Source organism: Bradyrhizobium sp. WSM1743 (genome assembly GCF_000473065.1).
GTDB lineage: Bacteria > Pseudomonadota > Alphaproteobacteria > Rhizobiales > Xanthobacteraceae > Bradyrhizobium.
This window is the reverse complement of the sequence record NZ_AXAZ01000031.1, coordinates 1-87,873: the sequence shown is the minus strand read 5'-3', so window position 1 is coordinate 87,873 and position 87,873 is coordinate 1. Positions and strand designations below refer to the sequence as shown.

General features: G+C 64.4%; 84 protein-coding genes and 3 pseudogenes. 44 read left to right on the top strand and 43 right to left on the bottom strand.

The features are described 5' to 3' along the window. Window positions 1–209, bottom strand: a pseudogene (locus YU9_RS49570) (hypothetical protein); the annotation flags it as partial. A gap of 794 nt (window positions 210–1,003) precedes the next feature. Further along, window positions 1,004–1,747: a protein-L-isoaspartate(D-aspartate) O-methyltransferase gene (locus tag YU9_RS0119470; RefSeq protein ID WP_036017532.1), complete on the bottom strand. Its 744-nt coding sequence runs from the start codon at window positions 1,745–1,747 to the stop codon at window positions 1,004–1,006. Window positions 1,748–1,951: 204 nt separating this feature from the next. Here YU9_RS0119470 and YU9_RS50005 point away from each other — a divergent pair. Next, window positions 1,952–2,071, top strand: a pseudogene (locus tag YU9_RS50005) (integrase); the annotation flags it as partial. A gap of 98 nt (window positions 2,072–2,169) precedes the next feature. On the opposite strand, the gene YU9_RS0119465 reads toward YU9_RS50005, so the two are convergent. After that, window positions 2,170–2,592, bottom strand: coding sequence for a hypothetical protein (locus YU9_RS0119465; RefSeq protein ID WP_027574331.1), 423 nt, complete (start codon window positions 2,590–2,592; stop codon window positions 2,170–2,172). Window positions 2,593–2,886: 294 nt separating this feature from the next. On the opposite strand from YU9_RS0119465, the gene YU9_RS0119460 reads away from it, so the two are divergent. Then, window positions 2,887–3,096, top strand: coding sequence for a hypothetical protein (locus YU9_RS0119460; protein WP_027574330.1), 210 nt, complete (start codon window positions 2,887–2,889; stop codon window positions 3,094–3,096). A 253-nt stretch (window positions 3,097–3,349) separates the two neighbouring features. On the opposite strand, the gene YU9_RS0119455 is transcribed toward YU9_RS0119460, so the two are convergent. Further along, window positions 3,350–4,021, bottom strand: coding sequence for a response regulator transcription factor (locus YU9_RS0119455; protein ID WP_027574329.1), 672 nt, complete (start codon window positions 4,019–4,021; stop codon window positions 3,350–3,352). Between the two features lie 344 nt (window positions 4,022–4,365). Here YU9_RS0119455 and YU9_RS0119450 point away from each other — a divergent pair, with 344 nt between their 5' ends. Further along, complete coding sequence (locus YU9_RS0119450) at window positions 4,366–5,991, top strand: MFS transporter (protein WP_198028267.1); 1,626 nt, start codon at window positions 4,366–4,368, stop codon at window positions 5,989–5,991. A gap of 64 nt (window positions 5,992–6,055) precedes the next feature. Here YU9_RS0119450 and YU9_RS0119445 read toward each other — a convergent pair whose 3' ends face one another. Next, on the bottom strand, window positions 6,056–6,529 hold the full coding sequence (locus tag YU9_RS0119445; protein ID WP_027574327.1) for a secondary thiamine-phosphate synthase enzyme YjbQ: 474 nt from the start codon (window positions 6,527–6,529) through the stop codon (window positions 6,056–6,058). A 41-nt stretch (window positions 6,530–6,570) separates the two neighbouring features. Further along, complete coding sequence (locus YU9_RS0119440; RefSeq protein WP_027574326.1) at window positions 6,571–7,086, bottom strand: hypothetical protein; 516 nt, start codon at window positions 7,084–7,086, stop codon at window positions 6,571–6,573. Between YU9_RS0119440 and YU9_RS49080 the strand changes: the two genes are divergently transcribed. The 6 genes from YU9_RS49080 to YU9_RS0119415 all read left to right on the top strand — a co-directional run bounded on the left by YU9_RS49080 (window position 7,064) and on the right by YU9_RS0119415 (window position 10,088). Continuing rightward, window positions 7,064–7,393, top strand: coding sequence for a hypothetical protein (locus YU9_RS49080; protein ID WP_198028266.1), 330 nt, complete (start codon window positions 7,064–7,066; stop codon window positions 7,391–7,393). The genes YU9_RS0119440 and YU9_RS49080 overlap by 23 nt on opposite strands. 51 nt (window positions 7,394–7,444) lie before the next feature. Next, on the top strand, window positions 7,445–7,819 hold the full coding sequence (locus tag YU9_RS0119435) for an AtpZ/AtpI family protein (RefSeq protein ID WP_027574325.1): 375 nt from the start codon (window positions 7,445–7,447) through the stop codon (window positions 7,817–7,819). Between the two features lie 112 nt (window positions 7,820–7,931). Further along, the gene (locus YU9_RS0119430; RefSeq protein ID WP_027574324.1) at window positions 7,932–8,681 is read left to right on the top strand and encodes a F0F1 ATP synthase subunit A; all 750 of its coding nucleotides are present in this window, start codon (window positions 7,932–7,934) and stop codon (window positions 8,679–8,681) included. 53 nt (window positions 8,682–8,734) lie between these two features. After that, on the top strand, window positions 8,735–8,965 hold the full coding sequence (locus YU9_RS0119425) for a F0F1 ATP synthase subunit C (RefSeq protein ID WP_007599451.1): 231 nt from the start codon (window positions 8,735–8,737) through the stop codon (window positions 8,963–8,965). A 65-nt stretch (window positions 8,966–9,030) separates the two neighbouring features. Beyond that, the gene (locus YU9_RS0119420) at window positions 9,031–9,597 is read left to right on the top strand and encodes a F0F1 ATP synthase subunit B (protein WP_027574323.1); all 567 of its coding nucleotides are present in this window, start codon (window positions 9,031–9,033) and stop codon (window positions 9,595–9,597) included. A gap of 5 nt (window positions 9,598–9,602) precedes the next feature. Continuing rightward, a complete protein-coding gene (locus YU9_RS0119415; protein ID WP_027574322.1) occupies window positions 9,603–10,088 on the top strand; it encodes an ATP F0F1 synthase subunit B in 486 nt (161 codons plus the stop codon). A gap of 199 nt (window positions 10,089–10,287) precedes the next feature. On the opposite strand, the gene YU9_RS0119410 is transcribed toward YU9_RS0119415, so the two are convergent. The 6 genes from YU9_RS0119410 to YU9_RS0119385 all read right to left on the bottom strand — a co-directional run bounded on the left by YU9_RS0119410 (window position 10,288) and on the right by YU9_RS0119385 (window position 15,633). Beyond that, a complete protein-coding gene (locus YU9_RS0119410; RefSeq protein WP_027574321.1) occupies window positions 10,288–10,938 on the bottom strand; it encodes a hypothetical protein in 651 nt (216 codons plus the stop codon). A gap of 170 nt (window positions 10,939–11,108) precedes the next feature. Continuing rightward, entirely contained in the window at window positions 11,109–11,696 is a 588-nt protein-coding gene (locus tag YU9_RS0119405) for a GNAT family N-acetyltransferase (RefSeq protein WP_027574320.1), read from the bottom strand. A gap of 39 nt (window positions 11,697–11,735) precedes the next feature. Next, a complete protein-coding gene (locus tag YU9_RS0119400; protein WP_027574319.1) occupies window positions 11,736–13,025 on the bottom strand; it encodes a pitrilysin family protein in 1,290 nt (429 codons plus the stop codon). Beyond that, window positions 13,022–14,440 carry a threonine synthase gene (gene thrC / locus YU9_RS0119395; protein ID WP_027574318.1) on the bottom strand — a complete coding sequence of 473 codons (1,419 nt, stop codon included), beginning with the start codon at window positions 14,438–14,440 and terminating at the stop codon, window positions 13,022–13,024. Before thrC ends, YU9_RS0119400 begins: the two co-directional genes overlap by 4 nt. Window positions 14,441–14,676: 236 nt before the next feature. Next, window positions 14,677–14,955 (bottom strand): hypothetical protein, encoded by a 279-nt coding sequence (locus YU9_RS0119390; protein WP_027574317.1) that lies wholly within the window; start codon window positions 14,953–14,955, stop codon window positions 14,677–14,679. 33 nt (window positions 14,956–14,988) lie between these two features. After that, window positions 14,989–15,633 (bottom strand): response regulator transcription factor, encoded by a 645-nt coding sequence (locus YU9_RS0119385; protein ID WP_027574316.1) that lies wholly within the window; start codon window positions 15,631–15,633, stop codon window positions 14,989–14,991. Window positions 15,634–15,719: 86 nt separating this feature from the next. On the opposite strand from YU9_RS0119385, the gene YU9_RS0119380 reads away from it, so the two are divergent. Beyond that, window positions 15,720–17,060, top strand: a complete 1,341-nt coding sequence (locus YU9_RS0119380; RefSeq protein WP_027574315.1) for a histidine kinase — start codon at window positions 15,720–15,722, stop codon at window positions 17,058–17,060. On the opposite strand, the gene YU9_RS0119375 is transcribed toward YU9_RS0119380, so the two are convergent. The 9 genes from YU9_RS0119375 to coxB all read right to left on the bottom strand — a co-directional run bounded on the left by YU9_RS0119375 (window position 17,057) and on the right by coxB (window position 24,183). Beyond that, window positions 17,057–17,422 carry a nuclear transport factor 2 family protein gene (locus tag YU9_RS0119375; protein ID WP_027574314.1) on the bottom strand — a complete coding sequence of 122 codons (366 nt, stop codon included), beginning with the start codon at window positions 17,420–17,422 and terminating at the stop codon, window positions 17,057–17,059. The two genes, YU9_RS0119380 and YU9_RS0119375, sit on opposite strands and share 4 nt — an antisense overlap. Window positions 17,423–17,536: 114 nt before the next feature. Next, complete coding sequence (locus YU9_RS0119370; protein ID WP_027574313.1) at window positions 17,537–18,289, bottom strand: SURF1 family protein; 753 nt, start codon at window positions 18,287–18,289, stop codon at window positions 17,537–17,539. Further along, window positions 18,286–18,687 (bottom strand): DUF983 domain-containing protein, encoded by a 402-nt coding sequence (locus tag YU9_RS0119365; RefSeq protein ID WP_027574312.1) that lies wholly within the window; start codon window positions 18,685–18,687, stop codon window positions 18,286–18,288. The genes YU9_RS0119370 and YU9_RS0119365 overlap by 4 nt, the downstream gene beginning before the upstream one ends. A 97-nt stretch (window positions 18,688–18,784) precedes the next feature. Further along, a complete protein-coding gene (locus YU9_RS0119360) occupies window positions 18,785–19,681 on the bottom strand; it encodes a cytochrome c oxidase subunit 3 (protein ID WP_027574311.1) in 897 nt (298 codons plus the stop codon). Between the two features lie 78 nt (window positions 19,682–19,759). Then, the gene (locus tag YU9_RS0119355) at window positions 19,760–20,434 is read right to left on the bottom strand and encodes a cytochrome c oxidase assembly protein (protein ID WP_027574310.1); all 675 of its coding nucleotides are present in this window, start codon (window positions 20,432–20,434) and stop codon (window positions 19,760–19,762) included. Window positions 20,435–20,439: 5 nt separating this feature from the next. Further along, window positions 20,440–20,604, bottom strand: a complete 165-nt coding sequence (locus YU9_RS0119350) for a hypothetical protein (protein WP_027574309.1) — start codon at window positions 20,602–20,604, stop codon at window positions 20,440–20,442. 7 nt (window positions 20,605–20,611) lie between these two features. After that, a complete protein-coding gene (locus YU9_RS0119345; protein WP_027574308.1) occupies window positions 20,612–21,556 on the bottom strand; it encodes a heme o synthase in 945 nt (314 codons plus the stop codon). A 61-nt stretch (window positions 21,557–21,617) separates the two neighbouring features. Then, on the bottom strand, window positions 21,618–23,243 hold the full coding sequence (gene ctaD, locus YU9_RS0119340) for a cytochrome c oxidase subunit I (protein ID WP_027574307.1): 1,626 nt from the start codon (window positions 23,241–23,243) through the stop codon (window positions 21,618–21,620). Window positions 23,244–23,328: 85 nt separating this feature from the next. Continuing rightward, the gene (gene coxB / locus YU9_RS0119335) at window positions 23,329–24,183 is read right to left on the bottom strand and encodes a cytochrome c oxidase subunit II (protein WP_027574306.1); all 855 of its coding nucleotides are present in this window, start codon (window positions 24,181–24,183) and stop codon (window positions 23,329–23,331) included. Between the two features lie 447 nt (window positions 24,184–24,630). Between coxB and YU9_RS0119330 the strand changes: the two genes are divergently transcribed. The 4 genes from YU9_RS0119330 (at window position 24,631) to YU9_RS0119315 (ending at window position 28,236) form a co-directional block, all read left to right on the top strand. After that, window positions 24,631–25,164: an invasion associated locus B family protein gene (locus tag YU9_RS0119330; protein ID WP_027574305.1), complete on the top strand. Its 534-nt coding sequence runs from the start codon at window positions 24,631–24,633 to the stop codon at window positions 25,162–25,164. 293 nt (window positions 25,165–25,457) lie between these two features. Continuing rightward, entirely contained in the window at window positions 25,458–26,885 is a 1,428-nt protein-coding gene (tldD, locus tag YU9_RS0119325; protein ID WP_027574304.1) for a metalloprotease TldD, read from the top strand. Then, a complete protein-coding gene (gene lepB / locus YU9_RS0119320; RefSeq protein WP_027574303.1) occupies window positions 26,882–27,658 on the top strand; it encodes a signal peptidase I in 777 nt (258 codons plus the stop codon). The genes tldD and lepB overlap by 4 nt, the downstream gene beginning before the upstream one ends. A gap of 11 nt (window positions 27,659–27,669) precedes the next feature. Beyond that, window positions 27,670–28,236 (top strand): nucleotidyltransferase family protein, encoded by a 567-nt coding sequence (locus tag YU9_RS0119315; RefSeq protein ID WP_027574302.1) that lies wholly within the window; start codon window positions 27,670–27,672, stop codon window positions 28,234–28,236. A 134-nt stretch (window positions 28,237–28,370) separates the two neighbouring features. On the opposite strand, the gene YU9_RS0119310 is transcribed toward YU9_RS0119315, so the two are convergent. From YU9_RS0119310 to YU9_RS0119300, 3 genes are all read right to left on the bottom strand, one after another. Next, window positions 28,371–28,937 (bottom strand): PAN domain-containing protein, encoded by a 567-nt coding sequence (locus YU9_RS0119310; RefSeq protein WP_027574301.1) that lies wholly within the window; start codon window positions 28,935–28,937, stop codon window positions 28,371–28,373. Between the two features lie 111 nt (window positions 28,938–29,048). Then, on the bottom strand, window positions 29,049–30,419 hold the full coding sequence (locus tag YU9_RS0119305) for a glutamate--cysteine ligase (protein ID WP_027574300.1): 1,371 nt from the start codon (window positions 30,417–30,419) through the stop codon (window positions 29,049–29,051). A gap of 100 nt (window positions 30,420–30,519) precedes the next feature. Continuing rightward, a complete protein-coding gene (locus YU9_RS0119300; RefSeq protein ID WP_027574299.1) occupies window positions 30,520–31,014 on the bottom strand; it encodes a MarR family winged helix-turn-helix transcriptional regulator in 495 nt (164 codons plus the stop codon). Between the two features lie 137 nt (window positions 31,015–31,151). Here YU9_RS0119300 and YU9_RS50000 point away from each other — a divergent pair. Both YU9_RS50000 and YU9_RS0119290 read left to right on the top strand, forming a co-directional pair. After that, a pseudogene (locus YU9_RS50000) lies at window positions 31,152–31,471 on the top strand (glutathione transferase GstA); the annotation flags it as partial. Window positions 31,472–31,704: 233 nt separating this feature from the next. Further along, complete coding sequence (locus tag YU9_RS0119290; RefSeq protein WP_245266440.1) at window positions 31,705–32,013, top strand: hypothetical protein; 309 nt, start codon at window positions 31,705–31,707, stop codon at window positions 32,011–32,013. A 436-nt stretch (window positions 32,014–32,449) separates the two neighbouring features. On the opposite strand, the gene YU9_RS0119285 is transcribed toward YU9_RS0119290, so the two are convergent. From YU9_RS0119285 to YU9_RS0119270, 4 genes are read right to left on the bottom strand one after another with little or no spacing between them, the layout of a single operon-like run. Continuing rightward, window positions 32,450–34,663, bottom strand: coding sequence for an FAD-dependent oxidoreductase (locus YU9_RS0119285; RefSeq protein ID WP_027574296.1), 2,214 nt, complete (start codon window positions 34,661–34,663; stop codon window positions 32,450–32,452). Between the two features lie 18 nt (window positions 34,664–34,681). Beyond that, complete coding sequence (locus tag YU9_RS0119280) at window positions 34,682–35,890, bottom strand: acetyl-CoA C-acetyltransferase (RefSeq protein WP_027574295.1); 1,209 nt, start codon at window positions 35,888–35,890, stop codon at window positions 34,682–34,684. Window positions 35,891–35,946: 56 nt separating this feature from the next. Further along, window positions 35,947–37,737, bottom strand: a complete 1,791-nt coding sequence (locus YU9_RS0119275; protein WP_027574294.1) for an acyl-CoA dehydrogenase C-terminal domain-containing protein — start codon at window positions 37,735–37,737, stop codon at window positions 35,947–35,949. Window positions 37,738–37,778: 41 nt separating this feature from the next. Continuing rightward, a complete protein-coding gene (locus YU9_RS0119270; RefSeq protein ID WP_027574293.1) occupies window positions 37,779–38,165 on the bottom strand; it encodes a hypothetical protein in 387 nt (128 codons plus the stop codon). Window positions 38,166–38,362: 197 nt separating this feature from the next. Between YU9_RS0119270 and YU9_RS0119265 the strand changes: the two genes are divergently transcribed. The 6 genes from YU9_RS0119265 (at window position 38,363) to YU9_RS0119240 (ending at window position 45,817) form a co-directional block, all read left to right on the top strand. After that, a complete protein-coding gene (locus YU9_RS0119265) occupies window positions 38,363–38,953 on the top strand; it encodes a PadR family transcriptional regulator (protein WP_027574292.1) in 591 nt (196 codons plus the stop codon). An 87-nt stretch (window positions 38,954–39,040) separates the two neighbouring features. Continuing rightward, a complete protein-coding gene (locus tag YU9_RS0119260; protein ID WP_027574291.1) occupies window positions 39,041–39,514 on the top strand; it encodes an antitoxin Xre/MbcA/ParS toxin-binding domain-containing protein in 474 nt (157 codons plus the stop codon). Beyond that, a complete protein-coding gene (locus tag YU9_RS0119255) occupies window positions 39,511–40,014 on the top strand; it encodes an RES family NAD+ phosphorylase (protein ID WP_027574290.1) in 504 nt (167 codons plus the stop codon). Before YU9_RS0119260 ends, YU9_RS0119255 begins: the two co-directional genes overlap by 4 nt. Window positions 40,015–40,390: 376 nt before the next feature. Beyond that, window positions 40,391–43,777 carry a tetratricopeptide repeat protein gene (locus tag YU9_RS0119250; protein ID WP_027574289.1) on the top strand — a complete coding sequence of 1,129 codons (3,387 nt, stop codon included), beginning with the start codon at window positions 40,391–40,393 and terminating at the stop codon, window positions 43,775–43,777. A 355-nt stretch (window positions 43,778–44,132) separates the two neighbouring features. Beyond that, window positions 44,133–45,050 (top strand): sulfite exporter TauE/SafE family protein, encoded by a 918-nt coding sequence (locus tag YU9_RS0119245; protein ID WP_027574288.1) that lies wholly within the window; start codon window positions 44,133–44,135, stop codon window positions 45,048–45,050. Further along, window positions 45,047–45,817, top strand: a complete 771-nt coding sequence (locus YU9_RS0119240) for a TIGR02186 family protein (protein WP_027574287.1) — start codon at window positions 45,047–45,049, stop codon at window positions 45,815–45,817. The genes YU9_RS0119245 and YU9_RS0119240 overlap by 4 nt, the downstream gene beginning before the upstream one ends. Window positions 45,818–45,976: 159 nt before the next feature. Here the strand turns inward: YU9_RS0119240 and YU9_RS0119235 are convergent, their stop codons facing one another. Both YU9_RS0119235 and YU9_RS0119230 read right to left on the bottom strand, forming a co-directional pair. After that, on the bottom strand, window positions 45,977–46,750 hold the full coding sequence (locus YU9_RS0119235) for an MBL fold metallo-hydrolase (RefSeq protein WP_027574286.1): 774 nt from the start codon (window positions 46,748–46,750) through the stop codon (window positions 45,977–45,979). Window positions 46,751–46,762: 12 nt separating this feature from the next. After that, window positions 46,763–47,674, bottom strand: coding sequence for a DMT family transporter (locus YU9_RS0119230; protein ID WP_027574285.1), 912 nt, complete (start codon window positions 47,672–47,674; stop codon window positions 46,763–46,765). Window positions 47,675–47,785: 111 nt separating this feature from the next. Here YU9_RS0119230 and YU9_RS0119225 point away from each other — a divergent pair, with 111 nt between their 5' ends. After that, window positions 47,786–48,649, top strand: a complete 864-nt coding sequence (locus tag YU9_RS0119225; protein ID WP_027574284.1) for a LysR family transcriptional regulator — start codon at window positions 47,786–47,788, stop codon at window positions 48,647–48,649. 21 nt (window positions 48,650–48,670) lie between these two features. Here YU9_RS0119225 and YU9_RS41850 read toward each other — a convergent pair whose 3' ends face one another. Further along, window positions 48,671–48,916: a hypothetical protein gene (locus tag YU9_RS41850; RefSeq protein WP_036017524.1), complete on the bottom strand. Its 246-nt coding sequence runs from the start codon at window positions 48,914–48,916 to the stop codon at window positions 48,671–48,673. A gap of 204 nt (window positions 48,917–49,120) precedes the next feature. Here YU9_RS41850 and YU9_RS0119215 point away from each other — a divergent pair, with 204 nt between their 5' ends. Both YU9_RS0119215 and YU9_RS0119210 read left to right on the top strand, forming a co-directional pair. After that, window positions 49,121–51,637 (top strand): glycogen/starch/alpha-glucan phosphorylase, encoded by a 2,517-nt coding sequence (locus tag YU9_RS0119215; RefSeq protein WP_027574283.1) that lies wholly within the window; start codon window positions 49,121–49,123, stop codon window positions 51,635–51,637. A 225-nt stretch (window positions 51,638–51,862) separates the two neighbouring features. Further along, the gene (locus YU9_RS0119210) at window positions 51,863–52,678 is read left to right on the top strand and encodes an acyl-CoA thioesterase II (RefSeq protein WP_027574282.1); all 816 of its coding nucleotides are present in this window, start codon (window positions 51,863–51,865) and stop codon (window positions 52,676–52,678) included. 212 nt (window positions 52,679–52,890) lie between these two features. Here YU9_RS0119210 and YU9_RS0119205 read toward each other — a convergent pair whose 3' ends face one another. From YU9_RS0119205 to YU9_RS0119195, 3 genes are all read right to left on the bottom strand, one after another. Beyond that, window positions 52,891–54,507 carry a phosphoenolpyruvate carboxykinase gene (locus YU9_RS0119205; protein WP_027574281.1) on the bottom strand — a complete coding sequence of 539 codons (1,617 nt, stop codon included), beginning with the start codon at window positions 54,505–54,507 and terminating at the stop codon, window positions 52,891–52,893. Window positions 54,508–54,795: 288 nt separating this feature from the next. Then, on the bottom strand, window positions 54,796–57,390 hold the full coding sequence (locus YU9_RS0119200) for a CHAT domain-containing tetratricopeptide repeat protein (protein WP_027574280.1): 2,595 nt from the start codon (window positions 57,388–57,390) through the stop codon (window positions 54,796–54,798). Between the two features lie 62 nt (window positions 57,391–57,452). Beyond that, window positions 57,453–58,202, bottom strand: coding sequence for a HugZ family protein (locus YU9_RS0119195; protein ID WP_027574279.1), 750 nt, complete (start codon window positions 58,200–58,202; stop codon window positions 57,453–57,455). A gap of 242 nt (window positions 58,203–58,444) precedes the next feature. On the opposite strand from YU9_RS0119195, the gene YU9_RS0119190 reads away from it, so the two are divergent. From YU9_RS0119190 to YU9_RS0119170, 5 genes are all read left to right on the top strand, one after another. After that, window positions 58,445–59,146: a response regulator transcription factor gene (locus YU9_RS0119190; protein ID WP_008542552.1), complete on the top strand. Its 702-nt coding sequence runs from the start codon at window positions 58,445–58,447 to the stop codon at window positions 59,144–59,146. Window positions 59,147–59,261: 115 nt separating this feature from the next. Next, window positions 59,262–61,058 carry a sensor histidine kinase gene (locus tag YU9_RS0119185; RefSeq protein ID WP_027574278.1) on the top strand — a complete coding sequence of 599 codons (1,797 nt, stop codon included), beginning with the start codon at window positions 59,262–59,264 and terminating at the stop codon, window positions 61,056–61,058. Next, window positions 61,055–61,579, top strand: coding sequence for an HPr kinase/phosphorylase (locus YU9_RS0119180; protein WP_027574277.1), 525 nt, complete (start codon window positions 61,055–61,057; stop codon window positions 61,577–61,579). Before YU9_RS0119185 ends, YU9_RS0119180 begins: the two co-directional genes overlap by 4 nt. Window positions 61,580–61,712: 133 nt before the next feature. Then, window positions 61,713–62,114 (top strand): PTS sugar transporter subunit IIA, encoded by a 402-nt coding sequence (locus YU9_RS0119175; RefSeq protein ID WP_011090868.1) that lies wholly within the window; start codon window positions 61,713–61,715, stop codon window positions 62,112–62,114. Next, window positions 62,111–62,428, top strand: coding sequence for an HPr family phosphocarrier protein (locus YU9_RS0119170; RefSeq protein ID WP_027574276.1), 318 nt, complete (start codon window positions 62,111–62,113; stop codon window positions 62,426–62,428). Before YU9_RS0119175 ends, YU9_RS0119170 begins: the two co-directional genes overlap by 4 nt. Before the next feature lie 75 nt (window positions 62,429–62,503). Here the strand turns inward: YU9_RS0119170 and YU9_RS0119165 are convergent, their stop codons facing one another. After that, window positions 62,504–64,129 (bottom strand): glycosyltransferase family 39 protein, encoded by a 1,626-nt coding sequence (locus tag YU9_RS0119165; RefSeq protein ID WP_027574275.1) that lies wholly within the window; start codon window positions 64,127–64,129, stop codon window positions 62,504–62,506. Window positions 64,130–64,255: 126 nt separating this feature from the next. Between YU9_RS0119165 and lepA the strand changes: the two genes are divergently transcribed. Both lepA and YU9_RS41845 read left to right on the top strand, forming a co-directional pair. Beyond that, complete coding sequence (gene lepA, locus YU9_RS0119160; protein ID WP_027574274.1) at window positions 64,256–66,067, top strand: translation elongation factor 4; 1,812 nt, start codon at window positions 64,256–64,258, stop codon at window positions 66,065–66,067. Between the two features lie 537 nt (window positions 66,068–66,604). Next, window positions 66,605–67,279: an alpha/beta hydrolase family protein gene (locus tag YU9_RS41845; protein WP_051380435.1), complete on the top strand. Its 675-nt coding sequence runs from the start codon at window positions 66,605–66,607 to the stop codon at window positions 67,277–67,279. A 147-nt stretch (window positions 67,280–67,426) separates the two neighbouring features. On the opposite strand, the gene YU9_RS0119150 is transcribed toward YU9_RS41845, so the two are convergent. The 4 genes from YU9_RS0119150 to YU9_RS0119135 form a co-directional block, all read right to left on the bottom strand. Continuing rightward, on the bottom strand, window positions 67,427–67,843 hold the full coding sequence (locus YU9_RS0119150; RefSeq protein ID WP_027574273.1) for an SRPBCC family protein: 417 nt from the start codon (window positions 67,841–67,843) through the stop codon (window positions 67,427–67,429). Window positions 67,844–68,029: 186 nt separating this feature from the next. Next, window positions 68,030–68,560 carry a hypothetical protein gene (locus YU9_RS0119145; RefSeq protein WP_027574272.1) on the bottom strand — a complete coding sequence of 177 codons (531 nt, stop codon included), beginning with the start codon at window positions 68,558–68,560 and terminating at the stop codon, window positions 68,030–68,032. 67 nt (window positions 68,561–68,627) lie between these two features. Next, complete coding sequence (locus tag YU9_RS0119140; RefSeq protein WP_027574271.1) at window positions 68,628–69,581, bottom strand: tetratricopeptide repeat-containing protein; 954 nt, start codon at window positions 69,579–69,581, stop codon at window positions 68,628–68,630. A 189-nt stretch (window positions 69,582–69,770) separates the two neighbouring features. After that, the gene (locus tag YU9_RS0119135; protein ID WP_027574270.1) at window positions 69,771–71,027 is read right to left on the bottom strand and encodes a serine hydrolase; all 1,257 of its coding nucleotides are present in this window, start codon (window positions 71,025–71,027) and stop codon (window positions 69,771–69,773) included. Between the two features lie 339 nt (window positions 71,028–71,366). On the opposite strand from YU9_RS0119135, the gene YU9_RS0119130 reads away from it, so the two are divergent. Both YU9_RS0119130 and YU9_RS0119125 read left to right on the top strand, forming a co-directional pair. After that, on the top strand, window positions 71,367–72,347 hold the full coding sequence (locus tag YU9_RS0119130) for an ABC transporter substrate-binding protein (RefSeq protein WP_084298997.1): 981 nt from the start codon (window positions 71,367–71,369) through the stop codon (window positions 72,345–72,347). 86 nt (window positions 72,348–72,433) lie between these two features. Beyond that, the gene (locus YU9_RS0119125) at window positions 72,434–72,895 is read left to right on the top strand and encodes a GNAT family N-acetyltransferase (protein ID WP_027574268.1); all 462 of its coding nucleotides are present in this window, start codon (window positions 72,434–72,436) and stop codon (window positions 72,893–72,895) included. Between the two features lie 133 nt (window positions 72,896–73,028). Here the strand turns inward: YU9_RS0119125 and YU9_RS0119120 are convergent, their stop codons facing one another. After that, entirely contained in the window at window positions 73,029–73,226 is a 198-nt protein-coding gene (locus YU9_RS0119120; protein ID WP_027574267.1) for a hypothetical protein, read from the bottom strand. Window positions 73,227–73,424: 198 nt separating this feature from the next. On the opposite strand from YU9_RS0119120, the gene YU9_RS41840 reads away from it, so the two are divergent. The 4 genes from YU9_RS41840 (at window position 73,425) to YU9_RS45865 (ending at window position 75,534) form a co-directional block, all read left to right on the top strand. Then, the gene (locus YU9_RS41840) at window positions 73,425–73,727 is read left to right on the top strand and encodes a hypothetical protein (protein ID WP_036017517.1); all 303 of its coding nucleotides are present in this window, start codon (window positions 73,425–73,427) and stop codon (window positions 73,725–73,727) included. Between the two features lie 10 nt (window positions 73,728–73,737). Further along, window positions 73,738–73,971, top strand: coding sequence for a hypothetical protein (locus YU9_RS0119110; RefSeq protein ID WP_027574265.1), 234 nt, complete (start codon window positions 73,738–73,740; stop codon window positions 73,969–73,971). Between the two features lie 172 nt (window positions 73,972–74,143). Next, window positions 74,144–75,085 (top strand): complex I NDUFA9 subunit family protein, encoded by a 942-nt coding sequence (locus YU9_RS0119105; RefSeq protein WP_027574264.1) that lies wholly within the window; start codon window positions 74,144–74,146, stop codon window positions 75,083–75,085. Window positions 75,086–75,318: 233 nt separating this feature from the next. Further along, entirely contained in the window at window positions 75,319–75,534 is a 216-nt protein-coding gene (locus tag YU9_RS45865; RefSeq protein ID WP_084298996.1) for a hypothetical protein, read from the top strand. A 687-nt stretch (window positions 75,535–76,221) separates the two neighbouring features. On the opposite strand, the gene YU9_RS0119090 is transcribed toward YU9_RS45865, so the two are convergent. Next, window positions 76,222–78,387, bottom strand: a complete 2,166-nt coding sequence (locus YU9_RS0119090) for a bifunctional diguanylate cyclase/phosphodiesterase (RefSeq protein WP_027574263.1) — start codon at window positions 78,385–78,387, stop codon at window positions 76,222–76,224. A 444-nt stretch (window positions 78,388–78,831) separates the two neighbouring features. Between YU9_RS0119090 and mepA the strand changes: the two genes are divergently transcribed. The 4 genes from mepA to modC all read left to right on the top strand — a co-directional run bounded on the left by mepA (window position 78,832) and on the right by modC (window position 82,258). Continuing rightward, entirely contained in the window at window positions 78,832–79,773 is a 942-nt protein-coding gene (gene mepA, locus YU9_RS0119085) for a penicillin-insensitive murein endopeptidase (RefSeq protein WP_027574262.1), read from the top strand. Window positions 79,774–80,084: 311 nt separating this feature from the next. Continuing rightward, window positions 80,085–80,870: a molybdate ABC transporter substrate-binding protein gene (gene modA / locus YU9_RS0119080; RefSeq protein WP_027574261.1), complete on the top strand. Its 786-nt coding sequence runs from the start codon at window positions 80,085–80,087 to the stop codon at window positions 80,868–80,870. A 27-nt stretch (window positions 80,871–80,897) separates the two neighbouring features. After that, window positions 80,898–81,593 carry a molybdate ABC transporter permease subunit gene (gene modB / locus YU9_RS0119075; protein WP_027574260.1) on the top strand — a complete coding sequence of 232 codons (696 nt, stop codon included), beginning with the start codon at window positions 80,898–80,900 and terminating at the stop codon, window positions 81,591–81,593. A 2-nt stretch (window positions 81,594–81,595) separates the two neighbouring features. Continuing rightward, window positions 81,596–82,258, top strand: a complete 663-nt coding sequence (gene modC / locus YU9_RS0119070; protein WP_027574259.1) for a molybdenum ABC transporter ATP-binding protein — start codon at window positions 81,596–81,598, stop codon at window positions 82,256–82,258. 110 nt (window positions 82,259–82,368) lie between these two features. Here modC and YU9_RS0119065 read toward each other — a convergent pair whose 3' ends face one another. After that, on the bottom strand, window positions 82,369–82,629 hold the full coding sequence (locus YU9_RS0119065; protein ID WP_027574258.1) for a PepSY domain-containing protein: 261 nt from the start codon (window positions 82,627–82,629) through the stop codon (window positions 82,369–82,371). 324 nt (window positions 82,630–82,953) lie between these two features. Then, window positions 82,954–84,747 carry a potassium/proton antiporter gene (locus YU9_RS0119060; RefSeq protein WP_027574257.1) on the bottom strand — a complete coding sequence of 598 codons (1,794 nt, stop codon included), beginning with the start codon at window positions 84,745–84,747 and terminating at the stop codon, window positions 82,954–82,956. A gap of 432 nt (window positions 84,748–85,179) precedes the next feature. Here YU9_RS0119060 and YU9_RS0119055 point away from each other — a divergent pair, with 432 nt between their 5' ends. Next, complete coding sequence (locus YU9_RS0119055) at window positions 85,180–86,496, top strand: mechanosensitive ion channel family protein (protein WP_027574256.1); 1,317 nt, start codon at window positions 85,180–85,182, stop codon at window positions 86,494–86,496. 122 nt (window positions 86,497–86,618) lie between these two features. Beyond that, complete coding sequence (gene map, locus YU9_RS0119050; RefSeq protein ID WP_027574255.1) at window positions 86,619–87,440, top strand: type I methionyl aminopeptidase; 822 nt, start codon at window positions 86,619–86,621, stop codon at window positions 87,438–87,440. Window positions 87,441–87,873 lie beyond the last annotated feature (433 nt).

The window sequence follows — 87,873 nt, the reverse complement described above, 5'->3', positions numbered from 1 at the left end:
ACAGAAGCGGCCCACGCGGCTGTCGATCTCAACCCTCTTTCACCCAGACAATAGGCCAGCATCAGCCGAAGTAACGACACCGCATCTGGAATTTGGCGCCGCCGCACGAAAGCCTTCGTCTGGCGCGCACTTATTTCAAGCTGCGCAGCCCCGCCGAGCTGCGTAACCACTCTCGTCCAGTCTTCGTTCAGAAGCGATTCGTCTGCCATCCCGCCTTGGAATCACGTGTGATTCCAACACTCAAGAATAAACTTAACGCCTATGGGGAAGGCCGGGTGCTGACCTAGCACCCACGGTCCGCTGCGCGAAATGCACACGCAGGAAGAACCGCACAGCAGCATACAGGTGAAGCCGAACACACGGCCTTCCCTGCGCAGTGGTTGGACGGCTTATGCCGTGCTCTCCCGGGAGCCGAGTTCCTTCTGGCCTCCCTCGTCCCACGGAATTCGCCGACACTGCGCCGGTTGACGCCAGTGCCGCCTCCGCAAGACTTGGCCGTAGCAACGACGGCCAGGACCACACGGTTTTGCCGTACGCAGCAGCGCCGTTCGTACAACGCGGCTTGCGAAACGCTCACGGGGGTTCGGCTCAATCCATCACCCCGCCCTGCGTCTCACATCCGCGACGGCGCCATGCGTCCACCGCAGCCCGATCCGCGGTTCGTGACGACGTACGACCGCCCCTTTTCGCTGGATCAGGATCGGGGACATATACGACAAATCAGAATTTCGGTAAAGCGGAATATTTTGCTGCAAACTGATTGACCCAGCCGTTGCTGTTTTGCCCGGCGGGCACCCCAAGGATTTGGGGTGTCCAGGGCGCATCTCAAAAGATCGACTCTTGAACAACGCGCGCGATGTCCGCTTGCCTGCCAACAGCGGCGCAAAAGCGGCTATCGTCGGACTTCCACTTGGCTGATGGGCCAATTGCGGCCGCTCCAAACGTGCATTCGCACCAGCCACCGAGACAAATTCCGGCTCAGCAAGAACGGGACGTTTGCGAGCTAGTTTTGTGAACGCGTAAAGGGGACAAAGCGCACGAGGGCGACGGCGCGCGTCGTCGTCTTGTCGGGGGCGATTTTTTCGACGACCGTGAGCTGCTGAGTGGTGTAACCGGGTCCCACCGGCATAACGAGCCGGCCACCTACTTTAAGCTGTTCAATCAGGGGCGGCGGTGGCTGCCCGAGCGCGGCAGTCACGACGATGGCGTCAAAAGGACCGCATTCGGGCCAGCCATCGTATCCGTCGCCAAGCTTGACGCTCACGTTGTCATACGCGAGGTCTCTTAATGTTTTCGCGGCGGTCTCGGCCAATTGCGGGATGATCTCGATGGTGCAGACCTTTCGCGCTAGGTGCGCAAGGACGGCGGCCTGATATCCCGAACCCGTCCCCACTTCCAGCACAACGTGATCGGGCGCGACCTCGACCAATTGGGTCATCAAGGCCACGATGTACGGCTGCGATATGGTCTGCCCGAGACCGATCGGCATCGGTCTGTCCGCGTATGCGATGGAGCAAGGTTGCCCGGGGATGAAAAGATGGCGTTTCGTTTGCTCCATGGCCTCAAGAACACTCTCCGACAGGCCTTGTTGTCCCAACGCACTGGCGGCGGATCGGGCGTATGCCCGGATGGTTTCGACCATGGCGACGCGCTCGCGGACGCATTGCGCGTCCTTTGGTGCGTCCTGAGCGATCGCTTCCTGGGCCACGACAACCATGGCAAACACGAGCAGCAGCAAGGCCTTCATCGTGCGCTCTCCGAAACACAATGGGTTCACGTCGACCGCTCGAGCGCAATGAGCCGATTCGACGCACACCTCAGCGAAACACGGCGTCCGACGAACGACGCAGTGCGTCATGAGTCCTCCAGCGGTCACGATCCATCACTGCATCTGGCAGGGCACGCATTGCCGACCAAAATGCTCTCAAGCGGGATTCCTCACCTAACGTGGCGCACAGGCAACTTGCGGGCCGTGCAACTGCTTCTGGGGCACACCATCGAGAGCACTGTTCGATATCTGGGAATTGAGGTAGACGACGCGGTCGCAAAAGCAGAACAAGTCGACGTCTGAACCTGGTGGGCAGAGCAGACATGCACTGCCCATCCATTTTGGGCGGCTTGGGCCATGAGCCGACATCGCTCCAATCAAGCGGCGATACTTGTCATTCCTTAGCGGCCGTAGGGGAAGCAGCGGTTGCGATCGAGTGTGAGACCGAAATGCGCTCCCAGTGCAGCGATGGCCGCGTCCTGCTGAGGATAAGGATCAGCATTGGATGCGGCAACGATGATGATCCGGAACCCGGTGCGGTCCTTGCCGCCCGGTGGCAGCATCGCTGTAGTCAGTGCATTGCCCTCCCTGTCGCGCAGCGTGAGGAAAAGCGGCATCTCTCGCTGTACATGGGCCTCGAGGCCGATGTCGCGCTCGATCGCGTTGGGCCGCTCCGGACGCCAGGACTGGACTGCCTTCTCCCGCTCGCGGCGGAAATATTTCTCAACTGTGTGGCCCATCAGGCGCGACTCATGCACCGCTTCACCTTCCGTCTCGATACGGAACCACGTTTTGCCCTTCGGCGCGTCGCAAACATACTGCATTTCGCCCGTCCTGCGATCGCCGCAATTCTAGGGCGGCGGGCCTGCAAAGCCAATATGAGACTCGCTCCCGTGTATAGGCGGACACCAAGTTGGGGTGTACCAAGCTGTACCAATCTTGGTTTGGGCACCTAATCATCGGTTGGTTCAGGTTTAGCCTGCGCAGGATACGGCCTTTGAGAAGGAACCAAAATTGTTCTTGTAAGAGGGCTAAGGGTTCTTGATTGGACGTTGAAGTTCCAGTGAGCCCAAGCAAAACTAGGTCTACCGGAATAATCCTCTTCAAGGAGCGTCCCGATGCCTGACGTAAGGGAAAAGCAACGCGAAGCCCGCCGGAAGATCATTCGCCAATGGGCGAAGCTTCCGAAGGATAAACGGGAGTCTGTGGAGGGGATTTCTGAATTCGCCAGGACCGCCGCTCAGCAGAACGAGAACGCATTCGTCCGCAGTCGTCGCGATCCGTATCAGAAGATCATGGGATGGCTATTGCCGCGTGCTCATCTCTGAACGACTGAGTCCTCTGCACATCCTTCGAAGGCGACACCGGGTTCTTCAGCTTGACCCCATGTGGCGAACGGCCCGCGCGATTTAGGGAGCAAACCACGCACCTTGTCGCAAACCACATTGAGCGGGATTTTGTGACTCCGATCAGGCGACGCCCGATTTCCGTTAAGGGTCAAAACCCGGCGAAGCCTGAACGAGCCGAATGATTCCGCTTCGCCCTCAAGACCGGATATCCGCGATTTAGCGAGCAAACGCCTCAGCCCGTCGGCGTGCCCTGCCTCCACTGGCCGCCGGCGATCTTGGCGGCGGCAATCACCGCCTGCGTCCGGCTCTCGACGCCGAGCTTCTGCAGGATCGCCGAGACATGGGCCTTGATGGTGGCCTCGGAGACGCCGAGCTCGTAGGCGATCTGCTTGTTGAGCAGGCCTTCCGACAGCATCATCAGGACCCGGACCTGCTGCGGCGTCAGCGTCACCAGGCGGTCGCGCAGGCGCGTCATGTCGGGGTCCGCCGCGGCCGACAGATCGGTGTCGGCGGGAACCCAGACGTCGCCTTCCATCACCTTGAGGATCGCGTCGCGCAAGGTCTCGACCCCGAACCGCTTGGGGATGAAGCCGGACGCACCGAAATCGAGCGAGCGGCGGATGGTGGCGCTGTCGTCGGAGGCCGAGACGATCACGACCGGAATCGCCGGATATTGCGCGCGCAGATAGATCAGGCCGGAAAAGCCGGAGATCCCGGGCATCGAGAGGTCGAGCAGGATCAGGTCGACCTCGGAGGTCTGTTCCAAGAGCTTGGTCAGGTCCTCGAAGGATCCGGCCTCGTCGATCCTGGCCGACGGGAGAACGCCCGCCACCGCCTGTCGCAGCGCGTCGCGGAACAGGGGATGGTCATCGGCGATGACGAGATGGGTCGAGGGAGCGTTCATCGTTCTCTTGCTGTCGTTCGCGCCGGGCCGGCGAACAGATCCCGGGATGCGTCAATTCTTCCCCGAGCGGCTGTGGCATGCAAGTGCACATTATCCCTTTGCAGCAAAGGGGTTAATCCGGAAATCCCTGGGGCGGCGCGGCAGCGCCCGATACCGCACTGTCAGCCGCGCGTCAGTGCGCAAGGCCGAAAGTCGTATTGGGACGGGTTTCACGCCGATGTTACCTTGCAGGCAAGGCCTGGGTTGATCCGGCACGTCCGGACGTCTGGGGCACGAGGGAACGTATTTTTGGGGAGCGACTCAACATGTCGACAATGGCTGTATCTCAAGCAGGCGCGGGAGGGATGACGAAGGACGAACGGTTCGTCATTCTCGCCTCCTCGCTCGGTACCGTCTTCGAGTGGTACGACTTCTATCTCTACGGCTCGCTGGCCGGCATCATCGGGGCGCAGTTCTTCTCGGCCTATCCGCCGGCAACCCGCGACATCTTCGCGCTGCTGGCCTTTGCCGCGGGCTTCCTGGTGCGCCCGTTCGGCGCGATCGTGTTCGGCCGCATCGGCGACATCGTCGGCCGCAAATACACCTTCCTCGTCACCATCCTGATCATGGGTCTGTCGACCTTCATCGTCGGCCTGCTGCCCAACGCGGCGACGATCGGCATCGCAGCCCCGATCATCCTGATCGCGCTGCGCCTCGCCCAGGGCCTTGCGCTCGGCGGCGAGTATGGCGGTGCGGCGACCTATGTCGCGGAGCACGCGCCGCACGGCAAGCGCGGCTACTACACCTCCTTCATCCAGACCACGGCGACGCTCGGCCTGTTCCTGTCACTGCTGGTGATCCTGTTCACCCGCACCGCGACCGGCGAAGCCGACTTCGCGGCCTGGGGCTGGCGCATCCCGTTCCTGGTGTCGGTGCTGCTGCTCGGCATCTCGGTCTGGATCCGGCTTCGCCTCAATGAATCGCCGATCTTCCAGAAGATGAAGGAAGAGGGGAAGGGCTCGAAGGCGCCGCTGACGGAGGCCTTCGGCAACTGGCAGAACGGCAAGCTCGTGCTGCTCGCCCTGCTCGGCGGCGTGATGGGCCAGGGCGTGGTCTGGTACACCGGCCAGTTCTACGCGCTGTTCTTCCTGCAATCGATCCTGAAGGTCGACGGCTATACCGCCAACCTGCTGATCGCCTGGTCGCTGCTGCTGGGCACCGGCTTCTTCATCGTGTTCGGCATGCTGTCCGACAAAATCGGCCGCAAGCCGATCATCCTCGGCGGCTGCCTGATCGCGGCACTGACCTTCTTCCCGATCTTCAAGATGATCACCACCAACGCCAACCCGGCGCTGGAGCAGGCCATCGAGCAGACCAAGGTCGAGGTGGTGGCCGATCCCAAAGGCTGCGGCGACCTGTTCAACCCGGTCGGCACCCGTGTCTTCAGCGCGCCTTGCGACACCGCACGCGCCTTCCTGTCGCAATCGTCCGTCAAGTACTCGACGAGCTACGGCGCCGCCGGGTCAGGCGTGAAGGTCGTGGTCAACGGCAAGGACGTGCCCTACACCAACGCCAAGGACAGCAACCCGGCGGTTCTCGCTGCGGTGCAGGCGGCCGGCTATCCGAAGGCGGGCGACGCCGGGATCGTGAAGATGGCGCATCCGTTCGACATCTTCCGCCCGCAGGTGGCGGCGATCATCGGCCTGCTGTTCGTCCTCGTGGTCTACGTCACCATGGTGTACGGCCCGATCGCCGCGATGCTGGTCGAACTGTTCCCGACCCGCATCCGCTACACCTCGATGTCGCTGCCCTACCACATCGGCAACGGCTGGTTCGGCGGCCTCCTGCCCGCCACCGCCTTCGCCATCGTGGCCTCGACCGGCGACATCTATGCCGGCCTCTGGTACCCGATCATCTTCGCGGCGATCACCGTCGTGATCGGCTTCCTGTTCCTGCCGGAGACCAAGGACGTCGACATCAAGGCGACCTGATCGAAAGCAGCGATCGACAACACGAACCGGCCGCGGTCTCCGCGGCCGGTTTTGTTTTGAGCGCTTATTGGTCGCTGCCGATGAACTGCAGCACGACCTCGCGGCGGTGCGGGCGGCTGCGATGCTCGATGAGATAGATCGCCTGCCAGGTGCCGAGCGCCAGCTTGCCGTTCAGGACCGGGACCTGGAGCGAAGTCTGCGTCAGCATGGTCTTGATGTGCGCCGGCATGTCGTCAGGTCCCTCGGTCTCATGGGTCCATCCAGCGTTCTCCGGTGCGAGCCGTGACAGCGCCGTGGTGAGATCGACCAGCACGGAGGGATCGGCATTCTCCTGGATCGTCAACGAGGCCGAGGTGTGGCGGATGAACAGTGTCAGCGCGCCCTCGCGCGCGTGCGCCTCGGCGATAAATTTCGCGGCGTCGCTGGTGAGATCGGTGAAGCCGCGGCCCGATGTCTGCACGGTCAGCAGTGACGATGAGATGGTGGTGACTTGCACGGACGATGCTGCCGAGCGTGTGACGGATTTGGCTGATGTCATCAAAAATCCCTCAACTCCGGAGGCCGGCAGCTCGTCACGCGTCAAATCTTCCCCGACACGTCCTTCTGCACGCGGTTGGCCATCTCGATCAGCCGCCGCCAGGCCTTCTCCAGGAACGACATCACGCGATCGACGTCCTGGTCGCTCGGCAGCGGGATCTCGATCTTGCGCTCGCCCTCGGCCACCTTGGGTTCGGCTTTCTTCAGCGGGTCGGATTTCGGCAGCGCCTCGTCGATCTTGCCCGACACCGTCGGCCCCGCCGCGAGCTGTCCCTTCAGCCTCTCGACCTCGGCCTGGAGCCGACCGATCTCGGCGTCGAGTGCGGTGCGCTCGTCAGGCACCGCGTAGCAGGCCCAGCCAGCGCCGTTCTTGGTGCAGGTCGATACCGTGCCGGTGCGCGTGTCGAGCCGCAGCACGCCCTCGGGGATGGGCGTCATGCTGTAGCGACCATTTTCGCCGTCGGGCGCCGATTGCGCAGCCACGAGGCCGCCGCTGACGACCATCACCGCGGCAGCCGCCGCTAGCCATGATGCTGTGGATGACGTCGCTGGTCTCATCGCTGTCTCCGCCACGGCGCTGCTGCGGCCTCTGTGCAATTCTACACCCCAACGGGCAATCCGCCGCCAAAAACCCGCTCCTGAAATCAACGAACGCGATGGCTTCTTTGATCCCGGCTATGCGGCGAAAGGACAGCTGCATCCGCCGATCGTGAGCAGACCTGCTGCGGTGCGGCGTCACGCTGTGCGCAGCGCTGCCGCGCGCGCCAATATCGCAAGACAAATCAAATACATAACCGAAAGCGACGCAATCGTGACTTGGCTTGACTTGATTATGGGCCATCAGTATGGTCCGCGCGGCTTTTGAGGGTGGCGGGCGTAATTTCCATTCAGCCGCGGCGTTTCGGGTCTTCGTTGCATGACACAGGGCACGGAGCACGGCGAGAATGGAGATCGCGATAGATCGCCCGAGGAAGCTGCGCTTTCCGAACGGCTCGGAAGTCTTGATCAGCGGTTGTCCGAAATTCGCGACCGCCGGACCAGGACCGAGCAACCCGCAGGTGACGAGGGAGACAGAGCGGCCAGAGCCTCGGCGATGGCGCTTGGTTTCCGGTTATCCTCGGAGTTGATCGCCGGCGTCATTGTCGGAGCGGGGATTGGCTGGGGGTTCGACCGCTTGCTGTCGACGTCGCCTTTCGGGTTCATCGTGTTCACGCTGCTGGGCTTCGTCGCCGGCGTGGTGAATGTGGTGAGGTCGGCGGGCGCGGGTCAAAACAGGCGCGGTGGTTCGTAAGCTGGTCCCACCAGGAGAGGAATGATCGTGCCGGCCTCGCCGGTACGGGCCGGCCCGGCCGGCAGACCGAGACCCGCCGGCATTGCCCGGCAGACCAAGAGATGCCGCGCTGATGAAAATCGACCCGATCCACCAGTTCAACATCGAGCCTCTCTTCACCCTGGGCCATATCGGCAATCACACGATCGCCTTCACCAACTCGTCGCTCTACATGCTGGTGGCGGTGGCGATCATCTCGATCCTGATGCTTGCCAGCGGCACGCAGCTGATTCCCGGGCGCCTGCAGTCGGTCGCTGAAATCTCCTACGAGTTCGTCGCCTCGACCATCCGTTCGACGGCCGGCGCGGAAGGCATGAAGTTCTTCCCGCTGATCTTCTCGCTGTTCATGTTCATCTGCGTCTCGAACCTGGTCGGCATCATCCCCTACACCTTCACGGTGTCGAGCCATCTGATCGTCACCGCGGCGCTCGCGCTGCTGGTCTTCTTCACCGTCCTGATCTACGGCGTCGCCAAGAACGGCCTGAAATTCTTCAAGATCTTCGTTCCCCACGGCGTCCCCGGCTACATCCTGCCGCTGGTCATGTTCATCGAGGTCCTGTCGTTCTTCCTGCGGCCGGTCTCCCACAGCGTCCGTCTCTTCGCCAACATGCTGGCCGGCCACATCGCGCTGAAGGTGTTCGCAGGCTTCGTCGCCATGCTCGGTTTCTCGCTCGGCGCCATCGGCTGGGTCGGCGGCGTGCTGCCGCTGGCACTCACGGTCGCGCTGACCTCGCTCGAGATCCTGGTCGCGTTCCTGCAGGCCTATGTGTTCGCGATCCTGACCTGCATCTACCTCAACGACGCCATTCATCCGGGACACTGAGCGGTCCGGGGAATTTCCACCCACAACGCAATCTTTCTTCCAAGGAGTCTAAAATGGATCCGGCAGCAGCAAAACTTATTGGCGCGGGCATCGCGTGCATCGGCATGGGCGGTGCGGGCGTCGGCGTGGGCGTGATCTTCGGCAACTACCTCGCCGCAGCCGTGCGCAACCCGTCGGCCGCTCAGGGTCAGTTCGGCAACCTGATCTTCGGCTTCGCCGTGACCGAAGCGCTCGGCATCTTCTCGCTGCTGATCGCGCTGCTGCTGCTGTTCGTTCCGCTCTGAGGACGACGTTTTTCGCGCCGTTCCAGAATCTGGGGCGGCGCGCGTGACAGCAACAGGAGAACTCCATGGCTGAGAGTCATGGCGGCGCGAAAGGTCCGGCGGCGGGCGCTCACACCGAGGCTGACGGTGGTCACCACGGTGGCGGTTTTCCGCCATTCGAGAGCAGCAGCTTTGCTTCACAGCTGGTGTCGCTCGCGATCTTCTTCGTCCTGCTTTACGTGATCGTGTCCAAGCTCGCTCTGCCGCGCATCGGCGGTGCGATCGAGGCGCGTCAGAACAAGATCGAGGGCGACCTCGCCGAAGCGCAGAAGCTGAAGGACCAGTCCGAGGCGGCGCTGAAGGCCTATGAAGGCGAGCTCGCTTCGGCGCGTTCGCGGGCGCAGGCGATCGGCAACGAATCCCGCGACAAGGCGAATGCGCAGGCGGACGCCGAGCGCAAGGCGCTGGAAGAACAATTGGCGGCCAAGCTCGCCGAGGCGGAGAAGACCATCGCCTCGACCCGCGTAGCCGCCATGAGCAACGTCCGCGGCATCGCGGCCGATGCGGCAGGCCAGATCGTGCAGCAGCTCACCGGCGTCGTTCCGGACGCCGCGTCGGTCAATGCCGCGGTCGATGCGTCCTTGAAGGGTTAGTCGAGATGTTCTTCGAACCTGAATTTTGGGTCGCCGTCGCCTTCGTGATCCTGATGGTCGTGTTCGGCTATCTCGGGATCTTCAAGACGGCGATCACCGCGCTCGATCATCGCGCCGATCGCATCAAGGCCGAGCTCGACGACGCCGCGCGCCTCAAGCAGGAGGCGGCCAAGGTGCTCGCCGACTACAAGATCCGCAGTGCCGCAGCCGAGCGCGAGGCCGCCGACATCATTGCCAACGCCAAGGCCGAAGCCGAGCGCATCGCAGCCGACGCCAAGGCGAAGATGGAAGACTTCGTCGCCCGCCGGACCAAGACTGCGGAGAGCAAGATCGCGCTCGCCGAAGCCCAGGCGCTGGCCGATGTCCGCGCCGCGGCCGCTGAAGCCGCCGTCCAGGCCGCCTCGACGATCCTGTCGCAGTCGGTCAGGGGCCAGGTCGCCGACGACCTGCTCGCCAAGGGCATCAACGAGGTTCGGCAGAAGCTGAACTGAGATTTCGGCCTTACCAATCAAAAAGCCGGCGCAATCAGCGCCGGCTTTTTTGTTGCCTGAAAGACTCGTGTCCCGGACGCGGCGCGGCATGTAATGACGCGACGCTGAGCCGGGACCCAGTTGTGCCGAGGCGTGGGCCCCGGCTCTGCAGCGCATCGCCCAAGAAGCGCTGCGCTGCGTCCGGGGCACGAGCCTCACCCTACTTCTTCTTCCGCCCCTTCGGCCCGGGCGAAAGCGCCTGCGGGTCGAAGCCGACATAGAAGATGTAGGAATCGGCGACCGCGGCTGACGGCACCGGATAGGCCAGATCCTCGGCGATAAAGGTGAAGGGCACGCTGCCGCCCTCCGACATCTGGACCGTGGTGCGGTAGGCCTTCGACGCAATCACCTTCTCACCCACGCCGCCCTGCACCACCGCAATACGCAAGGGGACCTCGACGGTCGCAGGCGCGCCGGCGGGACCTGCGATGACGCGGCCCTGGATGCCGATCCGGGCGGTGATATCACCGCCGCTCCGGGCGCATTCGCGCGCCATCTTGGTGATCGTTGCCTGGAAGCGGATGTCGTTACCGACGGCCTGCTTGCCGTTCGCACCGACCGCATAGGTGGAGGCGCCGGAGCGCACGGTGACCTGTGGGCAATCCATGTCGTCTTCAGCCGGCTGACCGGGCGCGGGCGCCGGATTGGGCGGGGCCGGCTCGTCCGGCTTGCCGCCGAACAGGCTCTTGAAGCGGTCGCTCAAGGACTGCGCCGCCGCCGGCGAGACGGACGTGAGCGCAACTGACAACGCCAACGCGACCGCCGTCCCCCGCCGCAACGTCGTCCGCGATGACCGAAGCTCCTTCACCATCGACACCCATACTCCATCACAACATCCGTGCCGATCTACCGGCCCGCGCCGTTATATCGCCAAAATCGGCGAACCCAAGGCGAACAAGCAAGGCAGGCCGATAAGGCAAGCGAATAGGACAGCAAACAGGGCGGCACCATCGAGACTTTGGCCGCACGAGGGATGGCAGCTCAGCCGCGGAAATCCTCGTGCAGCAGGCCGAACAGCAGGTGATCCTGCCACACCCCATTGATGCAGAGATAACGGCGCGCCAGGCCCTCGCGGGAGAAGCCGCACTTCTCCAGCACCCGGATCGACGGCGTATTGGTCGGTATGCAGGCGGCTTCGACGCGGTGCAAATTGAGCTCGCCGAACAGCGTCGGCAGCAGCACCCGCAACGCCGCGGTCATGTACCCGCGATGGGCGTAGGGCTGCCCGACCCAATAGCCGATGGTGCCGGCCTGCACGATGCCACGCCGGACGTTGGCGAGCGTGATGCCGCCGATCAGGGCGCCGTCGAGCTCACGGAAGATCAGAAAGGGATAGGAGCGGTCCGCGGCAATGTCCTCGGAATAGCGGCGCAGGCGGCGGCGGAAGCCGGACCGGGTGAGATCGTCAGACGGCCAGATCGGCTCCCAAGGCGTGAGATAGTCGCGGCTGGTTTCACGCAAATGAGCCCATTGCAGGAAGTCCGACATTTGCGGCGCGCGCAGCAACAGCCCGTTGCCGCGCGGCGCGAGGGCGGCGGGTCCACTGGATGGCAGGCGAAACAGGGCCATGGTGATGCTTTCCGGGGCGGTCCCGCCCTAGCGCGGCTCCTAATGCAGCCGCGCCTTGGCGCGCGCCCGGGTCAATCCTTCCGCAAAAGATACCGCCGTGTCCAGACCCCTGCCACTGCCCAATGCGACAACGGCGGGCCGGCTCCGCGACAGCAGTGCACGCGCCGCGTCCCGCGTCGATTCGATGCTGACGGCATCGATCCGGGCCACCAGTTCCTGTGCCGTCTGCGGCCGCCCATAGGCGAGCACATGCCGGGCGAGCTGCTCGGCACGGGAGGAGCAGCTCTCCATGGCCATCAGGAGACCCGCCTTCATCTGCGCCTTGGCCCGGGCGATCTCGGCCTCAGTCAGCGTCTCCACCGAATCATTCATGATGTCGACCACGACCTCCATCATCTCCGGCGCGTCGGCCGGATCGGTACCGGTGTAGAGGCCGAAGAACCCGGTGTCGGTGTAGGGCGCGTGGAAGGTGTAGATGGAGTAGCAGAGGCCGCGCTTCTCGCGCACCTCCTGGAACAAGCGCGACGACATTCCGCCGCCGAGGATGTTGGTGAAGACCTGGAGCGAGAACAGCGACGCGTCGGTCTGCGGCACGCCTTCCAGCGCCAGCGTCAGATGCGCCTGCTCGAGCTCGCGATGCACCACCTTGGCGCCGCCTTGGCCGAACTGCGCGGACTGCGGTTTCGGGCCCGGCGTCGCCTCGAAGCTCGCAAAGCGTCTCTCGGCCTCGGCGACAACCTGCTTGTGATCAACCGCGCCGGCCGCCGCCACCACCATGTCGGGCCCGCGATAATGCGTCGAGAGATAGCCGCGCAGCATGTCGCGGTTGAAGGCGCGCAGCGTCTTGGCCGTGCCGAGCAGCGAACGGCCCATCGGCTGGTCGGGATAGCAGAGCTCGTTCAGATGCTCGAACACGACGTCGTCGGGCGTGTCCTGCGCGGCACCGATCTCCTGCACGATGACGTTCTTCTCGCGCTCCAGCTCGTCGGGCTCGAAGGCGGGATTGGCGAGGATGTCGGCGAGCACATCGAGCGCGAGCGGCACGTCGGCCTTCAGCACCCGCGCGTAATAGGACGTCGTCTCGGTCGAGGTGCCGGCATTGAGGTCGCCGCCGACCGCCTCGATCTCCTCGACGATCTCGCGCGAAGAGCGCTTCGTCGTGCCCTTGAACGCCATGTGCTCGAGCAGATGCGAGATGCCGTGCTCGTTGGGCTTTTCGTCGCGTCCGCCGACGCCGGCCCAGACGCCGAGCGCCGCAGTTTCGAGGTGAGGCATCTCGTCGGTGACGACGGTCAGGCCGGAGGCAAGCTTGGAGATCTCGACGCTCATCCGGCAACTCCCTGCTTTGCGGCGCGGCTGGCCGACAGCACGAACCGCTCAACCTCGGCCTGATCGTTCTTCATCACCTTCATGTGTTCGGATTTGGTCATGAGACCGTCGAGCCAGGCCGGCAGTTGCGGCCGCTGGCCGCAGGCCGCCTCGACAGCGTCGGGGAATTTGGCCGGATGGGCGGTGGAGAGCACGATGCTCGGTACCCTCGTGTCGGTCGTGTCGCGGTCCGCGACGGCGAGCGCCACGGCCGTATGAGGATCGACCAGTTCGCCGGCTTCACGCCAGGCGGCGCGGATCGCAGCCGACGTCTCGGTCTCGTCGGCGCGCCCGGCATCGAACTCCTCGCGGATCGCGGCGAGCGTCGCATCGGGCAACACGAAACGGCCGGACTGCTTCAATGACTCCATCAGCCGGCGCACGCCTGCCGCATCGCGCCGGCTGGCCTCGAACAGCAGTCGCTCGAAATTCGAGGAGATCTGGATGTCCATCGACGGCGAGGCCGTCGCGTGCACCTCGCGCACCTCGTAAATTCCAGTCTTCAGCGTGCGCGCCAGGATGTCGTTGACGTTGGCGGCGATGCGCAGGGTGCGCACCGGCAGCCCCATGCGCTTGGCGACGAAGCCTGCAAAGATGTCGCCGAAATTGCCGGTCGGCACGACGAAATCAACCGCGCGCGCCGGCGCGCCGACGGCAACGGCGGAGGTGAAATAGTAGACCACCTGGGCGACGATGCGCGCCCAGTTGATGGAATTGACGCCGGACAGCGAGGTCGCATCGCGGAAGCGATGGTTGTTGAACATTCCCTTCACGAGCGCCTGGCAATCGTCGAAGGTGCCCTCGATGGCGAGCGCGTGGACGTTGGCCGCTCCCGTCGTGGTCATCATCCGCCGCTGCACCTCGGAGATGCGGCCGTGCGGAAACAGCACGATGAGGTCGACATTCTCGAGCCCTGCAAAGGCTTCGACCGCGGCGCCGCCGGTATCGCCCGACGTCGCGACCACGATGGTGGTGCGCTGGCCGCGCTTGGCGAGCACATGGTCCATCAGCCGCGAGATCAGCTGCATCGCCACGTCCTTGAAGGCGAGCGTCGGACCGTGGAACAGCTCCAGCACGAACTGATGCGGCGACATCTGGCGCAGCGGCACCACCGCGGGATGGCGGAAGGTGGCATAGGCCTCGTTCGCCATGCGACCAAGCTCGGCGTCCGAGATCTCGCCGCCGGCGAAGGGACGAATCACATCGACGGCGACCTCCCAATAGGGACGGCCGAAGAATCCGGCGATCGTCTCGGCCGGGAGCTGTGGCCACGTCGCCGGCACATACAGGCCGCCGTCGCGGGCAAGCCCGGTCAGCATCACGTCACAGAAGCCGAGTTCGGGGGCCTCGCCCCGGGTCGAGATATAACGAGTCAAACTGCCCTCCAAAGGCGAGGCGAGCCGGAGCTCGATCCTTAAGCCTTTGTTTTTACGAAATTACTTGTTAACAGCCAGAGGCTTTGAGCCACCATAAAGTGTTTTGCGGCATCGGGAAACCGCTCTTCCGGCCCCCTCGCCCAATGAAAAAGGGCTGCGGCATTTGCCGCAGCCCTTCTCTTGGAAGGTCTGTCGTTGTGTGCAGACCGGTTTGCCTCGTCGGGGTCGCCGACCCGTCAAAACTGTTCCGGCAAGCTTTCGTCGCCTGTCACGAAATCGTCAAGGGACAAAACCGCGAGTGCCGAAAAATGTTCCTTTTCTTCCCGACCCACGTCGGCCCCCGCCCCCTGCAACACGGCCAAGTCTTGCCGCCAAATGCCGCTTTTTCCCGCTGTGTTGGCCGCCGCAGGAACGAATGCAGCCTCGGCCCATTGTGTCCGCGGATGGGTGTCAGCCCGTTGTCCATGCATTGCCCGGCCAACGGCGGCGTCGATCCGTCGACCGAACCGCTGCATCCTGGAGCAGCCGGTTCGGTCGTTGGCGGAGGGTCAATTCATCCCGATTTCCACTGCGATCCGGATCAGGTCGGAGTGGTTCTTGGCGCCCAGCTTCTGCTTGAGCAGGGATGTGGTGTTGGCGACCGTCTTGTAGGAGATGCCGAGCGCCTCTGCGACCTCGACGATCTTGTTGCCGCGACCGAGCAGGCGGAGAATTTCAAGCTCCCGCGGCGTCATCTGCGAGGCCGGATTGGCCTTGATCGCCGCGCCGGAAAACGTCACGGCTTCCGCAAGCTGCGGCGAGATGAAATTGTCGCCTGCGACCACTTTGCGCACCGCTTTCAGCAGGATCCGGGGATCATCGCCCTTGGAGACATAGCCCTGCGCCCCAAGCTCGACTGCCCGCACCACGAAGGCCGGATCGTCGTTCATGCTGAACATGATGATCTTGGCGTCGGGATCGTCCTTGCGGATGCGTCGCATCAGCTCGAAGCCGGAGACATCGGGCAGGCTGATGTCGATCACGGTGACGTCGGGCCGCTTGCTGACATAAGCGCGATGTCCGGATTTGGCATCGGTCGCTTCGTCAATGCGAATTGAATGGTCGGACGCGAACAGGGTGCGGCAACCCGACAGCACCACGGGATGGTCGTCGACGATCAGGACCCTGGTCGCCAGCTTGGCGGTATCTTGCATCGCGCACCCTCTTGTTTTTCGACTCATAGACCGGCGGGAATAAATGGAAAGAGCAAAACCCGCGGCTGCGCGTTAGAATTGACCTAATGTGGCAGCGACTTTCGTTCAGGACGCAACTGTTTGTTCCGCTCGGCGCCAGCTTTCTCGCGGCGCTGATCCTGGGTGGCGTGCTGCTCCAGATATTCGCAGGGGGCCAGCTCGCCGAGGAGAACGAGCCCGGCCAGCGTTCCACCCGTGCAATCGCAACCGCGCTCAACAATACCCTTCGCGCTTCCGACAATCCATTGCGGACGCTCGACGCCTTTGTCCATTCGTTGGACAACTCCTCTGATATCCAATTCCGCTCCTTGGAAGCGGGTCCTGCCCGCCCAATGAAGGACGACCCGCGCAAGCGGCATGGCGTGCCGCAATGGTTCATCGACCTGATCAGCATCCCCGACATCAACGCGGCATCCCCGGTGATGATCGACGGCAAGCGTGTCGGCGATGTCGTCTTCGTGCCCGACCTCTCTGCTGAACTGTTCGAGAAATGGATCGGCTTCCTCGCGCTCGCTGGCTTGATCGCCATGCTGATGGTGCTCACCGGCACGATCGCCTATGTTCTGGCGGGATCTGTCCTGCGCCCCCTGCAAGATCTCGGCGAAGGTCTTACGCGAATACGACGGGGCGACTACACCAGGCCGATTCCGGTCGGAGGTCCGCCGGAAATTCGGCAAGGTTGCGAGGAGGCGAATGCGCTGGCTGCAACGCTGGCGCAATTGAGCCAGGACAATCGCGATCTGATGCACCGCCTTGTGTCGCTCCAGGATGACGAGCGGCGCGATCTCGCTCGCGAACTGCACGATGAGCTCGGACCGCTGCTGTTCAGCATACGCGCCGGCACGATCGCGCTGGTCGAGGCCTCCCAGCCCGTGGGAAATCTCGGCAATTCGGCACAGGACCTGCTGCAATCGGTCGAGGCGCTCCAGCAGACCAGCCGCCGGATCCTCGACCGACTGCGGCCGCTCTATATCGAGGAACTGGGCCTTTCGACCAGCGTGCAGACCCTGCTCCGGAACTTTCGCAAGCAGGCACCGCACGTCATCCTGACGGACGCGATCGATGCCGATCTGAATTTGATCGACGGACCGTTGGCTCAGACCGTGTATCGGGTGATCCAGGAGGCGCTGACCAACGTGCTACGTCATGCCAGGGCCAGCAAGGCCCATGTGCTGGCGACCGTCGCCGGCGAGACGCTCGTCATCGAGATCTCCGACGATGGCGGCGGTTTTCCTGCGGGCAACATCTTCGGCCGGGGCCTGACCGGCATGCATGAGCGCGTGCGTGCGCTCAGCGGATCGCTGTCCCTGTTGCGCGTGGATGAGCGAACTTACGTGCACTGCCACCTTCCGGCACAGACGACGCGGGACGCGCCAGCATCAGGCTAACACGCGCAGCCATCATGCGCGTTCTGTTGCGCCGGTTCGCACAGCGTGCTGCGGATCTTGCCATCCGGGCTGAAGCGGAACGAGGCCTGAATGCGCAGCGCGCCGGCGATGGAATATTCGAGATCGATGCCGTGAGGCACGGGATGGATCTCCTCCAAACCGAAACCCGCCGACGAGAAGGCGCTGAGCCGCGGCTGCCAATAGGCCTCGATCTCGCTCCGGCCGCGGTAGCGCCGCGTGCCGTTGCACGTGCATTCGAGCTGCGCATCGTCCGTATAGAGATCGAGCAGTGTCGCGAGGTCGCCCTTCCGGCAGGCGTCCACCCAATCCACGATAATTCCCATCTGGTCGAAATCGCTCACGCCGCAATCCTGTCTGCCGCGGACAACACCGGCGGCTTAGGACCACACTCGTGAATATGCGCTGAACAATAAACCCCGGGCGATACCGGGTTCCCTCGAACTATCTGCATGAGCTCAGCTCTGCCGCCGGCCTCTTGCCCACACGGCGAAGGCGATCAGCACAGCGCCTGCAAGCGTGAACCAGGTGACAGCATATTGCAGGTGGTCGTCCTTCAGATTCACCTCGAGTGGGCCCGGACGCGGAATGCCGTTCGCGGGCGCGGGTTGCTCGAGGTCGATATAGAACGGCGCAACCGCGCCCCAACCGAGCGCGCTTGCGATTCCCAGATGATCGCGCACGAACCAGAGCCGCTTGTCGCGATTCTCCGCCGGCGTCAGCCAGCTTGGCGCCTCGGGAAAGCGCAGGTAGCCGGTGAGCTCAACCGGTTGGCCCGTGACGAGCTTCTTCACCGCGCGATCCTCGACACCGCGGTCCTGCATCGTGTTCTCGACGAAGCCCGCATCGATCACGACCGTCTCGCCGCCTGGAAGCCGCGCCGGCAGGAACGCCCAGGTGCCCGGGCCGGAAGCGTCCTTGCGCACCGCGGAGCCGGAGGAATAGACCATCGCATCGGGCAGGGCTGCATAGGTCGCGGTGAAGCTGACGCGGCGGAATTCATCGCGGGCAGGATTCAGCGCGGCCCATTGCGCGGACGGCGGCAGCGACGTCGGTGGCGCCGCAAGCCGTTCGGTGAGTGCCGCAATGAGCTCGTGCTTGGCTGTCCGGCGCTGCAACTGCCAGACACCGAGCGCGACGAACACAGCGGCCAGGAGCAGCGTGAACAGCGCGAAGCCGGCCACGCGGGCCTTGCGCGCAGGCTCGTTCATTTCGCGCGATCGACCAACCGGCCCGGCGCCGCCTTGTGGTGGAACTGCAGCGCGATCAGCAACGATTTCATCGCACGCAGCGGCAACAGCGTGGTGGCAAGGATCAGCGGCAGCCAGAGCGCCGCATGCAGCCAGAACGGCGGCTGGTACTTGACCTCGACCACGAGCGCGCAGCCGACGACGATGGCGCCGGCGAGCATGATGATGAAGATCGCCGGACCATCGCCGGTATCGATGAAAGCGTAGTCGAGGCCGCAACGGTCGCAAGCGGGCGCGAGCGTCAGGAAGCCCGCATAAAGCTTGCCCTGGCCGCAGCGCGGGCATTTGCAGGCAAGCCCGCGCATCGCGCTTTGCAGGACGGTGGTTTCGGACTGGGGTGTGCCGGCGCTGTCGTTCATGATGGCGGACTCTATCACAGTTTCCGCCGAAACTTCCGGCGGCCGGAACGCGAAAGGGCGGCCCTCCGGCCGCCCTTTCTGATCGGTTCGATACGGCTCAGTGCGCAGCGTGGGCCATGGTCTCGGCGCCGCGTCCCCAGACGTAGATGCAGAGGAACAGGAACAGCCAGACCACGTCGACGAAGTGCCAGTACCAGGCGGCGAATTCGAAGCCGAGATGCTGCTTCGGCGTGAAGTGGCCGGCATAGGCGCGGAACAGGCAGACCAGCAGGAAGATGGTGCCGACCAGCACGTGGAAGCCGTGGAAGCCGGTCGCCATGAAGAAGGTCGCGCCATAGACGTTGCCGGCGAAGGAGAACGCAGCGTGGCTGTACTCGTAGGCCTGCACGCAGGTGAAGAGCGCACCCAAGAGAACGGTGAGGATCAGGCCGTATTTCAGGCCCTGGCGGTCGTTCTCGAGCAGCGCATGGTGCGCCCAGGTCACGGTGGTGCCTGACGTCAGCAGGATCAGCGTGTTCAGCAGCGGCAGATGCCAGGGATCGAACGTCTCGATGCCCTTCGGCGGCCAGGTGCCGGGGACCGAGCAGGCACCGGGCTGGGTGCCGAGGCCGCAGCCGAACACCGCATCGCGGGTGGCGTGGACGGCATCGGCCGGAAACAGCGCCGCGTTGAAATAAGCCCAGAACCAGGCGACGAAGAACATCACCTCGGAGGCGATGAACAGGATCATGCCGTAGCGGTGATGCAGCTGCACGACGCGGGTATGGTCGCCCTTGTACTGGGCTTCCTTGATCACGTCGGCCCACCAGCTCGCCATGGTGTAGAGCACGCCCACGGTGCCGACGCCGAACACGATCGGTGCCGCGGAGAACATGTGGTGCATCCAGGCGATGGCGCCGACCGCCATGATGAAAGCCGAAAGCGAGCCGACGGCCGGCCAGGGAGAGGGATCGACCAGGTGATAGTCGTGATGCTTGGTGTGCGCCGTGGCCATTTCCGTCTCTCTCCTCAATCCCGTGCCTATCAGGCACTTATCCCCTTGTTTCCAACCGCCTGAGCGTCAGCCCCGCGGTCAAAGATTTCCCTTGCGTTTGTCGTCCTCGCTGGCGGCGAGCGGCTTCACCACCGGATCCTTCACCGGATAGAACGTGTAGGACAGCGTGATCGTGTTCAGCCCGTCGTTCTCGCGATCGTCGGCGACCGAGGGATCGACGTAGAACACGACCGGCATCTCGCGCCTCTCGCCGGGCGCCATGGTCTGCTCGGTGAAGCAGAAGCAGTTGATCTTCTGGAAGTAGGAGCCGACCGTCAGCGGCGCGACGTTGTAGGCGGCCTGGCCCGCAGTGGTGCGCGCGGCCTGATTGGTCACCGTGTAGAAGACAGTCACGACCTGGCCGATATTGACCTCGATCTCGCTCTGCTCCGGCTCGAACTTCCAGGGCAGGCCGGGCGCGACGTTGGAGTCGAAACGCACCGAGATCTTCCGCGCGATCGGGCCATTGGCCGGCGCCGAGGTCGCAACCTGCGTCGTGCCGTTGAAGCCGGTGGCGCGGCAGAACCAGTTGTAGAACGGCACCGCCGCATAGGAGGCGCCGACCATGAGTGCGACCACGCCGCCGCAGATCGAGGCGACCAGCGCGTCGCGGCCAAGACCGCTGAAACCAAGACCGCTGAAACCAAGGCCACCGAGACGGCCCTTGGCGGCCGTCCGGCTCTGCTCCCGCGATATGGTCGGCTCGTGATCCATGTTTTCTACATCGGCCGCACTAGAACTGCCGGCCCCTTGACCATGGTGACGGCGAAGAACAGCACCACGAGCACGCCGAGCGCGAGCGCGATTGCGATCGAACGATGACGACGGCTCTTCTGCTGCGCCTCGGTGAGGACGATTCCATCTGGCTCGGGTTTGTCAGCCATTCCTGCCTCATGCGCCCCCAACCATCGGAGCAAGCGCCCGATACACGACCTCGGCCAGCAGGGTCGCGAACAGCGCGAACAGATACAGGATCGAGAAGGCAAACAGCTTGCGGGTCGCGCGCAGCGACTGGCTGCGTTCGCGGCGCATATAGACGTTGATCGCGAGCACCAACATGCCGGCGCCGAGGATCAGCGAGACGATGCCGTAGACCGCATCGAAATAGCCGAGCGCCCAGGGCGCAGCGGCGACCGCGATCAGCACGATGGTGTAGAGCAGGATCTGCAGCCGCGTGGCGTCGGGACCGGCGACGTTCGGCAGCATCGGAATGCCGGCGCGCGCGTAGTCGTCGGAGCGGAACAGCGCCAGCGCCCAGAAATGCGGCGGCGTCCAGAAGAAGATGATGGCGAACAGCAGCAGCGGCTCGACATCGACCGTGCCCGTCACCGCGGCCCAGGCCACCACCGGCGGCAGCGCGCCGGCCGCACCGCCGATCACGATGTTCTGCGCGGTCCAGCGCTTCAGCCACATCGTGTAGATCACGACGTAGAAGAAGATGGTGAAGGCGAGCAGCGCGCCCGCGATCCAGTTGACGAGGATGCCGAGCGTCATCACCGAGAAGAAGGCGAGCGTCATGCCGAACGCCATGGCTTCAGGGCGGGTGATGCGGCCGCGCGGGATCGGCCGGTTCGCCGTGCGCGACATCTTGGCGTCGATGTCGCCTTCGAGCGCCATGTTGAGTGCCCCGGAGGCGCCGGCACCGACCGCGATGCAGAGCAGCGAGGTGACGGCCAGCACGGGGTGGAAATGCCCGGGCGCCATCGCCATCCCGACCAGCGCGGTGAAGATCACCAGCGACATCACCCGCGGCTTGAGCAGCGCGATGTAGTCGCCGACCTCCGCCTCGGAGATGCGTGGATTGGCGTCGATGGCGTTATGGTCGAGGACGGACACTTAGATCTACTCGCTTCGTTATAGCGCCGCGGCGCCCGTCACGGGCGCCGCGGCGGATTGCTTACTGCACGCGGGGCAGCACTTCGAACTGGTGGAAGGGCGGCGGCGAGGACAGCGTCCACTCCAGCGTGGTCGCGCCGGCGCCCCAGGGGTTGTCGCCCGCCGGCACCTTGCGGGCGAAGGCGTCGATCACGCAGTAGAGGAAGATCAGCACGCCGAAGCCGGAGATGTAGGAGCCGAGCGACGAGACCAGATTCCAGCCCGCGAAGGCATCGGGATAGTCGACGTAGCGGCGCGGCATGCCGGACAGGCCGAGGAAGTGCTGCGGAAAGAACACCAGGTTGACACCGATGAAGGTGACCCAGAAGTGCAGCTTGGCGAGCCACTCATTGTACATGTAGCCCGACATCTTCGGGAACCAGTAGTACCAGCCGGCGAAGATCGCGAACACCGCACCGAGCGACAGCACGTAGTGGAAGTGCGCGACGACGTAGTAGGTTTCCTGGAGCACGCGATCGACACCCGCGTTCGCCAGCACGACGCCGGTGACGCCGCCGACCGTGAACAGGAAGATGAAGCCCACCGCCCAGATCATCGGGGCGCGGAATTCGATCGAGCCGCCCCACATGGTGGCGATCCACGAGAAGATCTTCACGCCGGTCGGGACGGCGATGACCATCGTGGCGGCGACGAAGTAGGCCTGCGTCGCCGATGACATGCCGACCGTGTACATGTGGTGGGCCCACACCACGAAGCCGATGCCGCCGATCGCGACCATGGCGTAGGCCATGCCGAGATAGCCGAACACGGGCTTGCGCGAGAAGGTCGAGACGATCTGGCTGATCATGCCGAAGCCGGGCAGGATCAGGATGTACACCTCGGGGTGCCCGAAGAACCAGAACAGATGCTGGAACAGCACGGGGTCGCCGCCGCCGTCGGGCGCGAAGAACGTCGTGCCGAAATTGCGGTCGGTAAGCAGCATGGTGATCGCACCGGCGAGCACCGGCAGCGACAGCAGCAGCAGGAACACCGTCACCAGGATCGACCACACGAACAGCGGCATCTTGTGCAGGGTCATGCCCGGCGCGCGCATGTTGAAGATGGTGGTGATGAAGTTGATGGCGCCGAGGATCGACGAGGCGCCCGCCAGATGCAGCGACAGGATCGCGAAGTCGACGGCCGGGCCCGGATGGCCGGAGCTCGACAGCGGCACATACATGGTCCAGCCGGCACCGACGCCGTTGGCGCCCGGCTCGCCCTCGACGAAGGTCGACATCAAGAGCAGCGCGAAGGACGCCGGCAGCAGCCAGAACGAGATGTTGTTCATGCGCGGGAACGCCATGTCCGGCGCACCGATCATCAACGGCACGAACCAGTTGCCGAAGCCGCCGATCATCGCGGGCATGACCATGAAGAAGATCATGATCAGGCCGTGCGAGGTCACGAACACATTGTAGGTGTGCGTCTCGTGGAAGACCTGCACGCCCGGATACATCAGCTCGGCCCGGATCGCGATTGACATCGCGGCACCGATGATGCCGGCGATGACCGCGAAGATCAGGTACATCGTGCCGATGTCCTTGTGGTTGGTCGAGTAGACGTAGCGCCGCCATCCGGTCGGATGGGCGTGCTCGTCATGTCCGTGGGCTTGCGCGTGATCGCCGTGTGCCGCTGCGCTCGTTGCCATTTTCAAATCCTGCCTTGCGTCCCATTCGGACCTTTGGAGGTCCCGCCCTTTATCGCTTTCAGTCCCTCAAGCCGTCACCCGACGCCTATTGCGTCGGGCCGGCCGCGGAGGCGTAGGTGCTGGTGCCGCCGCTCGCATATTTCTTCTTCGCCGTCTCGACCCAGGAGGCGAACTCCTGGTCGCTCACGACACGCACGGCGATCGGCATGAAAGCGTGATCCTTGCCGCACAGCTCCGAGCACTGACCGTAGTACATGCCGGTCTTGGTGGCCTTGAACCAGGTCTCGTTCAGGCGGCCCGGAATGGCATCGATCTTGATGCCGAAAGCCGGCACCGCGAAGGCATGGATGACGTCGGCGCCGGTGGTCTGGACGCGAATCACCTTGTTGACCGGCACCACCATCTCGTTGTCGACGCCGAGCAGGCGGGGCTGCTTGTCCTGCGCCATCAGCGAGTCGAACTCGAACTTGCCGTTATCGGGATAGGCATAGGACCAGTACCACTGCTTACCGGTCGCCTTGATGGTCAGATCCGCCTTCGGCACGTCGAGCTCCAGGAACAGAAGCCGGAACGAGGGCACCGAGATGCCGACCAGGATCAGCACCGGAACGAGCGTCCAGGCCACCTCGATCAGCGTGTTGTGGGTGGTCCGCGACGGCACCGGATTAGCCTTCGCGTTGAACTTGACGACCACGATCACGAGCAGCGCCAGGACGAACAGCGTGATCAGGGTGATCAGCACGAACAGGAAATTGTGGAACCAGACGATGTTGTCCATCACCGGGGAACCGGACTGCTGGAGCGTCCACTCCCACGGCGCCGGCTGCCCGAGCTCGGCGAATGCCGCACCGCCCGTCGCCAGCGTGACGCCAGCCGCCACCAAGGCGATGGTGGCCAATCCCAGCAATTGCCGGCCCACCCGACCCATCGACATCCTCATGCCGTTCGCGCTCCCCTTACGAAATCACCCCAAGTGCGTTCCCCTGCTTCCGGGAAACGCTTATTCGATCCGCCAGTCCGACAAACCGCCACGCAAGAATACCTCTAAGAGGAATTGGGGCCAGATCGCTAGAACGCGAAATCAAGCCTCTCAAACCATAATTCTTGATCTATCGCAATGCAGTCTTGAGCCTGGTCTGCCAGCCATCGCCGGCAAGATATTTCCCAGTAACATCAGACAAAAATACCGCTTCCCGGGATGCGGCGGCTTGACAGCGGAATTGCCCGCGTTAGGCACTGACAGGCAGCCGCGCAGGGGCCTGATTCGAGCGGGCGATGGCGGCGTGGGCGGCGTGGAATTTGCTTGGGAATCGCCTTCAAGACGCCGTCATTCCCGTATCAGTCCGCCAGGGTGCGAGTGACCCAGGCGAGCAGAGGGACCGACCCGATGGGGCTTTCGAGATCGATGGCAAGGCCGGCGAACGGCCTCCCGGCGCTGGCCGCCCTCGTGGCTGCGATCGTCCTCCTGGCGCTTCCGGGTCTTGCTCATGCGCAGGGCGCGGTACGCTCCGTCCATGGCGACTGGCAGATCCGCTGCGACACCCCGCCGGGCGCCCAGACCGAGCAATGCGCCCTGATCCAGAGCGTGGTGGCGGAAGACCGCTCCAATGCCGGCCTGACCGTGATCGTGCTCAAGACCGCCGACCAGAAGAGCCGCCTGATGCGCGTGGTTGCCCCGCTCGGGGTGCTGTTGCCCTCCGGCCTCGGGCTCAAGCTCGACAACCAGGACGTCGGCCGCGCCGGCTTCGTCCGCTGCCTGCCCAACGGCTGCGTCGCCGAGGTCGTCCTGGAAGACAAGCTGCTCGGCCAGCTCCGCAGCGCCAAGACCGCGACCTTCATCATCTTCGAGACGCCGGAGGAAGGCATCGGCTTCCCGCTCAGCCTGAACGGGCTGGGTGAGGGATATGACAAGCTGCCGTAGGCAATACCCGGTCGCACGTTCTCAATCCCGTCATCCTGGAGTTCGGCAGCGCGATCGCGCTGCCGTGCGATCCTCGAAGGATGAACGGCCGAGGTGCAGCCGGGCCGTCGCCCTTCGAGCGCCGCTGAAGAAGCGGCCGCCTCAGGGTGACGGTGATGGATTGATCCTTGCGACTGCGTTTCAACGAAATGTCCCTGCCGCACCTATCGTTTCCGTAATGTGACGCTCCAGCCCTCGCGGAACCGGTCCGAAACCATTATCTTGCCCCACATCTTCCGATAATGGACGGACGCATGACCAACCCTGCTGCAACCTCCCTGCTCGACCGTGCCAATCTCGACCGCGACCAGGTTCGCCATGAGATCGCGCGCGGGCTTTCGGGCGCTGACGACGGCGAACTGTTCCTGGAATACAGCCAGACCGAAGCGCTGATGTTCGACAATGGGCGGCTGAAGCAGGCGACCTACGACACCTCGCAGGGTTTTGGCCTACGCGCCGTCAAGGACGACGCGGTCGGCTATGCGCATTCCTCCGACGTGTCGCTGCCGGCGCTGATTCGCGCCGCCGACGCAGTCGCCGCCGTGCGCGGCGGCTACTCCGGCAGCTTCTCGGCGCCGCCCCCGCATACCAATGTCCGCCTCTATGGCGACGACAATCCGCTCGATGCGCCGGGCTTCGAGACCAAAGTAAAACTGCTCGCCGAGATCGACGCTTACCTGCGCGACAAGGATCCGCGGGTGCGGCAGGTCAGCGTCAGCCTGGGTGCGACCTGGCAGGTCGTCGAAATCCTGCGGCCCGACGGCGAGAGCTATCGCGACATCCGTCCGCTGGTGCGCGTCAACATTTCGGTCGTCGCCGGCCAGGGCGACCGCCAGGAGAGCGGCAGCAAGGGCTATGGCGGCCGCGCCGGTTATGCCGAGTTCATCGAGACCAGGTCCTGGCGCGAGGCCGCCGACGGCGCGCTGCGCGAGGCGCTGGTCAATCTGGAATCGATTCCGGCGCCGGCCGGCGAGATGGACGTCGTGCTGGGCGCCGGCTGGCCCGGCGTGATGCTGCATGAAGCAGTCGGCCATGGTCTCGAAGGCGATTTCAACCGCAAGAAGACGTCGGCGTTTGCCGGCCTGATGGGCCAGCAGGTCGCGGCTAAGGGCGTCACCGTGGTCGACGACGGCACCATTGCCTCGCGCCGCGGCTCGCTGTCGATCGACGACGAGGGCACGCCGACCAATCGCACCGTGCTGATCGAGGACGGCATCCTCGTCGGCTACATGCAGGATCGTCAGAACGCGCGGCTGATGAACATGAAGCCGACCGGCAACGGCCGTCGCCAGGGTTATGCCCATGTGCCGATGCCGCGCATGACCAACACCTACATGCTCGCGGGCGACCGCGATCCGGCGGAGATCCTCGCCTCGGTGAAGAACGGCGTCTTCGCCGCGAATTTCGGCGGCGGCCAGGTCGACATCACCTCGGGCAAATACGTGTTCCAGTGCACCGAGGCCTACAAGATCGAGAACGGCAAGATTGGGGCGCCGCTCAAGGGCGCCATGCTGATCGGCAACGGGCCGACCGACCTGCATCGCATCCGCATGGTCGGCAACGATCTTGCGCTCGACACCGGCATCGGCACCTGCGGCAAGAACGGTCAGGGCGTGCCTGTCGGCGTCGGCCAGCCATCGCTGCTGATGGAGCGTATCACGGTGGGTGGAACGGGCGCATGAGCGTTGAGAAAGCAACTGTCACCCCGAAGCGCAAAAGCAGCGGCTGGGGTGGGCAACTCGTGCAGCTCGCCGGCATCGTCGCCGCGGTCTTCATTGCCAAGGGCGCGCTCGCCGAGCCGTTCTACGTGCCGTCGGGCTCGATGGAGCCGACGCTGTTGATCGGCGATGCGCTGCTCGCCTCGAAATTCCCCTATGGCTACGGCACCTCGTCGCTGCCGATCCAGATCAGCCTGCCCGAGAGCGGCCGCGTCTTCGCGGAGACGCCGAAGCTCGGCGACGTCGTCGTGTTCCGCTGGCCCGGCGATCGCTCGCAGGCCTGGGTCAAGCGCGTCGTGGGCCTGCCCGGCGACCGCATCCAGATGCGCCAGGGCCAGCTCTTTATCAACGACCGCCCCGCCGAGCTGAAGCCCGATGGCGTCGGCGCTGCCGAGGACGACCACGGCGGCAGCGAGCCCGCTTATCGCTATGTCGAGACGCTGCCGAACGGCGTCTCGCATCTGATCTTCAAGATGCGCGACAGCGGTCCGCTCGACAACACGCCGGAAGTCACGGTGCCGGCCGGCCATCTCTTCGTGCTCGGCGACAACCGCGACAACTCCGCCGACAGCCGGGTGCCGCTGCGCTCCGGCGGCGTCGGCCTGTTGCCGATCGACAATCTGATCGGCCGTGCGGATGCGGTGCTCGGCTCCTGGGATCTCGGCATGCGCGGCCAGCCGGTATGGACCTGGCTGTCCGGGTTCAGGCTGGCGCGGTTCTTCACCGCCGTGCATTGACGGGCCGCAAGGTGAGCAAGGACGAATTCCTCGCGCTCGCCTTACGCAATCCGGTCAACGCCGCGATCCTCGACGAGCTGCACCGACTTGCGCTGCCGGATGCGTGGCTGGTCGCAGGTTGCCTGGTGCAGACGGTGTGGAACGTGCTCACCGGCCGCGCGGTCGATCACGGCATCGCCGACTATGACGTGTTCTATTTCGATCCCGATACCTCATGGGAGGCGGAGGACGGAGTGATCCGCAGGCTGCATGCGCGGCTCGCGCATCTCGGCGCCAAGGTCGAGATCCGCAACCAGGCGCGGGTACATCTGTGGTACCCCGACAAGCATGGCCTGCCCTATCCGCCGCTGACGCGCTCGACTGATGGTATCGACCGCTTCCTCACGGAGAACACGCAAATCGGAGTGAGACGCCCGAGCGAGGATTTCGACGTCTATGCGCCCCACGGCTTCGACGACGTCGCCAGGCTGGTCGTGCGGCCGAATCGAGCGCAGAATTTTTCCATCGCGAATTATGAGGCGAAGGCCGCGCGATGGAAGGCGCTGTGGCCGGAGCTCACCGTGATCGCGGCGGAGTGATGCTCTCGTGTCCCGAAGTCACATCGTGAAACGATGCGGCGCAGAGCCGGGACCCAGGTCGCAACGGATGCTGAGTGACATGGGCCCCGGCTCTGCAGCGCAGCGCTGAAGGAGCGCTGCCCACGAGACAACGATCACCGCACCACGCCCGACGTAAATCCCGCCTTCCTTCGCGGCGGCTTGATCTCCTTCTTCAGGAAACAGCGCGCCTCACGCCCGGTATAGCCGGGGCGGGCATAGGTGAAGGCGCGGCATTTGTTGTCGGCGGTGCAGGCGGCCTTGCAGGTCTCCTCGCCTTCGCCGACCTTGAGCTCGAAATTGCGCAAATCCCCGCCCGGACGGTCGATCGACGTCTCGACGCCCTCGACGCGCGGCTCGATCACGCCGGCACCACGGACCCCGGAGATACAGCAATTTCCCGGCACGCGCGCCGGCACGGTGTTCTTCAACCAGCATACCGCCGACCCGCCTTCGACGTCGGGATAGTTGAAACTCCAGGAACGGCAGCGGCGATCACGCTCGCACAGCAGCGCGCAATCCTCGGGATCGCCCGAGGTGACCGGCGTGCTGAAATAGTCGCCGCCGGGCCGATCGAATGCCGTCTGGGCACGCGCCGGTACGCTCGGAAATGCGAGCGAAAGCAGCGTGGCACATGCCACGACGCTGGCCGTGATGGCCCCGGACAGACGGCCCTTCCCCATCGGAACAGCTTTCGAGTTATTGACGACGCTCAGGTTTTTCGGCCGGTCATTTGATCGCCGCAAACCTGTATGGGCGATGAACGCTCAATTCCTGGTCGTTAGCCCATTGGTTTAGAACGCGTATTCCGCGTATGCCGGTTCCACCGAGCCTTTCCAGGGACCGTTGAACTTCTCCAGCATCTCCTCGGCCGGCGTCCGACCGGAATCGATGATGCGATCGAGTGGCTCGAGGTGCCGGGTCTCGTCGCGGCCAAGCTGGTCAATTCGGCCGCGCCGGCGCAGGCCGGCATGTGCGAGAACGAGGCACTCCTTGGCGATCTCGAACAGATAGCGGTCCTTGATCCGCGCCTTGAAGCCGAAGCGCGGCACGTCGTCGCGCAGAGCCTGACGCTCATGCGCGCTCCAGTGCTTCACCATGTCCCAGGCAGCATCGAGCGAAGCGTCGTCATAGAGCAGCCCGACCCAGAATGCCGGCAGCGCCGGCAGACGGCCCCACGGGCCGCCGTCGGAGCCGCGCATCTCGAGATAGCGCTTCAGCCGCACTTCCGGGAAGATCGTCGAGAGATGGTTGGCCCAGTCCGACAGCGTCGGACGCTCGCCGGGAAGGTTGTTGTTGCGGCCGTCAAAGAACGCGCGGAACGAGGAGCCCGACACGTCGACATACTCCTCGCCGCGCTTGACGAAATACATGGGCACGTCGAGCGCGTAATCGACATAGCGCTCGAACCCCATGCCGTCCTCGAACGCCCACGGCATCATGCCCGCGCGCGCGTTGTCGGTGTCGCGCCAGATCTCGGAGCGGAAGGAGAGGAAGCCATTCGGCTTGCCCTCGGTGAACGGCGAATTGGCGAACAAGGCAGTCGCGACCGGCTGGAGCGCGAGCGAGACGCGCAGCTTCTTGACCATATCGGCTTCGGAGGAGAAGTCGAGATTGGTCTGCACCGTGCAGGTCCGGTACATCATGTCGAGGCCGTATTGACCGACCTTCGGCATGTAACCGGTCATGATCTTGTAGCGGCCCTTGGGCATCACAGGGATATCGGCGCGCGACCAGGACGGCGTCATGCCGAGCCCGAGGAAGCCGATGCCGAGCGGCGTTGCGATCTCGCGCACCTGTGCAAGATGCGCCATCAACTCGCTCTGGGTCTGGTGCACGTTCTCGACCGGTGCGCCGGACAGCTCGAACTGTCCGCCGGGCTCGAGCGAGATCGCGCCGCCACCGGTGACATCGTAGAGGCCGATGATGTTGCCCTTCTCCATGATCGGCTCCCAGCCGAGCAGGAGCTTCATGCCTTCGAGCAGCGCGCCGATGCCGCGCGCCCCCTCGTAAGGCACCGGACGGTGGCCCTCGAGCGTGAACGGCGTCTTCTCGTGCTCGGTCCCCAGGCGGAATTCAGACGGGGCCTTGCAGCCGGCCTCGAACCACGCGACGAGCTCATCACGTGATTGCAGCGGCGTCATGTCGATCTGGTCTCGCGCCATATCAAACTCTAATCAAAAGGCGGTTCGACCGAACGCGCGCGGGTGACAGGGATGGTCCGCGAACCCACCGGTTGCGCGGACGAGCGGGTTTGCCGCGCGATCATCGCGACGGCATGCTTTCGTTGACGCCCGCGGGCGGCAGTTTCATCTCGCCGCACGAGCAGCCTAGGCGGTCGAGCAGACTGCTGAGCTTGACGGCGTCGGCATCCGACAGTTTCGAACCGACATATTTCTCGATCGCAGCCGAATAGGCGCCCCACATCCGCTTCTGCAGCTCGCGGCCGGCTTCCGTGATCTCGACGAACTGGCCGCGCTTGTCGATCTTGCATTCGCGCCGCGAGGCGAGGCCCTCGTCGACCAGGCGGTCGATCAGCCGCGAGGTGGAATATTGCGGGATCAGCATCTGCCGCTCGAGTTCGACCGGCCGCAGCTCGCCCGAGGGCGCGCGCGACAATTCGAGCAGCGCGTCATACCAGGCCAGCGGTGGGAAGCCGGCCTTCTTCAAGTCCTGCTCGACGCAATCGAGCACGCGGCTCTGCACCCGCATCAGGCGGATCCAGGCGGCTGTCGCCTCGGTCGATGGTTTGCGTTTCATGGTCCCGCTCAAGCTCGTCGCCCGTCTCTTACTCCATTCGATGCACCTGCATCAATCTTGACTATTTCAAGCAGGTGCATGTAGTCGTTCTTTCGGCCGAACCAAGCATCAGGGGGAGGAAATTCCAGGACCGTACGATTTCGCCCGGTGCCTGCCCGCTGCCCCACATCGCGCTCCTGGAAGCCGGCCTGCCTGATGAGCTGGTCGGTCGAGGTCGAATCGGCGCCAAGAGGCTCGAAAATGGTGAGGATTATCTGAAGCTGAACCCCTGGGGGCCAGGTCCCTGCGCTGGGCCTCGACAGCGATGAGATCGTGACCGAAGGCCCGGTGATTGTCCAGATGATCGCCGATCAGGCCTCAGCCGGGGCGCTAGTGCCGGCCCGCGACAGTTCCGAGCACCACAAGCTGAATTTCCTCACCTTAAGAGGCGCGCAAGAGCTTTGGTCCGCCGTTCGCGGGGCACGACAGGCGGGGCGACGAAGAGCCGGCCCGATGATCCCGCCCCTTGCTGCATAATTCGCAAAATCAGAAGATTCGAGACGCACTGACGTCAATTTTACGAGCATTGTCGGGGTTAACAATAACTCTGCGTTGTGCGCTCCGCGGACATCACCATCCTTGTGAGAGCAATCCACTTGGCTCAGCTTCAGCGCAGGACACGACGCAGACCGCCGGACCGGAAAGCCTATTGTGACGACTGTACTCCTCCTCCTGCTCGCGAGCGCAATCACTGGCTTGGCGACGGGGCTATTCTTCCGAGTCTGGACTCTGTTGCTGGTCTCGCCGGCGACCGCGATCCTTGCCGCAACGGTCCTTCAGACCTCAGGCTTTGGCTTTTGGACCGGCGTTCCAATCGTCGTCGGCTGCCTGATTGCCGGCCAGGTCGCCTATCTGGCGGCGACGTTCTACGTGCACAGAGGGGAGCTTTCAGTGCAGGACGAGATCGACGGCGATCCAGGCAAGCACGGCCAGCGCCATATCAAAGACGAGGACGAGTAGGGCCAGGCCGCCCCACGAAGGAATCTTTCTGCGCAGCCGGAGCAGCCTGCGGCGCGGCCACGGCCGACCCAGCAGCAACAAGGGCGCATATCTTAACGCAACGCCGGCTGCGCTGTCTTGAGACACCGTGGGGATCATTGCGGGACACCTTCAATGCCAATGGGCCATCCGGTGGATCATCAGCAAGAGCGGTGCCAGGGCGAAGCGAGCGTGGCTGGGGCGACGAAGACAGTTGGAAGGCCATCCCGCTGACGAGACAGTATCGGGCCGCGCATTCTCGCCGTTCTGGAGATTGAAAATAGAAAAAGACCGGATCAATGATCCGGCCTTTTGTTTCTGCGTAGCCCGGATGGAGCGAAGCGCAATCCGGGTGACTGCATCCGGGGATATGCTGTCCCGGATTTCGCTCTCGCTCCATCCGGGCTACAGCCCTCTCTCAGGCCGCCACCTTCTTCGGCGCGAAGCGTCCGTAGAAAGTCTCGCCCTTCGCTGCCATCTCTTCCAAGAGTTTCGGCGGCGTGAAGCGCGAGCCGTATTTCGCCTCCAGCCTGTGGCAGAGCTCGACGAACTTCTTCGTGCCCATGAAGTCGATATAGGACAGCGTGCCGCCGGTGAACGGCGCGAAGCCGAATCCGAGGATCGAGCCGACATCCGCTTCACGTGGATCGGTGATGACGTGGTCCTCCACCGTGCGCGCGGCTTCCACCGCCTGCACCACCAGGAAGCGCTGCTTCAGCTCCTCGATATCGAGCGTATCGGGGTCAAGCTGCTTCGGCTGCAGCGCGGAGAGGCCCGGCCACAGGCTCTTCTGGCCCTTGCCCTTCTCGGGGTAATCATAGAAGCCCTTGCTGTTCTTGCGGCCGAGACGGCCCTGCTTCTCGACCATCTCCACCATCAGCTTCTTCTGATCGGGATTGATGGCGTTGGGGCCGAGATCGGCTTCGGTCGCCTTCATGATCTTGAGGCCGAGATCGAGTGCGACTTCGTCCGACAGCGAGAGCGGACCGACCGGCATGCCGGCCATCTTGGCACAGTTCTCGATCATTGCCGGCGGCACGCCTTCCAGGAACATCTCGTTGCCTTCGGCGACGTAACGGCCGACGCAGCGATTGGCGAAGAAGCCGCGGCTGTCGTTCACGACGATCGGCGTCTTGCCGATCTGGCGGACATAGTCGAGCGCGGTCGCAAGCGCGACATCGCCGGTGTTCTTGCCGAGAATGATCTCGACCAGCATCATCTTCTCGACCGGCGAGAAGAAGTGGATGCCGATGAACTTGCCCTGATCCCTGAAGCTCTCGGCCAGCGATGTGATCGGCAGCGTCGAGGTGTTCGACGCGAAGATCACGTCCGGCTTCAGATATTGCTGCGCCTTGGCGAAGGTGTCCGCCTTGACCTTGCGGTCCTCGAACACGGCCTCGATGACGAGGTCGACATCCCTAAGCGCAGCGTAGTCGGCGGTCGGCGTGATGCGCGCGAGCAGCGCTTCGGCATCGGCGGGCTTGGCGCGGCCCTTCTTGATCTGGTCCTCGATCACCTTCTGCGCATGCGCCTTGCCCTTGTCGGCGCTCTCCTGGTCGCGGTCGATCAGGACGACGTCGAGGCCGGCGCGGGCCGAGACGTAGCCGACGCTGGCGCCCATGAAGCCGGCGCCGATCACGGCGATCTTCTTCACCTTGGTCGGCGGCACGTCCTTCGGACGGCGCGCGCCCTTGTTGAGCTCCTGCATCGACAGGAACAGGCTGCGGATCATCGCGGCCGCTTCCTTCGAGCGCAGCACCGAGGTGAAGTAGCGCGACTCCACGCGTAGCGCAGCGTCGATCGGCAGCTGCAGGCCTTCATAGACGCAGCTCATGATGGCGCGCGCGGCCGGATAGTTGTCGTAGGTCTCGCGGCGATAGATGGCGTTGCCGGCCGGGAACATCATCATGCCGGCCTTGGAGAACACCGGGCCGCCTGGCAGCTTGAAGCCCTTTTCGTCCCAGGGCGCGACCGCCTTGCCGCCACCCTTGATCCAGTCCTTCGCGGCCTTGATGAGATCAGCGGCGGGAACGATGGCATGGATCAGGTTCAGCGCCTTGGCCTTCTCGACCGTGACAGGATCGCCCTTGAGCAGGATGGTCATCGCATCCTGCGGCGGCACCAAGCGCGGCACGCGCTGCGTGCCGCCGGCACCGGGGAACAGGCCGACCTTGACTTCAGGCAGGCCGAGGCGTGTCTTGGGGTTCTCCGCCGCCACGCGATAGTGGCAGCACAGCGTGATCTCGAAGCCGCCGCCGAGCGCGAGGCCGTTGATCGCGGCCGCCCACGGCTTGCCTGACGTTTCGATCGAGCGCAGCACCTGCGAGAAGCGCCGGCTCTGGTCGAACAGCATCTGGTTCGCCGCGGTCTCGCCCTGCTCCTTCAACACCCTGGCGTAGGCCTGGTTCATGCCCTCGAGCATGGACAGGTCGGCGCCGGCGCAGAACGCTTCCTTGGCCGAGGTGATGACGACGCCTTTCACTGCGGCGTCTGCCGTAGTCGCCTTGACGATCGCCTCAAGCTCGTTGGTCGAGGTCTCGTCGAGCACGTTCATCGAACGGCCCGGGATGTCCCAGGTGACGAGCGCGATACCGTCGGAATCGGTCTCAACCTTGAAATTCTTGTACGACATGTTGGTTGCTCCCTGCCCTTAGACGCGCTCGATGATGGTCGCGGTGCCCATGCCGCCGCCGATGCACAGCGTAACGAGGGCGGTGGACTTGTTGGTGCGCTCGAGCTCGTCGAGCACGGTGCCGAGGATCATTGCGCCGGTCGCCCCGAGCGGATGGCCGAGCGCGATCGCGCCGCCATTGACGTTGATCTTGGCATTATCGATGTCGAAGGCCTGGATGTAGCGCAGCACGACCGAAGCGAAGGCCTCGTTGAGCTCGAACAGGTCGATGTCCGATTTCTTCATGCCGGAACGCGCAAACAGCTTCTCGGTGACGTCGACCGGACCGGTCAGCATCATTGCCGGTTCAGAGCCGATGTTGGCGAACGCACGGATTTTTGCGCGCGGCTTCATGCCGTATTTCGCGCCCGCCTCCTTGCTGCCCAGCAGCACGGCGCCGGCGCCGTCGACGATGCCCGACGAGTTGCCGGCATGGTGCACGTAGTTGACGCGCTCGATCTCCGGGTGCGACTGGATCGCGACACCGTCGAAGCCACCCATCTGCGCCATCATCGTAAACGACGGCTGCAGTTGCGCCAGCGACTGCATCGTCGTCGAGGGACGCATATGCTCGTCCTTGGCGAGGATGGTGAGGCCGTTGATGTCCTTCACAGGCACCACCGACTTGTCGAAGCGCCCCTCGTCCCAGGCCTTGCCGGCGCGCTGCTGGCTCTGCACGGCGTAGGCATCGACGTCGTCACGCGAGAAGCCATACTTGGTCGCGATCAAATCGGCCGACACGCCCTGCGGCATGAAATAGGCCGGCACCGCCATCGAAGGATCCATCGGCCAAGCGCCGCCGGAGGCGCCGATGCCCACGCGGCTCATCGATTCGGCGCCGCCGCCGATCACCAGCTCATGCTGGCCGCTCATGATCTGCGCGGCGGCGAAGTTCACGGCATCGAGGCCGGAGGCGCAGAAGCGGCTGATCTGCACGCCGGGCACGGCTTCGCCGAGACCGGCCTTCAGCGCGGCGAAGCGCGCGATGTCGGAGCCGGCTTCGCCGACCGGATCGACGACGCCGAGCACGACGTCATCGACGGAGTCTTCGGGCAGGTTGTTGCGGTCCTTCAGCGCCTTCAGCGGCACGGTGGCGAGCGCAAGCGCGGTGACCTCGTGCAGCGCGCCGTCCGGCTTGCCGCGGCCGCGGGGGGTGCGGACGTGATCGTAGATAAATGCCTCAGGCATGACGCCCTCCTGATGTGATGTTTGAAAGTTGTTGGGAAACGGCGGCGGAAGCAGGCTCAAAAAGCTTCCGCCGGCAATTCCATGATGGTGGCGCAGCCGGACTGGATGCGCGCGAGATTGGCCGCGGTCTCCGGCAGCATCCGCTCCATGAAGAAGCGGCCGGTGACGAGCTTGGTCGAGAGATAGGGCGTCGCGCCGCTCTCGGAAATCTTGGAATTCGTCACCTTCGCCATCTTCGCCCACATGTAGCCGAGCGCGACGAAGCCAAAGAGATGCAGGTAGTCGGTCGCGGCTGCTCCCGCATTGTCTGGCTTCATCATTGCATTCTGCATCAGCCATGTGGTGGCCTGCTGGAGATGGCCGAGCGAGGTCGAGAGCGGGGTGATGAAAGGCTTCATCGCCTCGTCGCCGCCGTTCTCCTTGGCGAAGGCCATGACCTCGCCGAAGAAGGCCATGATGGCACGGCCGCCGTCGCGCGGCAGCTTGCGGCCGACGAGATCGAGCGCCTGGATGCCGTTGGCGCCTTCATAGATCATCGCAATACGCGCATCGCGCACGAACTGTTCCATTCCCTGCTCGGCGATATAGCCATGGCCGCCATACATCTGTTGGGCCTGCACCGCGTTGGCGAAACCGTAATCGGTGAGGAAGCCCTTCAGCACCGGTGTCATCAGGCCCATGTGGTCGTCCGCGGCCTGGCGATCCCTGGGGTCTTCGGAACGGTGGGCGACGTCGCTCTTCAGCGCGGTCCAGATCACGAAGGCGCGTGCGGCCTCGTTGAAGGCGCGGATCGAGAGCAGCGTGCGGCGGACGTCGGGATGCACGATGATCGGATCGGCCGGCTTGTCCGGCGCCTTGGCACCGGTGAGCGAACGGCCCTGGATGCGCTCGCGGGCATAGGCGACAGCGTTCTGATAGGCGACCTCGGACTGTGCGAGGCCCTGCACGGCGACGCCGAGCCTGGCCTCATTCATCATCACGAACATGCCCTGCATGCCCTTGTTCTCTTCGCCGATCAGCCAGCCGGTGGCGTTGTCGTAGTTCATCACACAGGTGGAATTGCCGTGGATGCCCATCTTGTGCTCGATCGAGCCGCAGACGACGCCGTTGCGTGCGCCCACCGAACCATCCGCGTTCACCAGGAATTTCGGCACCACGAATAGCGACACGCCCTTGATGCCGGCGGGCGCGCCCTCGATGCGGGCGAGCACGAGATGGATGATGTTATCGGCGAGATCGTGCTCGCCGGCGGAGATGAAGATCTTGGTGCCCGTGATCTTGAAGCTGCCGTCGGGCTGGCGCACCGCCTTGGTGCGGAGCATGCCGAGATCGGTGCCGCAATGTGGCTCGGTCAGGTTCATGGTGCCGGTCCATTCGCCCGCCACCATCTTCGGCACGTAGGTTTTCTTCTGCTCAGGGCTTCCGTGCACCAGCAACGCCGCGGTCGCGCCCATGGTGAGGCCGCCATACATCGAGAACGCCATATTGGCGGAGATCTGGAATTCGTTGACCGCCTGTGAGAGCGTCACCGGCAGGCCCTGACCGCCATATTCAGTCGGCGCCGACAGGCCAAGCCAGCCGCCTTCGGCGACCTGCTTGAACGCCTCCTTGAAGCCTTTCGGCGTGGTGACGCTGCCGTCCTCAGTGCGCTTGCAGCCTTCGAGATCGCCCACACGATTGAGCGGCTGCAGCACCTCTTCGGCGAGCTTGGCGGCTTCACCCAGGATCGCCTCGCGCACGTCGCTCGACGCATCGGAGAAGCCCGGCAGATTATCGTAGCGATCGATCTGGAAGACGTCGTTGAGCAGGAAGTTCACGTCTTCGACGGGGGCTTTATAGATCGGCATGGTGGTCTCCCGGCATGGGCCTTGAAAGGATGATGTTGGGCTTATGATTGGCCGGCGGCAAGCTGCTCCGCCATCAGGGGGTGCAGCATGTTGATCGCCTTGAGCGGACGCACCATCACCTTGAAATGGGTGATGCGCCCCTCGCTATCGAAGCTGATGATGTCGACGCCGTTGATCTCGATGCCGTCGATCATGGTCTTGAATTCGAGCACGGCGCCGCGCTCGTTCTTCCACTCACCGACATAGGTGAAGCCGGGACCACCGAGCACCTTCTCGGCGCTGGAGAGGTATTTGAAAGTGATGTCGCGGCCGCGCTGCGGCGTGTGCACGACGGGGCTTTCGAAGATGGCGTTGGGATGCAGGAGGTCCCAGAGCGCGGTGCGGTCATGAGACTTCATGTAGGCGTACCAGGAATCGAGGCCGGTCATTCTCAGCTGCCTCCCTAGGCCAAGGGCAAAAGTGCGAAAACAACCCCATGCACAGTAGAGATGTGGTTGAGTTCACTGATTTTTTCAGTCGGGCCTTTGGCCCGCCTGCGCGCTGCGCTCATATGCACATTGACGCATATGAGCCGATGCGCATAAAGTCAAGCAGGTTTGGATCAGCTTGAACAGGGAGGCCGGTCATGGCGCTGGGCGACGCAATCCTCGCATGCCTGACGGAACGTCCGATGACGGGCTATGAGCTCGCCAAGACGTTCGATTCCTCGATCGGCTTCTTCTGGAAGGCCGACCACCAGCAGATCTACCGCGAGCTCTCCAAGCTGCGCGACCGCGGCCACATCCAGGGCCGCGAGGTCGTGCAAACGGGCAAGCCCAATAAACTGATCTATACGCTCACTCCCGAAGGCCGAACAGCGCTGCGGCACTGGGCCGCGCGCCCGAGCACGCCGCCCTCGATCAAGGACGACCTCCTGGTGCGGCTGCACGCGCTCGACAGCATCGACATCGAGCCGATGCGGACCGATTTGATGGCCCGGCTGGAGCACCATCGCGACCGTCACGCCAATTACGAACGCATCCTGAAGAAGCGTTTTCCCGACGGCACGGCGGAGGGACGCCTCGATCTCGGCAATTTGCTCCTGCTCCGCTTAGGGGCTCGGCACGAGCAGATGGTCGCCGACTTCTGCGAGGAGGCCCTGGAGGCGCTCTCGGCGATGAGCGGCAAGTCCACGGTGGTGACGCTGGAAGATGGCAAACGCGAGGGGAAGGGCTAAGAGGGCAGCTAGGCATCGAGTCCCGGGTACTTGAAAGCGAGCGCGACACTTGTCATATTGGGTACGACAAGTGGCGAGACTTGGCCCATGAACGAGCTTGCGCAATCCCCCGACGTGGCCCGGCTGGCAGCGGTTGCCCGACTTCTGGGAGGGACCGCCACATTCCGGAAGATGCCCCGGAGCCCGCTGGAGGCTCACGAAGCTCTCGTCAGCGGTCTTCCATCCAAGGCGCTGGTGTATCTCGTCGACAACCTCGTGTTTCTGCGCTGGGACGATTCCTTCGCGAGGGCGATCGGAATGAGCCACCGAACCTATCAGCGCCATACTGCGGAAAACATCAGGCAGCTCAGCCCCGAACAGAGCGGCCGCGCCTGGAAGCTCGCGGAGATATTGGCCAAGGCGACTTCGATCTTCGGATCGAAGGAAGAAGCCGAACATTGGCTGGAGCGCCCGGCGATCGGCCTCGATCAGCGCAAGCCGATTGACCTGCTGGCGACGCCGGCCGGCGTCGAGCTGGTCGAAGACTTTCTGACGCGGCTCGAATACGGCGTTTACGCGTGACGCCGCTTCCCGCTGCGCTCGGTGGCTCCGAGCTGGTGGCCTGTCGTCTCGATCAATCGAAATATGCATCGACCTGGGACAGTGGCGAGGGCGCGTTTCTCGCCGGCGGTCGCTGGAACAGCAGAGGCGTTCGCGCGGTGTATTGCTCGATCGACCCCGCAACAGCGATTCTCGAAGTCGCCGTCCATAAAGGATTTCGCGCGCTGGACGTGATGCCCCATGTGATCACGTCCGCGACCATTGATCCCGCCGGCGTCTTCGTGGTCGAGCCCGGCACTATTCCAAATCCCAGTTGGCTGAGACCGGGCATACCAGGTGCCGGCCAGCAGGCATTCGGGGATGAGCTGCTTGCAAAACACGGGTTCATTGTGATTCCAAGCGTAGTCTCGACGGCGAGCTGGAACTTGATCTTCATCGCTGCAAATGTCGCCGGCGCCTACAAGCAGAGATCCCAGGAGCCATTCGCACTGGACACGCGCTTGCATCCGCCAGGCCGCTAAGCCGCGCGCGAGGCGCTGACGGCGCGATGAGTGGCAAGGCCACGGCGGTGACGCTGGAGGACGGCAAGGGCGAGAGGTCGGCGCAAAGCGTCGGGTGACGGCTCTCGCCTCTAGGGGACTGTCCCATCGCGGAAACACCCACTCCCCAGCCCTCCCCCGCAAGCGGGGGAGGGAGCGCACCTGTTCCGTGGCTGGCACTCCCCCGCCCAACTTTAAGACATCGGGCCTGCATTCCTTAACCCGTTATTTACCGTAACAGGAAAAAGTCGGTTTTCGAGGCAGACGACCCGCGCCAAATTCGATTGTCTTTGCAACCGGCACGCGTGGGGAGGCTGGAGGTGCCGGGTGGGCGCCGAAGTCGGAACCGGACAGAGTCATGAATTCGCGCGTATCGTGGAGTGTTGACGGCATCGATCCATCCGTCCGGGAGCGGGCCGAAGCTGCTGCGCGTCGTGCGGGCATGTCGCTCAACGATTGGCTGAACTCCACGCTCGGCGACACGGCCCCGCCGAACTTTCGCGGACCCTACGACCAGCGTCCGCAACACATGCCGAGCCAAGGACCAAGTCAGGAAAGCCGCGAAGTCGCGGACATCCACCAACGGCTCGACGCGATCACCCAGCAGATCGAACGGATTTCAAAACCCGCCCCGCGCCAAGATGTCTCGCGCGAGCAGGGCGTCGCACGCCAGCTCAACGACGCGATCTCGCGGCTCGACGCGCGCCTGTCGCAGATCTCCCGCCCGCAGCGACAACCGCAGCAGCCGCAGGCGCCACGCCCCGCCCCGGCCGACACGCGCCAGCGCCAGGCCGATGCGGTCGAGCGCGCGGCCGCGCAGGTCTATCGCAGCTCACCACCCCTGAGCCCGGCTTCGTTCGACGTCGCGGTCGCCGAGATCACCGCGCGCCAGAGCGAGCTCGACGGCTTTACGCCCAGGCAGATGCCGCCGCGCGCAGCGCCGCCGCTTGCACCCGCAGATCCTTACGCGCCGCCCGCGCCTGCCTATGCTCCGCCGCCACCGCAGCCGGGACCGGATTTCTCCTCGCTCGAACGCCATCTGCTCAAGATCACCAGCCAGATCGAGTCGCTGCAGCGTCCTGATAATACCGAGCAGGCCATCAATGCTTTCCGCAGCGAGCTTGCCGAAATCCGTGCCGCCATCACCGAGGCGATGCCGCGGCGCGCGATCGAATCGATCGAGAACGAGATCCGCTCGCTGCACCGGCGCATCGACGAGACCCGATCCAACGGCACCGACGGCCAGGTGCTGTCGGGCATCGAGCGCGCGCTGTCCGACATCAAGCAGGTGCTGCGCACGCTGACGCCGGCCGAGCAGCTCACTGGCTATGACGAGGCGATCCGCAATCTCGGCGCCAAGCTCGATCTGATCCTGCGTGCCAATGACGATCCCTCGACCGTGCAGCAGCTCGAAGGTGCGATCTCCGCGCTGCGCGCTATCGTCTCCAACGTCGCGTCCAACGAGGCGCTCGCGCGACTGTCCGAAGACGTGCGGCTGCTGTCGTCCAAGGTCGACCAGATCACCCGCGCCTCCGGCCATGGCGACAGCTTTGCGGTGCTGGAGCAGCGCATCGCGGCGCTCACCGCTGCGCTCGAAACCCGCGAGCGGCCGCAGCCATCCGAGAGCACCGAGCACCTGGAAGCCGCGATCCGCGCGCTGTCGGACCGTTTCGATCGCATGCAGGTCGGCAACGATTCCGCCTCGACCTTCGCCCATCTCGAGCAGCGCGTGTCCTATCTGCTGGAACGGATCGAAGCCGCCGCCGATCCGCGCAACGGCAATTTGAGCCGCGTCGAGGACGGCTTGCACGACATCCTCAGGCACCTGGAGCGGCAGCAAGCGACCTATGCCGCGCTGGCCGAGAGTCGCAACTCCGCGCCGCCGCCCGATTCCGGCATGGTCGATCTCGTCAAGCGCGAGCTCTCCGACATCCGCTTCAGCCAGGCCGAGACCAACCGGCACACCCAGGACTCGCTCGAGGCCGTCCACAGCGCGCTCGGCCACGTCGTCGACCGCCTCTCCATGATCGAGGGCGATCTGCGCGCGGTGCGCACCGCGCCGCCGGCGCCCGCCCCGCAGCCGATGCCGATGGCGGCGCCGATGGAGCCTGCGCCGATGGCGCGCGAGCCGCGGCCGCAGCCACCGAAATACGATCCGAAGCCTGAGCTGCCCAATCCCGCCGCAGCGCAAGCTGCGCAGGCCGCCTTCGTCGCCGCGCCACGCGAATTCCACGCTGCCACACCCGCCGCGCCGCCACCCGTGCCGGCGGCACCACAAGCCACACCACCCCTGCCGCCGCGCGCGATCAGCGAAATCCTGGAGCCGCACACGGCGCGCGCCGCGCTCGCGCCGGAATTGCCGCCGGATCATCCGCTCGAGCCGGGCACACGGCCGGGCGGACGCGTCGCCACGCCGTCGGAGCGCATCGCCGCCTCCGAGAGCGCGATCAGCGGAATTCCCGCCGCGCCGAAGGAGCCGGTGTCGTCGTCGAGCTTCATCGCGGCCGCACGCCGCGCCGCGCAAGCCGCCGCCGCGCAGCCGCCCGAGAAGCCGGCCCGTGGCGCCAAGGCCGCGATCGCCCGCGCCAAGGAGAAGGGCCAGGAAGGTGGCTCGACCATCACCTCGAAGATTCGCTCGCTGCTGGTCGGCGCGAGCGTGGTCGTGATCGTGCTCGGCACCTTCAAGATGGCGATGAACCTGCTCGAAGGTGGCAGCGCGCCGCCGGCGCCGCAGGCGATGCAAAACATTCCGAGCGAGCCGGCACCGCAGGCCGCGCCACCGCCGGTCGAGACCAAGCCTGCCACGCCCGAGCAGGTCACGCCGTCGATGACCTCGCCGACGCCGATCGGCCGGCAATCCCAGAACAATACCGCGCCGGCGTCCACTCCGAATTCCGGTAATTCGGGCTCGGTCGAAATCCCGCAAGCGCCTGCCGCGGCAGTGCCGCCGCCTGCTTCCAGCAGCGACGTCACCGGCGCGCTGTCGGGCACGAGCCGCGCCAAGCTCGGCCTCGTCCAGGTGCCGCCGAGCGAGAAACTGCCTGACGGTATCGGCGGCCCAGGCTTGCGCACCGCCGCGATGAAGGGCGATGCCACCGCGGCCTACGAGATCGGCGTGCGCTTTGCGGAAGGCAAGGGCGTCGCCACGAACTACGACGAAGCGGCGAAGTGGTACGACCGTGCGGCGCAGGCCGGCGTCGTCCCCGCGATCTTCCGCCTCGGCACGCTCTATGAAAAGGGCCTTGGCGTGAAGAAGGACGCCGACATCGCCCGCCGCTACTACACCCAGGCTGCCGAGCGCGGCAACGCCAAGGCGATGCACAATCTCGCGGTGCTCGATGCCGATGGCGGCGGACGCGGCGCCAATTACAAGAGCGCGGCGCAGTGGTTCCGGAAGGCTGCCGATCGCGGCGTCGCCGACAGCCAGTTCAACCTCGGCATCCTCTATGCCCGCGGCATCGGCGTCGAGCAGAACCTCGCCGAATCCTACAAATGGTTCAGCCTGGCCGCCGCGCAGGGCGATGCGGACGCCGCCGGCAAGCGCGACGACGTCGCCAAGCGGCTCGACCCGCAATCGCTCGCCGCCGCCAAGCTCGCGATCCAGACTTTCAGCGCCGAGCCGCAGCCCGACGATGCCGTCAACGTTGCGACCCCGAACGGCGGTTGGGACAGCGCGCCGCAAGCAAACGCAAAGCCGGCGCCGAAGCAAGTCGCGACGAAGCGCGCGGCCTCGGCCGCGCATTAAGCGGCATTAGATTGAATCAAGCGGGCCACGGGCTCGGTGCGCCTCTCCTGCTTGCTTGCGGGAGAGGTCGCGCTCCCGGAGCATCGTCCCGCGGGCGCGGGTGAGGGCTCTCTCCTCTTGGGGAGTCCCACCGCGGAGACACCCTCTCCCCGACCCTCCCCCGCAGGCGGGGGAGGGAGCGCACCTCCATCGTGGCGACGATCGCGTATCATCACGCTCTCGTCATGCCCCTTCACCACGCTCGAAATTCCCGGTCCCGCCCGCCCCTGAATTCCGCTATTGAGGAGCGCGGCAATCGTTCCGACCGTCCGGCGAGCATTCCGCGATAACTGGTCTCGCCGGAGCGTGGTCCTCAATGCAGCTTTACCTCCCGATCGCCGATCTTCCGGTCAACGTCTTCCTCGTGCTGGCGATGGGCGCGGCGGTCGGCTTCGTCTCGGGCATGTTCGGAATCGGCGGCGGCTTCCTGATGACGCCGCTTCTGATCTTCATCGGCATCACGCCGGCCGTCGCGGTCGCTTCCGTGGCGAGCCACATCGCGGCCTCCTCCTTTTCCGGAGCGCTCTCTTATTGGCGGCGGCGCGCGATCGATCCGGCGCTGGCGAGTGTTCTTTTGTGCGGCGGCGTGACCGGGACGACCCTCGGCGTGTGGACCTTCACGCAGCTGCGCGCGCTCGGCCAGCTTGATCTGATGATCGCGCTCTCCTACGTCGTGCTGCTCAGCACCGTCGGCAGCCTGATGTTCTCCGAAGGCCTGCGCGCATTGATGCGGACCCGGCGCGGCGCGCTGCCGTCGCGGCGCACGCACAACTGGATCCACGGCCTGCCGCTGAAGATGCGGTTCAAGCGCTCGAAGATCTATCTGTCCGTGATTCCGGTCGTGGTCGTCGGCATCATGATCGGCTTCATCGGCGCCATCATGGGCATCGGCGGCGGCTTCATCCTGGTGCCGATCATGATCTATCTGCTGAGGGTACCGACCTCGACGGTGATCGGGACCTCGATGGTGTTGACGCTGGTCACGATGTTGTTCGCGACCATGCTGCACGCCGTGACCAATCACCTCGTCGACGCCGTGCTGGCGTTGATCCTGATGGTCGGCGGCGTCACCGGGGCGCAGTTCGGCGCCCGCGCCGGCCAGAAGATCCGCGGCGAGCAGCTGCGGTTGCTGCTCGGCCTCTTGATCCTCTCGGTCGGCGTCCGCTTCGCGATCGAGCTGGTGATCCGCCCCGAGGATCTCTTCACCATCCGCGAGCTCGGAGTGAGCGGATGACGCGCACGCTTCTCATCATCGTTCTCGTCCTGCTGCTCGGCGGCGCCGCGCGGGCCGAGCGGCTGATCGTGTCGGTCTCCAACCATCGCGTCACGGTGACGCCGAACTATTCCGGCGAGGAGCTGGTGCTGTTCGGCTCGGTCGAGAGGGATGCGACCACGCCGGCGGACCGCACGGCTTACGATCTCGTGGTCACCGTGATGGGCCCGCGCGCCGACATGGTGACGCGGCGGAAAGAGCGCACCTTCGGCATCTGGATCAACACCGACTACCGGCAGTTCCTGCAGGTGCCGAGCTATCTCGCGCTGTTCGCCAACCGCCCATTCGATGCGATCACCTCACCCGAGATCGCGCGACGGCAGCAGATCGGGATCAACAACGTGCTGCTGACGCAGCGCGTCGGCGGCGATTACGCCGACGTGGTGCCGAACGATGCATTCCGCTCGGCGTTCATCCGCCTGCGCACCCAGCGCGGGCTCTATCGCGAAGATGCGGGCGCAGTGACGTTCCTGACGCCGACACTGTTCCGCACCGGCATTCCGCTGCCGGCAGAGGTGCCGATCGGCACCTATGAGGTCGAGATCAAGCTGTTCGCGAACGGTGCGTTCATCGGCAAGACCGAGACCGCGTTCGAGATCGTCAAGGTCGGCTTCGAGCAGTTCGTCGCGACCACGGCGCGGCAGAACGGGCTGATCTACGGCCTCGCCACAGCGGCCATGGCGCTGATGACGGGATGGATGGCGTCGATCGTGTTCAGGAAGGATTAGCCGCTGTCATTCCGGGGCGCGACACTCTCTCCTCTCGTCGTCGCCCGGCTTGACCGGGCGACCCAGTATCACAGAGGCCGGCGTTAAGCAGCTCGCTCTCACAACAACCGCCGCGGCGTACTGGATGCCCCGGTCAAGCCGGGGCATGACAGTTGAGGCTCACGGCGCCTCGACCACGGTCGGCACGCCCGGCTCCAGCAGGCGCAACCGCGTGCCGAAGCCGAGCACGTCGAAGGTCTTGCGCAGGTCCTCGCTGTTCTGGCGGAAATGCGCCCAGCCTTCGGTGTGCAGCGGCACGATCATGGCATCGGGAAAGGCACGCGCGGTCTCAATGGTGTCGTTGGTGTCCATGGTGAGATGGAACGGCCCGCGCGTTTGCGCCGCGCCCGCGAAGGGCAGCACCACGCCGCATTTGAAGCGGCGCGCGACCTCGGCGACGCCGTCGAACCAGGTGGTGTCCCCGCTGATATAGACCGGACGCGTGTCCTTCCGACTCGACGACACCACGAAGCCGATGACGTCGCCCGACAGCGGCTCGATGCCGGCGGGGCCGTGGCGCGCGGGCGTCGCGGTGATCGTCAGCGTGCTGCCGTCGCCGTCCCTGAGATGCGCGGTGCTCCAGGGCGCAAGGCCCTCGACATGGCCGCCGAGGCGTTTTGCGCCCGCCTCGGTCGTCAGCACGCGCTTGACCTTGAAAAGGTAGTCGCGGCCGGAATTGTCGAGATTGTCGGAGTGCTGGTCGTGGCTGAGCAGCACCGCATCGACCGGGCCGATCGCATCAGGCCTCACGGCAGGTCCGATCGTCTTCTCCAGCTTCACATGCGGCAGCTGGTACGCGCCGGGCGCGTCGAAGGTCGGATCGGTGAGCAGGCGGAAGCCGTCGATCTCGATCAGCGCGGTGGGACCGCCGATCAGGGTGATGGAAACGGGCATGATGTACTCCTGTCATGAGGCGGGCTTTGCCGGCCGCGTCACCAGGTAAATGCCGAGCGCGACCGGAATGATCCCGAGCAGATCGCGGGCCTCGATGTGCTCGCCGAGCACCAGGAACGCGAACAGCATGCCGAGCGGCGGCATCAGGAAATGATAGGCGCTGGCAGCGGTGGCGCCACACACTTTCAAGAGATGAAGCCAGAGCCAATAGGCGAGGATCGAGCCGCCGAGCACGAGGAAGGCGAAGGCGCCGATCAGGCTCGGCGTATAGTCGATCGCGTTGACATCGGCGAAGGTGAGCGCGATCGGCGTCAGCACGATGCCGGCAGCCAGGTTCTGCACGCCATTGCCGATCCACAACGATCCCTTCGGCGCCAGCAGCTTGAACAGGATGGTGCCGGCCACGATCGAGGCGAGCGAGGCCAGCGTGAAGACGATGCCGTGCAGGCTGTCGGTGCCGACCGACAGGCGGTGCCAGACGATCGCCGTCACGCCGATGACGCCGAGCAGGAGGCCGCTCGCCTTGCGCCAGGCCATGCCTTCGCCGAGCAGAAGCACAGCGAGCGCCGCCGTGAACACCGGATTGGCCGAGACGATCAGGCCGCCGAGACCGGCGGAGACCGATTGCAGCCCGGTGTAGCCGAGCCCGAGATAGAGCGCGTTGTTGGCGATGCCGAGCACGGCGAAGATGGCGGCGTCGCGCCAGGACAATGACCAGCCCTCGCCACGGATCAACGTCGCACCCAGGATCAAAATGCCCGCGAGCGAGAAACGCGCGGCGAGCAAGATCAGCGGCGGGCAATGGGTGACGCCGATCTTGCCGGCGACGAAGGCGTAGCTCCAGAGCAGGCAGAACAGGCCGATGGCGAGCGGCAGCGTGTTGAAGCGGCTGCGGGGCGCGGGAAGCGAGGTGGCGAGGGACATGAGGGCATTCTCGGATGTTTTTTCTTCTGGCCCTCGATCTAGGGATGCCGCTTGTCATTTGGAAATTAAATGATTAACTCTGCATCAGTGGATTTTCGAATGGAGGCGGCGATGCTCGATCTGGAGCTCCTGCGCAGCTTCGTCTCGGTGGTCGAGGCCGGCGGCTTCACCCGTGCCGGCGCGCGCGTTCACCGCACGCAGTCGACCGTGAGCCAGCAGATCAAGCGGCTGGAGGAGGATGTCGGCCAGATGCTGCTGCACCGCGACGGCAAGGACGTGCGCCCGACCGAGGCCGGCGAGCGGCTGCTCTCCTATGCGCGGCGGCTGCTCTCGCTGGCCGAGGAGGCGCGTGACGTGCTGCGCGAGCCCAATGGCGAGGGCGCGATCCGGCTCGGCATCCCCGAGGACTTTGCGGCCTATCGGCTGGCCAAACTGCTGGGCGCGTTCTCGCGCTCGCATCCGGGGTTGCGGCTCGACGTGCGCGCCGACCAGAGCAAGCACCTCGCCCGCGATCTCGAACGCGGCGAGCTCGATCTTGCGCTCTACAAGCGCGAGGCCGGAGCGAAGGACGCGATCGCGGTGTGGCCGGAGCGGGTGCACTGGGTCACCAGCAAGAGCCACCCGGTCGACGTCAACGTGTCGTCAGTGCCGCTGATCGGCTTTCCGCTCGGCTGCATCTATCGCGCCGGCGCCATCCACGCGCTGGAAAGCGCGGGCCGCGCCTGGCACACCGCCTACACGTCATCGAGTCTCGCCGGCATCCAGGCCGCGGTCGCCGCCGGCATGGGGCTGAGCATCCTGTCGGAGATGGCGATCCAGTCCGACCACCGCGTGCTGACGGCAAAGGACGGCTTTGCGCCGATCAACAAGACCGAGGTCGCACTGATGGCTTCGCCGGATGCGAGCCCGGCAACGCTGCGGCTTGCGGATCGTCTCGCGGAGTTTTGCGATGCGGTGCAGAGCAAGGCGGCTTGAATTCGCTGGACGTCAGGGCGCTCACCTGGCCGCGGACATCAGTTTGTCGCCGCAGGCATTGGCGTAGAACTTGCCGCCGCATTGGCGCTTGATCGCGGCGCAGCGGGCTGCGGGCGACGCATTCTGCGGGAGCGCAAAGCCGCAACTGAGACCGTCGGCGCTGCGACCGGATTTGCCGGCGGCAAACGCCGCGGTGGTGACGCTGATGCAGATGACGAGCAGGGCCGCAGTGGCGATTTCGATCAGCAGTCGCGTCAGCAGACTCATGGGGCGTCTCCACACTGATGGCTGAATCTTTCCTAATCTAGCACCGAATCCCGGGTTTCTCCGTGCTCGTCCGGGTTCCCAACTCGGCCCGTTCCTTGCATAAATTTACGCCAGCGCAGTGCACGACCGCACGGGCGACAGTTCCGGTGCAAGGGCAGGACGCGTAGATTGGTAAGAGTTCTTTTGACCTAGGAAGTGACGGCTTTGCAAGATCAATCGTTCCAGCCCAGTTTTCCGGCCCCCGGGCAGCCCATCGACGAACTCGCGCTGGCCGAGATCAAGGGCGCGATCCTGGCAAAGCTGCGCCTTGCCATCGGCAAGGACGCCGGCATGGCGACCAGGCACGACTGGTATCAGGCCGCAGCGCTGGCGCTGCGCGACCGCATCGTGCATCGCTGGCTCACCGCCGAGAAGCACAGCTACGATGCGGGGCGCAAGCGGGTCTATTATCTCTCGCTCGAATTTTTGATCGGCCGGCTCTTCACCGACGCGCTCAACAATATGGGCCTGCTGAAGATCTTCGAGGTCGCGCTCGGCGATCTCGGCGTCTCGCTGCCGGAGCTTCGCAAATGCGAGCCGGACGCTGCGCTCGGCAATGGCGGCCTCGGCCGGCTCGCCGCCTGCTTCATGGAGAGCATGGCGACCTTGTCGATCCCCGCGATCGGCTACGGCATCCGCTACGATTACGGCCTGTTCCGCCAGATCATCAATCAAGGCTGGCAGCAGGAATATCCCGATGAATGGCTGAGCTTCGGCAACCCCTGGGAATTGCAGCGGCCCGAGGTGATCTACGACGTCAATTTCGGCGGCGGCGTCGAGCATGTCGACGACAAGGGCCGCGACCGCGCGATCTGGCATCCGGGCGAGACCGTGCAGGCGATCGCCTATGACACGCCGATCGTCGGCTGGCGCGGCCAGCACGTCAACGCGCTGCGGCTGTGGTCGGCGCGCTCGCCCGATCCGCTCAAGCTCGACGCCTTCAACAAGGGCGATTATGTCAGCGCCAGCGCCGAGCAGGCGCGCGCGGAGGCGATCTGCAAATTCCTCTACCCGAACGACGAGAGCCCGGCGGGCCGCGAGCTGCGGCTGCGCCAGGAATATTTCTTCGTCTCGGCCTCGCTCCAGGACCTGGTGAAGCGGCATCTTTCCTCCGACGGCCAGCTACGCAGCCTCGCCGGCAAGGTCGCGGTGCAGCTCAACGACACCCATCCGTCGCTTGCCGTCACCGAGCTGATGCGGATCCTCGTCGACCTCCACAATTTCCGCTGGGACGAGGCCTGGAAGATCACGGTCGCCACGCTCTCCTACACCAATCACACCCTGCTGCCGGAGGCGCTGGAGACCTGGCCGGTCGAATTGTTCGAGCGGCTGCTGCCGCGGCATCTGGAGATCATCTACCGCATCAACGTGCAGCATCTGGCGCTCGCCGAAGCGCGCTGCCCCGGCGACATCGACTTCCGCGCCTCGGTCTCGCTGATCGACGAGAAGAGCGGCCGCCGCGTGCGCATGGGCCAGCTCGCCTTCGTCGGCTCGCACCGCATCAACGGCGTCTCGGCGATGCATTCCGACCTGATGCGCGAGACCGTGTTCCACGATCTCAACCATCTCTATCCCGGCCGCATCACCAACAAGACCAACGGCATCACCTTCCGCCGCTGGCTGATGCTGGCGAACCCGAAGCTGACCGACCTCTTGCGCGAGACCTGCGGCGAGGCCGTGCTCGACGATCCCACCCAGCTCTCGCTGATCGAGGCGCGCGCCAGCGACGTCGAATTCCAGAAGCAATTCCGCAGCGTCAAGCACCACAACAAGACACAGCTCGCCCGCCTGATCGGCGAGCGGCTCGGCATCAAGGTCGACCCTAGCGCACTGTTCGACGTGCAGATCAAGCGCATCCACGAATACAAGCGCCAGCTGCTCAACGTCATCGAGACGGTCGCGCTGTACCAGGCGATCAAGGACGACCCCAACAGCAATTGGGTGCCGCGGGTGAAGATCTTCGCCGGCAAGGCGGCGGCGAGCTATCGCTACGCCAAGCTGATCATCAAGCTGATCAACGACGTCGCCGAGATCGTCAACAACGATCCCGCGATCGGCGGCAAGCTCAAGGTCGTGTTCCTGCCCGACTACAATGTCAGCCTCGCCGAAGTGATCATTCCCGCCGCCGATTTGTCCGAGCAGATCTCCACCGCCGGCATGGAAGCCTCCGGCACCGGCAACATGAAGCTGGCGCTGAACGGCGCCATCACCATCGGCACGCTCGACGGCGCCAACATCGAGATCCGCGACCATGTCGGGCCCGAGAACATCGCGATCTTCGGCATGGAGGCCGGCGACGTGATGATCCGGCGCAAGCAGGGGCTGGATGCCTCCGACGTGATCCGCAATTCGCCGAAGCTGCAGCGCGCCATCAACGCGATCGGCGCCGGCGAGTTCTCGCCCGGCGACCCCGGCCGCTTCGAATCCATCGCGCATGCGCTGCGCTATCTCGACCATTACATGGTCAGCGCCGATTTCGATTCCTATTACGAGGCGCAGCGCGCGGTCGATGCGCGCTGGCAGGTCTCGCCGGCCTGGACGCGCGCCTCCATCCTCAATGTCGCGCGCATGGCGTGGTTCTCCTCCGACCGGACCATCCGCGAATATGCCGAGGAGATCTGGAACGTGCCGGTCAACCCGACCACGCCGCTGCTGCCGAACTTACGCGACGTCGCGGGCTGATTTTCCGCGGCGCGGAAACGACGTTACCTGCGAGGTTATTGCATCCTTGGCGAGGGATGATGATATGATCGTCGTCATCCCCAAAGCGACGTCGGTGACACGACGTCGCAACCTCAACCACCGTCATTGCGAGCGCAGCGAAGCAATCCAGAATCTTTCCTAGGAGACAGTCTGGATTGCTTCGCTGCGCTCGCAATGACGGTAGGGGAGGCACCGAGGAATACAATGCACGCAAAACTCCCGCACCCCTTCGACGAGGCCACGCGCGTCACCGCCGGTGACAGCAGCTGGCAGGGGCACACCAGTGACGATTACTGGGCCTTTGTCGGCCCGTTCGGCGGCGCCACCGCCGCGACCATCTTGCGCGCGCTGATCGAGCATCCGCAAGCCGCCGGCGATCCGCTCGCACTCACCGTCAATTACTGCGCGCCGATCGCCAAGGGGCCGTTCGATCTCGACGTGCGCCTCGTGAAGGCCAACCGCTCCAGCCAGCACTGGAGCGTCGAGCTCAGCCAAGCCGGCGGCGAGGTCGCAACGCTCGCCACCGCCGTGTTCGTCGAACGCCGGCCGTCCTGGGAGCACCGGGTGGCGCAATATCCAGATGCAAAGCCGTTCGAGCAGACGCTGCCATTCCCGAAGATCGCGGCGTCCTGGGCCAACCAGTATGAATTCCGCTTCGTCGAGGGCGAGATGCGGATCGGCCCGCCGCAAGCCGAGCCCGCCAGCACCTATTCGAAGATCTGGATCGGCGACCGCACCCCGCGCCAGCTCGACATGCTGTCGCTGATGTCGATGTCGGACGCTTTCTTCGGCCGCATCTTCCACGCGCGGCGCGAGCTGGTGCCGTTCGGCACGGTGTCGCTGACGACGTATTTTCACACCGACGCCGAGGAGCTCGCGACTGAAGACATCACGCACGTGCTGGCGACGGCCGACGCCAAGATCTTCCACAAGAGCTATGGCGACCAGAACGGCGAGTTGTGGTCGCCGAACGGGCGTCTGCTCGCGACCACGACGCAGATTGCGTATTTCAAGGCGTAGCTGCTCTTCCCCTCTCCCCTTGTGGGAGAGGGTGGCTCGTCGCGAAGCGACGAGACGGGTGAGGGGTCTGTTTCGGCGAGCGATCCTCTAACGATTGCTGCGCGGAGAGAACCCCTCATCCGGCGCTTCGCGCCACCTTCTCCCACAAGGGGAGAAGGAAAACCAAAAGGGCGGCCTCGCGGCCGCCCTTTTGCGTTCCAATCGCGGCGACCTTACTCCGCCGCCAGCTTCACCTCCGGCGCGGCCGCACGCACCTCGGCATCGACCTGGGCCTCGAACTTGGCAAAGTTCTTCTGGAACATGCCGACCAGCGCGCGGGCGGTCTTGTCGAACTCGTCCTTGTCCTTCCAGGTGTCGACCGGGTTCAGGATCTCGGCCGGCACGCCCGGCAGCGCGGTCGGGACCGCGAAGCCGAAATATTTGTCGGTGCGGAATTCGACGTTGCGAAGCGAGCCGTCGAGCGCGGCGGTGAGCAGCGCGCGCGTCACCTTGATCGGCATGCGGCTGCCTGTGCCGTACTTGCCGCCGGTCCATCCCGTGTTGACGAGCCAGCAATCGACATTGTGCTGGGCGATGAGGTCGCGCAGCATGTTGCCGTAGACGCTTGGGTCGAGCGGCAGGAAGGGCGAGCCGAAGCAGGTGGAGAATTCCGGCTGCGGCTCGTTGCCGAGACCGCGCTCGGTGCCGGCGACCTTGGCGGTGTAGCCGGAGAGGAAATGATACATCGCCTGCGCCGGCGAGAGCTTTGCGATCGGCGGCAGCACGCCGAACGCGTCGGCAGCGAGCATCACCACGTTCTTCGGCTGCGGCGCGCGGCCGGTGCGCGAGGCGTTCGGGATGAAGTCGAGCGGGTACGCAGAACGCGTGTTCTCGGTCTTGGAGCCGTCGTCGAAATCGACCACGCGGGTATTCTCGTCGAGCACGCAGTTCTCGAGCACCGCGCCGAAGCGGGTCGATGCCGCGTAGATCTCCGGCTCGGCCTCCTTCGACAGCTTGATGCACTTGGCATAGCAGCCGCCCTCGAAGTTGAAGACGCCGTTCGGGCCCCAGCCGTGCTCGTCGTCGCCGATCAGCGTGCGGTTCGGATCGGCCGACAGCGTGGTCTTGCCGGTGCCTGACAGCCCGAAGAAGATCGCGGTGTCGCCCTTGGCGCCGACATTGGCCGAGCAGTGCATCGGCATCACGCCGCGCTCGGGCAGATAATAGTTCAGCGTGGTGAAGACCGACTTCTTCATCTCGCCGGCATAATAAGACCCGCCGATCAGGACGATCTTGCGGGCGAAATCGATCGCGACGACGTTCTCCGAGCGCACGCCGTGGCGTTTAGGATCGGCGCGGAAGCTCGGCATGTCGATGATGGTGAGCTCCGGCACGAAGGTCGACAGCTCGATCGCCTCGGGGCGGATCAGAAGCGTGCGGATGAACAGCGAGTGCCAGGCGAGCTCGGTGAAGACGCGCGTCTTGATCCGGTAGGCCGGGTCGGCGCCGCCATAGAGGTCCTGCGCGAACAGGCGCTTGCCTTCGGCGTGCTTGAGGAAGTCCTGGTAGAGCGTCTCGAACTGCTCGGAGGTGATCGACTGGTTGCCGGCCCACCACATCTTCTTGTCGGTGGTGGCGTCACGCACCGTGAACTTGTCCTTCGGGCTGCGCCCGGTGAACTCGCCCGTGTCGGCACAGAGTGCGCCGTCAGCAGACAGCACCGCCTCACCCGCCGAGAGCGAGTGTTGATAGAGTTGTGGCGCACCGAGGTTCCAGTGAACCTGCGTGAGATTCTTTAAGCCGAACTTGTCGGCGCCGAAGGCACCGTTGCGCACGCCCGTCTCTTGCACGAAGAAAATCCTCCTAGAACCCGCGACACTCAGCGCGACCAAAGTTTGGCGCCATCGCGGTCACCGTGATCATGGGCCGTTCGGCCTCGGCTGAACGACGTAATACTGATGAACGCTGGCGTTGCCAAGCTGATCCCGCAGGATTTGGTTTATTCAAGGACCGCGCCAAACGTCGCGCATGTCAGCTCTGAGCAGGTGCATCGAGAAAAGTACGAATGATCGCGCAACCAAATGCGCGTTTGCGCGTTACTTCCGGTTATTGCGACGCACAATCCATATAGCAGCTTCCTATTGTACCTCGCCCTCGCCGATCAGCGCGAACGGTCCCCACATCGCGGGATAAGCATTGCGCGGTGACGAGGCGTCGTCGAGATAGGTTAACATCGCGCGGCGCAAGGCTTCGGCACGACCGATCTTCGGCTCGTTCTTGAGCAGCTCGAACGTCGATGTGGTCAGGCGGGTCGCAGCTTCCGAATCCACGGCCCAATGCGAAACCAGCAGCGCGCGGGCACCGGCATAGAAGAACGAGCGCGCCAGTCCCGACAGCGCCTCGGCGCCGGGCTTGTCGCCGGCGATGGTGTTGCAGGCGGACAGTACCACCCAATCGGCGTTGAGCTTGAGCTGAGCCACCTCGCTCGCGGTCAGAAGACCGTCGTCGAGCTCCGATGGCTGGTCGGGAATGGAGAGCGCAAGCGAGGGTTCACCCAGTCCCTTGACGTCGCCGGCAACGAGGCCGTGGGTGGCAAAGTAGATGATGCCGTATTGGGCAAGCGCTGCACGCTTGAGCGTCGTTTCGCTGGCATCGCGTCCGAGATGGATATCGGCATCAGTGGCGCCGACGTTCCTTGCCACTGCGTTCAGCTCATCGGCGGTATCGGGCAGTTGCGGCAACGCCTGCGCCAGGCGCGCGCGATCGACACCTGCGCCGCGCCAGAAGTCGGCATAGGCAATCGTCGCGATGTTGCGCGTGGCGATCTTGCCGCTCGCGACGCGCCGGTCGGCAGGTCCTTCGGCTGCAGGGTTGAACACGGGATCGCCGAAACCGGTCATCGGCTTGACGTCTTGGTCCCTGCGGGCAAAGGCGCGCAGCGATTTCAGGCTGATCACCGACGGCAGCACCGAGACGGCCTGACGCCGCGGCAGCCAGGCGGCGTCGCGATAGCCCTCGAGCCGGTCCGGGATCGCAGCCTGCGGCTTCTCTGTGACCAGCAGATGAAACGGCAATGCGGTCAGCGCCGCCGACGGCACGACCAGCAGGTTGCGCTTGTCCTTCGTCAAGGCCTCGACCGGGCCGAGCAGCGCGACATAGAGCTCGCTCGCAAGCGCAAGATCGAACAGGCCCGATTTGCCGGAGGCATCGCGCGCCTTGCCGACATCGAGTCCCTTGCGGAAGGCGGACACCTTTTGCGCCAGCGCGTCCGCTCCGAGAGAGATTTCCTTCCAGTCGACGCCCTCGCGCGTGATCGCGATGACATAGCTCTGCTTGTCGACGACGGAATAGATCACCATCGCCTCGTCGGCCGAGAGCAGCGGCTGGATGTCCTTCACCGTCAGCGGCAGCGGGTTGGAGAGCGAGGAATAGTCGGGAAACTCGACCGCGAGCGTCTTCTGCAATCCGTTGCGCGCACTCGCGATCGCCGCGATCCGCGCGCGGCTGCGCTGCTCGGCCGCGACGTCGCGCTGGGCGGACTGCTTCGACACCGCAGCGATGATCGCCTTGTCGAGCGCTTCGGACTCGGCCGCGAGATCCTGATCCTTGCGCACGAGCTCGGCGAGCCGGTCGCTGCCGGCGGCGAGCCGCACCGCGAGCTTGTTCACGGCAGAAGCGGCAGAAGACTGCGTGCCGCGCTGGATCGCACCGAGCGCGTCATCGAGTGCCTTGTCGCTTGCCAGCAGCGATTGCTGCCCCGCGGCGAACAGGATCGGCAGCACGACACGCAGCTGCGCACGATTGGCGGCGAGCGTCTTCTGCGCGAATGGCAAAGCGTCCGCAGTCCGTCCCGTCGCCTGCAGGAATTGGGCGAGATTGCTCGTCGACGTCGCGACATCGGGATGATCCGGTCCGAGGGCACGCTCGCGGATCGCCAGCGCGCGGCGATAGAGCGGTTCGGCCTCGGCATCGCGCTGCTGGTGCTGATAGAGCCCGGCGAGATTGTTGAGCGAGCGCGCGACGTCGGGGTGTTCCGGCCCCAGCACCTTTTCACGGATTGCGAGCGAGCGCTTGATCGGAGCTTCGGCATCGGCGTCGCGATTGAGGTCGCGATCGACCTGACCGATGTTGTTCAGGACGGTCGCAACGGCGGGATGCTCAGGGCCTGCTGCCTTCTGATAGATCGCGAGCGCCCGCTGGAACAGCGGCTCGGCATCGGCAAAGCGCTCCTGCTTCACATAGAGCGTGGCGAGATTGTTGAGGGCCCGGCCGACATCGGGGTGCTCGCGCGACAGGCTCCTTTCGCTGACGGTCAGCGCGCGCTTGAACAGCGGCTCGGCTTCAGTGAAGCGGCCCTGCCGCTGATACAGCGCGGCGAGATTGGTCAGCTCCGGCGCGATCAAGGCGGTGTCGAGGCCGAGGGATTTTTCCAACAGCGCGATGGCCCGCTTGTAGATCGGCTCGGCGAGATCGTCGCGGCCCTGGCCGGCATGGACCTGGCCGAGATTGTTGAGCGCGGCGGACAGTTCGCGACCGTCGTTGCCCTTCTCCAGGCTCGTAACCATCGCCTGCGCGAGCGGAAGTGCTTCGGCATATTTGCCGGCGCTCATGAGCGCGTTGATCCGCGCGCCCTGTGCGGCGGGACTGGCCTTCTGGGCGAGAGCAGGCGGCGCAAATGACGTGGTGATCGCGAGTGCCAGACCTGCGGCCAATGCCAAACGACGATGCGTCATGAACCCTCTCGCTGCCAACCCGGACCGGTTACGATCTGGGTCGCAGGGACGGGCGGCGGCGTTCAAGGCGTTGCGCCCTGGTCCACCTTCATGCGCGCTTCGCCAGCGAGGCGAACCAGCATCTTGCGCAGCGACGGGCCATCCGTCACCCGCTCCGGGAAGTCCAGCCGCAGCGTGGTTTGGCCGTCCTGCATGTCGAGGCCTTCCGGGTCACAGCCGGTGCAGCGCCAGTCGCCCGCGGCGGCGCTGAGGAGCTTTGTGGCATAGAGGTTCATGGCATCGCGATGGTCGGCGTTCATGTGCGCGACGGCGCCCTCTTCCGCGGCCAGCAGGTCCTCGGCACCGGTGAGGTCCGTCAGGAATTGCTCAGGCTTGAGATCGACGATCCGGCCGAAACCCGCGACCAGATGGGTTCCCGTGGGCCGGATCCGGAAGAAAGAGAAATCCTTAAAGGAAACAAAGCCGTCTGCCGACGGATGGGCACTGAGATACCGTCGCTGGAGCAGATCCTTGTCCGCAGCGGCCTCTTCCGCCCGACCTGACAGCATGATCCGGGCGCCTTCCAGGGGATCGCCGGCCGCACGCTCGTCCAGCATCAGCGAGACCCGGCTGTCCGCAAGGATGTTCCGGGTGTGCACGGCGAGACGCGAGATCAGAAGGATCGGCGAGCCATCGGGGTGGCTGGCTAGATTGACCAGGGAACAATAGGGATCGCCGCTGCCGGCCATCAGCGTCGCCAGGGCGCCCTGCCGGGACCGTCGCAGCAGCGATTTGGCGAGCTTTCCGGGGTCGAAATCGGGGGTCGGTTGCATCGGCTTTCTCGGGTCAGGTGGTTGCATGGGGGGCCTTGTTTCGGGTAAACGGGGGCCCGGTTATGGGTCGAGATGCGGCGAATCTGCCGTGTTTCGTGGAACTTGGTCACACTTCAGCCCAGCTTGCATTGCTCGGTGACAAGGTTCGAATGCCGAGTTCGGCACCCATGTATGCGGCGCATCACTGATTGCTCGCCGTTTCAAGCCACGACCCAAACGGAAAGCAGAAAGCAGAGAGGCTCATGCCCACAATCGCTTTGGTCGACGACGACCGCAACATTCTCACATCCGTCTCGATCGCGCTGGAAGCCGAAGGCTACCGCATCATGACTTACACCGACGGCGCCTCCGCGCTCGACGGTTTCCGCACCACCCAGCCCGATCTTGCCATCCTCGACATCAAGATGCCGCGCATGGACGGCATGGAGACGCTGCGTCGTCTCAGGCAGAAATCCGACCTGCCGGTGATCTTCCTCACCTCCAAGGACGAAGAGATCGACGAGCTGTTCGGCCTCAAGATGGGCGCCGACGACTTCATCCGCAAACCGTTCTCGCAGCGCCTGCTGGTCGAGCGCGTCAAGGCGGTGCTGCGCCGCTCGGCGCCGAAGGACCCGACGGTTGCGCCGAAGGAGAACGACGCCAAGGCGCTCGACCGCGGCCTGTTGCGCATGGATCCGGAACGCCACACCTGCACCTGGAAGAACGAGCCGGTGACGCTGACCGTCACCGAATTCCTGATCCTGCAGGCGCTCGCGACCCGGCCGGGCGTGGTGAAGAGCCGCAACGCACTGATGGACGCCGCCTATGACGACCAGGTCTATGTCGACGACCGCACCATCGACAGCCACATCAAGCGGCTGCGCAAGAAGTTCAAGGTGGTCGACAACGAGTTCGAGATGATCGAGACGCTTTACGGCGTCGGCTACCGTTTCAAGGAAGCCTGAGGCGGCGGGCGCCCTCTACGACGACGAGAGCATCTCCGGTTCTCGTTCCATCGGAACCAGGATCGCTCTAGGATGCGGGACCTTCGCACGAGCTGTCCTAACGCGGGCGTAAGCATTGCTTGACCGAACGCAGCCTGACCCAAACCAGAGCGCCGGGGATGTCGCATCCACCGGCGTTCCGGAGCACGTCACTGATGATAAGCCGCAGGGCTGGCGACCGCTGAACTGGCTGAAACGCGCCGGCCAGTTCTTCTTTGCGCTGTCCTTCTCGAGCCTGACCCGCCGCATCGTCTCGCTCAACCTCGCCGGCCTCGTCGCGCTGGTCGCGAGCATCCTGTACCTGTCGCAATTCCGCGCCGGCCTGATCGACGCGCGCGCACAGAGCCTGCTGGTCCAGGCCGAGATCATCGCCGGCGCGATCGCGGCCTCCGCCACGGTGCAGACCAACGCCATCACCATCGATCCCGACAGGCTGCTCGACCTCAAGCCGGGCGAGACCTATGGTGGCTCGGACGAGTATTCGCCGCTGGACTTCCCGATCAATCCGGAGCGCGTGGCGCCGGTGCTGCGCACGCTGATCTCCCCGACCAAGACGCGCGCCCGCATCTACGATCCGAACGGCAGCCTGCTGCTCGACAGCCGCAACCTCGAAAACGTGCTGCGCTACGACCTGCCGCCGCCGGCCGAGAAGCCTGGCATCGTCGAGCGCGGCATGGTCGCGGTGCGCACCTGGCTGAACCGCGGCGACCTGCCGCTCTATCGCGAGCTCGGGCCCGAGAACGGCAATGGCTATGCGGAGGTGGGCGACGCGCTCCAGGGCCAGAAGCGCTCGATGGTGCGGGTCAATGCGCGCGGCGAGGTGATCGTGTCGGTCGCGGTCCCCGTGCTGCGCTCGCGCGCGATTCACGGCGCCCTGATGCTGTCGACGCAGGGCGACGACATCGACCAGATGGTCACCGCCGAGCGCCTCGCCATCCTGAAGGTCGGCGGCGTCGCCGCCGCCGTCATGATCATGCTGTCGCTCTTGCTCGCGAGCACGATCGCCGGGCCCGTGCGCCGGCTCGCCGACAGCGCCGAGCGCGTCCGCCGCCGCATCAAGGCGCGCATCGAGATTCCCGATTTCACCCGCCGCCGCGACGAGATCGGCCATCTCTCCGGCGCGCTGCGCGACATGACCAGCGCGCTCTACAGCCGCATCGAGGCGATCGAGATGTTCGCCGCCGACGTCGCCCATGAATTGAAGAATCCGCTGACCTCGCTGCGCTCGGCGGTCGAGACGCTGCCGCTGGCGCGCAACGAGAACAGCCGCGCGCGCCTGCTCGAGGTGATCGAGCACGACGTCAAGCGGCTCGACCGGCTGATCTCCGACATCTCCGATGCCAGCCGTCTCGATGCCGAATTGCAGCGCCAGGACGCGATCCCGGTCGACCTGCGCCGCCTGCTGACGACGCTGGCGTCCGTCGCCAATGAAACCAAGCTCGGCCACGACGTCGCGGTCGAGACGCGCTTCGAGGGCCGCGGCCCGACCGACACTTTCTCGGTGATGGGCCACGATTCTCGGCTCGGGCAAGTGATTTCCAATCTGCTCTCCAATGCACAATCGTTCTCGGAAGCCGGCAGCAAGGTGCGCCTCACCTGCCGCCGCGTGCGCGGCGAGATCGAGATCGTGGTCGACGACGACGGCCCCGGCATTCGCGACGACGCGCTGGAGCGCATCTTCGAGCGCTTCTACACCGATCGTCCGCATCAGGGCTTTGGCCAGAACTCCGGCCTCGGCCTGTCGATCTCCAAGCAGATCGTCGACGCCCATGGCGGGCGGATCTGGGCGGAGAACCGTCCTGGCCCGCTGGATGCCGAGGGCGCTCCGACGGTTTCCGGCGCGCGCTTCGTGGTGAGGCTGCCGGCGCTATGAGCGACGGCGAGCCCAGCGTTCACGCCTCCGCCGTCAAGGTCGGGAATTTTGCCGTGCTGATCCGTGGGCCATCCGGCTCCGGCAAGTCGCGACTTGCCTTTGATTTGATCATGGCAGGACGCGCTGGTGTGGTCGAAAGAGCCGTTCTGGTCGGTGATGACCGTGTCCATCTTGCGACAGTCGGCCACGAAATTGAGGTCCGCCCCGCGCCGACATTGGCTGGCCTGATCGAGATCCGGGGCCTGGGGATCCGCTGCTGCGAGTTCGTGGAGCATGCGACCGTCGGCCTCGTGGTCGATCTGGACGCGGCGGATGCGGAGCGCCTGCCTGCGGCCGAATCCCTGAAAACCAGCATTTCTGGTGTCGAAATACCGCGAATCCCGGTCCCCCGCGACTATTCGCCCCTCCCCCTGGTTGTTGCGGCCTTGACCACTACCAAGAGTTCATCTTCCGTTAACCCTTCTGCCGATTGTTTGAAGGGAATTGGTAACCATATGAAGCCCACTATCGCGACCGAATAGACCGGCGCAGCTCCCCTTATCCATCCGTCTATATTCAGGGAGATACGCAACATCCCCTCTTGCGCGGGGGCTCTGGATGGTCAAAGTGGCGCGTTCGTGCGGTGCACCAAAAGCGCCCGCGAGGAGTTTTCCGATGATTGGTCTAGTACTTGTGACCCACGGGCGCCTTGCCGACGAATTCAAGGCGGCGCTTGAACATGTCATGGGTCCACAAAAGCAAATCGAAGCGATCACGATCGGCGCCGAGGATGATTCCGATCTCTGCCGAAGCGACATCATCGAGGCGGTCAACCGCGTCGATTCCGGCGACGGCGTTGCGATCCTCACCGACATGTTCGGCGGCACGCCCTCGAACCTCGCAATATCCTGCATGAGCCGGCCCAAGGTCGAAGTGCTCGCGGGCATCAACCTGCCCATGCTGGTGAAGCTCGCCAAGGTGCGCGAGGAGCGGGCGCTGCCGGACGCGATCGCGATGGCCCAGGAAGCAGGCCGCAAATACGTCACCATCGCCAGTCGCGTGCTCGCCGGCAAATGAGCGACGAGGCGCCACAAGCGGGGACCGGCGTGCCCGCGGGCGCGATCTCCAAGGAGCTTCTGATCATCAACAAGCGCGGCCTGCATGCGCGCGCCTCGGCGAAATTCGTCCAGGCGGTCGAGCGCTTCGACGCGCAGGTGTGGGTGACACGCGGCGGCGAGACCGTCGGCGGCACCTCGATCATGGGCCTGATGATGCTCGCCGCGGGTCCCGGCACGACGATCACGGTGGCGGCGGCAGGTACTGACGCCGAAGCCGCGCTCGCGGCGATCACCGAGCTCGTCGAGAGCAAGTTCAACGAGGAAGGGGTTTAGACCCCCAACGTCATTCCGGGATGGTGCGACAGCACCAGAGTTCGATGCTGCGCATCGCCCCGGAATGACCTTCGGTCACTTCCCCGGCGGCACGATATAGACGTTCCAGCTCATTGCCGGGCCGGCCTTGCCGTGGGTGAAGCGCCGCGTGGTCATCACCATGCGCTCGGCGTTCGGCGCGGTCTCGGATACCCATTTCTCGAACTTGGGCAGGCGTTCGTCGGTCGCATCGAACACGCCGATGAAGCCGTATCTCTTGACGTCGTCGAGCGAGGTCAGCCCGGAGGCCCAGGCTTCGTTCGGCGTGAACGGGCTGGGGTGATCGGGGCTGTAGAACACCATCGGCTGAATCGTCTCCATCGTCCCCACGACGACGGCCCAGCGCGAGGCAAAGCGCGCGTGCCAGGACTGCGTCAGCTCGCGCGCCAGCTCCGAGCGCGCGCCATAGGTCGCGGTGTTGCCGGCATTGGCCGCCATCTCGCGCGCGGCGATCCAGGGCGAAGCTATGAGCGTCGCGGCGCTGAGCACGAGCCAGATCGCGGCGATGTTGAACAGCACGGTGCTCTGCACGCGCAAGGTCGGGATCGCGACCAGCGCCAGCGGCACCAGGAAGAACAGCGAGATGCCCCAATCGGTCTTCATGTAGATGCTGAACACCAGCGCGCCGAGCGGCGGCCCGAACGCGACGATGACCTGGATGATCCAGACGTTCAACGCCTGCGGGACATTGACGCCGGAATTGGCGCCGCGCGCCCAGGCGCGCGTGACGATGCGCGAGGGCGCGCGCAGCAGCAGCTTGACCCAAGGCCGCACCAGCGCCATGGCCAGCGCCGCGATCGCCACCGGCAACGCCAGCAAGCCCAGATTATGCAGCGCGTAGCCGGCGACGAGCTGGTGCACCTGGGTTTTGTCCTGGAGGCTGTAGGTGTCGCCGGCATAGGTCAACGGCACGAAATGCGCATCCGCCAGCCAGACGATGTGCGGGATCATCGCCGCGACCATCGTCGCGATCGCCACCCACGGCGCCGGCGACGACAGGAAGCGCAACCGGTCGGGATGGATCAGCGCAGCAAGGCCGATGGCGCCGATCATGGTCAGCACCCAATATTTGGTCATCAGCGCCAGCGCACCGGCAAGCCCGAGCAAGATTCCGGATTGCCAGCTTCGCTTCTCGAATGCGTTGAGATAAGCGAGCACCAAGAGCGGCAACGTGACGAGCTGGAGCAGGTCCGGGTTGTACTTGAAGCCCTTGAAATTGAAGATCGGGTAGAGTGCGATCATCACCACGGCCAGGAACGCGCGCCGCGCATCCACCACGCGCAAGCTCACGAACCAGCAGATCACCATGCCGACGCTCACCGTCGCCATCGCGAGCGCATAGGTCGCCCAGTCCGCCGCCGGGAACACCTTGAACCAGAGGCCGGCCACCCAGCCCGACAGCGGCGGGTGCTTGCCGTAGCCCCAGAGGAATTTCTGGCCCCAGCCATAGGCTTCTGCGACGTCCATGTGAACGTCCTGCGCCGCCTTGAGATTGATCAGGATGAAGGTCCAGAGCACCGCGTGCAGGATGGCGAGCTGGATCACCAGCCACAGGCCCGCCTCGGGGCGGACCGCGCAGGCAACCAGCCAGGCCCGGAAGCGGTTGTAGCTCAAGCGGGTCTTCGCCCGCGCTCTGGCCGTGGGAAGAGAGGTCGTCGACATGGGCTTGGACATGGGCCGCTTGCTAGCGCGTTTTGGGCGTCCGTGGAATCAGCTTGGCGTGAAGAAAGGCCCTGAAAATACAGCAATATGGTTGCCGCACGGGGATGTGAGTGGTATCCCGCGCCCATGACGACCGTCCCCATTTCCAACATCCGCAACTTCTCCATCGTCGCCCATATCGACCATGGCAAATCGACGCTGGCCGACCGCCTGATCCAGATGACCGGCGGCCTCTCCGACCGCGAGATGGCGGGCAAGGAGCAGGTGCTCGATTCCATGGACATCGAGCGCGAGCGCGGCATCACCATCAAGGCGCAGACGGTGCGGCTCTCGTACCGCGCCAAGGACGGCAAGGATTACATCTTCAACCTGATGGACACGCCCGGCCATGTCGACTTCGCCTACGAAGTCTCGCGGTCGCTGGCGGCGTGCGAGGGTTCCCTCCTGGTCGTCGACGCCAGCCAGGGCGTCGAAGCGCAGACGCTCGCCAACGTCTACCAGGCGCTCGACAACAATCACGAGATCGTTCCGGTCCTGAACAAGGTCGACCTGCCCGCGGCCGAGCCCGAGAAGGTCAAGCAGCAGATCGAGGACGTCATCGGCATCGACGCTTCCGACGCCGTGATGATCTCGGCCAAGACCGGCCTCGGCGTTCCCGATGTGCTCGAAGCCATCGTCACCCGCCTGCCGCCGCCGAAGGGCGATCGCGACGCCACGCTGAAGGCGCTCTTGGTCGACAGCTGGTACGACGTCTATCTCGGCGTCGTCGTGCTGGTGCGCATCGTCGACGGCACCATGAAGAAGGGCCAGCGCGTGCGCATGATGGGCACGGGTGCAGCCTACGACGTCGAGCGCGTCGGCTTCTTCACGCCGAAGATGCAGCAGGTCGAGGAGCTCGGCCCCGGCGAGATCGGCTTCATCACCGCCGCGATCAAGGAAGTCGCCGACACCCGCGTCGGCGACACCATCACCGACGACAGGAAGCCGGTCGCCGAGATGCTGCCAGGCTTCAAGCCGGCGATCCCCGTGGTGTTCTGCGGCCTGTTCCCGGTCGACGCCGACGATTTCGAGACGCTGCGCGCGGCGATGGGCAAGCTGCGCCTCAACGACGCCAGCTTCTCCTTCGAGATGGAGACCTCCGCCGCGCTCGGCTTCGGCTTCCGCTGCGGCTTCCTTGGGCTGCTGCACCTCGAGATCATCCAGGAGCGGCTGTCGCGCGAGTTCGATCTCAACCTGATCGCGACCGCGCCGAGCGTCATCTACAAGATGAAGCTCACCGACGGCCAGGAGATCGAGATCCACAATCCCGTCGACATGCCCGACGTGGTCAAGATCGCCGAGATCGACGAGCCCTGGATCGAGGCGACCATCCTCACGCCGGACGAATATCTCGGCAGCGTCTTGAAGCTGTGCCAGGACCGCCGCGGCTCGCAGAAGGAGCTCACCTACGTCGGCTCCCGCGCCATGGTGAAATACGACCTGCCGCTCAACGAGGTCGTGTTCGACTTCTATGACCGCCTGAAGTCGGTCTCCAAAGGCTACGCCTCGTTCGACTATCACCTGACCGACTACAAGCCGGCCGATCTCGTCAAGATGCAGATCCTGGTCAATGCCGAGCCGGTCGATGCGCTCTCGATGCTGGTCCACCGCACCCGCGCGGAAGGGCGCGGCCGCGCCATGGTCGAGAAGATGAAGGAGCTGATCCCGCCGCACATGTTCCAGATCCCGATCCAGGCGGCGATCGGCGGCAAGGTGATCGCCCGCGAAACGGTGCGCGCGCTGCGCAAGGACGTCACCGCAAAATGCTACGGCGGCGACATCACGCGTAAGCGCAAGCTTCTGGAGAAGCAGAAGGAAGGCAAGAAGAAGATGCGGCAGTTCGGCAAGGTCGACATCCCGCAGGAAGCTTTTATTGCCGCACTGAAGGTGGATAGCTGACGAGGCGCGGGACGCTTCGGGTGTGACGAGGCTCGGTCCTGTTAGCCGAGGCCCGCAAGCAAAAAATGCGAAAACAACCCCATGCACAGTAGCCACCCCCTTGGCGGAATTGTGTTTTTCGATTTACCGAAATCGGTTTGACCCGTCGGGCAAAACAGGGGTATAGTGGCATCATCGCAGCGGGTGTGAGATAGGCGCCTGTCCGCATGCAGCTCGTAGGATGGGTTGAGCTCTTGCGAAACCCATCGCCCTCAGCGGCGGACGCACTATCTAGTGACTCTTGCTCGATCCGATCTCCAGCATGAAGCTTGACGGGTTTCGCTTCGCTCCAGCCATTCTGCGCGCTAGGATGAGCCCGCACTGGCATGCACCTGCATAATTTCAAGTATAAATCATTCAACCCAACGGAGTTATTTCATGATTCATTCAAGCATCACGCGTCGCAGACTCCTTGGCGCTGCGGCAGGCTCGGCCTCAGCAATAGCATCAGGCGCATTCATCGGTCCGGCCCGCGCGCAATCGACACAAAGAACCTATGTGCTCGTTCCCGGCGCGTATTACGGCGCCTGGTCCTGGCATCGAGTCACGGAACGCCTGCAGAAGCAAGGTCATCGCGTGTATCCGCTGACGCTGACCGGATTGGCAGAGCGCTCACACCTTCTGAACAAGGACATAACCCTCGACACGCACATTGCCGACATCGCCAATCTCGTCGAATGGGAAGACCTGACGGACGTCTGCCTCGTTGCCCATTCGTATGGCGGCTGTCCGGCATCCGGCGCGCTCGAACGGATCGGAAGCCGGGTGTCCTCCATCGTCTGGGTCGATGCACTCAAGCCCGCGGACGGCCAGTCGTTTCGGGACCTCGTTCCCTTCCCCATCGAAGAAGGCGCGATCAGCCGTCCGGCTCCCAAGGCGCTTCCTCCGAATGCGTTCAACGATCCGAAGGATGTGGCCTGGGTCCTGTCGAAGGTCACCCCACACCCCGTCGGCACATTCCTGCAGCCGGTCAAACTCTCGGGCGCGCGCGAAAAGGTCGCCAAGAAAACCTACATCCGCCTGCCGAAATTCCAGGCGGCTGCCATGGACAAGGCCGCAGCGGAGTGCAAGGCGGACAACTCCTGGACCGTCCTCGAAAACACCACGTCCGGCCACTCGGTCATGATCGTCGAGCCGGATTGGTTGACGGACGTGTTGACCAAAGCCGCGTGAGATCGGTCTCATTTAGCGGGATGGGTTTCTGGGGTGGGTAAAGCGAAGCGTGTCCACCCGCTTGTGTGCGGTCGGGAAGAGTGGTGGGCATGGCGCTCCGCGCGCCTTTGCCCACCCTAAGAAAGCCGTGCTCGCGTAGGCGCAACCTCACAGCATCTTCTGCTTCCCCTCGACGTACCTTGCGAAATTGTCGAGGATCGCCTGCCAGCCACTCCGCTGCTGCTCCTCCGAGTGCGTCGTTTCGCCATCAAACACGACGCGGACGACAACGCCTTTCGCGCCCGGCACGAACTCGACCTCGGCCTTGCGATCGCCAAAGGCGTATTCGATCCGCCTCTGCTCGACGATTTTCGTGTAGGTGCCGGCGAAGTCGAAGCCCATGCTGCCGTCCTTGGCTTCCATCCGCGACGAGAAGGCTCCGCCCTCCCGCAGGTCGACCGTCGCCTTGGTCGTATGCCAGTCGTCGGACGCCGCATTCCACTTCACGATGTCGGCAGGCGTCGTATAGGCCTGCCAGACCTGATCGATGGGGGCTGCGACGCAGGTTTCGACGGCGATCCTCATGGGTATTGCTCCAGTTCGATTTTGACGGCCCGGGGTGACATCGATTCGTCCGCGCGGGATCCATGCACCGCTCGTGCGGGACATGTCCATCCAAGGACGATCGAGACCCGTCGATGCCGACATGATCGAACCATCAATACGATAAAAAAGCGGCCTGAGGCGCGCGCGCCCCTGCCACAGTCAGCATCAGCAGATCTTTTGAAAACGCGCGCGCCACCGCGATGCCTTGATCGGCGGTAGCACGTAGCTTTTACCTTCGGCGGAGACCCTCAGGGGCCGCCCGGACCCCAAAAGATCGAGGACGCGGTCTTCCAGCACCCGCCATTGATCATCGGCAAGCCCGGGATGACCAAGGTCCGCCTGGTTGAACATCGAGGTGCTCGGCGGGAACGATTCGGGACCGGCATATGTGAAGCCGGCGAAATCCATCTGCGTCTTGCCGTTGCCGATCCTGATCGAGGCCTCGGTGTGCTCCTGTGTCGGCGCGTTGCCCGGATAGACCGCATCCAGTTCGAAATGCGAACCGCAGCCGATGCGGAATATTGTCTTGCCGCGCGGGTCGGAAAAGACGAGCCATGGCCGATCCTGGCGGTCCATTTCGAAGGTCCATGCGCCGCTCCACATGTCATTCGATGGGGCGCCGGCCGCCGTTGCGGCAGACAATCCGAGCCACGTCAGGGCGACGACAAGTTGGAGCAGTCTTGCAGGCTTCGTCATGGCCCCTCAACGCGATCCGCTGATGATCCTCACACCAAGGATGTCCCGACCGGCCGGGCCGACCTGCTCAGATCGGCCTTGTCTTCCCCCGAATGGCCATCGACCGTTTCAAGACTTGCTCGGCATCGGCATAGCGGCCCTGATCCTTGTAGAGACCGGCGAGATTATCAAGAACGCCGGCGAGATCCGGATGGTTGGGGCCGAGGGTCTTCTCGAAGGTGGCCACCGACCGCTTGAACAGCCGCTCGGCTTCGGCGCTGCGCCCCTGACGCGCATAGAGCGCAGCCAGATTGTTCTGTGCCTGCGCGATGTCGGGATGATCGGGGCCGAACGCCTTCTCGGTCACCACCATCGACCGCTTCAGCAGCCGCTCGGCATCGGCATAGCGATGCCGATTGATATAAGCGTCGGCCAAATTGTTCATCAGCACCGTGGCTTCGGGATCGTCGGGGCCGAGCGCTTTCTGGAGCACGGCGAGGCCTCGCTTGAACTGCGGTACAGCCTGATCGTACCGGCCCTGATTGCTGTAAACGGCGCCGAGGTTGCTCAACGCCAGCACGATCGACGGATCATCGCTTTTCTCGCTAATGGCGATCGACCGCTTGAGAAGCGGCTCCGCTTCCGCGTAACGCTCTAACGCGCGATAGAGATCGCCCAGATTGTTCAGCACCATTGCGACTTCGGCATGATTCGGACCGAGTGTCTTCTCCCGGATGGCCAGCGCGCGCTTGTACAGCGGTTCGGCAACGGCGTATTGGCCGAGATTGTAATGGATCGTGCCGAGGTCGTTCAGCGGCATCGCGACGTGCGGATCATCAGGGCCAAACTCCTTCTCGCGAAGGGCCAGCGACTTCTGGGCCAACGGCAGCGCTTCCATGTACTTCCCGGCCCGATAAAGTTCCTTCATCTGCCGCGTGAGCGTGCCCGCCTCGTCCTCTTCGGCATAGGATGGCGCGCCGAACGACAGGCTCAAGGCAAGTGCAGTGACTGCAACGCAGATCGATGCTTTCAGGGTCCTCATCGCGCCTTCCCTCGTCGCTGCTATCGGGACTTACGCGCCGTTGGTGCTCCCGGAAGCCGGACAGGTTCAATGCAGCCGCGGCGCTGACGGGCCCGTCACCGGACGGTCGCCAAGTACCGGCCAAGAGGACGAACGCGACCGACCGCGCGACGGTGCGGCCGTATGCCGCCGGCGGGCGTCATCACTTCATCATTGTCCCAGCTGCTGAAGCACGGCGAACCACAACGCGAGCGGCTCCCTGAGCGCGCCCGGCTCGGACGGCTTTTGGCGAACGGCCGTGTGCACCATGACGAGCTTGGACGCGGGATCGACCAGGATGACCTGACCGCGGATGCCGAGCAGGGCAAATCGGCGCTGCTCGCCGGGAAGGAGCCACACCTGATAGCCGTAGCCGAAATAGGGCGTGGCCACGCGCGGGGCGAGATGGCCGTCCGCCGGCCGCACGGTCGTTGCATCCAGCAGCCATTGCCGTGGGATCAATTGACGGCCTTCCCAGGCGCCGTCATGGGCGAGTAACCGGGCCAGGCGCGCATAGTCGCGCAAGGTCGCGTTGAAGCAGCAAAAGGCGATCTCCTGCCCGCTCCCGTCGATCGCCCACGAGGCATCCGCTTCGGTGCCGATGGGGTCCCAGATCCGGTCGTGGAGATAGTCGGCAACCGGCATGCCCGTAGCGGCGCGCAGGACCAGGCCGAGGATCTCGGTTTCAACGCTGGCATAGTGGAATTTGGCGCCTGGCGGTGCGGTTCGGGTGTTGAACTGCGCGACGATGGCAGCGGGATCTTTCGGCGCGTCGACGAACAGGGCCCGCCCAAGCCGGGCGATGTCGTCGTGCCCATCATAGACTTCCGAGAATTCGACGCCCGAAGACATGTTCAACAAGGCGCGGATGGATGTGTTGCCAAATTCCGTGCCTGCAAGGGCGGGGACGTAGGTCGAGACGAGGTCGTCGATCGACTTGATCCGTCCCTCGGAGACCGCGATCCCGACCAGCATGGCCACCAGCGTCTTCGCCATGGACTGCGAGACAAAGCGGTCGTGGTCGGTCCGCGCATATTGATAGTGCTCGTAGAGGATGGTGTCGTCCCTGGCGATCAGGAGTCCCGTCACCGGGTTGCGCTTGAGGTAGTCCGCGATGCTCAGCCGTTCGGTGCCAAAGCTGTAGGCGATCGATGGCTCCGGCGCGCGCTTGAATTGCCACGGCGCGGTCGCGCGACCGATCGGACGCGAGGGGTAGATCTCGCCGAAATGGCTGTAGACCCCGACGAGCTTGTCGAGCTGGGGGGCGGCTCCCCGCGTGCCGACCGGATAGCCCTCGGCCGCGCCGTAGATATCGGCATCGGGACCGCTATCCGAAAAGACCGGCCCTGGATCGCCGGGCGAGCTTCGGCCGTCCTGTGCGTTTGCCAGGGGCGCCGAGAGCACGAAGACGACAATGACGGGTAACAAAAACCCGCGGCAACCGCGCGGCCGGCAGAGCGCTCCCCAATGCATTGTCCTTGCCTCACACGTTCTTGCGTGTGCGCCTATGAGAACAACCTCGCAGGCCGATGACGAAAGGATGCTATCACTGGGCGTAGACGGTGTCAGCATGTCGCCCGCAGGCTCGTAGGAAGGGTTTCGCTTCACTCTACCCATCCTACAAGCTTCACTCCACGCGCTGCGGCGGACAAGTCGCTACGCGTTGGCCGGGTAGCCAACCTCTGCCAAGCCCTTTCTGATGCCGATTCTGTTGGTGCACCATCGCCTCTTGTGATCAGATAGTTTTGGGGGCGCGAGAGACGTCAAATGAGGCGACGGAAGTTTCTGGGCTTCTTGGGAATGGCGGCTATATCGGCGCGCGAAGCATTTGCTCAAAAGCGCGTTCCGGTCGTGGGGTTCGTCGGATTTGCCACGCCGGAAATCGACAATGCGACGCTCGTTCCCTTCCGGAAGGCGCTCGTCGAGCTGGGCTATGTGGAGGGCCGCAACATCGTCATCGAGGCCCACTCGACGGCCGGCGATGTTTCGCGTGGTCTGGCATGGATCGACGATCTGGTGGCCAGACAAGTGGATGTCCTGCTTTCGCCAGGCCCAGCCGCAGCACGCGCGATCGTCAGGAAGACCAATATTCCCGTTGTCGCCGTGGCCTTGCCTGCGGTGCAAAGCGACCCTGAATTGTTTCAGAGCCTCGCCCGGCCGGGCGGCAGTCTCACCGGCTTCGCTGCGTTCGGCGAGGAGATGTCGGCCAAGCGCATCGAGATGATCCGGGAGATCCTGCCCTCGCTGAAGCGGATCGGCGTCTTGAACAATGCGACGGACCCGACCTTCAGCGCCTGGGGCGCGCAAACCGTCGAGGAAGCACGACGCGCTGGGCTGGAGCCGGTGCGCCTCGGACTCACAAGCGCGTCGGCGGCGGCGGTTGCCGAGCAATTCAACGTGCTCGCGGACGCGGGCGGCAGCGCCGTGATCGTCATTCGCGACTACATGACCGCCGCCATGCAGGACGCAATTTGCCGTATCGGCATCGACATGAAGATCGCTGTCATCGGGCAGCAGAGGGAGTTCGCGCACGCCGGCGCTCTGATCAGCTATGGCGCCGACATCGGAGACCTCTTTCGTCGCGCTGCGGGTTATGTCGATCTGATTCTGAAGGGACAAAAGCCTGCAAACATGCCAATCCAGCTACCAACCAAATTCGAGCTGGCCGTCAATCTCAAAACTGCGCGTACGCTTGGAGTGACGATCCCGCCCACCATTCTCGTGCTGACGGACGACGTGATCGAGTGAAACGCCGTTGAAATGTCCCGCTGATTACCGCGGCTATGGGCAGGCTCAACATCCAGTCATTCGCGAGGACTTCGGTGGAGCAATTCATGGAATGCAGCATCCGGCCCGCGCTCGACGATGACGCCGAGGCCATCAGCGCCGTCATCTTGCGTGCGCTGCGCGAGACGAATGCGAAGGACTATACGGAGGAGATCATCGAACGGGTCGAGCGCAGCTTCGGCCCAGACGCCGTGCACCGACTGATCGGGCAACGCACTGTTTTCGTCGCCACCATTGGCAGCCGCCTCGTTGGAACGGCAAGCCTCGACGGAAGCGTCGTCCGCACCGTCTTCGTTTCTCCCGACGTTCAGGCCCGCGGGATCGGCAAGCTGCTGATGGCTGCGATCGAGCGCACTGCGCGTGAGCGAAACATCCCGTCCTTGACAGTCCCTTCGTCAGTCACCGCGGAGACCTTCTATGCGCGACTGGGGTTCAACGCCGTGCGCGACAGCTATTATGGCGACGAACGTACGATCATCATGGAGCGATTGCTCACTGACCGGTCCTAGCGCGTCGGATGGGTTGAGCTCTCGCGAAACCCACCGCTGGACGGCGGGTGCAGCATCCGGCAATTCTTAGCTCGATTGTGAGGATAAAGTTCGATGGACTTCGCTTCCGCTCTACCCATCCTACGAACTGTACCTACTCCACGCCTCGCTGCGCGATCCTGATCCCATCCGCGATCCGGTCACTTGGGTGCAGCGCGACGCGGTCGCCGGCGGCGAGGCCTGAGAGAACTTCGGTCGTGCGGTTGTTGCGGTGGCCGATCTGGACGGGGACGGTTTTGGCGCGGCCGTTGTCGTCGGTGAAAACGGCCCACTGATCGGCTTTCCGGAACAAGGCGCTCCGGGCGGTGCACACTGGCCGCTAGACGATCTGCAGCAAGTCAGTCGGATAGGAACAATCGGTGAACTCCGCCGTTCGTAGCGCGAGGAGACGCCTATGGCGGGGGCGTCCAAGCTCATTGACGAAATGCGCAAGAAAGCAGGCGTCAAATAGGGGCAGCAGGAAAAAGCGATATTTGTCGAGGGAGTCGTGATGCCACGCGGAGACAAACGCAGCTACACCGATAAGCAGAAGCGACAGGCCGAACGCATCGAGCAAGGCTACGAAGCCCGAGGTGTTCCCGAAAAGGAAGCCGAACGGCGGGCCTGGGCGACCGTCAACAAAGAAACCCATGGCGGCAAGACGAGCGGGTCCGGCAGAGGCACCGAAGAAGACACTTCCCCGTCACGCAAGGGCGGCAGGCTTGGCGGAAAAGCGTCAGCCAGCCGACCGGCCGATGAACGTTCCAGGTCAGCCAAGAAGGCTGCTCAAACTCGCAAACGCCGCGCGGCGTGAAGGAGGCACAATGTCGACATGCGAAACCTGCGGCAATGACTATGACAAGACTTTTCAGGTGGTGATGAACGGCCAGGCGCACACGTTCGACAGCTTCGAGTGCGCAATTCATGCCTTGGCGCCAACGTGCAAGCATTGTGGAACGCGCATCGTGGGACACGGCCTGGAAAAGAGCGGCACCTACTATTGCTGCGACCACTGCGCCCAGAAGGAAGGCGTGACTGAGCTCCGCGACCGTGTGTAAGGAATAGACCCGCGCACGCACCTTCCTCAGGAATTTTGGTGCGCACTCGGCAAGAGTGAGATGAAACGGACTGCCGTTGCCAGGCGCCGCTCTCGCTGAAATAGACGACGGACGAGCCTGCGTCTCTGCTGGCCATGCCTTGCTTGAGACGATCTCAGTACGAGTTTGTGCTATGGCGGCCGCAAATAATCGCCTTGTTACGGTGTTCGGTGGAACGGGATTTCTCGGCCGCCGCGTTGTTCAACACCTGCTCCGGACGCCTGACTTTCTCGTTCGCATTGCATCAAGACATCCCGAACGAGGCAGACAGCTTTTTGGTCACGACAACCCACGCATCCAATCTGTGAACGTCGATCTACGCGACGAGGGTTCGCTAGCCGCTGTTGTTCATGGCGCATACGGCGCCATCAACACGGTCAGTCTCTACGTTGAACACGGGCAGGAGACTTTTCATTCCGTGCATGTGGAATCAGCCCGGCGATTGGCGGCCCAGGCACATCGAGCTGGCGTCGAGCGGCTCATCCACGTTTCCGGAATCGGCTCTGATGCCACTTCGCCGTCCCTCTATATTCGCAAGCGTGGCGAAGGCGAACTCGCTGTCCGCGCGGTATTCTCTGAGGCTACGCTGGTTCGCCCGGCAGTAATGTTCGGCCCGGATGACGCGTTTCTCACCATCATCATCAAGCTGCTCCGCCGATTTCCGATCTATCCGATGTTCGGCCGCGGATTGACGAGATTGCAGCCGGCCTATGTTGACGACGTGGCCGACGCGATCACAAGAGCGCTTCTGAAACCCGAAACGAACGCAATCACGTATGAATTCGCCGGTCCTCGCATCTACACATACGAAGAGCTTCTCAGAACCGTCGCGCACGCAGCCGGCCGCAGCCCCATGCTCATTCCAGTGCCATTTGCTGCTTGGCATGTAGCGGGATGGATTTCGGAGCTGCTTCCAAGGCCACCCATCACACGGAATCAGGTGGAGTTGATGCACATCGACAACACAGCGTCGGTGGGAATGCCAGGATTTTCCGAGCTTGGAATCCCGCCGCAACCGGTCGAACAAGTTGTACAGACCATGTTGCGGAACAGTGTTGGTCGAACCGGCTCTTAAACGCGGCCGGTCAGTACGAATTCGTTCTCTTTGCCATGGGGGGAACCAGCGGTCCCGCCGTGCGCGATGCGGTCCAGCCATAAAGGAGGAACTGGTTTCGTCCGTCCTGAAGTCAAAACGCGCTTCAAAAAGTGAAAATTAGTTTTGCGCCATAATCATAATGACTCCGACGCAAAAAAAGAAAATAGGGTGCAATTAACAAGAATAACCAACAAGAATAATGGGAGGAGTAGATGGACACTGCGGGTCGCCTGCGCGCGATGGCACTATTGTGCCGTCAGACAGCCGCGCGTCATCCGGATCGAGGTTGGAAGCTGCTCGCCGAAGCTGAATATTGGGAGCATTTGGCCAATGATGCGCCGGTCGATCATTTCGAACGTTGCTCGGTTGGCTCACCGCCTGATCAAGAGCCTGGTATCACAAAACCGGCCGAGGCCCTCACGGGGTGAGTGCGAAACAAAATAGTTTGTTAGCTTCTGCGTGCCTAACCTGAAGAGTGCCGCCCGCCGCCGATTGCGGCACATTGGAATGGGAATGCCGGCCCCGGCTGTTACCCCATCCTGCAGGCTAGGGCCGTTTTGAACTTTCGCAGCATCGTTCAAACCCGGTCCACAACCATGATTAGAGGCATCGCTATAGCGCTATTCGGAATGGGCATTTTGTCTCAGCTCGATCGCGCGCTCTTCTATGGTCGCAATAGTGAGGCTGCGCTCAGTCGGATGCGGGACATCGGCCGAGGCTTCGGGCTGTAGGGCCCCGTCCACGCGCCTCGTCGATCAGGCAGCGCCCCACCCGGCGGCTACTTCTTCAACAATATTCCCTTCGTTCGCGCCATTCGCCTGACTGATCCGGCGTGGCGGCCCAGTTCGGCGGCTATCTCCGCTGCTCCAGCGCCCCGCCGGGCCAGCGTGACCAGCCGTCGAACCTCCTGCTCGGCCCATTGCTTTGGCTTCGGTGTCTTCATGGTGCGGTCCCACGACCTGCACCACTTAACGACTGCGGCTGGCAGTCTGCACTTGGGAAATTTACGGGTGGCGCGTCCCCGCAAGCGGGAGAGCTTGACCGAGAGAGCCGCGCGTCCCTTACATTGGGAGATACTTGCGAACGCCAAAAAAGCAGCTCCGCGGGAGCGCCACTCACGCCACCAGCGCAGCGTCCTCGTCGCCATCGATGCCGCGCTGCTCGGCAAGCAGGCTGATGATCTCCGCATTCGGCCGGGCCTTGCTGAACAGAAAGCCCTGCCCCTCGTGACAGCCCTCGGCGCGGAGGCAGCTCAGCTCGGCCTCGGTCTCGACGCCTTCGGCGGTGATGGTGACGCCGAGGCCCTTGCCGAGGCTGACGATGGAGCGGATGATCGCCTGGGCCTCGCGGTTGGCGCCGAGATCGCGCACGAAGGACTGATCGATCTTGATCTTGTCGAAGGGAAAGCTGCGCAGATAGCTGAGGCTGGAATAGCCGGTGCCGAAATCATCCATGGAAATGCGCACCCCGAGCGCGCGCAGCGCGTGCAGCGTCGCCAGCACCTGCGCGCTCTTCTCCAGCAGCAGCGTCTCGGTGATCTCGAGCTCGAGCCGGCGCGGCGGCAGGCCGGAATGCTTCAGCGCGTCCGTCACCATCGAGAGCAGATTGCCGCTGCGGAACTGCAGCGGCGACAGGTTGACGGCGACGCGGACATCGTCGGGCCAAGCTGCGGCATCGAGGCAGGCCCGGCGCAGCATGAGCCCGCCGAGCGGATTGATCAGGCCGGTGTCCTCGGCGACCGGAATGAACTCGGCCGGCGAGACCATGCCGCGCTCGGCATGCGGCCAGCGCACCAGCGCCTCGAAGCCGGTGATGCGGCCGCTCTGGAGGTCGATCAGCGGCTGGTAATAGGGACGCAGCACATCGTTCTGGATCGCGTCGCGCAGCTCGACCTCGATCTTGCGGCGGCTCTGCGCCTTTGCATCGAGCGCAGCCTCGAAGAAGGCGAAGGTGCCGCGCGCATCCAGCTTGGCGCGCGACAGCGCCATGTCGGCGCTCTTGAGCAGCTTCTCGGAATCTTCGCCATCGCCCGGTGCCATCGCGATGCCGATCGAGGCGCCGATCACCACGGAATGACCGTCGAGCAGATAGGGATCGGCAATGGCCTCCAGCAGGCGCTTTGCGAGACCCACCGCGTCTTCCGGCCGGGCCAACCCGCTTTGCAGAACTGCGAACTCGTCGGAGTTGAGGCGCGCCAGCGCATCCTCCTCACGCAAGGTGGAGCGCAGCCGCTTGGCGACGCCGCGCAGGAGCTTGTCGCCGACCGCATGCCCCAGCGTGTCGTTGACCGCCTTGAAATTGTCGAGCCCGAGGATCAGCAGCGCGACCTTCTCGGCGCTGCGGCGCGTGTGCAACAGCATCTCGTCCATCTGCTGCCGCAGCAGGCTGCGATTGGGCAAGCCGGTCAACCCATCATGCTGGGCCATGAACGCGAGCCGCGCCTCGGCACGCTTACGCTCGGTGATGTCCATCAGCGCGAGCAGCACCGCGGGCCGCTCGGCATAGGTCAATTCGCGGGAATAGATCGCAAGGTCGATCAGCGCGCCGTCGGCCTTGACGTGCTTCCAGGTGCGGCCGGCCTGCTCCTCGCTGCAGCGGTCGGCGGTCCAGGGCGGCTCGCTGTCGAAGGCCTGCAAGGCGCGGATCTTCAGTCGCTCGAACTCGGCCCGGCTATAGCCGTAATGCGCGACCGCGGCGTCGTTGACGCCGATGATGCGCTCGTCGTCCAGCGCGCAGATGATCATGGGCACGGGATTGCCGTCGAACAGCAGACGGAACGAGGCCTCGCGCTGCTTCAATTCGGTGATGTCGACGCGCAAGCCGACGACGCCGCCGTCATCGGTCAAGCGCTCGTCGATCAGGATGACGCGGCCGTCCGACAGCTTCTGCTCGTGGCGCGCGCCGGGCCGATAGAGCTTCTGCAGGCGCTCGGCGATCCACGCGTCCTCGTTGCCGATGGCCTCGGGATAGTCGCCGCGGGCAACGCCGATGCGCAGCGTGTCTTCGAGGCGCGCGCCTTCCTCGAACAGATCGGCGGTCTTGCTGTAGATCTCGGCGTATTTCTTGTTCCAGAGCACGTAGCGGCCTTCGGCATCGAGAAACACGATGCCTTGCGGCAGAATGTCGATGGCCTGGCGCAGGCGCTCATGGGATTTGCGCGCTTCCGCGATGGCGGCTTCCGCCTCGGCACGGCTGCGCAGGACTTCGTCGCGTTCGGAAAGAGCACGCGGCGCGCGCGCGAAGCGCGGCTTGCGCGCCTTCTGGCCGGCGCGGGCAAGCACGCTTTGCTTTCGCTTTTTTGTTCTTCGAGACCCCAAACTCAACTTCACTCGTCCCAGTCGCGCCCAGCGGCCGCAAGTGTTGGGGCAAGTGTCTGAAAAAAAAGTAATCTTGCCCGGCCGCGGTCCGCGCGCGGCCGAGCTTGCTGCCTGTTTGCGCGGCGCGGCCGCGGCGGCAGGCGCCATCAGACTGAGTCCAGCGCCGCGATCAATGATCGATCTGGCGCAAAATTGCGCGCGCGCTTGAATCTGTTCCGAAATCGCGCGCGATTGCATGCGAGCTGCAGATTTCCCTCACGCCGCGCACGAATTTTGGTCAATGCAGGATACGGTTATTGCACCGTTAAGAAACCGCAGGCTCGAGACGCGATTTGGCGAGTACGCCGTGAGCCGGTAGCCGGCCTGGTTCTTAACCCTGATGCAGCCTTGGGCTATAAGAACGTCAGCATGAGTCGCCGCGGCATCACCCTCCTCCTGCTCTCCGCTTGCCTGGGCGCCAGCGGCGCGCTGGCCCAGGACAAGGGCAGCATCACCCCGAAGCCTTTGCCGCCACTCGCCAATCCGAACGATCCCGATCTCGCCGCCAAGGAGCTGTTCGCGCGAAAGCTGCTGCCGTCGAAGGGACCGGCCGATGTCATCGGCTCCTACACCAAGGGCTGCATCGGCGGCGCGGAGCAGATTCCGATCAACGGCGACCATTGGCAGGTGATGCGGCTGTCGCGCAACCGCAGCTACGGTCACCCCGACATGATCGCGCTGATCAAGCGGCTCGCCGTGAAGGCGCACAAGGACGCGGGATGGCCCGGCATCCTGGTCGGCGACATCGCCCAGCCGCGCGGCGGGCCGGCGCTGTCAGGCCATGCCAGCCACCAGATCGGTCTCGATGCCGACATCTGGCTGACGCCGATGCCGGACCGCCGGCTCTCGCGCGAGGAGCGCGAGGACATGTCGGCGGTGATGATGGTGCGCCCGGACCGGCTCGACGTCGACTCCAGGGTGTTCACGCCAGGCCATGTGCTGGTGCTGCGCGATGCGGCGCGGGAGCCCGCCGTGCAGCGCATCTTCGTCAACGCCGCGATCAAGAGGGCATTGTGCCGCGAGGCCACGGGCGACCGAGCGTGGTTGTCGAAGATCCGCCCCTGGTGGGGCCACGACTACCACTTCCACATCCGCATGCGTTGCCCGGCGGGCGCCGGCGAATGCGAGAGCCAGCCGTCACAGGCCGAGGACGAAGGCTGCAAGCCCGCCGATCTCGCCTACTGGTTCTCCGACGCGGTGCTGCACCCCAAGCCGCCGCCGGAGCCGCCGAAGCCGAAGCCACCGATGACGCTGGCGCAGATGCCACCGGCCTGCAAGGCGGTGCTGCACGCGGCGGATGCGAAGCCGTAGCGTGAGGGGCACGCTATCACCTCACCCACCGCCGTCCCGGATCGGCGCTCCGCTCGGGGCAACGCTGCGCGTTGTCCGGAGCTAAGCTTGTCCGGGACGACAGTTGTGCTTATGGCGCGCTGGTCCGAGATGACGAACCAGATTTGACCTGAGGCTCCGGCCTGTTATCTTCGCTACTGCGATATCCCCGCCGGCCGTAAGCCGTTCCAAGGGGACCGTGGAACAGCGCTTCCGCCCGTCGCATCCGACCCATTCGACGCCAGATTTGCGCGTGCTGCCTTGCGCGCGCAAGCTCGCACGGAGCGCATCCCATGTTTCGGATATCAGGACTTTTCACTGCCTTCCTCATCCTCGCCAGCACCGCCCTCTCGCCCGCCTCGGCCGAGGACAAGACCATCACCGTGTTCGCCGCCGCCTCGATGAAGAACGCGCTGGACGAGATCGACGCCGCCTACACCGCCAGGACCGGCGTCAAGTTCAGCGTCAGCTATGCCGCAAGCTCGGTGCTGGCCAGGCAGATCGAGCAGGGCGCGCCGGCCGACGTGTTCGTCTCGGCCGACACCGACTGGATGGACTACGCGATTGCCAGGAAGACCATCAACGCGTCTTCCAGAGTCAACCTGCTCGGCAACAGCATCGTGCTGATCGCGCCGAAGGATTCCAGGATCGACAGCGTGACGATCGCGCAAGGTTTCGATCTCGCCAAGCTCGCCGGAGACGGCAGGATCGCAACCGGCGACGTCAAGTCCGTGCCAGCAGGCAAATATGCCAAGACTGCGCTGGAGAAGCTCGGCGCGTGGCAGGCGGCCGAGCCGAAATTCGCCATGGCGGAGAGCGTGCGGGCGGCGCTGACGCTGGTTGCCCGCGGCGAGGCCGTACTCGGCATCGTCTATTTCACCGACGCCAAGGTCGAGCCCGGTGTGAAGATCGTCGGCACCTTCCCGGCGGATTCGCATCCCGCGATCATCTATCCGGTCGCTGCGACCATCACCGCCAAGCCGGAGACGAATGACTATCTCGCCTTCCTGCGCTCGACGGCGGCCAAGACCATTCTGGAAAAATACGGCTTCAAGTTCCTGATCAGTCCCATAACTTAAGTCTTGCGACGTGATATCTGCGGCTTGATGTCTGAGATTTCCCCCGCCGAATGGACGGCGATCCTGCTCTCGCTCAGGGTCGCCATCATCGCAACGCTGGTGGCGACGCCATTCGGCATCGCACTGGCGTGGCTGCTCGCACGGCGTGATTTCTGGGGCAAGTCGCTGCTCGATGCACTCGTGCATCTGCCGCTGGTGCTGCCGCCTGTCGTCACCGGCTATCTCCTGCTCCTGACCTTCGGCCGGCGCGGCCTCGTCGGCGGCTTTCTCGCCGACCATCTCGGGATCGTCTTCGCATTCCGCTGGACCGGCGCGGCGCTGGCCTGCGGCGTGATGGCGTTTCCACTGCTGGTGCGCCCGATGCGGCTGTCGATCGAGGCGATCGACCGCCGGCTCGAGCAGGCCGCCGAGACGCTTGGCGCAGCCCCATGGAAAGTGTTCTTCACGGTGACGCTGCCGCTGGCGCTGCCCGGCGTGCTCGCCGGCATGGTGCTGGGCTTCGCCAAGGCGATCGGCGAGTTCGGCGCGACGATCACTTTCGTCTCCAACATTCCCGGCGAGACCCAGACGATTTCCTCGGCGATCTATTCGCTGATCCAGACGCCGGACGGCGATGCCGCGGCGGGACGGCTGGTGATCGTCTCGATCGTGCTGGCGCTGGGCGCGCTGATTGCCGCCGAGTGGTTCGCCCGCCGCGCCACCGCGCGGCTGCACGGAAACTGACCATGCTGCGCGTCGACATCGAAAAGCAGCTTGGCGAATTCTCGCTGCATGCATCCTTCAGCAGCGAAGGCCGCGCCATCGGCCTGTTCGGCGCGTCGGGCGCCGGCAAGACCTCACTGGTCAACATGATCGCCGGGCTGTTGCGGCCCGACCGCGGCACCATCGTGATCGACGGCGAAACCGTCGACGACACCGCGGCCGGCATCCATGTCCCGGCCTGGCGCCGCCGCATCGGCTATGTATTCCAGGATGCGCGGCTGTTCCCGCATCTCAACGTCGCACAGAATCTCGATTACGGACGGCGGATGAACCGCCTGCCGTCCGATCCTGTCCAGCACAGGCGCATCATCGACCTGCTCGACATCGGTGCCCTGCAGGGCCGCCGCCCCGGAAAGCTCTCCGGCGGCGAGCGCCAGCGCGTCGCGCTCGGACGCGCGCTATTGTCGAAGCCGCGCCTGCTGCTGCTCGACGAGCCGCTCGGCGCGCTCGACGAGGGCCGCAAGCTCGAGATCCTGCCTTATCTGGTGCGGCTGCGGGACGAAGCCAACGTTCCCATGGTCTATGTCAGCCACGACGCCGCCGAGCTGCGCCAGCTCGCGACGCAGATCGTGATGCTGAAGCAGGGCCGCGTGACGAGTTTCGGCGGGGTGAAGGTGCTGACGTGAGGCGACCGTAGCCCGGATGGAGCGCAGCGTAATCCGGGTTCTTGCAGCGTGTAAGCATTTCCCGGATTGCGCTGCGCTCCATCCGGGCTTACAGGTCCGCTTAGGCGCGGCTACCAGCCACGCTCGACGTTGCGCACCTCGCCGGTGCTCGCGTCGACATAGACCTCCATCCAGCGGCCGGCACTGTCTCGTCCATCGACCTCCCATTCGTCACCGAGGAAGTTCGTGTGCGAGACCGTCACGACGCCGAGATCACTGGCGACATCGAGCGCGACCTGCATCGAGATCTGGTCGCCGGTGTCATAGGCCATCGCCGGCGCCGCTCCGCCGAGTGCAAGGGCGATCGCGATCGGAAGGATGAACTTTCGCATTTGGCATACTCCTGTCAGTCCAAGCCGTTACGCGGCTTAAAACGAGCGGAGCCGCGGACCGTTCCGGGTTTCGCGGTCACGAGGCCGCGCAAATCTTCGCCGGATGCGGCGATTTGGTGGCGGTTGTCTGGCCCCCGGGTTCCACTGCCGCGGGCTGAGATGCTGCCGTTGAGAGATGGTGCTTCAACAAACACCGTCATTGCGAGCGTAGCGAAGCAATCCAGGCTGCCTCCGCGGAACGATTCTGGATTGCTTCGCTTCGCTCGCAATGACGAGCTTGTGGTTGATTCCGTACCGCCAAACTGAACGCGGACGGCGCGAGCGCTAAACCCCCGCGACCGAGGTCCACAACTCCGCAAGCCTCTTGCGCAGCGCCTGCGCGCGCGTCAGCGGCGCGGGCGTCTCGTCTTCCTCGGGCAAGCGGAGGCCGACGACGTTGACGCGGCCGCCGGAAATCGAGCGCGCGACAAGCACGATCTCGTCCAGCGCGAGCTCAGCGCCTTCCTTCGGCGCGCGATCGAGATGGACGTCGAAATAGTCGGCGAGCGTGAGCTTGCTCTCGTCCTCGCTCACCTTCACGCCGTAGATCTCCGCGAGCTCGGCGAGCGTGTGCTCGCCGGAGACCATGAAGTCGCCGAGCAGATGCGGATCGGGCGCAGTGCTCGGCTGCATGTCGACGAAGAAGCGGTCGAGCGACTCGGCCTTTTCCGGCGGCGCCAGCAGATAGATGTAGTCGCCCGTCGCGATCGGGTCGGCTTCCGTCGGCGTCAGGATGTTCTCGTTGCGGATGACGAGCGTCGGCTTGGACCAGGACGGGATCAGGCCGCGACGGAAATACAGGCTCTTGGGCCGCACCGGATAGCCGACCAGCTGCTGCTCGAGCTGGCCGGGCAGATCCAATTCGACGCGGCGCGGGCCGCGCTCGGCGCGCGGCAGCGCGACGTGCAGCTTGCGCGCGGCAGGGGCAAGCGTCCAGCCTTGCAGCAAGAGCGAGATGATGACGACGACGAAGGCGACGTCGAAATAGAGATAGGCCTTGGACAGCCCGACCAGCATCGGGATCGAGGCCAGGAAGATCGCGACCGCGCCGCGTAAGCCGGTCCAGGCGATGAAGATCTTTTCGCGCCAGTTGAAGCGGAACGGCGAAAGGCACACGAACACTGCGAGCGGCCGCGCCACCAGCATCAGGATCAGCGCGACGGCAACCGCCGGCAGCACGCTTGCGCCGAGCCGGCTCGGCGAGACCAGAAGGCCAAGCAGCACGAACATCACGATCTGCGCCAGCCAGGTCGCGGCATCGAGGAACGTCACCACCGAATTATGCGCGCGGGTCGGCCGGTTGCCGATGATGATGCCGGCGAGATAGACCGCGAGGAAGCCGGAGGCGTGCATGATCTGCGAGCCGCCGAAGATCACGAGCGCGCCCGTGGTCACGAACGGTGCATGCAGGCCCTGCGGCAGCGCCACCTGGTTGAGCGCGATCACGACGAGGCGGCCGCCGAACACGCCGACGACGGCGCCCAGCGCCGCCTCCAGCACGAACTCCATCAGCACATGGCCGGGCGAGCTCGAACCGACCGAGATGTATTCCACCAGCATCAGTGTGAGGAAGATCGCGAAGGGATCGTTGGTGCCGGACTCCGCCTCCAGCGTCGCGCCGACGCGCGGGCGCAGGCGCAGCCCCTGGGTGTGCACCAGCAGGAACACGGCGGCCGCATCGGTCGAGGCCACCACGGCACCGACCAGCAGCGACTCCGCCCAGTTGAGGTCGAGCGCATATTTCGCGAACGGTGCCGTGACCAGCGCGGTCAGCAGCACGCCGACGGTCGCGAGCACCACGGAGGGCGCGAGCACGGTGCGGATGCTGGCAAAGCGCGTGCGCAAGCCGCCGTCGAACAGGATCAAGGCAAGCGCGACGGAGCCGACCAGATAGGTGGTGCGGACGTCGTCGAACTGCAGCTGCCCGGGGCCGGAATCGCCGGCGAGCATGCCGATGACAAGAAAGACGAGCAGCAGCGGCGCGCCGAAGCGCAGCGCGAGCAGGCTCGACAGGATGCCGGCCATGACGAGGACGGCGCCGAGCAATATGGCGAGGCTGACGGAGTCGAGGGAAGCCATGCGGTGCTGCGGGTTACTCGGGGAATGGACGAATTCAGGTCAGGTAGCCACCGGCCGGGCACTCCCTCGCCCCGCTTGCGGGGAGAGGGTGGGGTGAGGGGGAGTCTCCGCGAGGGTGGCAGGAGTTGGACTCGCGGAGAGTCCCCCTCACCCGAAATTCAAGCTGCGCTCGAATTTCGGCCTCTCCCCGCAAGCGGGGAGAGGCGAAGCGCGCCGCCCTCGACGGAATTTCCCATCTCAAAAACATGTGCTTATGCATCCTTATCGTCGGCGGACTCGCGCGCCAACCCATTTTCGCTCCTCGCGGCAATCTGCCCGTATTTTACGGCCTTAACGCGCTTCACTTACCGGTGTATCGATGGCCTGCCTGAGCCCTTTGTGGGATTCTGCGGCTCCCTCGAATCAATTCCTCCCGCTTTGCCGACGAGACCGATGGACATGGACCTCAAAGATTTCATGGAGTTCGTGCAGACGACCGCGCGCAGCGTCGGGGCGGAAATCTCCTCACCCTGGTTCTACCTGCAATTCGGTCTCATCCTGGCCGCGGCCGGCATCGCCTACGCCGCGGAGGCCGCCATTCGCAGCCGCGTCGACATGACGTCACTGGCGATGCGCTGGCCGCTGCCGCTCCGGCACTTCGTCCGGGTGATGGTCTCCAGTGCCTCGACGGCGGTGTTCACGCTGCTCGTGATCATCTCGCGCGTGGTGATGTACCACGCGACCTGGCCGAGCCGCAGCTATCTCCTGATGGTCGCAGCCAAGCTGGGCTTCGCCTGGCTCGTGATCCGGCTCGTGACCTCGGTGCTGCGCAACGCATTCATCGTCAAGCTGGTGTCGATCACGGCGTGGTTCGTCGCCGCGCTCTCCATCGTCGGCCAGCTCGACGCGACGGTCGACCTGCTGGATTCGTTCGCGATCGTGCTCGGCGGCCTCAGGCTGACCCCGCTCTTGGCGCTCAAGGCCGGCGCGCTGCTGCTGATCGCGCTGTGGCTCACCAACATCGCGAGCAATTTCGCCGAGAGCCGGATCAACGCGACCACCGATCTCACGCCGTCGGTGCAGGTGCTGCTGGTGAAGATCATCCGCATCGGGCTTCTTGCCGTCGCAATCGTCATCGCGCTCGGCGCCGTCGGCATCGACCTCTCGGCGCTCGCGGTGTTCTCCGGCGCGGTCGGCGTCGGCATCGGTATCGGCCTGCAGAAGATCGTCGCCAATTTCATCTCGGGTATCATCCTGCTCGCCGACAAATCGGTGAAGCCCGGCGATCTCGTCACCATCGGCGACAATACCGGTCGCATCAGTGCGATGAAGACGCGCTATATTTCCGTCGCCGCCGGCGACGGCCGCGAATTCCTGGTGCCGAACGAGGATCTGGTGACGCAGAAGGTCGTCAACTGGACCTATACCGACAAGAACACGCTGGTGAAGATCGCCTTCGGCACCAATTACGACGCTGATCCCCGCCTGGTCTGCACACTCGCCGCCGAGACCGCCGCCGCCCATTCGCGCGCGCAGAAGGGCAAGCCGCCAACTTGCATCCTGACCGAGTTCGCGGAAGCCGGGATGAAGTTCTCGCTGACCTTCTGGATCGCCGACCCCGACGGCATGGACAAGGTCAAGAGCGACGTGATGCTGGAGCTGTGGGACGCGTTCAAGCGCGAGGGCATCCGGGTTCCCTACCCCGTCCGCGAAATCCGCATCCGCGGCGGCGCCCTGCCGGTGGAAACCACCGTAGAAGTCCCGAATTAGGACCCTTTCGCACCCAAGGCTGGCACCCTCGGCTTGCATGAAGGCCGCCAATCATTAAATTAGGGCCTGAAATCAAGCCTTTCCGCCGATATCGAGATCAGCCCCGAGAAGATTTGACACGCATGAGCTACGTCGAAGCCACCGATACCTCCCTGCGCAAGACCGGACAGATCAAGCTGCATGGGCCGAACGCCTTTGCCGGCATGCGCAAGGCGGGTGCGCTGGTGGCGAAATGCCTCGACGAGCTCACCGACATCGTCGGACCGGGCGTGCCGACCTCGAAGATCGACGAATTCGTCCGCGACTTCGCCTTCAGCAACAATGCCTATCCGGCGACGCTGATGTATCGCGGCTACCGCTACTCGACCTGCACCTCGCTCAACCACGTGGTCTGCCACGGCATGCCGGGCGACCGTCCGCTGAAGGAAGGCGACATCGTCAATATCGACGTCACCTTCATCGTCGACGGCTGGTATGGCGACTCCAGCCGGATGTATGCGATCGGCCCGATCGCCCGCAAGGCCGAGCGGCTGATCGAGGTGACCTATGAGGCCATGATGCGCGGCATCGCCGCGGTGAAGCCCGGCGCCACCACCGGCGACATCGGCCACGCCATCCAGAGCTTCGTCGAGCCGCAGGGCATGAGCGTGGTGCGCGATTTCTGCGGCCATGGCCTCGGGCGCATGTTCCACGACGAGCCGAACATCATCCATATCGGCCGGCCCGGCGAGGGCGTGCAGCTCAAGCCCGGCATGTTCTTCACCATCGAGCCGATGATCAATCTTGGCAAGCCGCACGTGAAGATCCTCTCCGACGGCTGGACCGCCGTCACCCGCGACCGCTCGCTCTCGGCGCAGTTCGAGCACTCCGTCGGCGTGACGGCGACGGGCGTCGAGATTTTCACGCTGTCGGAGCGGCACGGCGAGAAGCAGATCGGCGGCTGATCGCGTTGTCCTAAAGCGTGATGAGATGAGGCTCGATAGCCGCAAAGTCGAAGTTGGGCTCCCTCTCCCGCTTGCGGGAGAGGGTTGGGGAGAGGGTGCTTCCGCAATGGGACAATCCCCTAGCGGAGAGAACCCTCACCCGGCGCTTCGCGCCGACCTCTCCCGCAAGCGAGAGCTTTGCTTAATGGGATGTGAGCGAGTGGTTCCCGATGTCGGGCTTTTTTTGCGCGGCGTCGGACGGCGCGCGGCGTGGAATGGGTGCGTTTTCCGCGGCCGACCGCTGGCGTCGGGCGGCGGCGGTCATGCCGCAGCTCCCGCAGGAGACAGCACCGCCCATCGTTTGAGATTCATGGCGAGGCAGATCAGGCGCAGATGCGTCTGGTTGCGCGCCAAGCCCAGATAGCGGGCGCGCGCCCAGCGGTAGCTGCCCTTG

Excerpts from the sequence above, each read along its gene's own strand:
- YU9_RS0119470 (WP_036017532.1), bottom strand. The coding sequence starts at position 1,747 with ATGAAGGCCTTGCTGCTGCTCGTGTTTGCCATGGTTGTCGTGGCCCAG.
- YU9_RS0119465 (WP_027574331.1), bottom strand. The coding sequence starts at position 2,592 with ATGCAGTATGTTTGCGACGCGCCGAAGGGCAAAACGTGGTTCCGTATC.
- YU9_RS0119460 (WP_027574330.1), top strand. The coding sequence starts at position 2,887 with ATGCCTGACGTAAGGGAAAAGCAACGCGAAGCCCGCCGGAAGATCATT.
- YU9_RS0119455 (WP_027574329.1), bottom strand. The coding sequence starts at position 4,021 with ATGAACGCTCCCTCGACCCATCTCGTCATCGCCGATGACCATCCCCTG.
- YU9_RS0119450 (WP_198028267.1), top strand. The coding sequence starts at position 4,366 with ATGACGAAGGACGAACGGTTCGTCATTCTCGCCTCCTCGCTCGGTACC.
- YU9_RS0119445 (WP_027574327.1), bottom strand. The coding sequence starts at position 6,529 with ATGACATCAGCCAAATCCGTCACACGCTCGGCAGCATCGTCCGTGCAA.
- YU9_RS0119440 (WP_027574326.1), bottom strand. The coding sequence starts at position 7,086 with ATGAGACCAGCGACGTCATCCACAGCATCATGGCTAGCGGCGGCTGCC.
- YU9_RS0119435 (WP_027574325.1), top strand. The coding sequence starts at position 7,445 with ATGACACAGGGCACGGAGCACGGCGAGAATGGAGATCGCGATAGATCG.
- YU9_RS0119430 (WP_027574324.1), top strand. The coding sequence starts at position 7,932 with ATGAAAATCGACCCGATCCACCAGTTCAACATCGAGCCTCTCTTCACC.
- YU9_RS0119425 (WP_007599451.1), top strand. The coding sequence starts at position 8,735 with ATGGATCCGGCAGCAGCAAAACTTATTGGCGCGGGCATCGCGTGCATC.
- YU9_RS0119420 (WP_027574323.1), top strand. The coding sequence starts at position 9,031 with ATGGCTGAGAGTCATGGCGGCGCGAAAGGTCCGGCGGCGGGCGCTCAC.
- YU9_RS0119415 (WP_027574322.1), top strand. The coding sequence starts at position 9,603 with ATGTTCTTCGAACCTGAATTTTGGGTCGCCGTCGCCTTCGTGATCCTG.
- YU9_RS0119410 (WP_027574321.1), bottom strand. The coding sequence starts at position 10,938 with ATGGTGAAGGAGCTTCGGTCATCGCGGACGACGTTGCGGCGGGGGACG.
- YU9_RS0119405 (WP_027574320.1), bottom strand. The coding sequence starts at position 11,696 with ATGGCCCTGTTTCGCCTGCCATCCAGTGGACCCGCCGCCCTCGCGCCG.
- YU9_RS0119400 (WP_027574319.1), bottom strand. The coding sequence starts at position 13,025 with ATGAGCGTCGAGATCTCCAAGCTTGCCTCCGGCCTGACCGTCGTCACC.
- YU9_RS0119390 (WP_027574317.1), bottom strand. The coding sequence starts at position 14,955 with ATGCAGCGGTTCGGTCGACGGATCGACGCCGCCGTTGGCCGGGCAATG.
- YU9_RS0119385 (WP_027574316.1), bottom strand. The coding sequence starts at position 15,633 with ATGCAAGATACCGCCAAGCTGGCGACCAGGGTCCTGATCGTCGACGAC.
- YU9_RS0119380 (WP_027574315.1), top strand. The coding sequence starts at position 15,720 with ATGTGGCAGCGACTTTCGTTCAGGACGCAACTGTTTGTTCCGCTCGGC.
- YU9_RS0119370 (WP_027574313.1), bottom strand. The coding sequence starts at position 18,289 with ATGAACGAGCCTGCGCGCAAGGCCCGCGTGGCCGGCTTCGCGCTGTTC.
- YU9_RS0119365 (WP_027574312.1), bottom strand. The coding sequence starts at position 18,687 with ATGAACGACAGCGCCGGCACACCCCAGTCCGAAACCACCGTCCTGCAA.
- YU9_RS0119360 (WP_027574311.1), bottom strand. The coding sequence starts at position 19,681 with ATGGCCACGGCGCACACCAAGCATCACGACTATCACCTGGTCGATCCC.
- YU9_RS0119355 (WP_027574310.1), bottom strand. The coding sequence starts at position 20,434 with ATGGATCACGAGCCGACCATATCGCGGGAGCAGAGCCGGACGGCCGCC.
- YU9_RS0119350 (WP_027574309.1), bottom strand. The coding sequence starts at position 20,604 with ATGGCTGACAAACCCGAGCCAGATGGAATCGTCCTCACCGAGGCGCAG.
- ctaD (WP_027574307.1), bottom strand. The coding sequence starts at position 23,243 with ATGGCAACGAGCGCAGCGGCACACGGCGATCACGCGCAAGCCCACGGA.
- coxB (WP_027574306.1), bottom strand. The coding sequence starts at position 24,183 with ATGAGGATGTCGATGGGTCGGGTGGGCCGGCAATTGCTGGGATTGGCC.
- YU9_RS0119330 (WP_027574305.1), top strand. The coding sequence starts at position 24,631 with ATGGGGCTTTCGAGATCGATGGCAAGGCCGGCGAACGGCCTCCCGGCG.
- tldD (WP_027574304.1), top strand. The coding sequence starts at position 25,458 with ATGACCAACCCTGCTGCAACCTCCCTGCTCGACCGTGCCAATCTCGAC.
- lepB (WP_027574303.1), top strand. The coding sequence starts at position 26,882 with ATGAGCGTTGAGAAAGCAACTGTCACCCCGAAGCGCAAAAGCAGCGGC.
- YU9_RS0119310 (WP_027574301.1), bottom strand. The coding sequence starts at position 28,937 with ATGGGGAAGGGCCGTCTGTCCGGGGCCATCACGGCCAGCGTCGTGGCA.
- YU9_RS0119305 (WP_027574300.1), bottom strand. The coding sequence starts at position 30,419 with ATGGCGCGAGACCAGATCGACATGACGCCGCTGCAATCACGTGATGAG.
- YU9_RS0119300 (WP_027574299.1), bottom strand. The coding sequence starts at position 31,014 with ATGAAACGCAAACCATCGACCGAGGCGACAGCCGCCTGGATCCGCCTG.
- YU9_RS0119285 (WP_027574296.1), bottom strand. The coding sequence starts at position 34,663 with ATGTCGTACAAGAATTTCAAGGTTGAGACCGATTCCGACGGTATCGCG.
- YU9_RS0119280 (WP_027574295.1), bottom strand. The coding sequence starts at position 35,890 with ATGCCTGAGGCATTTATCTACGATCACGTCCGCACCCCCCGCGGCCGC.
- YU9_RS0119275 (WP_027574294.1), bottom strand. The coding sequence starts at position 37,737 with ATGCCGATCTATAAAGCCCCCGTCGAAGACGTGAACTTCCTGCTCAAC.
- YU9_RS0119270 (WP_027574293.1), bottom strand. The coding sequence starts at position 38,165 with ATGACCGGCCTCGATTCCTGGTACGCCTACATGAAGTCTCATGACCGC.
- YU9_RS0119265 (WP_027574292.1), top strand. The coding sequence starts at position 38,363 with ATGGCGCTGGGCGACGCAATCCTCGCATGCCTGACGGAACGTCCGATG.
- YU9_RS0119260 (WP_027574291.1), top strand. The coding sequence starts at position 39,041 with ATGAACGAGCTTGCGCAATCCCCCGACGTGGCCCGGCTGGCAGCGGTT.
- YU9_RS0119250 (WP_027574289.1), top strand. The coding sequence starts at position 40,391 with ATGAATTCGCGCGTATCGTGGAGTGTTGACGGCATCGATCCATCCGTC.
- YU9_RS0119245 (WP_027574288.1), top strand. The coding sequence starts at position 44,133 with ATGCAGCTTTACCTCCCGATCGCCGATCTTCCGGTCAACGTCTTCCTC.
- YU9_RS0119240 (WP_027574287.1), top strand. The coding sequence starts at position 45,047 with ATGACGCGCACGCTTCTCATCATCGTTCTCGTCCTGCTGCTCGGCGGC.
- YU9_RS0119235 (WP_027574286.1), bottom strand. The coding sequence starts at position 46,750 with ATGCCCGTTTCCATCACCCTGATCGGCGGTCCCACCGCGCTGATCGAG.
- YU9_RS0119230 (WP_027574285.1), bottom strand. The coding sequence starts at position 47,674 with ATGTCCCTCGCCACCTCGCTTCCCGCGCCCCGCAGCCGCTTCAACACG.
- YU9_RS0119225 (WP_027574284.1), top strand. The coding sequence starts at position 47,786 with ATGCTCGATCTGGAGCTCCTGCGCAGCTTCGTCTCGGTGGTCGAGGCC.
- YU9_RS41850 (WP_036017524.1), bottom strand. The coding sequence starts at position 48,916 with ATGAGTCTGCTGACGCGACTGCTGATCGAAATCGCCACTGCGGCCCTG.
- YU9_RS0119210 (WP_027574282.1), top strand. The coding sequence starts at position 51,863 with ATGCACGCAAAACTCCCGCACCCCTTCGACGAGGCCACGCGCGTCACC.
- YU9_RS0119200 (WP_027574280.1), bottom strand. The coding sequence starts at position 57,390 with ATGACGCATCGTCGTTTGGCATTGGCCGCAGGTCTGGCACTCGCGATC.
- YU9_RS0119195 (WP_027574279.1), bottom strand. The coding sequence starts at position 58,202 with ATGCAACCGACCCCCGATTTCGACCCCGGAAAGCTCGCCAAATCGCTG.
- YU9_RS0119190 (WP_008542552.1), top strand. The coding sequence starts at position 58,445 with ATGCCCACAATCGCTTTGGTCGACGACGACCGCAACATTCTCACATCC.
- YU9_RS0119180 (WP_027574277.1), top strand. The coding sequence starts at position 61,055 with ATGAGCGACGGCGAGCCCAGCGTTCACGCCTCCGCCGTCAAGGTCGGG.
- YU9_RS0119175 (WP_011090868.1), top strand. The coding sequence starts at position 61,713 with ATGATTGGTCTAGTACTTGTGACCCACGGGCGCCTTGCCGACGAATTC.
- YU9_RS0119170 (WP_027574276.1), top strand. The coding sequence starts at position 62,111 with ATGAGCGACGAGGCGCCACAAGCGGGGACCGGCGTGCCCGCGGGCGCG.
- YU9_RS0119165 (WP_027574275.1), bottom strand. The coding sequence starts at position 64,129 with ATGTCGACGACCTCTCTTCCCACGGCCAGAGCGCGGGCGAAGACCCGC.
- lepA (WP_027574274.1), top strand. The coding sequence starts at position 64,256 with ATGACGACCGTCCCCATTTCCAACATCCGCAACTTCTCCATCGTCGCC.
- YU9_RS0119150 (WP_027574273.1), bottom strand. The coding sequence starts at position 67,843 with ATGAGGATCGCCGTCGAAACCTGCGTCGCAGCCCCCATCGATCAGGTC.
- YU9_RS0119145 (WP_027574272.1), bottom strand. The coding sequence starts at position 68,560 with ATGACGAAGCCTGCAAGACTGCTCCAACTTGTCGTCGCCCTGACGTGG.
- YU9_RS0119140 (WP_027574271.1), bottom strand. The coding sequence starts at position 69,581 with ATGAGGACCCTGAAAGCATCGATCTGCGTTGCAGTCACTGCACTTGCC.
- YU9_RS0119130 (WP_084298997.1), top strand. The coding sequence starts at position 71,367 with ATGAGGCGACGGAAGTTTCTGGGCTTCTTGGGAATGGCGGCTATATCG.
- YU9_RS0119125 (WP_027574268.1), top strand. The coding sequence starts at position 72,434 with ATGGAATGCAGCATCCGGCCCGCGCTCGACGATGACGCCGAGGCCATC.
- YU9_RS41840 (WP_036017517.1), top strand. The coding sequence starts at position 73,425 with ATGCCACGCGGAGACAAACGCAGCTACACCGATAAGCAGAAGCGACAG.
- YU9_RS0119110 (WP_027574265.1), top strand. The coding sequence starts at position 73,738 with ATGTCGACATGCGAAACCTGCGGCAATGACTATGACAAGACTTTTCAG.
- YU9_RS0119105 (WP_027574264.1), top strand. The coding sequence starts at position 74,144 with ATGGCGGCCGCAAATAATCGCCTTGTTACGGTGTTCGGTGGAACGGGA.
- YU9_RS45865 (WP_084298996.1), top strand. The coding sequence starts at position 75,319 with ATGGACACTGCGGGTCGCCTGCGCGCGATGGCACTATTGTGCCGTCAG.
- mepA (WP_027574262.1), top strand. The coding sequence starts at position 78,832 with ATGAGTCGCCGCGGCATCACCCTCCTCCTGCTCTCCGCTTGCCTGGGC.
- modA (WP_027574261.1), top strand. The coding sequence starts at position 80,085 with ATGTTTCGGATATCAGGACTTTTCACTGCCTTCCTCATCCTCGCCAGC.
- modB (WP_027574260.1), top strand. The coding sequence starts at position 80,898 with ATGTCTGAGATTTCCCCCGCCGAATGGACGGCGATCCTGCTCTCGCTC.
- modC (WP_027574259.1), top strand. The coding sequence starts at position 81,596 with ATGCTGCGCGTCGACATCGAAAAGCAGCTTGGCGAATTCTCGCTGCAT.
- YU9_RS0119065 (WP_027574258.1), bottom strand. The coding sequence starts at position 82,629 with ATGCGAAAGTTCATCCTTCCGATCGCGATCGCCCTTGCACTCGGCGGA.
- YU9_RS0119060 (WP_027574257.1), bottom strand. The coding sequence starts at position 84,747 with ATGGCTTCCCTCGACTCCGTCAGCCTCGCCATATTGCTCGGCGCCGTC.
- YU9_RS0119055 (WP_027574256.1), top strand. The coding sequence starts at position 85,180 with ATGGACATGGACCTCAAAGATTTCATGGAGTTCGTGCAGACGACCGCG.
- map (WP_027574255.1), top strand. The coding sequence starts at position 86,619 with ATGAGCTACGTCGAAGCCACCGATACCTCCCTGCGCAAGACCGGACAG.